At 37.9% G+C, this 115,343-nt stretch carries 98 protein-coding genes, 2 tRNA genes, 1 pseudogene and 1 riboswitch (2 of these 102 cut by a window edge); of the genes and pseudogenes, 51 read left to right on the top strand and 50 right to left on the bottom strand.

Features of this window, described 5'->3' with window-relative positions:
- The 9 genes from accC to ACP6L2_RS09635 form a co-directional block, all read left to right on the top strand.
- Positions 1-682, top strand: partial view of an acetyl-CoA carboxylase biotin carboxylase subunit gene (accC, locus tag ACP6L2_RS09675; RefSeq protein ID WP_440509010.1) — the 3' portion only. 680 nt of this gene lie to the left of the window's left edge; the window shows 682 of its 1,362 coding nt (coding positions 681-1,362); its start codon lies off the left edge, out of view; the stop codon is at positions 680-682.
- 91 nt (positions 683-773) lie between these two features.
- Positions 774-1,646: a twin-arginine translocase subunit TatC gene (gene tatC, locus ACP6L2_RS09670; RefSeq protein ID WP_440509009.1), complete on the top strand. Its 873-nt coding sequence runs from the start codon at positions 774-776 to the stop codon at positions 1,644-1,646.
- A 6-nt stretch (positions 1,647-1,652) separates the two neighbouring features.
- Positions 1,653-2,090: a ribose 5-phosphate isomerase B gene (gene rpiB, locus ACP6L2_RS09665; RefSeq protein WP_440509008.1), complete on the top strand. Its 438-nt coding sequence runs from the start codon at positions 1,653-1,655 to the stop codon at positions 2,088-2,090.
- Positions 2,091-2,108: 18 nt separating this feature from the next.
- Entirely contained in the window at positions 2,109-3,698 is a 1,590-nt protein-coding gene (locus tag ACP6L2_RS09660; RefSeq protein WP_440509007.1) for a M28 family peptidase, read from the top strand.
- 253 nt (positions 3,699-3,951) lie between these two features.
- Positions 3,952-4,770, top strand: coding sequence for an ATP-binding cassette domain-containing protein (locus ACP6L2_RS09655; protein WP_440509006.1), 819 nt, complete (start codon positions 3,952-3,954; stop codon positions 4,768-4,770).
- Positions 4,767-5,555: a hypothetical protein gene (locus ACP6L2_RS09650; RefSeq protein ID WP_440509005.1), complete on the top strand. Its 789-nt coding sequence runs from the start codon at positions 4,767-4,769 to the stop codon at positions 5,553-5,555. The genes ACP6L2_RS09655 and ACP6L2_RS09650 overlap by 4 nt, the downstream gene beginning before the upstream one ends.
- Positions 5,556-5,909, top strand: coding sequence for a GntR family transcriptional regulator (locus ACP6L2_RS09645; RefSeq protein ID WP_440509004.1), 354 nt, complete (start codon positions 5,556-5,558; stop codon positions 5,907-5,909).
- Between the two features lie 4 nt (positions 5,910-5,913).
- Complete coding sequence (locus tag ACP6L2_RS09640; RefSeq protein WP_440509003.1) at positions 5,914-6,741, top strand: hypothetical protein; 828 nt, start codon at positions 5,914-5,916, stop codon at positions 6,739-6,741.
- An 11-nt stretch (positions 6,742-6,752) separates the two neighbouring features.
- The gene (locus ACP6L2_RS09635; protein ID WP_440509002.1) at positions 6,753-8,204 is read left to right on the top strand and encodes a S41 family peptidase; all 1,452 of its coding nucleotides are present in this window, start codon (positions 6,753-6,755) and stop codon (positions 8,202-8,204) included.
- A 99-nt stretch (positions 8,205-8,303) separates the two neighbouring features.
- Here ACP6L2_RS09635 and ACP6L2_RS09630 read toward each other — a convergent pair whose 3' ends face one another.
- Positions 8,304-8,858 (bottom strand): ferritin, encoded by a 555-nt coding sequence (locus ACP6L2_RS09630; protein ID WP_440509001.1) that lies wholly within the window; start codon positions 8,856-8,858, stop codon positions 8,304-8,306.
- 149 nt (positions 8,859-9,007) lie between these two features.
- On the opposite strand from ACP6L2_RS09630, the gene ACP6L2_RS09625 reads away from it, so the two are divergent.
- The 3 genes from ACP6L2_RS09625 to ACP6L2_RS09615 all read left to right on the top strand — a co-directional run bounded on the left by ACP6L2_RS09625 (position 9,008) and on the right by ACP6L2_RS09615 (position 10,992).
- Positions 9,008-9,934, top strand: coding sequence for a DnaJ C-terminal domain-containing protein (locus ACP6L2_RS09625; RefSeq protein WP_440509000.1), 927 nt, complete (start codon positions 9,008-9,010; stop codon positions 9,932-9,934).
- A 3-nt stretch (positions 9,935-9,937) separates the two neighbouring features.
- Positions 9,938-10,213 (top strand): chaperone modulator CbpM, encoded by a 276-nt coding sequence (locus ACP6L2_RS09620; RefSeq protein WP_344673055.1) that lies wholly within the window; start codon positions 9,938-9,940, stop codon positions 10,211-10,213.
- A gap of 95 nt (positions 10,214-10,308) precedes the next feature.
- Positions 10,309-10,992 (top strand): phosphoribosylaminoimidazolesuccinocarboxamide synthase, encoded by a 684-nt coding sequence (locus ACP6L2_RS09615; RefSeq protein WP_440508999.1) that lies wholly within the window; start codon positions 10,309-10,311, stop codon positions 10,990-10,992.
- A 69-nt stretch (positions 10,993-11,061) separates the two neighbouring features.
- Here ACP6L2_RS09615 and ACP6L2_RS09610 read toward each other — a convergent pair whose 3' ends face one another.
- The 5 genes and pseudogenes from ACP6L2_RS09610 to ACP6L2_RS09590 form a co-directional block, all read right to left on the bottom strand.
- Complete coding sequence (locus ACP6L2_RS09610; RefSeq protein ID WP_440508998.1) at positions 11,062-11,493, bottom strand: energy transducer TonB; 432 nt, start codon at positions 11,491-11,493, stop codon at positions 11,062-11,064.
- 50 nt (positions 11,494-11,543) lie between these two features.
- Complete coding sequence (locus ACP6L2_RS09605; protein WP_440508997.1) at positions 11,544-12,404, bottom strand: hypothetical protein; 861 nt, start codon at positions 12,402-12,404, stop codon at positions 11,544-11,546.
- Positions 12,404-13,651 carry an energy transducer TonB gene (locus ACP6L2_RS09600; RefSeq protein ID WP_440508996.1) on the bottom strand — a complete coding sequence of 416 codons (1,248 nt, stop codon included), beginning with the start codon at positions 13,649-13,651 and terminating at the stop codon, positions 12,404-12,406. Before ACP6L2_RS09600 ends, ACP6L2_RS09605 begins: the two co-directional genes overlap by 1 nt.
- Positions 13,652-13,810: 159 nt before the next feature.
- Complete coding sequence (locus ACP6L2_RS09595; RefSeq protein ID WP_440508995.1) at positions 13,811-14,182, bottom strand: BlaI/MecI/CopY family transcriptional regulator; 372 nt, start codon at positions 14,180-14,182, stop codon at positions 13,811-13,813.
- Positions 14,183-14,374: 192 nt separating this feature from the next.
- Positions 14,375-14,755, bottom strand: a pseudogene (locus ACP6L2_RS09590) (aminoacyl-tRNA hydrolase); the annotation flags it as partial.
- Between the two features lie 123 nt (positions 14,756-14,878).
- Here ACP6L2_RS09590 and bshA point away from each other — a divergent pair.
- The 4 genes from bshA to ACP6L2_RS09570 all read left to right on the top strand — a co-directional run bounded on the left by bshA (position 14,879) and on the right by ACP6L2_RS09570 (position 18,618).
- Positions 14,879-16,027 carry an N-acetyl-alpha-D-glucosaminyl L-malate synthase BshA gene (bshA, locus tag ACP6L2_RS09585; protein ID WP_344673062.1) on the top strand — a complete coding sequence of 383 codons (1,149 nt, stop codon included), beginning with the start codon at positions 14,879-14,881 and terminating at the stop codon, positions 16,025-16,027.
- A gap of 53 nt (positions 16,028-16,080) precedes the next feature.
- On the top strand, positions 16,081-16,785 hold the full coding sequence (gene pyrH / locus ACP6L2_RS09580) for a UMP kinase (protein WP_344673063.1): 705 nt from the start codon (positions 16,081-16,083) through the stop codon (positions 16,783-16,785).
- A gap of 30 nt (positions 16,786-16,815) precedes the next feature.
- The gene (frr, locus tag ACP6L2_RS09575; RefSeq protein ID WP_440508994.1) at positions 16,816-17,379 is read left to right on the top strand and encodes a ribosome recycling factor; all 564 of its coding nucleotides are present in this window, start codon (positions 16,816-16,818) and stop codon (positions 17,377-17,379) included.
- A 243-nt stretch (positions 17,380-17,622) separates the two neighbouring features.
- Complete coding sequence (locus tag ACP6L2_RS09570) at positions 17,623-18,618, top strand: sugar phosphate isomerase/epimerase family protein (protein ID WP_440508993.1); 996 nt, start codon at positions 17,623-17,625, stop codon at positions 18,616-18,618.
- Between the two features lie 69 nt (positions 18,619-18,687).
- On the opposite strand, the gene purE is transcribed toward ACP6L2_RS09570, so the two are convergent.
- The 14 genes from purE to glyA all read right to left on the bottom strand — a co-directional run bounded on the left by purE (position 18,688) and on the right by glyA (position 33,690).
- On the bottom strand, positions 18,688-19,188 hold the full coding sequence (gene purE / locus ACP6L2_RS09565) for a 5-(carboxyamino)imidazole ribonucleotide mutase (RefSeq protein WP_440508992.1): 501 nt from the start codon (positions 19,186-19,188) through the stop codon (positions 18,688-18,690).
- Positions 19,189-19,210: 22 nt separating this feature from the next.
- Positions 19,211-20,353, bottom strand: coding sequence for a 5-(carboxyamino)imidazole ribonucleotide synthase (locus ACP6L2_RS09560; RefSeq protein ID WP_440508991.1), 1,143 nt, complete (start codon positions 20,351-20,353; stop codon positions 19,211-19,213).
- Between the two features lie 8 nt (positions 20,354-20,361).
- On the bottom strand, positions 20,362-20,874 hold the full coding sequence (locus tag ACP6L2_RS09555; protein ID WP_344673068.1) for an NADH-quinone oxidoreductase subunit B: 513 nt from the start codon (positions 20,872-20,874) through the stop codon (positions 20,362-20,364).
- Positions 20,871-21,458 (bottom strand): NADH-quinone oxidoreductase subunit A, encoded by a 588-nt coding sequence (locus ACP6L2_RS09550; protein ID WP_440508990.1) that lies wholly within the window; start codon positions 21,456-21,458, stop codon positions 20,871-20,873. The genes ACP6L2_RS09555 and ACP6L2_RS09550 overlap by 4 nt, the downstream gene beginning before the upstream one ends.
- A gap of 200 nt (positions 21,459-21,658) precedes the next feature.
- Positions 21,659-23,002 carry a signal recognition particle protein gene (gene ffh, locus ACP6L2_RS09545; protein ID WP_344673070.1) on the bottom strand — a complete coding sequence of 448 codons (1,344 nt, stop codon included), beginning with the start codon at positions 23,000-23,002 and terminating at the stop codon, positions 21,659-21,661.
- Between the two features lie 118 nt (positions 23,003-23,120).
- Positions 23,121-25,865: a hypothetical protein gene (locus tag ACP6L2_RS09540; protein WP_440508989.1), complete on the bottom strand. Its 2,745-nt coding sequence runs from the start codon at positions 25,863-25,865 to the stop codon at positions 23,121-23,123.
- 80 nt (positions 25,866-25,945) lie between these two features.
- Positions 25,946-27,067 (bottom strand): hypothetical protein, encoded by a 1,122-nt coding sequence (locus ACP6L2_RS09535; protein ID WP_440508988.1) that lies wholly within the window; start codon positions 27,065-27,067, stop codon positions 25,946-25,948.
- Entirely contained in the window at positions 27,009-27,827 is an 819-nt protein-coding gene (locus ACP6L2_RS09530) for a hypothetical protein (protein ID WP_440508987.1), read from the bottom strand. The genes ACP6L2_RS09535 and ACP6L2_RS09530 overlap by 59 nt, the downstream gene beginning before the upstream one ends.
- A gap of 88 nt (positions 27,828-27,915) precedes the next feature.
- Complete coding sequence (locus tag ACP6L2_RS09525; RefSeq protein ID WP_440508986.1) at positions 27,916-28,506, bottom strand: hypothetical protein; 591 nt, start codon at positions 28,504-28,506, stop codon at positions 27,916-27,918.
- Positions 28,507-28,852: 346 nt separating this feature from the next.
- Positions 28,853-29,392, bottom strand: coding sequence for a hypothetical protein (locus tag ACP6L2_RS09520; RefSeq protein WP_440508985.1), 540 nt, complete (start codon positions 29,390-29,392; stop codon positions 28,853-28,855).
- A 77-nt stretch (positions 29,393-29,469) separates the two neighbouring features.
- Positions 29,470-30,312, bottom strand: a complete 843-nt coding sequence (locus ACP6L2_RS09515) for a helix-turn-helix transcriptional regulator (RefSeq protein ID WP_440508984.1) — start codon at positions 30,310-30,312, stop codon at positions 29,470-29,472.
- Between the two features lie 360 nt (positions 30,313-30,672).
- The gene (locus tag ACP6L2_RS09510) at positions 30,673-31,356 is read right to left on the bottom strand and encodes a zinc metallopeptidase (RefSeq protein WP_440508983.1); all 684 of its coding nucleotides are present in this window, start codon (positions 31,354-31,356) and stop codon (positions 30,673-30,675) included.
- A gap of 233 nt (positions 31,357-31,589) precedes the next feature.
- The gene (locus tag ACP6L2_RS09505) at positions 31,590-32,180 is read right to left on the bottom strand and encodes an RNA polymerase sigma factor (protein WP_344673078.1); all 591 of its coding nucleotides are present in this window, start codon (positions 32,178-32,180) and stop codon (positions 31,590-31,592) included.
- Between the two features lie 238 nt (positions 32,181-32,418).
- Complete coding sequence (glyA, locus tag ACP6L2_RS09500; RefSeq protein WP_344673079.1) at positions 32,419-33,690, bottom strand: serine hydroxymethyltransferase; 1,272 nt, start codon at positions 33,688-33,690, stop codon at positions 32,419-32,421.
- A 308-nt stretch (positions 33,691-33,998) separates the two neighbouring features.
- Here glyA and ACP6L2_RS09495 point away from each other — a divergent pair, with 308 nt between their 5' ends.
- The 7 genes from ACP6L2_RS09495 (at position 33,999) to ACP6L2_RS09465 (ending at position 42,206) form a co-directional block, all read left to right on the top strand.
- Positions 33,999-34,352, top strand: a complete 354-nt coding sequence (locus ACP6L2_RS09495) for a HesB/IscA family protein (protein ID WP_344673080.1) — start codon at positions 33,999-34,001, stop codon at positions 34,350-34,352.
- An 872-nt stretch (positions 34,353-35,224) separates the two neighbouring features.
- On the top strand, positions 35,225-38,638 hold the full coding sequence (gene ileS / locus ACP6L2_RS09490) for an isoleucine--tRNA ligase (protein ID WP_440509587.1): 3,414 nt from the start codon (positions 35,225-35,227) through the stop codon (positions 38,636-38,638).
- 3 nt (positions 38,639-38,641) lie between these two features.
- Positions 38,642-39,025 (top strand): TraR/DksA family transcriptional regulator, encoded by a 384-nt coding sequence (locus ACP6L2_RS09485; protein ID WP_440508982.1) that lies wholly within the window; start codon positions 38,642-38,644, stop codon positions 39,023-39,025.
- A gap of 56 nt (positions 39,026-39,081) precedes the next feature.
- Complete coding sequence (locus ACP6L2_RS09480) at positions 39,082-39,732, top strand: lipoprotein signal peptidase (protein ID WP_344673082.1); 651 nt, start codon at positions 39,082-39,084, stop codon at positions 39,730-39,732.
- A 67-nt stretch (positions 39,733-39,799) separates the two neighbouring features.
- Positions 39,800-40,750, top strand: coding sequence for a M20/M25/M40 family metallo-hydrolase (locus ACP6L2_RS09475; protein ID WP_440508981.1), 951 nt, complete (start codon positions 39,800-39,802; stop codon positions 40,748-40,750).
- Positions 40,738-41,670, top strand: coding sequence for an SDR family oxidoreductase (locus tag ACP6L2_RS09470; protein ID WP_440508980.1), 933 nt, complete (start codon positions 40,738-40,740; stop codon positions 41,668-41,670). The genes ACP6L2_RS09475 and ACP6L2_RS09470 overlap by 13 nt, the downstream gene beginning before the upstream one ends.
- A 2-nt stretch (positions 41,671-41,672) precedes the next feature.
- Positions 41,673-42,206: an acyl-CoA thioesterase gene (locus tag ACP6L2_RS09465; protein ID WP_440508979.1), complete on the top strand. Its 534-nt coding sequence runs from the start codon at positions 41,673-41,675 to the stop codon at positions 42,204-42,206.
- 710 nt (positions 42,207-42,916) lie between these two features.
- Here ACP6L2_RS09465 and ACP6L2_RS09460 read toward each other — a convergent pair.
- The 4 genes from ACP6L2_RS09460 to ACP6L2_RS09445 are packed head-to-tail and all read right to left on the bottom strand — an operon-like array spanning position 42,917 to position 45,327.
- Positions 42,917-43,333 (bottom strand): EVE domain-containing protein, encoded by a 417-nt coding sequence (locus tag ACP6L2_RS09460; RefSeq protein WP_440508978.1) that lies wholly within the window; start codon positions 43,331-43,333, stop codon positions 42,917-42,919.
- Positions 43,334-43,374: 41 nt separating this feature from the next.
- Positions 43,375-43,725, bottom strand: coding sequence for a gliding motility protein GldC (gldC, locus tag ACP6L2_RS09455; protein WP_344673087.1), 351 nt, complete (start codon positions 43,723-43,725; stop codon positions 43,375-43,377).
- A 10-nt stretch (positions 43,726-43,735) separates the two neighbouring features.
- Positions 43,736-43,978 (bottom strand): hypothetical protein, encoded by a 243-nt coding sequence (locus ACP6L2_RS09450; RefSeq protein ID WP_440508977.1) that lies wholly within the window; start codon positions 43,976-43,978, stop codon positions 43,736-43,738.
- On the bottom strand, positions 43,975-45,327 hold the full coding sequence (locus ACP6L2_RS09445) for a DEAD/DEAH box helicase (RefSeq protein WP_440508976.1): 1,353 nt from the start codon (positions 45,325-45,327) through the stop codon (positions 43,975-43,977). Before ACP6L2_RS09445 ends, ACP6L2_RS09450 begins: the two co-directional genes overlap by 4 nt.
- Positions 45,328-45,438: 111 nt before the next feature.
- On the opposite strand from ACP6L2_RS09445, the gene ACP6L2_RS09440 reads away from it, so the two are divergent.
- Both ACP6L2_RS09440 and ACP6L2_RS09435 read left to right on the top strand, forming a co-directional pair.
- Entirely contained in the window at positions 45,439-47,577 is a 2,139-nt protein-coding gene (locus ACP6L2_RS09440) for a S46 family peptidase (RefSeq protein WP_440508975.1), read from the top strand.
- A 127-nt stretch (positions 47,578-47,704) separates the two neighbouring features.
- Entirely contained in the window at positions 47,705-47,887 is a 183-nt protein-coding gene (locus ACP6L2_RS09435; protein ID WP_344673091.1) for a histone H1, read from the top strand.
- Between the two features lie 230 nt (positions 47,888-48,117).
- Here ACP6L2_RS09435 and ACP6L2_RS09430 read toward each other — a convergent pair whose 3' ends face one another.
- Positions 48,118-48,903, bottom strand: a complete 786-nt coding sequence (locus ACP6L2_RS09430; protein WP_440508974.1) for a GLPGLI family protein — start codon at positions 48,901-48,903, stop codon at positions 48,118-48,120.
- 2 nt (positions 48,904-48,905) lie between these two features.
- Positions 48,906-51,692 carry an outer membrane beta-barrel protein gene (locus ACP6L2_RS09425; protein WP_440508973.1) on the bottom strand — a complete coding sequence of 929 codons (2,787 nt, stop codon included), beginning with the start codon at positions 51,690-51,692 and terminating at the stop codon, positions 48,906-48,908.
- Between the two features lie 213 nt (positions 51,693-51,905).
- On the opposite strand from ACP6L2_RS09425, the gene ACP6L2_RS09420 reads away from it, so the two are divergent.
- From ACP6L2_RS09420 to metE, 11 genes are all read left to right on the top strand, one after another.
- Positions 51,906-53,276: a dipeptidase gene (locus ACP6L2_RS09420; RefSeq protein ID WP_440508972.1), complete on the top strand. Its 1,371-nt coding sequence runs from the start codon at positions 51,906-51,908 to the stop codon at positions 53,274-53,276.
- A 141-nt stretch (positions 53,277-53,417) separates the two neighbouring features.
- Positions 53,418-54,161: a lysophospholipid acyltransferase family protein gene (locus ACP6L2_RS09415; protein WP_440508971.1), complete on the top strand. Its 744-nt coding sequence runs from the start codon at positions 53,418-53,420 to the stop codon at positions 54,159-54,161.
- Between the two features lie 130 nt (positions 54,162-54,291).
- Positions 54,292-54,513: a DUF2795 domain-containing protein gene (locus ACP6L2_RS09410; protein ID WP_002996718.1), complete on the top strand. Its 222-nt coding sequence runs from the start codon at positions 54,292-54,294 to the stop codon at positions 54,511-54,513.
- A 91-nt stretch (positions 54,514-54,604) separates the two neighbouring features.
- Positions 54,605-55,069, top strand: coding sequence for a hypothetical protein (locus tag ACP6L2_RS09405; protein WP_440508970.1), 465 nt, complete (start codon positions 54,605-54,607; stop codon positions 55,067-55,069).
- A gap of 209 nt (positions 55,070-55,278) precedes the next feature.
- Positions 55,279-56,268 (top strand): anthranilate phosphoribosyltransferase, encoded by a 990-nt coding sequence (gene trpD, locus ACP6L2_RS09400; RefSeq protein ID WP_440508969.1) that lies wholly within the window; start codon positions 55,279-55,281, stop codon positions 56,266-56,268.
- Entirely contained in the window at positions 56,261-56,887 is a 627-nt protein-coding gene (locus tag ACP6L2_RS09395; protein ID WP_440508968.1) for a phosphoribosylanthranilate isomerase, read from the top strand. Before trpD ends, ACP6L2_RS09395 begins: the two co-directional genes overlap by 8 nt.
- Positions 56,880-58,064, top strand: a complete 1,185-nt coding sequence (gene trpB, locus ACP6L2_RS09390; RefSeq protein ID WP_440508967.1) for a tryptophan synthase subunit beta — start codon at positions 56,880-56,882, stop codon at positions 58,062-58,064. The genes ACP6L2_RS09395 and trpB overlap by 8 nt, the downstream gene beginning before the upstream one ends.
- Before the next feature lie 2 nt (positions 58,065-58,066).
- On the top strand, positions 58,067-58,828 hold the full coding sequence (trpA, locus tag ACP6L2_RS09385) for a tryptophan synthase subunit alpha (RefSeq protein ID WP_440508966.1): 762 nt from the start codon (positions 58,067-58,069) through the stop codon (positions 58,826-58,828).
- 341 nt (positions 58,829-59,169) lie between these two features.
- Entirely contained in the window at positions 59,170-59,574 is a 405-nt protein-coding gene (locus ACP6L2_RS09380) for a hypothetical protein (protein WP_440508965.1), read from the top strand.
- Between the two features lie 59 nt (positions 59,575-59,633).
- Positions 59,634-62,339 (top strand): TonB-dependent receptor domain-containing protein, encoded by a 2,706-nt coding sequence (locus ACP6L2_RS09375; protein ID WP_440508964.1) that lies wholly within the window; start codon positions 59,634-59,636, stop codon positions 62,337-62,339.
- A gap of 172 nt (positions 62,340-62,511) precedes the next feature.
- Positions 62,512-62,611: riboswitch (SAM riboswitch) on the top strand.
- Between the two features lie 72 nt (positions 62,612-62,683).
- Positions 62,684-64,993 (top strand): 5-methyltetrahydropteroyltriglutamate--homocysteine S-methyltransferase, encoded by a 2,310-nt coding sequence (gene metE / locus ACP6L2_RS09370; RefSeq protein ID WP_440508963.1) that lies wholly within the window; start codon positions 62,684-62,686, stop codon positions 64,991-64,993.
- Positions 64,994-65,041: 48 nt separating this feature from the next.
- On the opposite strand, the gene ACP6L2_RS09365 is transcribed toward metE, so the two are convergent.
- Both ACP6L2_RS09365 and ACP6L2_RS09360 read right to left on the bottom strand, forming a co-directional pair.
- Positions 65,042-66,430 carry an APC family permease gene (locus tag ACP6L2_RS09365; RefSeq protein ID WP_440508962.1) on the bottom strand — a complete coding sequence of 463 codons (1,389 nt, stop codon included), beginning with the start codon at positions 66,428-66,430 and terminating at the stop codon, positions 65,042-65,044.
- Positions 66,431-66,723: 293 nt separating this feature from the next.
- Positions 66,724-67,155, bottom strand: coding sequence for a hypothetical protein (locus ACP6L2_RS09360; RefSeq protein ID WP_440508961.1), 432 nt, complete (start codon positions 67,153-67,155; stop codon positions 66,724-66,726).
- 179 nt (positions 67,156-67,334) lie between these two features.
- On the opposite strand from ACP6L2_RS09360, the gene ACP6L2_RS09355 reads away from it, so the two are divergent.
- The 3 genes from ACP6L2_RS09355 (at position 67,335) to ACP6L2_RS09345 (ending at position 68,951) form a co-directional block, all read left to right on the top strand.
- Entirely contained in the window at positions 67,335-67,511 is a 177-nt protein-coding gene (locus tag ACP6L2_RS09355) for a hypothetical protein (RefSeq protein WP_440508960.1), read from the top strand.
- Between the two features lie 66 nt (positions 67,512-67,577).
- Entirely contained in the window at positions 67,578-68,102 is a 525-nt protein-coding gene (locus ACP6L2_RS09350) for a DUF4833 domain-containing protein (protein ID WP_440508959.1), read from the top strand.
- A gap of 363 nt (positions 68,103-68,465) precedes the next feature.
- Positions 68,466-68,951 carry a DUF4488 domain-containing protein gene (locus ACP6L2_RS09345; protein ID WP_440508958.1) on the top strand — a complete coding sequence of 162 codons (486 nt, stop codon included), beginning with the start codon at positions 68,466-68,468 and terminating at the stop codon, positions 68,949-68,951.
- A gap of 92 nt (positions 68,952-69,043) precedes the next feature.
- Here ACP6L2_RS09345 and ACP6L2_RS09340 read toward each other — a convergent pair whose 3' ends face one another.
- The gene (locus tag ACP6L2_RS09340) at positions 69,044-70,879 is read right to left on the bottom strand and encodes a M60 family metallopeptidase (protein WP_440508957.1); all 1,836 of its coding nucleotides are present in this window, start codon (positions 70,877-70,879) and stop codon (positions 69,044-69,046) included.
- A gap of 367 nt (positions 70,880-71,246) precedes the next feature.
- On the bottom strand, positions 71,247-73,283 hold the full coding sequence (uvrB, locus tag ACP6L2_RS09335; RefSeq protein WP_440508956.1) for an excinuclease ABC subunit UvrB: 2,037 nt from the start codon (positions 73,281-73,283) through the stop codon (positions 71,247-71,249).
- A 118-nt stretch (positions 73,284-73,401) separates the two neighbouring features.
- Between uvrB and upp the strand changes: the two genes are divergently transcribed.
- On the top strand, positions 73,402-74,046 hold the full coding sequence (gene upp, locus ACP6L2_RS09330; protein ID WP_344673109.1) for a uracil phosphoribosyltransferase: 645 nt from the start codon (positions 73,402-73,404) through the stop codon (positions 74,044-74,046).
- Positions 74,047-74,158: 112 nt separating this feature from the next.
- Positions 74,159-74,632: a ribonuclease H-like YkuK family protein gene (locus ACP6L2_RS09325; RefSeq protein WP_440508955.1), complete on the top strand. Its 474-nt coding sequence runs from the start codon at positions 74,159-74,161 to the stop codon at positions 74,630-74,632.
- A 176-nt stretch (positions 74,633-74,808) separates the two neighbouring features.
- Here ACP6L2_RS09325 and ACP6L2_RS09320 read toward each other — a convergent pair whose 3' ends face one another.
- Entirely contained in the window at positions 74,809-75,234 is a 426-nt protein-coding gene (locus tag ACP6L2_RS09320) for a hypothetical protein (protein WP_440508954.1), read from the bottom strand.
- Positions 75,235-76,037: 803 nt separating this feature from the next.
- On the opposite strand from ACP6L2_RS09320, the gene ACP6L2_RS09315 reads away from it, so the two are divergent.
- Positions 76,038-76,571: an AAA family ATPase gene (locus ACP6L2_RS09315; RefSeq protein ID WP_440508953.1), complete on the top strand. Its 534-nt coding sequence runs from the start codon at positions 76,038-76,040 to the stop codon at positions 76,569-76,571.
- Here the strand turns inward: ACP6L2_RS09315 and ACP6L2_RS09310 are convergent.
- Both ACP6L2_RS09310 and ahcY read right to left on the bottom strand, forming a co-directional pair.
- Positions 76,563-76,946 carry a hypothetical protein gene (locus tag ACP6L2_RS09310; RefSeq protein WP_440508952.1) on the bottom strand — a complete coding sequence of 128 codons (384 nt, stop codon included), beginning with the start codon at positions 76,944-76,946 and terminating at the stop codon, positions 76,563-76,565. The genes ACP6L2_RS09315 and ACP6L2_RS09310 overlap by 9 nt on opposite strands.
- 141 nt (positions 76,947-77,087) lie before the next feature.
- A complete protein-coding gene (gene ahcY / locus ACP6L2_RS09305) occupies positions 77,088-78,404 on the bottom strand; it encodes an adenosylhomocysteinase (RefSeq protein ID WP_440508951.1) in 1,317 nt (438 codons plus the stop codon).
- Between the two features lie 165 nt (positions 78,405-78,569).
- Here ahcY and ACP6L2_RS09300 point away from each other — a divergent pair, with 165 nt between their 5' ends.
- Positions 78,570-78,980, top strand: a complete 411-nt coding sequence (locus ACP6L2_RS09300; RefSeq protein ID WP_440508950.1) for a BrxA/BrxB family bacilliredoxin — start codon at positions 78,570-78,572, stop codon at positions 78,978-78,980.
- Positions 78,981-79,104: 124 nt separating this feature from the next.
- Complete coding sequence (locus tag ACP6L2_RS09295) at positions 79,105-80,754, top strand: amidohydrolase (protein ID WP_440508949.1); 1,650 nt, start codon at positions 79,105-79,107, stop codon at positions 80,752-80,754.
- 16 nt (positions 80,755-80,770) lie between these two features.
- Here the strand turns inward: ACP6L2_RS09295 and ACP6L2_RS09290 are convergent, their stop codons facing one another.
- Together ACP6L2_RS09290 and lipA are read right to left on the bottom strand one after the other, a co-directional pair.
- Positions 80,771-81,685, bottom strand: a complete 915-nt coding sequence (locus tag ACP6L2_RS09290; protein ID WP_440508948.1) for a hypothetical protein — start codon at positions 81,683-81,685, stop codon at positions 80,771-80,773.
- A gap of 65 nt (positions 81,686-81,750) precedes the next feature.
- A complete protein-coding gene (gene lipA, locus ACP6L2_RS09285; RefSeq protein ID WP_440508947.1) occupies positions 81,751-82,632 on the bottom strand; it encodes a lipoyl synthase in 882 nt (293 codons plus the stop codon).
- A 140-nt stretch (positions 82,633-82,772) separates the two neighbouring features.
- Here lipA and ACP6L2_RS09280 point away from each other — a divergent pair, with 140 nt between their 5' ends.
- Together ACP6L2_RS09280 and carB are read left to right on the top strand one after the other, a co-directional pair.
- Complete coding sequence (locus ACP6L2_RS09280; protein ID WP_440508946.1) at positions 82,773-85,025, top strand: glycoside hydrolase family 20 protein; 2,253 nt, start codon at positions 82,773-82,775, stop codon at positions 85,023-85,025.
- Between the two features lie 415 nt (positions 85,026-85,440).
- The gene (carB, locus tag ACP6L2_RS09275) at positions 85,441-88,260 is read left to right on the top strand and encodes a carbamoyl-phosphate synthase large subunit (RefSeq protein WP_440508945.1); all 2,820 of its coding nucleotides are present in this window, start codon (positions 85,441-85,443) and stop codon (positions 88,258-88,260) included.
- Positions 88,261-88,343: 83 nt separating this feature from the next.
- Here carB and ACP6L2_RS09270 read toward each other — a convergent pair whose 3' ends face one another.
- From ACP6L2_RS09270 to ACP6L2_RS09230, 9 genes are all read right to left on the bottom strand, one after another.
- Complete coding sequence (locus tag ACP6L2_RS09270) at positions 88,344-89,795, bottom strand: RagB/SusD family nutrient uptake outer membrane protein (RefSeq protein ID WP_440508944.1); 1,452 nt, start codon at positions 89,793-89,795, stop codon at positions 88,344-88,346.
- 13 nt (positions 89,796-89,808) lie between these two features.
- Positions 89,809-92,928 carry a SusC/RagA family TonB-linked outer membrane protein gene (locus tag ACP6L2_RS09265; protein WP_440508943.1) on the bottom strand — a complete coding sequence of 1,040 codons (3,120 nt, stop codon included), beginning with the start codon at positions 92,926-92,928 and terminating at the stop codon, positions 89,809-89,811.
- Between the two features lie 470 nt (positions 92,929-93,398).
- Positions 93,399-94,487, bottom strand: coding sequence for a formylglycine-generating enzyme family protein (locus ACP6L2_RS09260; RefSeq protein WP_440508942.1), 1,089 nt, complete (start codon positions 94,485-94,487; stop codon positions 93,399-93,401).
- 114 nt (positions 94,488-94,601) lie between these two features.
- Positions 94,602-96,008, bottom strand: a complete 1,407-nt coding sequence (locus ACP6L2_RS09255; protein WP_440508941.1) for a Gfo/Idh/MocA family protein — start codon at positions 96,006-96,008, stop codon at positions 94,602-94,604.
- Positions 96,009-96,277: 269 nt separating this feature from the next.
- Complete coding sequence (locus tag ACP6L2_RS09250; RefSeq protein ID WP_440508940.1) at positions 96,278-97,579, bottom strand: TolC family protein; 1,302 nt, start codon at positions 97,577-97,579, stop codon at positions 96,278-96,280.
- A gap of 1 nt (position 97,580) precedes the next feature.
- The gene (locus tag ACP6L2_RS09245; protein WP_440508939.1) at positions 97,581-100,658 is read right to left on the bottom strand and encodes an efflux RND transporter permease subunit; all 3,078 of its coding nucleotides are present in this window, start codon (positions 100,656-100,658) and stop codon (positions 97,581-97,583) included.
- A gap of 13 nt (positions 100,659-100,671) precedes the next feature.
- Complete coding sequence (locus tag ACP6L2_RS09240; protein ID WP_440508938.1) at positions 100,672-101,733, bottom strand: efflux RND transporter periplasmic adaptor subunit; 1,062 nt, start codon at positions 101,731-101,733, stop codon at positions 100,672-100,674.
- Positions 101,734-102,055: 322 nt separating this feature from the next.
- Positions 102,056-102,128 (bottom strand) — tRNA-Met (locus tag ACP6L2_RS09235).
- 53 nt (positions 102,129-102,181) lie between these two features.
- Positions 102,182-102,254: transfer RNA gene (locus ACP6L2_RS09230), tRNA-Met, on the bottom strand.
- 112 nt (positions 102,255-102,366) lie between these two features.
- On the opposite strand from ACP6L2_RS09230, the gene era reads away from it, so the two are divergent.
- Positions 102,367-103,245 (top strand): GTPase Era, encoded by an 879-nt coding sequence (era, locus tag ACP6L2_RS09225; RefSeq protein ID WP_344673126.1) that lies wholly within the window; start codon positions 102,367-102,369, stop codon positions 103,243-103,245.
- 82 nt (positions 103,246-103,327) lie between these two features.
- Here the strand turns inward: era and ACP6L2_RS09220 are convergent, their stop codons facing one another.
- The 6 genes from ACP6L2_RS09220 to ACP6L2_RS09195 form a co-directional block, all read right to left on the bottom strand.
- Positions 103,328-103,723, bottom strand: coding sequence for a hypothetical protein (locus ACP6L2_RS09220; RefSeq protein WP_440508937.1), 396 nt, complete (start codon positions 103,721-103,723; stop codon positions 103,328-103,330).
- A 13-nt stretch (positions 103,724-103,736) separates the two neighbouring features.
- On the bottom strand, positions 103,737-105,905 hold the full coding sequence (locus ACP6L2_RS09215; protein WP_440508936.1) for a COG3014 family protein: 2,169 nt from the start codon (positions 105,903-105,905) through the stop codon (positions 103,737-103,739).
- 78 nt (positions 105,906-105,983) lie between these two features.
- Positions 105,984-106,601 (bottom strand): penicillin-binding protein activator LpoB, encoded by a 618-nt coding sequence (locus ACP6L2_RS09210; protein ID WP_440508935.1) that lies wholly within the window; start codon positions 106,599-106,601, stop codon positions 105,984-105,986.
- Positions 106,602-107,358: 757 nt separating this feature from the next.
- Positions 107,359-108,669, bottom strand: coding sequence for a cation:proton antiporter (locus ACP6L2_RS09205; protein ID WP_440508934.1), 1,311 nt, complete (start codon positions 108,667-108,669; stop codon positions 107,359-107,361).
- 9 nt (positions 108,670-108,678) lie between these two features.
- Positions 108,679-109,158, bottom strand: coding sequence for a cation:proton antiporter regulatory subunit (locus tag ACP6L2_RS09200; RefSeq protein ID WP_440508933.1), 480 nt, complete (start codon positions 109,156-109,158; stop codon positions 108,679-108,681).
- Between the two features lie 73 nt (positions 109,159-109,231).
- Complete coding sequence (locus ACP6L2_RS09195) at positions 109,232-110,011, bottom strand: MBL fold metallo-hydrolase (RefSeq protein WP_440508932.1); 780 nt, start codon at positions 110,009-110,011, stop codon at positions 109,232-109,234.
- Between the two features lie 114 nt (positions 110,012-110,125).
- Between ACP6L2_RS09195 and recJ the strand changes: the two genes are divergently transcribed.
- The 4 genes from recJ to ACP6L2_RS09175 form a co-directional block, all read left to right on the top strand.
- Positions 110,126-111,826: a single-stranded-DNA-specific exonuclease RecJ gene (gene recJ / locus ACP6L2_RS09190; RefSeq protein ID WP_440508931.1), complete on the top strand. Its 1,701-nt coding sequence runs from the start codon at positions 110,126-110,128 to the stop codon at positions 111,824-111,826.
- A gap of 29 nt (positions 111,827-111,855) precedes the next feature.
- On the top strand, positions 111,856-112,590 hold the full coding sequence (gene lptB, locus ACP6L2_RS09185) for an LPS export ABC transporter ATP-binding protein (RefSeq protein WP_440508930.1): 735 nt from the start codon (positions 111,856-111,858) through the stop codon (positions 112,588-112,590).
- A gap of 27 nt (positions 112,591-112,617) precedes the next feature.
- The gene (locus ACP6L2_RS09180) at positions 112,618-114,135 is read left to right on the top strand and encodes a GH3 auxin-responsive promoter family protein (protein ID WP_440508929.1); all 1,518 of its coding nucleotides are present in this window, start codon (positions 112,618-112,620) and stop codon (positions 114,133-114,135) included.
- A gap of 570 nt (positions 114,136-114,705) precedes the next feature.
- Positions 114,706-115,343, top strand: the 5' portion of a protein-coding gene (locus tag ACP6L2_RS09175; protein ID WP_440508928.1) for a branched-chain amino acid aminotransferase. 436 nt of this gene lie beyond the right edge of the window; 638 of the gene's 1,074 nt are visible here — the first part of the coding sequence; its start codon is at positions 114,706-114,708; its stop codon lies off the right edge, out of view.

Raw genomic sequence — 115,343 nt, 5'->3', positions numbered from 1 at the left:
TGACTGTTCTATCCAACGTCGTCACCAGAAATTGGTGGAAGAAGCTCCATCTCCATTTATCACACCAGAATTGCGTGCTGAAATGGGTGATGCTGCTATCCGTGGTGCGCAAGCCGTAAAATATGAAGGTGCTGGAACCATTGAGTTCTTAGTGGATAAACACCGCAACTTCTATTTCATGGAAATGAATACACGTATTCAGGTAGAACACCCGGTAACGGAAGAGGTCATTAACTTCGACTTGATCAAAGAACAGATTAAAGTAGCTGCTGGAATTCCTATCTCCGGTAAGAGTTATGAACCGACCATGCATGCTATCGAATGTCGTATCAATGCGGAGGATCCGTTTAACAACTTCCGTCCATCTCCAGGAAAGATTACGAACTTCCATTCACCGGGAGGTCATGGCGTTCGTGTAGATACGCATGTGTATTCTGGATATACGATTCCACCGAATTACGATTCGATGATTGCTAAATTGATCTGTGTGGCACAAACACGTGAGGAGGCAATCAATACCATGGAGCGTGCATTAAGTGAGTTTGTCATTGAGGGTGTGAAAACAACCATCCCATTGCACTTACGTTTAATGCGTGATCCAAACTTCAGAGCAGGTAATTTTACCACCAAATTCATGGAAACTTTCGACCTTACGGAGTATCCTGATGAGGAAACTGTATAAAATTTACTTTACATAAGCAAAACATGCCATTCTTCTGCCGAAGAATGGTATTTTTGTTTTCTAACGATTCAACATACCCTTAGAAAATTACATGTCTAGGAACATTAAACTTATTCAAGCCATAAAGGATAAAGGAAAAAACATCGAGGCAGAAATGTCTTTCTTCGATCACCTAGAAGTCCTTCGTTGGCATATCATCCGTTCTGTCATCGCAATCATCGTATTTGCCATCATAGCATTCACCTTTTATGACTTCGTCTTTGAAGAGGTCATTATGGGTCCTAAGAATTTAGATTTCTGGACTTACCGCATGATGTGTAAGGTTGGACATGCCTTTAACCTGGAAGGGTTCTGTGTGGAGAAGATTCCATTTAACTTGATTAATACCGATCTAGGTGGTCAGTTTATGTTGCAGATAAATTCTTCCCTATTGATGGCTATCGCCATGGGCTTCCCCTACCTTCTATTTGAGGTATGGTTGTTCATAAAACCGGCATTGACAGATGTTGAACGAAAATCAGCACAGGGATTCGTATTATATGCCACCCTCTTATTTTTAGTTGGGGCATTATTTGGATACTATATTGTGGTTCCTTTATCGGTCAACTTCTTGGCCAATGTATCCTTAAGTGATGAAATTGTCAATCAAATCACGATTGACAACTATTTATCGACCATTGCAACCCTAACCTTGGGTTGTGGAATCATCTTTTTATTACCTATCTTAATCTTCATTTTATCGAAGTTGGGCATTATGACACCGCAGTTCATGCGTGCAAGCCGTCGTTATGCTATCGTGATTATCTTGACGATTGCCGCGATCATTACACCAACTGCAGATATCATAACCTTATTGACGGTAAGTGCGCCAATGTTCCTGTTATACGAATTGAGTATCATGGTATCGGCGAACGTGAAGAAAAAGAAAGATATAGCAGAACAAGAGTTTTACAATACAAAATAACACATCATGTCTAAAAGAATAGCAATTGGCAGTGATCATGCCGGAGTAGAATACAAAGCAGCGTTAATTCCTTTCTTGGAAGAACTTGGCTATACGGTTCAAGATTTCGGACCAAGAACAACTGATTCGGTAGATTACCCTGACTTTGCGCATCCAGTTGCAAGTAGTGTAGAGAGCCAAGAGAATGACTTAGGCATTTTGATCTGTGGTAGTGCAAATGGTGTAGCCATCACGGCGAATAAACACCAAGGCATTCGTGCAGCGATCTGCTGGTTGGAAGAAATTTCGGCGTTAGCGCGTCAGCATAACAATGCTAATATTGTATGTATTCCTGCTCGTTTCATCGACTTGGAACTTAGCAAACGTATAGTTCGCACATTCTTGACAACGGATTTTGAAGGTGGCCGTCATGCCAATCGTGTGAACAAGATTTCCTGCGGATAACCAATTTTAAATCACCATATGAAAAAGTATCTTTTAGTATCCTTGTTGATACCGACCTTATTCAGCTGTTCGGTAAATCAACAAACCCTTCAGAAAAAGTATGCAGACCTATTAACGGAAGAATCTGCAAGAGCGCATCTGACAACCTTAGCCTCTAAGGAATTTGCTGGTCGTGGAACTGGACAGGAAGGTGGAAAGAAAACCGTAGAGTACATTGCCAAAGTCTTTAAGGACCTTGGATTAAAACCCGGCTTTAATGGTTCCTATTTCCAACCGGTATCACTTGTAAGGACTTCCTATGTGGTTGATAACTTCAGTATCAACAATAAACCATTGGTAAATGGTACAGACTTCTTTGTTCAAGGAAGTAATACTACGAAGACTTTTCAGGCGAGCGATATTGTCTTTGTAGGCTATGGTATTCAAACCGACAAATACAATGATCTAGCAGGCTTAAATCTAGCTGGAAAGGTTGTATTAGTGCTGAATGAAGGCGAGCCAATGGACAAAAATGGCAACTCCCTGATCACAGGTAACAGTAAGCTTTCTGATTGGTCGACCTCACGTTCTAAACGTCTTCAGGAGATCATGAAGCAACAGCCTGCATTAATTCTTGCTACTAGCTCTCAAGCAGCTGATATCATCAAGCGCTTCGGCTCTCGTATGTCAGGAGGAAGTTTTCGATTGAAATCATCGGATACAGGCAACAATAATAATAGCACCGCAGCACCAGTGGTTAATATTCCAGAGGCTACAGCAAATGAGATCTTGGCTGCTAAAGGAAGCAGTTTAGCCAATTATAAGGCGGCTGTTACTAGCACGTTAAAACCTAATTCTTTCGTTATAAATTCCACTGTCAATGGAACGATGGGTGTTAAGAAAGAAGATTTCTTTGACCCTAACGTATTAGGCGTAATTGAAGGAACGGACTTGAAAAACGAAGTATTGGTCATCACAGGTCACTATGACCATGATGGTGTGCTACCTGATGGAACATTCTTCCCAGGTGCAGATGACAATGGTTCTGGAACTGTTGGTGTAATGGAAGTGGCTAAAGCTTTTGCAGCAGCTAAAAAAGCAGGTAAAGGTCCTCGTAGAACTATCCTATTCATGGCTTATGCAGCAGAAGAAAAAGGACTATTAGGCTCGGCATTCTATGCTGCAAATCCTGTTTATCCGTTGGCTAATACCGTAGCCAGTTTAAATATGGATATGATCGGTCGTATCGATGATAAACATTTAAACGGCAACCATAATTATATCCATGCAATTGGTTCTGATATGTTAAGCTCTGAGCTTAAGGTAATCAATGAAAAAGCCAATCAGCAATTCACGCAAATGGAATTGGATTACATGTATGATGATCCTAAAGATCCAATGCGTATTTATTACCGCTCTGATCAATACAATTTAGCGAAGCATAATATTCCGGTTATTTTCTATTTCTCTGGATTACACCCAGACTACCATACCCCTAACGATACGGTAGATAAAATTGATTTTGGAATGATGACCAAGAGAGAGAAATTGGTTTTCCATACAGCTTGGGAAATCGCAAATCGCGACAAAAAATTAGTCGTAGATAAGACACCTGCACCAGCTAATTAATACACATTAAGACTTGCTAGTACAGTTAGAATCTTAAAAATAAACATAGAAAAAGCCTTAGATTGTTCGATAATCTAAGGCTTTTTTTATTTTTATTTACACCTAAAAACAGGGTTTAAAGAAGCATAAAGGCTATATTTTTAATTTTATCAACTTTCATAGTAAAAATATTTTACTTTTTTTCTTGGAGGTATTAAAACAGTACCTATATTTGTAGTGTACTAATATACTAATACACTTAAATTATTAGCCTATGCTCAAATTACATACTGTATCCTATGGGTATACAAAGAAAAGGCAGATTCTGAGAGATATAACATTAGACTTGCATCCTGGAAAGATCTTTGGATTATTGGGATTAAATGGAGAAGGGAAAACTACCTTGATAAAATTGATGGAGGGAATGTTGCTTCCTCAGTCTGGAACCATTGAATATGCTGGAATTCCTAGTAAGGAACGTGCAGCAGCCTACCACGATCAAGTATTTTTCCTTCCTGATGAAACGAAATTGCCAGCAATGGATTTATTGGATTTTGGAAAAACTTATGGTTCTTTCTATTCCAAGTTTAATTTCGAGGAATACCAGGAGTATTTGGAGGCATTCAATATTCCACAACCCAATAAATTGGATTCACTCTCCCTAGGTCAACGAAGAAAGGTACACATTAGTTTTGCCCTGGCATGCAACACTGCCGTATTGTTAATGGATGAGCCAAGTAATGGATTGGATATCCCATCTAAAAGTATCTTCCGTAAATTGATTGCTAAGGCTATGAATGATGATAAATCCTTTGTGATCTCAAGTCATCAAATTCGGGATATTGATTTGCTTTTAGAACACTTGTTGATTCTTAAAGATGGCCACTTGCTCATCGATGATAGCATTGAAAATCTATCTAAGAATTATCAAATCACAAGCAGTATTCAGGAAAATGATGAGGTAATTTATCAAATGGACGAACTCAATGGTTCCACCTACTTGATCAAGAATAAAAATATGGAGGAAAATCGATTTGATATTGAATTTTTCTTCACGGCTATTAACCAATCCAAACAACATATTAAATCATGAATATAGCGATCAGATATACCCAGACCATCTTGAAAGGGAATAAGTATCTCTTGCTGAGTGTTCCCATCGTAGCCTTAATCGGTTTTTTTGTAGTGTTTCTTTTAAGCAATCAATCAACAATTGAAAATATCCAAGCCTTAAGCACAGAAACTGTGCATAAGAATTATCCTCTTTTATTTACTTTTTCAGAAAAAGGAGCATTTGTTCAATCTGTTGCTTTAGTCATATTACTTCCTTTTTTACATTTAGCTTTTCTACAGGATTTATATCCTAGACCCTTAGATTTTAACTTACCTATAGGCCCTAAAAACCGTTTTATAAGTTATATCCTATTATCAATTGTTGTATATGTTTATAATCTTCTCATCATTTGTCTTTTCAATTACTTATTGCAGTTTTACTTGCAAATAAGGTTCATGGATGATATAAAAGAAGCGTATGATGTATTAGGATATTTATATACAGATATCCCAGAGAACACCTTACTATTCAATGGGCAAATAAATTCTTTGGTGTTTATGGTTGGATTAACTTTTTTCGCATTGTTATCTGTCTTTTTAGTTGGGATTCTTTACTTTCAGAAATATAGTCGGGTAAAATCCATCATATTCATCATCGTATTTATGACTCTTTCAAGCTATATAGGCAACTGGCTATGGCCAGAACCCCATGTATATATTAATCAGGAATTTTATATTCAGAACTATCCGATATTTATATGGTGCTTAGTTTCCCTATTGCTATATTTTGCCTTATATCATATCATCAAAAATAAGGAGGTCTAAATGCAATTCACAAATGAAAAGCCAATCTATCAACAAATCATCGACTTGGTGATGGAAAAGATCTTGAAGAAGGAATGGAAAAATGATGAAAAGATACTTTCTGTTCGTGATATGGGTGCTAGCATCGAAGTTAATCCCAATACCGTCATGCGCTCTTATGATAAACTGCAACAGGATGGTATTATAACCAATAAAAGAGGAGTAGGATTCTTTGTTGCTCATGATGCTATTGATAAAATTCTTCAAAGTAAAAGACAACATTTCTTAGAGAATGAAGCACCCCTATTTTTTCAAACTGCTAAGCTTCTTCAAATAAGCAAAGAAGAACTTATGGAATTATACCTAAAATATTAAGAACATGAAAAAAGCGAATATCTTTATATTAACTGCCTTATTTATTTTCCTTCTAGGTTCTCAAGTATTAAAACCTCTAAGTGGGAAAATTTATGCTAAACAAACTTTAGATCCTATTACAGGAGAATTAAAAGTACAAACTCATGATCCCCTATCTAAATTCATGTGGAATTTTAGTAAGGAGATTACGGCAAAACCTATCTCATTGGAACAGATCGACCACATAGTTATTGATGGACCTAAAAAAAACACAAGATTTCTACAAGGATCATTCTCTAGTCAACTAAATATCCAAAATACTGGTGGAAACAACTTCTACTGTAGAAAAAATAATTTTTTAGTTGATATAGATCACGAGATCAAGGATAGAACTTTATTTATACATGCGGACAACTCCAATATGTTTGGTATGAATGTTAATTTAGAAAACAAGACCTTAAAATCAATCAGCATAAATGGAATGGCTATGCGGCTTTTTTATGAAGAGGCAGATTCTAGTCAACGTGCTTTTGAAACCTTATATGCCAATAAAAAATCCCAACTGACATTAGAACCAATTTATTACCGTGAGGAGACCCAAACAATTAAGAACATGAATTTGAGTCTTTCTGAAGAATCGACATTTAAATTTAACAATGTTATTGTAAAAAAAATTGAGGCCAAATTAGATAATAGTATGATGGATATTAGTGAAGTAGAAAGAATAGATAGTCTCCAAGCTGATTTAAAAGGACTAAGCCACATCCGTGGAACGAAAAAAGCGAAAAGCAATAAGGCATTTGTTCAAATGTCTGGCAACTTGGATTATTTCAATAAACATTCGGAAATATAAACCCTTGACCTATGATCTTTAAAATGCTTTTCCGATTTATCATGCTCACTTTATTATCCCTATTGGGATTAAAAGCATCCTTAGCCCAAGTTACTAATGGGGATTTTGAGCAAGTCAATGAAAACAACAAAGCTATTGGTTGGAATTTCAGCAATTCAGACAGTGCCAATAATTTCTTGGCAATTAGCAAAGAATCACCCTATGCTGGCAATTACAGCTTGAAGATGGTTAAAAAGCAAGAAAGAGCCATGTTGATCGCCAATACAGTCGTCCATATAGAAACGGATAAAACAGCAAAGCTTAGGGTAAAAGCCATGGTAAAGAGCTCTGCAGAAAAGATTATTTCTAATTTCTACATGCAATTATTTGATGGACAAAAGAAAAGGATCGGTGGTGAAGATGGAGTTATTGATTTAGATCCAGCAAAAAAAGGTCAATGGCAAGAGGTCGATTTCTCTTTGATGATTTCGCCAGAAGTTAAAAGAGGCGTTCTGTTTATTACGCTTGGAAACCATGATCTAGAGATAGATAATATAAAATCAGAATGGGTCACAGGCCCTGCTGATAAACAGATTACTGCTTTTGCAGAGGAGGTAATCAAATTATTGAAAACCAATAGCATGGTTAGTGATAGTGTAAACTGGGAAGAAGTTAACAAGAATCTACCTGCTGCATTAGTTGGTACTCAATATGGCAAAGATGATGCATTTACGGTAAAACATTTACTTTCTTATTTAAGAAAAGAAAAGGATTTTCATACTTTTTATTACAGTCCTTCTGATTATAAAAATTTGAAAGCATATGCTGGTAAGCAAGGACAGGGTCCTATTAAAACAGTCTATCCAACAGGTAAGTTATTAGAAGATAATGTCGCCTATGTAGTTGTTCCAGCATTTTCTTCCTACAATCCTGAAGGGATTCAGGATTATGCAGATAGCTTAAACGCTATCATCATGAATCTACAATCAAAGAATCCCAAGGGTTGGATTGTAGATTTGAGCATGAATCATGGTGGTAATATGTATCCTATGATTGCAGGATTAAATGCATTAATCCCTGAAGGAAAGGTAATGAGCTTTGTTCGAAAAGATGGAGAAAGCAGTGTGTATTTAAAGGGAGGAACATTTGGGAATGTGAAGCTAACGAAAGTTCCTAAGAAAGAGAAGGACAAAAAAATAGCCGTTTTTACAAGTACAAGGACAGCTAGCAGTGGCGAGATGACCAGTATTGCACTATTGAATAATCCGCTGGCAAAAAGCTTTGGAATACAAACAGCAGGATTTAATTCTGCTAACGCAACTTTTCCATTATCCAATGGAGGGGCAATTGCTTTAGCGTCTGCCTTAGTTAAAGATCCTAAAAACAGGGTCTACATAGGTCCTATTGAACCAACAGAAAAAGCTCATGCAAAGAGTTTTGATGATCTCATACGAGATGCTAAGGCATGGATATTGGAAAAATAACTAGATTTACCTAGAATAATACATCAGGTTTTTAAAATAAAAAAAGCAGCTTGACACGATGATCAAGCTGCTTTTATATTGAAAAAATAGTATATGGGCTTATTCGGGATTATCCGCTGTAGACTCACGTGCTAAAGTTACTTCGTCAGGAGCATCACCTAAGAATTTATCCAAGGCAAATAAGGACTCATCCGTAGCACGATCACCACCGGCAATCTTTAACTTATCAATCAACTCTAATGCTAATTTCTCTTCTTCAATTTGTTCTTTCACGAACCATTGCGCAAAATTCCAAGTAGCCCAATCCTTTTCATCCATGGATTGATTTACCAAGCTATAAATGGCGTTCGTATTGTCTATTTCATGTTGCAGAACCATATTGAAACATTCCGTCATGGATTTAGGTAATTTAGAGGGAGCTTCAACAGCCTCTACTTTAGGTGTTCCACCTCGTTCCAGAATATACATCATGATCTTTATCATGTGGTTTCTTTCCTCTTGAGCATGGCGAAATAAAAAATTGGATACTCCACCGTAACCTTGTGTATCTGCCCAAATTCCTAATGCAAGATAAATCTGTGAGGCTTGATTTTCTTTAGTCATCTGCTTAATTAGCGAAGCCTCCATCGCTTTCGAAAGTCTATTGGTATTCATAGTTATCCTTTTTCCTTTAAACACTTCAGCTGCCGCATTGTTTCCACAAATTCGACTTTACATTTTAGGCATTTGATTGTACATTTGGTAATAGGGAGCTATAAACAAATCCCATTCACACTTGTTCTTATTTTAAATCAATAGATAACATGGCATTTTTAGACTATTACAAAGTTCTAGGATTAGATAAATCAGCCAGTCAGGATGATATTAAGAAGGCTTATCGAAAGTTAGCTCGGAAGTACCACCCCGACTTAAATCCAAATGATGAGGATGCAAAGAAAAAGTTTCAAGAGATCAACGAGGCCAATGAGGTGCTAACTGATCCGGAGAAGCGTAAGAAATATGATCAGTATGGCGAGAATTGGAAGCATGGGGAGGAATATGAGAAAGCCCAGCAACAATACCGTCAATCTCAAGGAGCAGGTGCTGGACGTAATCCGTTTGAAGGTTATGACTTCAATTATTCCGGTAATTACGATACTGGAGAATATTCGGATTTCTTTGAGGAATTATTTGGTTCCCGTTTTGGTGGAGGACGAAGTTCTGGACGTCGAGGTTCTTACCGTGGGCAAGACTTTGAAACTAGTCTTGAATTAACCCTTCATCAAGCTTCCGAAACCCACAAGCAGACTTTCAACGTCAATGGTAAGAATATTCGTATCACTATTCCTGCAGGTGTGGAGGATGGACAAAAAATCCGTCTTAAAGGTCAAGGTGCCGATGGTGTAAATGGTGGTCCTAAAGGAGATTTGTATATCACCTTTAGCATTAAACCTGACCATCGATTCAACAGAAAAGGAAATGACTTATATACCAAAATGGATATAGATCTTCCAACTGCATTATTAGGTGGCGACAGTATTGTCGAGACGTTGACCGGAAAGATTAATGTGAAAATCAAAGAAGGGACACAAAGTGGCAGTAAGGTGAGATTAAAAGGAAAAGGCTTCCCTATCTATAAAAAAGAAGGGGAATTTGGTGATCTATATGTAGAAATCCATGTAAAGATTCCAACTCATCTGAACGAAGAACAGAAGAAATTGGTTCAACAATTAGCAGATTCAATGAAATAGACTATGGAAAAGACATTATTTAGAGTGATCGATATCTGCCGATCTAACAATATCGAGCAAACATTCATTCAAGAATTGCATAGTAATGGATTGATAGAAATCATCTACCAGGAGGAACAGGCTTTTATCGAGGAAGATCAAGTATTGATCGTTGAGCGCTTTTCTACTTGGCATTATGAATTGGAGATTAATGTTCAAGGGATTGAGGTGGTGCAGCAGCTATTGGAACGAATTGAGGCCTTACAATCGGAGATTAAAGCATTAAAAATAGGGCAATAAATCTATTATGGTTTTCTTATTAGGGAAATGAAATACTTATAATTAGGCACAAAGCTTATTTTTTAATAATTTCGTCCCAATTAACTACAACCAGCATGGAAAAAATCTATCAAGGAAAAACAAAAGATGTCTATAGCTTAGGCAATAACGAAATTTTATTACAATTTAAAGATGATGTTACTGGAGAAAACGGTGTGTTTGATCCAGGAGCTAATACTGTAGGCTTAAGCATTGAGGGTGCGGGTCGCTCAGGATTGAAAATGACTACCTTCTTTTTCAATAAATTGAATAGTTTAAATATTCCTACTCACTTTATTGCTTCCAACCTAGACAAGGTTACTATGACCGTGAAAGAAGCGGAAGTATTGGGCAAGGGATTAGAGGTAATATGTAGATATCGTGCTGTAGGAAGCTTTTTAAGACGCTATGCGGCTTATTGTGAGGAAGGACAAGCACTCGATAGTTTTGTGGAAGTAACGATCAAGGACGATGAGCGTGGAGACCCTGTTATTTCAGACGACGCTTTGGCTATGCTTGGCGTTTTGAATAAGGAGCAATATACCGAGCTTAAGGAATTGACAAAAATGATCTGTGGTATTGTAAAAGAAGAATTAGCGAAGAAAGATTTGGAGCTTTACGATATCAAATTAGAGTTTGGACATGATAAAGCTACTGGCGAGTTGATTTTGATTGATGAAATCTCCGGTGGAAACATGCGCGTTTATAAGGATGGTAAATATGTAGCTCCTTTAGAATTAGAGAAACTATTTCTTTCTTAAGACATATTTATAGGAAATACATAGAGCGGTGTTTTGTTAAAGCACCGCTCTATGTATTTTATATTTCCATTAATACCTAATACTTAGTGGAATTCCATATCGTACAACGACAGGTTCTCCATTTTTTGTTGCTGGTTTCCATTTGCGTTTTTTAGCCAACTGTGTTAATACACGCACTAATTCATCTCCTGTCCCATAACCTAAATCTTTCACAATCTCGATATCAATCATCTTACCTTCTTTGTCTATTACAAAAGTCGCCTGAAGCAAACCTTGAACTTGGGCTTCTTGAGCTTTTTTAGGTAGCATATATAAGGTTGCCACTTCTTTTCTAAAATCACTCATACCTCCTACTATATTTGAATGTTCAAAACCATCCCTATGAATCAAGTTATCCTTCTTTTTAAGGGTATCAACTTTTTCCTGAGCAGACACTGTTTGGGAAGCTCCTAGTATAAGACAGAATAAAAGGAACGAAATAAGGTAATTGATGTTTTTCATTAATAAAGCATTAGCGTGAGTTAAAATTCTTAGCAAGTATAATAAAATTTCTAATTGATTGGTATAATAGACTGCTGATTTGTAGGTTCCATAATCTCCTCTTTCAATATTTGTTCTTTTTCATTTAAAAACTGAACCAGAAATTTTCCGGGAGGAAGATCAATCTGCAAGGGATTGGCATCCTTATTTGTCACTAGTTGAAAGTAAGATAATATCCATTCCTTGTTTATCTCCTCAGAAACCATAAGTAACAGTTTTTTCTCCTTTTTAAATAATTCTTGAGGGACAGATATCCTAGCTTTGCTATTGGGTGATCCATCCATTCCACTGATTCTCCAGGACATCCGATAGTTCTTTTCCAATTGCAAAGCTGCAGCATTAATCTTTGCCAAGTAGTCAAATTGATTAAATGGTTTAAACCTGTTCTCCTTCTTGGAAATGTAAGACAGCATACTGATGGATTTCTTATTAGCAACCGGAATGTAATAGTGTCTCAATAAGAACTTATCAATTTCTAGGTCCTTTTGATAGTACTTACTTTCACCGTTCTTAAGCATTTGATATCCTTCCAAATCTTTTATTGGATTATTGTGCTGTAGCACCAACATATTGTAATAAGGCGGATTATCAGGAACAACGGAAAACATGACTTTATTTCCATTTTTTAAGAGTCCAGCGTTTTTGAGCATCTCTTTATCTTGAAGATAAAGGCTTTGAATTTTCAGTCCCATCTGCCCTGTCTCTCTTGGTCTAAAGTTGTAATAAACCCAGATATTGGTCTCTTCTTTGGGATTAAAATAACGGTCTATCCCATTTAGAAAATAACCTCCTTTTACAAACTTAGGGCTCGAACAGGATGTTACAAGTCCGAGCCCTAAGATGATACCAAGTTTTAAGATAGATTTAAACATTACTTTGCGTGTAAATCAACTCGAATTGGTAAAGAAAATTTAACTGAAACGGGCTTACCATTTACTGTGGCAGGAATCCATCGCTCCGAATTATCTAAAACTTTTATAAAAGCGTCTCCTACACCATAGCCTAAATCTTTATCTACTTTAGTATCGACAACCTTTCCTGTCGGATCAATAACAAAAGAAAGCTGTATAACTCCTTCAACTCCAACTTCGATAGCTTCCTTGGGATATTCCACTTTGCTTACAATCTGCTCACGAAACGCTTTAATACCTCCAGGATATTGAGCTGGAGTATCTGTATCATTGTAATTAACGATTTCGGAAGATGATTTCCCCTTAAGAACAATCCTAGCTTGATTCCCTCCAGTAGCTGATTCTTCCTTATCGGAACTTTGAGCGACATCTAACTTATTGGCTTTTCCCTTTAATTTAATGTTAATTGGAGCTGTAGACTCCTTCTTATTTTCTTTGGGCTTTATTGTATCCGTTGCAGCAATACCTTCTGCCGCTGATATTCCTGGAAGCTTAGCTAAAGCAGTTGCCAAGACATTGCTATCTGATGCTATACTTTGCTCCACATTCTCTTTGCAATTAACAGAAATAGTCATGAGCAAAAGCACAATTGGAAGCACCGATAAATAGATAAATAATGTATTTGATTTTGAATTTTCTTTAAATAACATGTTAATCCTCTCTTTTAAAAATGATTGATTTGAAAACTCATAACTCAAGGATGAGGTATCTGTCCGCATGGCATAAGCCAATAACAACTCAGCATACTGTACTCTATCCTTTTTAAAATTTTGATCGACCAGACACTCATGCAATAGCTTTAAATCCTTTCGCAATAGATAACATACTGGATTAAACCAATTGAACAATGAGACAATATCCAATAATAGTAAGTCGTATGCATGCCCTTCTCGAACATGAATCGATTCATGCTGTTCCATGACATCGTTGCCTTTGACCTTCTCGCCCATTACGATCTTTCCAAAGAAAGAAAAGCTATCGTTTTTATCGGGTTGATCTATACGTCTTTTTATCTTCCATAAGCTATGCCCTAGCTTTATTAATCCTAGGCAGACCCCTACCCAATAAATGATGGTCAAATATTCTGTTATAGTCCATGCTGATGTAGACTCCTGCATTACCGTGCTTGTCTTTTCAGGATTGAGCTGATAAACAATTTCTGGTAATTGGACGATCATTGCATCAGGCACTTCATATTGCAAATACATGCCTATCGGGAGTACCAAGGAAAACAAGAGGATACAATTCAAATAGATCCGATTTAATCGGAAAAAGGTCAGTCTCTTTAACCCAAAGCGATAAAGCAGGTAAAACAGAACTAATGCGACGTTGACTAATAGGATATAAATCATAACGATTCGATTTTATCAAGATTTATGTTTCTGGATCATCTTCATAATCTCATCAAGCTCTTTAACATCTAACTTCTTATCTTCTAAAAAGTAAGAAAGCATGCTGCTCGCTGAGTTCTCAAAATAACCTTGTAAGAGTTTTCCTGTAATTAGTTTCTTATATTCTTCTTTTTGAATCTTTGGGAAATAGCGGTGGCTTTTTCCAAAAGACTCATGATCCACAAAACCCTTGGTTTCGAGAATCCTAACAATTGTAGATACTGTATTATATGCTGGCTTAGGTTCAGGAATCTGATCAATAATTTCCTTTACAAAACCAACTTTCATATCCCATAAGATATGCATGATCTGCTCCTCTGCCTTGGTGAGTTCTTTTAATTCGTTCATACTGGTATTAATTATAAAAAAGACAATATTGCCTATAATCGATTATAGAACGAATATATAACTAAAGTATTAGTTTTCAAACTAAATACTTAGTTTACAGGACAACAAAACACATAACAACCTGATTTACAGTTGTATTATTTTATATTATATTAAAAATAAAAGCTTGAATTGTAATGAATTCAGGAAATGTTAGGGTTTATACTTCCATTGCCTATCGGATTTCTTACTGGCTAGTTTTTTCTTTCTATCCAGTCTTTCTAATACGATTCGCTTTGGTATTTTAGTGGGAATTCTTGGTTTATCGGGAATTAACGATTCATTGATGAGGTTCAAGAATCGTTCTATTACAATTTCCTTATTACGCAATTGACTACGGTCTTCTGAAGATTCCAATTGCAACATATCGTATTTTGTCAAGCGATTAAACAGCCGATCCTTCAATAAAGCTTTTTCTTCTTCATCGAATACATTGGAATTCTGCAAGTCCCAAATAAGTAATACTTTGGAGGAAACTTTATTGACGTGTTGCCCACCTTTGCCTCCCGAACGAGCTGTTTTAAAAGACAACTCCGTCATTAAATCTTCAGAATTATAGTTCATTTGTAATAAAATTAGCATAAAAACTAAACGAACAAAAATTTTATAAAACTATTCTAAAAGCATCCTTATCTTTAAACCAACAAAAAACAGCTTATGAAAATAGGAATCGTATGTTATCCTACCTTTGGTGGAAGTGGTGTTGTGGCAACAGAATTAGGTAAAGCCTTAGCCAATAATGGTCATCAAGTACATTTCATCACGTATAGCCAACCTGCACGCTTAGACTTTTTCTCTGAAAATCTATTTTACCATGAGGTAGCGATTAATCAATATCCTTTATTTGACTTTCCTCCTTATGAAACTGCCCTTGCTAGTAAGCTTGTTGATGTAGTGCGTTTTGAAGGTTTAGATTTATTACATGTGCATTATGCTATTCCGCATGCTTCGGTAGCATTCTTAGCAAAACAGATCTTATCGACCTATGGAATTGATATCCCGGTAGTAACTACACTCCATGGAACAGATATTACTCTCGTAGGAAAAGACAAGAGCTTTAGCCCTGTTGTTACATTCTCTATCAATCAATCTGATGGTGTGACGACAGTATCAGAGAACCTGAAAGAGCAAACCTTAAGTTATTTCCAGATTACCAATTCCATTGAAGTTATTCCAAACTTTATTGATCTTCATCGTTTCCACAATAAGAATCACGAGCATTTCAAGAAAGCTATAGCTCCGAATCAAGAGCGTATCATTGTTCACACTTCCAACTTTAGAAAAGTTAAGCGTGTAGACGATGTAGTCAGAATCTTTGACAAGATTATCAAGGAAGTTCCTGCTAAGTTATTAATGGTTGGTGATGGTCCTGAAAGACGTAGAGCTGAAGAGTTGGCGAGAGAGTTAGGTATTACAGATTGTATTCGATTCTTAGGGAAACAAGATGCTATTGAGGAAATCTTATCCATTGCAGATCTTTTCTTGATGCCATCGGGCTCAGAAAGCTTCGGATTAGCAGCCTTAGAAGCTATGGCTTGTAAAGTACCGGTAATTTCTTCTAATACGGGTGGACTTCCGGAGCTTAATGTTCAAGGATTTAGCGGTTATTTGAGTGATGTAGGTGATATTGATGATATGGCGACCAATTCAATTAATATCTTGAAGGATTGCGATGTTTTAAAGCAGTTTAAAGAGAATGCATTGCTTCGTGCGAAGGATTTTGAACTGAGTAAAATAGTCCCTCGATACGAGGAATTTTACGCACAAGTAATTGAAAAGGTAAAAAAAGGTAATAAATCTCACTAAACGCAAGCAAAAAGTCATATCTTTGGCTTTTGGAAATATTCCAAAAATCAAATATGAAATACAAACGTATCCTCCTTAAACTCAGTGGCGAAGCTTTGATGGGTGAGCAAAGCTACGGTATTGACATTAACCGTGTTCAACAATACGCAAAAGACATTCAAGAACTTCATAGCTTAGGTATGGAAATCGCCATTGTTATTGGTGGTGGAAATATCTATCGTGGTCTAAGTGCTGAAAAAGCTGGTATGGACCGTGTACAAGCAGATTACATGGGAATGTTAGCTACCGTAATTAACTCCATGGCTTTACAAGATGCATTGGAAAAAGTGGGCATTAAAACCCGTCTTTTGACTGCGATTAAAATGGAACAGATCTGTGAACCTTTCATCCGCAGACGTGCAGTACGTCACTTAGAAAAAGGACGTATCGTGATCTTTGGTGCTGGTACTGGTAACCCATACTTCACTACAGATACAGCTGCTTCATTGCGTGCAATTGAAATCAATGCTGATGCAGTTCTTAAAGGAACACGTGTAGATGGTATCTATACTGCTGACCCTGAAAAGAATCCGGATGCGAAGAAATTTGATCACATATCCTTCACCGAAGTATATGAAAAAGGCTTGAACGTTATGGACATGACAGCTTTCACGCTATGTCAAGAGAATAACCTTCCAATTATTGTATTCGACATGAACAAACCGGGCAATTTATTGAAATTAGCCAATGGTGAACATGTTGGAACTGTAGTTAGTTAATAAACATTCACGAATATATATAATCAAGATATGAACGAATTTATATCCCTTCAACTGGATGAGTGCAAAGAAAGCATGATTAAGGCTGTTGCACATACGGAATCGGAATTAACGAAAATCCGTGCAGGTAAAGCTACCCCAGGAATGCTTGATGGAATCTATGTAGATTATTATGGTAATTCCACTCCATTAGCTCAAGTGAGCAATATCAATACTCCAGATGCGCGTACCATCGTTATTCAACCTTGGGAAAAACCAATGCTAACGGTTATTGAGAAAGCGATCATGGACTCCAATATTGGTTTAAACCCTCAGAATGACGGTTCTATTATCCGTCTTGCTGTACCTCCTTTGACTGAAGAACGTCGTCGTGACTTAGTGAAAAAAGCTAAAGAAGAAACAGAAAAAGGACGTGTAGCAGTTCGTAACATCCGTAAAGATGCTAACGAATCCATCAAGAAACTTAAAAATGATGGTGTTTCAGAAGATGAAATCAAAACTGGTGAAGCTGAAGTTCAAAAATTAACTGATGCTTATATCGCTAAGGTTGATCTATTGGCTGAATTGAAAGAAAAAGATATCATGACTGTATAAGTTAGTTATCCAATTCTTAAGAAATATCAAAAAGGATTCTCTAACAAAGAATCCTTTTTTTATTCATGGATGAAACACATACTATACTTGCGAAAATTTATATTCGTTACTTAAGCATAAAGCATAAATTAATTTTCATCTCCTTAAAGAAGTATGAGAGCAATTCTCCTTTGAGGAGATGAAAAATTAAGGCTTATTTTTTAAATAATTTGTCTATATTCAATAAAGATAAGAACGTATTCTATGATGCAATCAAGAAGAAATTTCATAAAGCTTGCAGGACTAAGTATTGCCGGCGGAATAATAGCCCCACAGTTCCTAGCATGCGATAATAAACCAACCGACCTTGGCTCCCCTTTAAAAAATATCGGATTACAACTCTTTACCCTTCGTGACCTTCTAGCTCAAAATCCAGAGGAAGTACTGAAACAGGTTTCCAATATTGGGTACAAGCATGTAGAAACCTATGGTGCTGACCCAAGTACTGGAAATCACTGGGGAATTACAACTGATGCCTTAAAGAAAATCCTGAACGATAATAACCTGAAAACACATAGTGGTCATTATGATATGCAGAAGTACCTTGACAAAGACGCTTCTGACAAGGAAAATATTGAGAAATATATTGAAGTTGCACATAACTTGGGACAAGAGTTTATCATTGCCCCTATCCCACCGCTAAACAAACTTAATAAGCTTGGCATACCAGAATACCAATACATGGCAGAACAGCTTAACAAAGCCGGGGAAATGTCTAAAAAAGCAGGTATAAAAGTAGGATACCACAATCACTATTGGGAATTTAAAGAGTTTGGAAATGGCACCAAGGGATTGGATATTCTTTTAGCCTTTACAGAACCCGATTTAGTAACCTTTGAACTGGATCTATTCTGGATCACCAAGGCAGGTGAAAGCCCGCAATCTTATTTTGATAAATATCCTGGTCGTTTCTCCCAATGGCATATTAAAGATATGGATCGTGCGAACTCCGTACCATTGGATTTAAATAAATTTGATGAAAGAACCGGCAAACGTGATAGTATTAATTTAGATGAAGTCACTAAAACAACCAAGTATACAGAAGTAGGTTCAGGAAGCATTGACTACAAAAACATGGTAACTTTTGCCAATGAAAGCGGATTAAAATACGCCTATGTAGAACAGGATGATATCTATATGCCGGATAAATATGCCAGCATTAAAAAGTCCTACGACTATATGCAGAAGAATTTCAAATAAAACATAAAGACATAAAAAAAAGCTCGGAATGTGTTATTCATATCCCGAGCTTTTTTTATGTGGTATTTCTTAGAACCTTAAGCGTTCTACCTCTTCAGCAGTTTCTTCTACTTTTTCACGAAGTTCGTCTTTGAATGCCTGAACCGCAGCCACCAATTTCTCATCCGAAGTAGCAAGAATTTGAGCAGCTAAAATACCTGCATTCTTTGCAGCATTCAAAGCCACTGTAGCCACTGGAATACCATTAGGCATCTGTAGAATGGACAGAACCGAATCCCAACCATCAATGGAGTTTGATGATTTCACAGGCACACCAATTACCGGCAAGGTCGTAATCGAAGCTACCATTCCAGGTAAGTGTGCTGCCCCACCTGCACCGGCAATAATTACTTTGATACCGCGTCCTGCAGCTTGTTCTGCAAAATCAAACATACGTTTTGGCGTACGGTGTGCCGAAACAATCGTCACTTCCGACTCTACACCTAAATATTTCAAAACTTCAATAGCATCTTGCATCACCGGCAAATCTGATTTGCTTCCCATGATGATACTTACTTTTGGGTTTTCCATCTTATATTCTTAATTATCCTAATTATGCAATTACTTTGATTAACTGTTGTATTTTACGGGCATTCTCAATCGCCAATGAACGATCAGGATTCACAATACATACATGCCCCATCTTACGGAATGGCTTGGTATATTTCTTTCCATATAAATGGATATATACTCCATCCATCGCTAAAGCTTCCTGAATACCTTCGTATTTAGCTAAACCTTCATAACCCTCTTCCCCCAACAAATTCACCATAATCGCATTTGAACGTGATTCCGTATTTCCCAAAGGTAAATTAAAGATTGCACGTAAATGCTGAGCAAATTGGGAGGTATAATTCCCTTCAATGGTTTGGTGACCGCTGTTGTGCGGTCTTGGAGCCAACTCATTCACTAAAATATCACCATCTGCTGTCAAGAACATCTCCACAGCTAGTAAACCGACAATCTGTAAGTCATTCGCAATTTTCTTAGCAATGCTCTCCGCTTTAGCTTGAATATCGAAGGAATAAGTCGAAGGTGAAATTAAGAACTCCACCAGATTAGCTTGAGGATTGAATTCCATTTCCACCATTGGGAATGTAGCCATATCGCCTTTATCGTTACGAGCTACAATAACAGCAATTTCCTTTTCAAATGGCACTAACTCTTCAACAATGCTAGGTTCATCAAAAGCTGATGCGAAATCTGCTTGAGAATTGATCTTTTTAACGCCCTTACCATCATAACCATCTTTACGCAATTTCTGAATATATGGCAATGAAATCTGACAATTCATTAGCCCTTCTCTATTCGACACAAATTGAAATGCCGAAGTAGGAATATCATTTTGTTTGAAGAATTGCTTTTGAAGACCTTTATCTTGAATCAAACGAATCACTCTTGATTGTGGGTAAACCAAGACACCTTCATCTTCTAAGGCTTCTAAAGCATCCACATTTACCTTTTCAATCTCGATGGTGATCATGTCCAAATCTTTACCAAAATTATAGACAGTCTCAAAATCAGATAAAGACCCTACCTCAAATTGGTTACACAATTTCTTACATGGTGCATTGGGGTCTGGATCCAGTACGTGGATATTTACATTAAAATTGATAGCTTCCTGGATCAACATACGACCCAATTGACCGCCACCTAGGATCCCTAAACGCAGGTCACCATAAAAATCTTTTGCCATATTGTATTCTATTGCTCTACTGCGACAGGAAAGATATCCCCCTGCAATAAAGACTGTTGTTCTATTTTTTTCTGTAATTCTAAAAACGCCCCTATTAAGGCTTCCGGTCTTGGAGGGCATCCTTGAACATATACGTCTACCGGAATAATCTTGTCCACTCCTTTTACCACATGATATCCATGTTGCCAATATGGTCCCCCACAATTGGAGCAAGAGCCCATGGAGATCACATATTTTGGATCAGGCATTTGTTCATAGAGCTTCTTGATCCGATCAGCCATTTTAAAAGTAACTGTCCCAGCAATGATCATCACGTCGGATTGCCTAGGCGAGGGACGAGGAAATACACCCAATCGATCTAAATCATACGTTGCAGCCATAGCACCCATCATTTCGATTGCACAACAGGCAATACCAAAACTGATTGGCCACATCGAAGATAATCTTGCCCAATTAAGCAAATCATCCATCTTGGCAATGATAACACCATTGTTTTGCTGTAATCGTTGATCTAAACTCATGCTTCTGTATTAGGCTTTTTAAATCTTGGTTTAAATCCAACCTTTACCGGTTCAGCAGCTTTAGTAGCTAATTCTGCTTCTATACTTTGCTCCTGAAAATCCCGAAGGATATAGGTCTTGTTGTTTATCGCTTCATAGGCTGAGGCTGGAATATTTACCGACACCTGCGGTGTTTTATGTTGCGGTTTTATCCAACTGATATCCCCACTTTTCCAAACATAAATCAATCCTACTATTAGTATAGCTAGGAATACCCCCATCTCAATCAGGGAAAACCATCCCCAACGTGAATCTGCGGCTATGAATTCTGCTTGACCGAAGACAGTTGCCCAAGGAAAGATAAAGAGCAATTCCACGTCAAAGAGTAAAAATACCAAGGCAATCACATAAAACCTAGGATTGAATTGTACCCAAGATGTTCCTCTTGACTCTTCTCCACACTCGTAAGTGCTTAATTTAATAGGATTGGGATTCTTTGGAGCTAGAATTCGCGCCAATAACATGGTACCACTGACCAATAAGATACCAATGATAGCCATTAAGAGTATCTTACCATATTCCGATATCTGCCCGGGGTCGTCCATATTACAAAATTAACAATAAATTTAATTCATTAGAATAGCTTTTTAGAATATCTATGCTATTCCATCCTATTCCAGCCTCCCTTAATAGACAAAAACTTAGCTATTTAAGTTTTCTATATATGAAAAAGAGTTGACCAGTATGCGGTCAACTCTTTTTTATTTTTATCATCTCGATGGATAAATATCTTATCCTTCAAGCTTTAGAAAGGTTTTCCTGGCATTTTTGGCATATTGCGCATCATCTTTGCTGCCATTCCTGGATTGGACATTTGCTTCATTACTTTACGCATATCCGAAAACTGTTTCATCAATTTATTTACTTCATTGACATCAGTACCAGAGCCTTTGGCGATACGCATTCTACGGCGTTGATCAATAGCATCTGGATTCTCACGCTCAAATGGTGTCATCGAATCAATAATTGCTTCGATAGGTTTGAACGCATTGTCATCAATTTCCACATCTTTAATTGCTTTTCCTACTCCAGGAATCATACCCATCAAATCTTTCATGTTACCCATTTTCTTGATTTGTTGGATTTGCGATTTAAAGTCGTTGAAATCAAATTTATTTTTACGGATTTTCTTTTGTAATTCCGCAGCTTGTTTCTCGTCAAATTGTTGTTGAGCACGCTCTACCAAGGATACAACGTCACCCATACCCAAGATACGGGACGCCATACGATCTGGGTGGAACACATCCAAGGCCTCCATTTTCTCACCCGTACCGATAAATTTAATCGGTTTGTTAACTACGGATTTAATGGAAAGAGCAGCACCACCACGGGTATCGCCATCTAACTTCGTTAATACAACCCCTGTAAAGTCAAGGCGATCATTAAATGTTTTCGCAGTATTCACCGCATCCTGACCCGTCATGGAGTCAACTACAAATAAGATCTCTTGCGGATTAGTCGCTTCCTTAACCGCAGTGATTTCTTGCATTAATGGCTCATCAATTGCAAGGCGACCTGCTGTATCGATGATGACTACATTATGTCCATTACGTTTTGCTTCTTCTACACCGGCAACAGCAATAGCGATTGGATCTGTAGACTCACGGTCTACATATACCGGCACACCAACTTGCTGACCTAAAACTTCCAATTGGTCTATAGCCGCAGGACGGTAAACGTCTCCAGCTACCAATAAAGGTTTTTTACCTTTAGAAGCTTTCAAGAAATTAGCTAATTTACCAGAGAAGGTCGTTTTACCCGCACCGTTCAAACCAGCAATTAAAATAACCGTAGGATTCTTAGTAAGCTCTAACTCTGTCACTGTACCGCCCATTAACTCGGTCAGTTCATCGTTCATGATCTTGGTCAATAACTGACCAGGAGAAATACTAGTCAATACATTTTGACCTAGTGCTTTTTGCTTAACATCATCGGTAAACGTCTTTGCGGTCTTATAGTTCACATCGGCATCCAATAAGGCCTTGCGAATCTCTTTCATGGTCTCCGCAACGTTGATCTCCGTAATATTCCCCTGTCCCTTTAAAACCTTAAAGGCTCTATCTAATTTATCCTGAAGATTTGAAAACATATATTAATCTCTTGAAAATTCTTGCTAAACCACAAAGTTAATAAATCCAATCGAAAGGAAATCCTTTTCCGATGCAAAAGGCGTAAAAATGAGGAAGAAAAAGCTTTTATTTTCAAGTTTATTGACCAAATCGTTTCACTTCTACTCGCTTGGATTTCACTTTAACCACAAAGGCTGGAATATTTTTCGTTTCACCAGGCAGAATGCTCACTCTAGTGGCTTGACCAATCCAACTTTCATTGGTTCCCAAATTGACATCATCTAACTTAAGTTCATATTCGCCTTCGGGTAGATTTCGCTCAAATTTTCCGTATTGATCACTTGATATCCTATAAGTTTTATCAGACGCTATAGCCAGTAGGGTAAAACGGTCCAAATTTAAATCTGCATCCATACTGATTCCTGAAAAATATTCAAGTCGAACCTGCGATTTCAATGTCCCCCCTCTTTTAAGTGGTACTTCCACCATAAGACTTTTTTTATTAAGGACTGTTGTTAAATGACAGGGCATAAAACTACCTTTTTGAGCAAAGAATAGTGCATACTCGCCATAAGGAAGGTTCTTAAACTTAGCTCGACCATCTTTTCCCGTAAAAAGCATCAAATCATTAATAGTAAAGTGATATCCTACCGCTGGAACATCTCCCGCATCAAATACATCATTTTGATTATGATCATAAAAGCAGAAAACTCTTAACTCTCCAGTTTGCTGTCTCTGCTTAGGGTCCTTTTGGTAATTTAATAATTGACGAATTCCAAATCGGCTATTTTCTTGAAGATAAGTCTGATTATTGGCTATTTGAAATCGACTCAATTGAACCATCCCGGTAATTTCTGTCATCGGACGAATCCTATAACGCATTTGCATCGAACTTACCATACTAGTGGAAAAACCTACCTGTTGATTGGTTGTAAGCGCGCAGGACCATAACAGCCTATCTTCAAACAGACGACCATCATAACGCATTCCTATTGAAAATTGATCTCCTGCATTAGATAAAAAAAATGAAGCACGCATTAAATCATTAGCCTGTAACTCTCCTTTTTGGTAATTAGCGTTTAAACCAAAATTTTGAAAATTATAATTTAAATCTGCTCGATAGGCCAGTTGAGATTGCTTGTTTTTCAAATTTGTCAAATAGGCCCCTTCAATTATTAAATTGATATGGTGCTTCAAATTAGCGGTTCTTTTATTCCAAATGGATTGTAACCGCCATGATTGAGATCTAAAATCCTGTTCGCCAGATTTAGTCGTTATTATAGAACGATCCTGATTATAACTTGGTGTAATTCCTATTGAACTAAAATTAGTCATAGGCAAAAATATCGTCCCCTCCAATCTCGAAATTTCATTACTGAAATTGATATACTGTACGCCAAAAAATGCAGGCGTATAGTTCATATAAGTATATCGAACATGGGCCATTTTCCTTCCCCAATTTTTCCCAATTCGCTGAGTAATATGTGTTGAGCCTCTCTTATTTCCCGGGTAATAGGAAGAACTATAAAAGTTCTCACTTTGAATTAGGAATTTCTTCCACTTACTATCCATTTTTACCCCTAATGCTACACTGGGTTTCACCTGTTCGTAGTTGGCATTATTTCCAAAATACTGTTGAACTCCAGAAGCTAAAAATCCATTTATTCTCAAAACAGATTCATACTTTTTTGGAACAATTTCAAAGTTATTACTCCAAAGCAAACTGGAACTACTATCCAGTACATTGCGATCAAAAATTACTTGACCTTCATAATACTTCCGATTAGGATGAAATTGTCCAAGTTGCATTTTCCCGAAGACAGAAAATCCAGCATATTGTTGTTCATAAGCTGCAATCAAATCTGATTTACGTTCCATTAATCCAACAACAAACCCAATATCCTTCAAAGTATCTATCTGTTGAAAACGAATCCCTCGACCAAATAGCGACTGTTCTAAATCCTCTTGAAAGTTTCCTAAAGTGATTTTAAACTTTCGCTGTTCATAATCTATAAAAGTATTATTTAACAACGGATAGGTTAATCCATCTAATTTCGTCAACACAGCAGCATAACTTATCCTCCCTTCCCCTACTGTATACTTTCCTTCCGAACGCAAAAAATGTGTTTTCCTCTTTGATAGCATATGATTGCCCTGCCATTCTAAGTAATTTGGCGAATAAATCAAATTTCGGTCTAAGGTGGAAAATAGGCTTCTATAATCACGTTCACTCACCAAACTTGAAAAATTCAAAGTTACTTGATCCAAAACATCGTTCTCCTCGGACAAACCACTTACGGTGATCGTATAGTGGGCTCGAGCCAGCATAAACTTCTCTTGAAGTATAGACAAGAAAATCACTGTATCTCGACTACTTTTCAGAAAAAAACTTTTCTCCATAAAATCCGAGCGTCCTACTCGATTTGGTGAAGAAAACAATAATTTAATCTGTTCATTCGTGCTCCCTGAATTACTAACGCGTATTTTTAAATAAAGGGAATCTCCAACATTTTTTAGGACCTGAAATACCGATTCATTATGGAGTTTTATTGATTGAAAAACCGGAACAATCAATTGTACACGAGAAGTATTCAAAAGCTTACCTTGCTTATCTCTAAGATGGAAAACCATCTCTTTAGCGTTTAACACATGCAATTTCGTAGCTCTTACTTTTATTGATGTATACCAACTTTTACCCTTTGCTAAGCTAATCGCTCTTTCTGGTTTACCCAACAGTTCTAATCCTGGAGGTAGGACCAAACTAATTTGCCCCAAAAACGACGAATCTGAATCATTATGTATGGAAATTACCATAGAACCTAACTCAGCATTTAACACAAAGCTTGAATCAACCTTTAAAACAATTGTTGATTTAATTTGCAATTCTTGAGCGTTTGTCTTCCTACAAAAAATCCATATTACAAGAAAAAAAGCTAATAAAGGATATTTGATTGTGGAATACATTATTTGGGCATCAAAAGATATAAAATGGATACGTCATAACTTCCCTTCTTAATTTGCATGAGTTGCTCAGGTTTCAGTTTAGCCTCATACTCTAAATGGTAATAACGGGCAACATCTTTATCAGCTGATTGCCCATAGCCCAAAGTTTGTTCATTTGCGGATAAGGAGACTTTTGGAGAAACACCTGAATGAACAGCATCTTGGCCCGGCATTAATTTTAAAGTCAATATATTAAGTGGTAAAGTTGTCCCTTTTTCACTTACGAAATGAGAGTCTATTGACTTTACTTTAACTTCATAATCGGTGTTTGAAGTTATCCTTAAGGCATTTGATGCCTGAAAACCAACTCCTTCTTTATAATCCTCGCTTGTAGAAAAGCGCAAATTCACTCTACTTGCTTCAGGAATAAATCGAATACTAAAATCTGGCTCTATGTCAATCAAATGACCATCAGTTAATCGTGGACTAATTTGAAGAACATACTCTAAGGGAGCAGTCCCTAAAGAGACACCATCCTCATTATATAAGGTAAATAATAAAGCTATCTTATACCGCAAATGATGATATGGATTGGCACTAACCATCTTATCCAAATATTTCCCAGGTTCAATCTTTAGAGCGTTATATAATTGAAAATTACGGTGATATTCTCCATGCGAACTTAAGGCTTGATTTGCATGGTCTATCAATTTGACCTCACCATGAGATTGAAGATGAATTGGATTTCTATTTGCTCCGATGCCTTGTAAATAAAAATCTGGATCATTGTTATCTTCTGTCCAATACAAACTGATTTTTTCTGCTGGAAATTCCTTTCCTCCCCTATTACTTTCCCCTGAAATAATCCGTATTGGCTCCATCAACCGAACTGTTAAAGTCCATTGGGGAATGATTGTGTGTTGACCTGAAACTTGAAATTGAAAAGTATTAAACCGATTTAAGGTTTGCATTCCCAAATATGATCGTAATTCAATGTAATTATTGGACCAAGCTGAAAAACGAACCTGTGCTAATAAGGAATAGTTGCTAATCATCAAAAAAATGGCAATTAACAAATAGGCTTTATTTTTCTGCAACATAATCAAATTCCAGTTCGCCCATTTTAATAGATTCTTGATCATTATAAAGGAAAATAACTGAAGCCATGTATTTTCCCGTAGATAAATTAGGAGGCAACGGTATATACTGTCTTCGAATATCATTTGGCAAGGCATAGAATAAAATATCACTTAAGTTTATTTTCTTACCATTATCTTGATTTAACAACTCAGAACGCACCTTTCCTTCTAACCAAGTATTTGCCATAACTTTATAATCTACTACTAGAAATCCTCCTATACTATCCGTCATTAAATAGGAAATATTTGTTATTTCTACATCTTGTTGTGGTCGAGAATTTAAACGATGATAAATCTTTATTCCTGAACGAACTGCAAGGCGTATAGTAGCCCCAGCCTTATCAGCACTTGCCTTAGGATTCAATTGTGTAATAAACAACATGCTGGTATGAACGGAATTATCCGATTCTAAATTCAAATCCTTAGGTACATTCATAATCACTTGAAGCCGTTTAGACTCCCCGGGCGCCAAAGAAAAATAGGGTTCTGACACACTAAGCCAATTTGCACACGAATTAGCCAAACTTCCCTTAGGGCTCAAAACATTATCACCCGTTTCGGAATATGACCAATCCTCAAAAGACACACCTAACTCTAAGGCATAATCTGTACTCGGATTGCTGATATCTATAAATTTGATTTGTTGCTGTCCAGGATCAGAGATAAAATAAACCCTTGGTGGCCCAGCTGTTAAGCCCGTCTGAGCTTGTATTGGTAAAACAGAAATAATGGAAAAGAAAACAAAGAAAAAGACATTTTTCATTGAAATAGCAATTAGGAATTAGAAAAAACATAAAAAAGCAAGTATTAGTAGGAAACTAACACTTGCTTTTAAAGGACATGAAATTACGTTAGTTTGCTGCAATGGTGTAGATTACATCAATCGTATATTTTGCCTTCGTTTTATCATTTAGAACTTTTTTCAATAAAGCAGGATCAGTTATTGGCTTACCTGAATACTTAACATCCAATTCTTGATCAAATACCGAAGATTCTGCTCCAGAGGTAGCACCAAAGGAACCTAACTCCATATGTGTCTCTGCATCTAAACTTGATTTGTTCCCTACAGAGATTTTCAATAATTGATTGGCATTAACCTTGGCATCACCAGATCCATATTCTTGATAAAACTGTGCATCATCTGAAAGTGTTGCAAGAATCTTGTAGCCCGAACCTACCGAGGTAACCTTTAATTGCTTCAAAACATTCTTTTCAACACCGTTTTTATAATCCTCTACACTTTTATACTCCAAAGTTAATTCATCTCCATAACCAGATGTCACAGCTCCATTGGATCCAGCACCAGAACCTATCTGAATGGTTTGGAATGGTGCCAATTCAATATTTACTTTGACGACTGCCGCATTATCGGAAGTGGATTGAGCCCGGACAGTACTCACAACTAATAAAAGTGGGGTAATAGCAAAAAATAAATTTTTCATCTTGTTTGTTTGTTAATTAATTTTAGCTTAATTTAGAATATATACTATTATGATTATTTTGTGACGCAAAGGTAAATAAATTTCTAAATCGAAACCTATAAAATTAAACTCACGAAATATGATTTTAAGACAAAGGCTTTATTTTCAACCCAAAACATGTACCCATTAAACATTTATTTTATTATCATATTATTAGATTATGATTGGGAGAAATACAACTAACCTTTACCTATAGAAAAAAAATAATGGAAATTTCTTATTCAGTCCCTTGCAAGGGCCAAAGAATATAAATCGAATAGTTTCAAAAATTATTAGGTATTATCCACCGAAATTATTTAGGATAAAATTATTTAGCTTCAATACTATAAAGCACATCATTACTAAAACTAGTAGTTCCTTTAATTTCTAAATAACGTGCCATACTGTTGTCCCCTGGCCCATAATAAGTCACATCATAATCAGTATCTATTATTGCAGTAGTAGCATTGATTAAAGTCCTACCTAATGTAGATAAATTAACAATTGGAAAGGTCACTGAAGGGTTCGATAGGTTTGAGCTTGCTTTTAATCTTACTTGAGGAAACTCCTTACTTTCTTTTCCTAAAGGTAAATTTCCGGTCAATTCACTATTCATAAAGAGGACCTTGACTTCAAAAGGCTCTGTACTGAAAACAGAAATATGCGATTCATGAGTCAATTCTACACCTTGTTGATAATCATTTAGGTTAGAATAAATCAAATTTAATGAAGTTTGATTGGGGTTAATTTCTAATTTTTGAACTTGATACAAAACTATATTTAAACGAACATTTGCCTGTCCAAAAGCCCTATAAGCATTTAAACTAAATAACAGAATTAGCAAAAATAATCTCGTTAAAAATTTCATATTTTTTGTCCAAAGAGATTACTCTAAGCTAACGAAAAATTCAATATAAATCACAACAAATAAGAATATTTATTAACTCAAACAACATCTCGTTTCATTAAAGATTTTCTAAATTCTCGTGGACTTTCTCCATATAATCTTGTAAATGTAGCGCTGAAGTTATTCTCGTCTGCGTATTGTAGCTCCCAAGCAATTTGCTTGATACTTTTCTTGGTATTTGATAACATTCGTTTACTAAGATGTAAAACACCATCATTTATTATTTCTTTCGGAGTCTTCCCAAGCACTTTTTTCGAAATCAATGTTAATTTCTTAGGACTGACGCCTAACTTATCGGCATAAAATGTTACCTTTTTCTGAGAAATCACATACTCATCCACCAATTGCCGAAACTTAAAGGCATACTGTATTTCTCCCTGATCCACAAACCGTTCCTTGATAGGAAATAAATTCAAATAAACAGATCCTAATAAAACAACCTGCTTAATTAAAGTGAATGCCAGTTCTCTGAAAACTAATTGGTCATAGTTATTCTTCGATAAGGCTAAATGTTCCTCCACAAAACTATAAATGGAATTGGGAGAGTTTGGAATTTGAATCGACCGGTACAATAATTCATCGTCTGAAAACAATCCGCAGCCTTTTAAAAAATTCAGCTCTTGGCTAGAACGATTAAAAAATTCCTCAGAAAAATAGATTAAAGTAAAGGTTCGACTATCATATTTGGAGGGGTTCAAATAAATTGATTTCGGTATAAACAGCAAATTATACGGTTCAAATTCGAATTCCTGACCTAAGAGCATCAACTTACATCCTTCTTTGGGAATAAAAACAATTTTATAAACCGTACCTGTCCAAATTTTATCAGAAACAGAAAAATCAGGAGAAGCTCCTAGGATTTTTTTTATCCCAAATTCCATGCTAAAATAATCCTTATTGGTTATTATACTGTTTTTACCCTTAATGTATTAACAGCAATGAATGTAACTGCTATTTAGTGCTTTAATCACACAAAAGCGTTCTTAGTCTTAAGACCAACAAAATATATAATTTTTCCTCAAATTAAAAGTTTTAAATTATATATTACAATTTCATAACATCTAGGGGTGTTATATGTAAAAAACAACATCCATTTTAACAGCATACATGGTAAAGCATTTTTAAATAATAATTCTTTAACTAAAAAAATGTAGTTCTAAAAGTGTGATTCAAAAAAAAAGCGCCCCTAAAAGGAGCGCTCGAATAAATCTTTCTTATATCGCTATAAGTATACTTCCGTATTAATCTCTACGACCACCAAAAAGTATCGAAGCATAATAAAGTAAGGAAACCAAAGCAGCTAACGCAGCAACCACATAGGTCATGGCAGCCCATTTTAAGGCATCTTTAGCACCATCATGCTCTTCTTGACTATGCGTAATATTTGCGGTATCTAACCAAGCCAATGCACGATTAGAAGCGTCAAATTCAACAGGTAAGGTAATGAATGCAAACAAGGTGGTCAAGAACAATGCTCCAACACCAACAGCCAACACAATAAAATTACCTGAAGCAGCCATAATCACCCCGATCAACAATACCCAAGTCACCAACTTGGAGGCAATCGAAGTAATCGGCACCATAGCCGAACGGAATTGCAACCAAGAGTAGGCGGTAGCATGCTGTACCGCGTGACCACATTCGTGAGCAGCAACAGCAGCCGCAGCAACACTACGCCCAGCATAAACATCCGGACTTAAATTTACCGTTTTGTTAGCAGGGTTATAGTGATCCGTTAGTTGCCCTTCTACCGAAATAACCTGCACATCCGTAATACCATTATCGTTCAACATCTTTTGTGCAATCTCCGCACCTGACATACCTGAACTTAAAGGCATCTCCGAGTATTTCTTAAACTTGTTCTTAAAGCGAATCTGGACTATCCAGCTCACCAACATAATTCCAATAAATATTATCCAATACATATCTTTAATATCTTTTAATTTCTAATTTCTATAATATCATCAAATCTAATTCCAAACAGCACCTATTACAAAGAAATAAAAAAAATGCACATAAAAAAGGAAATAACGCCATTTTTAGGACAAATTGACAGTTAAACTACCAAACTCAAAACCCCAATATAATTTTATAAAAGAAAGGTCGACCAAAAAATATTGATCGACCTTTCATTATGCCCAATATTATTTAGGGTTTGTTAACCCAATTGAAATACCATATTATTCTCTTCAATCATTTTACGCAAATTGGTCAAAGCATAACGCATACGACCTAATGCGGTATTAATACTAACCTCAGTGATATCTGCGATATCTTTAAAACTCATCTCACAGAATAGACGCATGATCAAGACCTCTTTCTGATCATCTGGCAGTAATTGAATGATTTTTTTCAAATCTACATCACGCTGATCTTTGACCATTTTTGTTTCTACCGAATCATCGGAGAACTGCAGTACTTCGAAAATATCGAACCCATCGTTATTCAAAATGTTCGGTGTTCTTTTTTCACGACGGAAGTGGTCAATCACCATGTTATGCGCAATACGCATTACCCATGGTAAAAACTTACCTTCATCATTGTAGCGTCCTGCTTTAAGAGTATTAATAACTTTAATGAATGTCTCTTGGAAGATATCCTCAGCTAAATACTGATCTTTCACCTGGTGATAGATGGAGCTGTAGATTTTCGTTTTATAGCGCTCCAGTAGTACCTGAAGTGCCTTCTCTTCGCCCTTTACATACGCTTGTACCAATTGCTGGTCACTCTTTTTATTCAATAGTTTCATAATTATACCTCCACAAATCTTGCTAGAGTTTTGCTATGTCTTTGTATATTTTTACAGTTAAGCGTAGTCGTGTTTCTATAGGCGTTTAATTAATGTTTAAGATTCAAAGAGAGTTAAAAATTCCGATGTATCAAAAATTGGTTCCGATTTTTAACATTTCTTCACACAAAAATAGGTATACAAAAATAGCTCCAAAGTTACCCTTGGAGCTATTAATATTTTAAATTTTACTTATAATCTACTTATATAATGGAAATTGAGCCATCATCTCTCTTACTTTTCCATGAATTGCATCCAAAGCAGCCTCATCAGCACGTTTTGTAATAGCCTCATCGATCAATTCACCGATCTGAACAATTTCATTTTCTTTGATGCCGCGAGTTGTAATTGCCGCTGTACCAAAACGAACACCAGATGTAACAAATGGAGAACGTGTATCAAACGGAACCATGTTCTTGTTCGTCGTAATTCCTGCTAATCCTAATACTGCCTCAGCTTCTTTACCAGAGATATCTTTGTTTCTCAAGTCAACCAACATTAAGTGGTTATCCGTACCACCAGAGATAATGTTATAATCTTTCTCTACAAAGAACTGTGCTAAAGCTTGCGCATTTTTCTGTACTTGTTTGATATAAGTCAAATACTCATCAGAAAGGGCCTCGCCGTAAGCAATTGCTTTCGCTGCGATTGTATGTTCTAAAGGACCACCTTGTGTACCAGGGAAGACCGCTAGATCCAACAATTGGGTAATCGTACGAGTCTCACCTTTTGGAGTCTTAATTCCCCAAGGGTTTTCAAAATCCTTACCTACCATGATCATACCACCACGAGGACCACGAAGTGTTTTGTGGGTAGTAGTCGTTACGATATGACAGTGAGGAATTGGATCGTTTAATAAACCACGAGCAATTAAACCAGCTGGGTGCGAAATATCCGCAACAACTAATGCACCGATTTGATCTGCTACCTTACGGATGCGTGCATAATCCCAATCACGAGAATAAGCCGATGCTCCAACGATGATAACCTTTGGTTTTTCACGTAAAGCAGTTTCTTCCAATTGTTCGTAATCAATTAATCCAGTGTCTTGTTTTACACCGTAGAACAAGGGCTGGTATAACTTTCCAGAGAAGTTCGCTGGCGAGCCATGCGTCAAGTGACCACCATGAGAAAGGTCAAATCCTAAAATCTTATCTCCAGGTTTTAAAATCGCTAGGAATACAGCAGCATTCGCTTGTGCACCTGAGTGTGGTTGAACGTTTACCCACTCCGCACCAAACAATTCTTTAGCACGATCGATAGCAATAGTTTCGATTTTATCGACAACCTCGCAACCACCGTAATAACGTTTTCCTGGCAAGCCTTCTGCATACTTATTCGTAAGTACAGAACCTGCAGCTTCCATTACTTGCTTGCTCACGAAGTTCTCCGAAGCAATTAGCTCGATACCCTCTTCCTGGCGCTTAAGCTCCTCGGCAATTAGATTGAAAATGGATTGATCTCTTTCCATGTTGAAACTTTTTTATTGGGAAAATTTAATTATTCGATTTAAGCTGCAAATATAGATAATTACAAAGTATTGCCTTAACAAATAACCAACTTTTATCAAATGTTTTTTATCTTTTGCCATTCTGTTAAGCAATACCGCTCTTTTTAGCCAAATCCTCAGATTGAAAATCGATTACATTTTCGTTATAGGCAATTCAACAGGCCCAATTCCTTTCCCCTATTTCGTTGTCGGATTGTCATAATAAGTCCAATAATCGGAACTGCTCAAGAAATTATGTAATTTTGCAGGAAGAATAACAGAGGAAAAGCATGGCTACAGAAAATATCACAGCAGTTGCTCCGGTAACATTGACTGAGGGCGCATTAAAAGAGCTTAAGAAATTAATCGACCAACAGGAGATCGGAGAAGACTTCGGTCTACGTGTAGGTGTAGAAGGTGGAGGTTGCTCCGGCATGAGCTATGTCTTAGGTTTTGATCAAAAGAAAGAAGGTGATTCGGAATATTCTATTGAAGGCATCCGCGTATTCATGAATAAAGCCCATGGATTATACCTTGCAGGCATGGAAATCGACTTCAAATCGGGATTAGATGCTCGAGGATTTGTATTTAACAATCCTAACGCAAACAGCACTTGCGGCTGCGGAAGCAGTTTCTCCGCATAAGGAAATTAACGATATAGTTTAAAACAGCAGTCTTTGAATGTAAGGCTGCTGTTTTTTATATCCTCATTTTGTATTCTTAAAAACCTATCCCCTCTTTATCCTTGAAGTTTAGTTCCTATTAAGCGCCATATTCCCTTGAGTTCGGTTCAATACGCTTAGGGAATTTCTAAGGATTTAATAGGGATCTCCTTCAGATCTCGTTCGGTCGGAACCGAACGAGATCCGAAGGAGATCCGAACAAGTTCCGAAGGAGATGCGAAGAAGTATCGAAGGAAACCTCTGAGAGAGACAGTTAGACAACAGACGAAAGACAACAGATTTTAAGCCTTTTGGCAGGGAAGAGAAATTGCATTTACAACTCAGAGCGAAGCGAAGAGTCTGAGCCCTGTGTAGGTCGGTATCAGAGCACTAGCGACAAGCTATCTAGGTAGCACGCCAGGTAGGGGCGGTACTGAGAGAGCTTGAAGAAAAGGGATTTATCCTGTTCGAAAGCGAACGGAATGTCCGCCCGTTTATTTTTTGAGACACCAGATAATAGACAACAGATAACAGATTGGAGAATTTATTTGATGGCGGGCGATGCATGCATCGACCGATAATACGTCCGAAAAAACCTAGTCCGCCAATAGGTCTAACTACTCTGTACTAATAACTATAAACTGCTCGCAGGACCAAAGTCTGTTATCTGATGTCTAATTTCTAACAGCGAAGCGATTTCATATCCCATATCTAACAGCGCAGCGGTCTCACATCTCACATCTCATATCTAACAGCGAAGCGGTCTATCAACTATTAAAATACGCTTAGGCTTATCATATTATGGTATTAATTCACTAAATTAGCGACCTTAAAAATTAGTATACGAATTAGTGATGTACAAGGAATATAAGCAGTTAAATCTACCGGAGATCGGCCAAGAAGTATTAAAACGTTGGGAATCGGCGAATATTTTCGAAAAGAGTATTTCCAATCGTCCAGCGAGTAAACCCTATACGTTCTACGAGGGACCCCCATCTGCGAACGGTATGCCGGGAATTCACCACGTAATGGCTCGTACGATCAAGGATATTTTCTGTCGTTATAAGACCCTAAAAGGCTTTCAGGTAAAACGTAAAGGTGGTTGGGATACACACGGTCTTCCAATCGAATTGGCGGTGGAAAAGACTTTAGGCATCACCAAAGAGGATATTGGAAAGAAGATTTCTGTAGAGGAATACAATGAAGCATGCCGTAAAGAGGTAATGAAATACACCGACGTATGGAATGACCTGACCATGAAAATGGGCTACTGGGTAGACTTGGAAAATCCATATATCACCTATCAAAATGTATACATTGAAACCTTATGGTTCTTGTTGAAGGATCTATACAAAAAAGGTTTACTATACAAAGGCTATACGATCCAACCTTACTCTCCAGCTGCTGGAACAGGATTAAGTTCGCATGAATTAAATCAGCCAGGCACCTATAAAGATGTGAAGGATACAACGATCGTTGCAGAGTTCCGTTTGGATAAGCAACAGATCCATCCGATGATTGACAGTTTAGTCGAATCAGAAGATGAAGATGTAGCTTTCATCGCTTGGACAACTACTCCATGGACGCTTCCGAGTAATACAGCTTTGGTGGTAGGAAAGAATATTGATTATGTGAAAATCCGCACGTTTAACCAGTATACTGGAGCACCAGTATCGGTTATTTTAGCGAAAAACCTAATCAACAAGCATTTTAAGGCAGAAGGTCAGCAGGTTTCATTCCAAGATTACAGCTTTGGAGACAAAGTTATCCCATGGGAGATCGCTTCTGAGTTTAAGGGTGAGGAATTAGCCGGCTTACGTTATCATCAATTGATGCCATATATCACTTCAGAGGAATTACGTGAAAATGCTTTCCGCGTAATCATTGGCGACTTTGTGACCACAGAAGATGGTACAGGTATCGTGCATGCTGCACCAACTTATGGTGCGGATGACTTTCGTGTCGCGCGCGAGAATGGTGTTCCAGCGATTTTGGTGAAAGATGAAAATGGTAAAGATGTACCTACGGTAGATCGCACAGGCCGTTTTGTAAAGGAAATTACTGATTTTGCGGGACGATTTGTTAAAGAAGAATATTATTCCGCAGAAGAACGCGAAGCTAAGGACTTCCGTCCTACTGACGTTCTGATCGCTATTAAATTAAAAGAAGACAACAAGGCATTTGATGTCAAGAAATACGAGCACACCTACCCACACTGTTGGCGTACGGATAAACCAGTATTATACTATCCATTGGATAGCTGGTTTATCAAAACGACAGCGAAGAAAGAGGAATTGGTTGCTTTAAATAAAACCATTAACTGGAAACCAGAAGCTACAGGATCAGGACGTTTTGGAAACTGGTTAGAGAATTTGGTGGACTGGAACCTTTCGCGTTCGCGTTATTGGGGAACTCCGCTACCGATTTGGCGCAGTGAAGATGAAAATGAGGAAATCTGTATTGGCTCTATGCCAGAGTTGAAATCCTTATTGGAAGCTTCTTTGGAATCAGCTGTTTTAACCGAAGAAGAAAGAGCTGTCAACAAGGCCTATTTGGATAAATTTGGTACAGAGGCATTAGACCTTCACCGTCCTTATGTAGATGATATTATCTTGGTTTCAGAAGGTGGTCAGAAACTATACCGTGAGCCAGATCTAATTGATGTTTGGTTTGACTCTGGCGCTATGCCTTATGCACAGTGGGGGTTAGACTACGATAAATTGGCTAAAGGGGATGCACTTCCGTTCAAGGATGAATATTTCTCGGCATTCCCAGCAGATTTCATTGCTGAGGGTGTTGACCAAACACGTGGATGGTTCTTTACTTTGCATGCCATCTCCACCATGGTCAGAAACTCCATCGCATTCAAAAATGTGGTTTCTAATGGATTGGTATTGGACAAGAATGGTAATAAAATGTCTAAACGTCTAGGAAATGGAGTTGATCCATTTGCTACGATTGAGAAATATTCTGCTGATGCTACTCGCTGGTATATGATCAGCAATGCCTCTCCATGGGATAACTTGAAATTTAACGAAGAAGGCTTGGATGAAGTTCGCCGTAAATTCTTTGGTACTTTATACAATACCTATGCATTCTTTGCGCTTTACGCAAATATCGATAAGTTCTCTTATGCAGAACCGGATATTGCTATTGAAAAACGCCCAGAGATTGACCGTTGGATTATTTCCCTATTAAATAGCTTAAGCAAGGAAGTAGACGAGTTTTATGCAGATTATGAGCCTACTAAGGCTGCTCGTGCAATACAGAACTTTGTAGATGAGCACTTGAGTAACTGGTATGTTCGTTTGTGTCGTCGTCGTTTCTGGAAAGGCGAATACTCGGAAGATAAAATCTCCGCATACCAAACGCTTTATACCTGTTTGGATACGATCGCTAAGCTAATGGCCCCTATCTCGCCGTTCTTTGCTGATCAATTGTATTTGGATTTAAACGCTGTGACCAATAAGGAATCGTACGAATCGGTTCACTTAGCAGATTACCCGGTTTACCACACCGAATTAGTGGATAAGGACCTAGAAGAGCGCATGGCATTGGCACAGGATATTTCATCCCTAACCTTATCCCTACGCAAGAAAACAGGTATCAATGTTCGTCAGCCATTGAGTAAAATCATGGTTCCGGTATTGGACAGTTCTTTCCAAACGAAGGTAGAAAAGGTGAAGGACTTGATTTTATCGGAGACCAACATCAAGAATTTGGAATTTATCACAGATACTACAGGTATCATCAAGAAAAAGGTAAAACCAAACTTCAAAGCTCTAGGTGCGAAAGTAGGAAAAGACATGAAATTGGTAAGCGCTGCTATCCAGGCATTGGATGCTGCACAAATCAATGAGTTGGAAAGTAATGGCAGCATTGCGCTAGCAAACACGCCATATACGATCAGTACTGAGGATGTAGAAATCATTGCAGAGGATGTTGAAGGATGGCAAGTAGCTAACTTAGGACGCTTGACTGTGGCCTTAGATATTCATATCGACCAAGAATTAAAAGAGGAAGGACTTGCACGTGAGTTGATTAATAGGATTCAAAACCTGCGTAAGGACAAAGGATTTGAGGTTACTGACCGTATAAAAGTAACTATTAGTCAAAATACTGAAATTCAACAAGCTGTACAAAATAATTTCTCGTATATTTGTACCGAAATTTTAGCCAACAGTCTAGAATTCGATAGTGTACTGGCAAATGGAGATACTATCGAGATTGACGGAGAGAATTTATTGCTACTAATAGAAAAAATTTAAAGTATGGGAAACACAGAGAAAACAAGGTACAGTGATGCCGAATTGCAGGAGTTTAAAGCAATAATTCTTGAGAAGTTACGTATTGCTCGCGAAGAATTGACCTCACTTACCAAATCATTGAGTAACAGCAATGCCAATGGGACTGATGATACGGCAGGAACCTACAAGACCCTAGAAGATGGGTCAGCAACTTTGGAGAAAGAGCAAACCAATCAATTGGCCGCTCGTCAGAAGAAGTTTATTGACAATCTTGAAGCAGCACTTGTGCGCATTGAAAACAAAACTTACGGTATCTGCAGAGAAACCGGAAAGCTTATTCAAAAAGAAAGATTGAAAGCAGTACCTCATACAACATTAAGTATTGAGGCAAAAAACAAACAATACTAAACGAAAGATTAAGTTAAATGGTCTTTGTGTTCTTGCAAAGACCATTTTTATGTATTATGAAAGGATATACTAAGCCCGTACTACTCATTACCATCATTTTATTGATAGACCAGATTTCAAAATTCTGGGTAAAATTAAACATGGTCATTAATCAACAATTCAATGTGATTAGTGATAAGGTATTGATCCATTTTATTGAAAACCCAGGCATGGCCTATGGGATGGAATTTGGTGGTGAATACGGTAAATTATTCTTAAGTGTATTCCGCATTATTGCAGTGATAGGCATAGGTTATGGTCTTCACTACATGGTCAAGAACAAGTATAACCGTGGGTTCATTATGAATGTGGCCCTTATTTTCGCCGGAGCAATGGGTAACATCATTGACTCGGCATTCTATGGAATGATCTTTAGTGAGAGTACACCTTTCCAAAAAGCCGTACTTTTCCCTGAAGGAGGTGGCTACTCCAGCTTCTTACATGGATACGTGGTCGATATGTTGCATTTCCCATTAATCAATGGAACATTCCCGACTTGGTTTCCATTCTGGGGAGGCGAGCGATTCCAATTCTTCAGCCCTATCTTTAATGTCGCTGACTCGGCTATTACGGTTGGTGTAATCTTAATCTTGTTATTTCAGAAGCGTTACTTCAAAGAAGAACACGTCGAGAAATCACATGTGAACAGCGAGATTATTGAAGATTAATTCTTGAGGTAACCTATTCTTAACAGGTTACTATGTACATTATTTTGTTGAATCCGTATATTTGGTTATGAAAAATATCCGAACTGTACATCTTGTACTATGTATTCTCCTTCTTGCAGGAACTTTTCAAGTCACACAAGCTCAGATCAAGGTTAAAAACCTACAGAAGCACATCAACTACTTATCATCCGATAAGATGAAAGGTCGTGAGACTGGAAAAGAAGGATCACATAAAGCTGCTAATTACATTGAAAAGCATTTTAAAAAATATGGTCTTCAAGCCAAAGGAGAACAAGGGTATCGACAACCTTTCATGGCTAAAGTCACGCGAACTAAAGTGGCTGACCCTGAACGTCCATCGGATAATATCATTGGATTTTTAGATAATGGTGCAAAATATACCATCGTCATTGGAGCACATTATGATCACCTGGGATTAGGCAATATTGGTGGAACAAGGGATTCTTTGGGTGTAGGCAAGATCCATAATGGTGCAGATGATAATGCATCCGGTGTAGCTGGATTGTTGGAATTAGCCCGTCATTATGCAACCAATAAAGAAAAAGAAGCCTTCAATATGTTGTTCATTGGCTTCGGTGCCGAAGAACTGGGACTATTGGGCTCTAAATACTTCACAGAAAACCCTACCCTTCCATTGACAGATGTTCACTGGATGTTGAATATGGATATGATAGGACGATACCAAGAGGCCAATGGTTTGGCGGTTATCGGTTATGGTACCAGCAGCGCTTTCCCAAAAATATTTGACGGCCTAAGCAGCAGCATTAAATTCAACAAAAGCAAGGATGGAAATGGCGGATCGGATCAAACTTCTTTCTATAAAAAGAATATCCCTGTCTTATTCTTCCATACTGGTGGTCATGACGATTACCATAAACCAAGCGATGATGCTCCATTAATTGATTACAAAGCAATGGAAGCTATACTCAAATTGGAAATCGATGTGCTTAATAACTCGATGAAGCAACCTAAAATGGATTTTATATGGACAAATTAGGAAGTTCAAATACGCGGGTACTGTTAACCGGTTCCAATGGTTTGTTGGGTCAGAAGCTAACTGATTTTATTATTCAGAAAACAAACTATTTACTTTGTTGTACTTCTCAAGGAGTAAATCGCAATCCGAATACTTTAGGATATGATTTTGTACAATTGGATCTTTTGGATAAGGATGGCTTGAAATCTTTAATTCAAGAGTTTCAGCCTAGCCATATTATTCATTGTGCGGCGATGACCAGTGTAGAGGCTTGTGAACAAGAAGCTGATAAATGTCAGCAATTGAATGTAGATCTGGTTGGCAATTTAGCGGACTGGGCAAAGGAATTCGATTATCACTTAACCTTCTTATCTACAGACTTTGTATTTGACGGCAAAAACGGGCCCTATAATGAAGGCGATCCGGTGAAGGCTTGCAATGCCTATGGGCAAAGTAAAATTGAAGCAGAGGCGCTTATTTTAGGCTCAGGGTGTCGAGCTGCTATACTTCGTACTATTTTAGTCTATGGTGTAATTGCAGACAAGAATCGGTCAAACTTAGTACTTTGGGCAAAACAGAAACTAGAAAAGGGCGAAAAGATAAACGTAGTGGATGATCAGTGGCGCATGCCCACCTGGGTAGATGATTTGGCGATGGCCTGCATCCTTTCCGTGGAAAAGAACGCAGAAGGTATATTCCACATTTCCAGTGAACAGCAATACAGCATTATTGAGGCTGTTTATGAAGTTGCTGATTTTTGGGGATTGGATAAATCCTTGATCTCCCCAGTACATGCTGCAGATATCGGACAAGCAGAAAATAGACCGCAGCGTACAGGCTTTTATCTTGATAAGGCTAAAACCGAATTAGGCTATGTCCCTACCTCATTTAAAGAGTCATTAAATTACATTGATCAACAGATCAAATACTATAATTCATAATCATGCAAGAAAAATTCGCGAAAGAATCCTATACCGAAATGAACGAACTGGTTCTTCCCAATGACACCAATACCTTTGGGAATTTAATGGGGGGCCGTCTACTTTATTGGATGGACATCTGTTCCGCTATGGCAGCACAAAAACACTGCAACAACCAGGTAGTTACCGTATCGGTAGATAATGTTTCTTTCCGCAGATCCATAAAATTAGGTGAAGTCGTGACGATTGAAGCACAAGTTACTCGTGCATTTAATACTTCTGTAGAAGTACGCATGGAAATCTTTGCGCAAAACCTTCCACTTGGCACCAAAGTTAAATCCAATGAAGCGTATTACACTTTCGTTTCCATTGATGAAAACAATAACCCCAAAGCTATTCCTACCTTAATTCCAGAAACAGAGAATGAAATCAAGCTTTATGAAGCAGCATTACAACGTCGCGAATTGAGGTTGTTGCTGGCTGGCAAATTAAAGCCTGAGAATGCTAAAGAAATCGGAAACCTGGTGGCATTGTTTACTCCGAAGGAAGCTGAGTAGAACCCGAAGGGAGTATTAAGTATTTAGTATAGAGTAGTTAGACCTATTGGCGAGGAAATAATCTTGCTACTTACAACTCAGAACGAAGTGAAGTGTCTAGGCCCTACGGGCAGTAATTAGTCGTTAGTAGTTAGATCTATGGCGGAGACTATTATAACAGAATATTTAGTGAAAATTGTTAAAAGCGGTCGATAAATTGACCGCTTTTTTATTAGAGGTATTTAGGTAAGTATGCATTATTTAAATCGGGCAGACATTCCGCTACGCTAAGTACTGCCCCTACGCTGGGCGGCTACTTGGCGGTTAGGAAACTATCTAGATAGCACGTTAGGTAGGGGCGGTACTGAGTGAGTTTGAGGAAGAGGGATTTATCCCTGACGAGAACGAACGGAATGTCCGCCCGATTATTAACTATTAGCTATAATGTATTTTTATTTTTGATTTAAAAGCGGTCGAAGCATGCTTCGACCCTACTGTTAGGGATATAAACAGCAATATTTTCACGATTGTTTGTAGGGTCGATGCAAGCATCGACCGCATCACATACACAACTCATCTATAACACATTATCCCTCATAAAAAAGGCAACATAATTTGAAATTATGTTGCCTTTTTTTATTGTTTAAAGTTCAGGGGAAGACTTTGTTTATCAATTACACACCAATCTCACTCGCCAATAGGTCTTTATACTAACTACTCAATACTAAATACTACTTCGTTCCTTCCGTTCCCAAAGCAACGAGTCTATCGAACTCTTCTGCCTTAAGCGGCATAACGGATAATCGACCTTGTCTAACCAAGGCAATATCTTGCAGTTGAGGGTCAGCTTTAATGGTCTCTAGGGTTACCGGATGTTTTAGTGTCTCCACTGGAGCTAAATCTACCACCACCCATTTCTCATCCTCTGTGGTCGGGTCTTGGTAATATTCTTTCACTACCTTGGCAATACCAACAATTTCCTTACCCTCGTTACTATGGTAAAAAAGCACTAAATCGCCTTTCTTCATAGCTTTTAAGTTGTTTCTCGCTTGGTAATTGCGAACACCGTCCCAAAAAGTCTCGCCATCTTTATTAAACTGTTCCCAGCTGTATTTAAAGGGTTCTGATTTTACTAAGAAATAATTCATTAATGCTTTCTTTTAATTTTGATCAATTGAAAAGGAAGGCGTTAGTTTTGACCTTCTAAGATTTCCATTTTATCGGCATAGTGTGCACAATAATCGCGTAAATCACCGATTACACTTTCCGCCATTGGATCACCACCTGAAGCTCTTAAGAAAGAATCACCTAAGGTTTGAAGGGTTTCATAAAAGAAGCGCTTCATTTCATCGTAAGGCATATCTTTAGTCCATAAGTCAATGCGCATAGAGTTTTTGTATTGGCTATCCCATAGGGCTAAGAACATCGCCTTCGCTGGTAGCTCATCACTGTTCTCCCCATCTGAGGAACTCCATTGGATCATCTCTGGAACATTATTATCGTCCAATTCTACTTGGAGCTTTATTTCTGCTTTCTTCATATCTATTATTCTAAAATATTGATTTAATTACTATACTGATTATACCAACGACCAGGATAAATCCTAATTGCATAATCCAAAGTCGTTTGACATCCTTGGTCCATAATCGGAACAGGATATCCATGGCAATTAAGAATACGACTAATATGGCCAACCATCCCCAAGAGATAAAGGTCTGTCCCTCCTCTCCCATTTCAGTAATTGCCCAAACTAATATACAGGCTAAGCTTATGTTTAGCGGTGTTAATTTCATCGTTTCTTACCCGGTCTACCGGTATTGCCCGATCTAGAAGATCCTTTTCTTGCAGGTTTTGACTTTCCCTTAGCAGAAGATTTTCTGCTACTGTTCATTTTCTGTGCGTACTTTTTCTCATGGAATGCTCCTTTAAAATCAGGATCATCCTTTTTCTTTTGATTATCAATTTCCCTTGCGATGGCTTGTCGCTCATCAAAAGGTGTTTTCTCAATAATCAATCCTTCTGGTAAGTCGATAACCGGAATACTCTGTTTTATCAGCTTTTCAATTTTCTGTACATTATACTCTTCAGCCGGATTACAGAATGTAATTGCCGTTCCGGAGTTAAATGCACGTCCTGTACGACCAATGCGATGCACATAATCCTCAATGACAATAGGAACATCAAAATTGATTACATGACTGACTTGTGAGACATCCAATCCGCGAGCAGCAACATCCGTGGCCACTAGAATACGAACGGAACCCTCCTTGAATGCATTAATGGAATTAATACGTGTATTTTGTCCCTTATTAGCGTGAATGACACGAACATCTTCAGAACCATATTTACGTTCCAAGAAACCGAAAATATTATCTGCAACAGCCTTAGTTTTACAAAAGACTATAATCCTAGAGAAGGCTTCATCGTCTTTAAAGAAATGCTGCAGAAGATTTAGTTTTGTTTTTAGGTTAGGGACATGATACAGACTTTGTTCTACCGTTTTTGCTGGAGTAGCTTGTTCAGTCACTTCAATAACGGTTGGAAACTCCAAAAAGTCACCTGCAATCTTGCGAACCAATTCACTCATGGTTGCTGAGAACAGTAGATTCTGACGCTTGCGAGGCACAATCTCCAGGATACGATGGATTTTAGAGATAAATCCCATATCCATCATCTTATCTGCTTCATCCAATACTAGGAACTTCAGTCCTTTGACATGGATTTCCCCTTCTAAATAAAGTTCTAGAAACCTTCCAGGTGTTGCAACGATAATATCACAGCCTTTGGCTAATTGTTCTTTTTGAGTTTTAGGACCTAAACCACCATACAGCAATACGGTTCTCAAATCTAGGTAAGTGGAGAACATGCGGATATGCTCTTCAATTTGCATGGCTAATTCCCTGGTTGGACTTAAAATTAAAGCACGAGGATCATTTCCTTGCGCATATTTTAAGGTCATCAACATGGGAAGCACGTAAGCAGCTGTTTTACCAGTACCTGTTTGTGCTATTCCCATCACATCTTGCCCTGCAAGAATGGGTGTAATTGCCTTTTCTTGTATTTCTGTAGGTTGGGAATAACCAGCCTCAGCTACGGCATTGAGCAGCTGTTTATTGAGTTTAAAGTCTTCGAATGATGCCATCTGGGCAAAGATAACGAAAAGCAATCAATCCCTCGAACGCTGTTTTCGAAGCAAACATTTTGATTTGCGCATAAATTCATTGAAATTTGTGAGTAGACAAAAAAGGTTGTTATGAAAAAAATTGTATTATTATGTGCGCTGACATTGATTAGCGCGTTCTCGTTTGCCGACGAGGGCATGTGGTTTCTAATGTATCTGAAGAAGATGAATGAAGCCGACATGCAGAAAAAAGGCTTGAAACTATCTGCTGAAGAAATCTATAGCATAAACAACTCCAGTTTAAAAGACGCCATCGTTCAATTCAACGGCGGCTGTACGGCGGAGATTGTTTCTGGAAGTGGTTTAGTATTTACGAATCACCACTGTGGTTATGGAGCAATCGCTGAGCTTTCAACGCCTCAACACGATTACCTAACGAATGGCTTCTGGGCAAAAAATCATGCCGAAGAACTTAAACCTAAATCTTTATACGTTCGTTTCTTTGTGCGTATGGACGATGTTTCCAAACGCATCTTAGGTTTAGTAAACGACAAGATGTCGGAAAAAGAAAGAGAGAAAATCATTAACCAAGAGATCGCTAAGATTCAAGCTGAAAATAGCGAAGGTGGTAAATACGTAGTTTCTGTTCGTTCTTTCTTCAACGGAAATGAATATTACTATTTCGTTTACCAAGACTATACTGACGTTCGCTTAGTAGGTACTCCTCCGAGTAGCATTGGTAAATTTGGTGGTGACACCGACAACTGGGAATGGCCACGCCATACTGGTGACTTCTCTATCTTCCGTGTATACGCGGATAAGAATGGTAACCCAGCTGAGTATTCCAAAGAAAATGTGCCTTTGAAACCTAAATACTTCTTGCCAGTAAGCATTAAAGGAATTAAAGAAGGTGATTTCTCGATGATCTTAGGTTATCCAGGTCGTACAAACCGTTGGATGAATGCTGCAGGTATTGATCAAAACGTAAAATACGCTTATCCTGCATGGGTTGAAGCTTCCAAAGTTGGTATGGATGCCATGAAAAAACACATGGATAAAGACCAAGCAGTGAAGTTAAACTATGCTTCAAAATACTCTGGAGTAGCTAACTACTGGAAAAACAGACAGGGTATGATTGATGCTTTAACCAAGCATAAAACTGCTGCAACCAAAGCTAAACAAGAGAAGAAATTCAACAAATGGGCTAATAAGCCAGCTAATAAAGAGAAATATGGTGATGTAATCAGTGTAATCAATGATTACTATGCAAAAACTAATGAGAAAGCAAGACACGACAATTACTTGACTGGTCTATTGCGTTCTTCTACTTTTGCGGCACTTCCTTACTCTTTAGGACAGGCATTGGTACAATACGCACAAGCAAATGAAGCTAAACGTTCGGAAATTCTTCCTCGCTTAAACGCTTTCCTTGCTGATAACTACGATAAGGCTTATATGCCTTTAGAGGTTGATGTATTAGCAGATGAGTTAAACTTATATGCTGCAAAAGGTGGTAATATAGCGCCTTACATTCGTGAGATGGCGACCAAGAACAATGGTAATTTCCAAGCCGATGTACAAAAAGCATTCGACAACAGTATCTTCGGTTCTAAAGCTAAAATGGAAGCTTACTTAAAAGCTCCAGATGCCGCAAAGGTTCAAAACGATCCATTGTTGAAAATCTCCACAGCATTAATGGATAAATACCGTGAGAGCAATCCAGAATTAGAAACATTGACCGATAAATTCCAAGCTGCTACCCGTAAATACATTGCAGGTGTATTGGAAATGGATCCAAATGGTAAACATTATCCAGATGCAAACTCTACTTTGCGTTTAACATATGGAACAATCCGTGCATTACCTAAGGATTCACGTAACGATGCGAAAATAAATAATTACACGACTCTTCAAGGTACTATCGCGAAGTATAAAGCAGGTGATGAGGAGTTCGACCTTCCTAAACGTTTAATGGAACTATATGAAAATAAGGACTATGGACGTTATGCTGATAAAGCAGGTTATATGCCAGTTAACTTCTTGAGTGATCAGGATATCACTGGAGGTAACTCAGGTTCACCAGTATTGAATGGAAATGGCGAATTAATTGGCTTGGCTTTTGATGGAAACATTGAAGCAATGGCAGGAGATGTAATTTTCGATCCTAAATTGCAACGTACAATTTCGGTAGATATCCGTTATGTATTGTTCATCATCGATAAGTTTGCAGGAGCAACAAATATCATTGACGAATTGAAAATTGTGGAGTAAGAGCCTCAATAGGGCGATTTGAAACATAAAAAAACATTACAAAATTCGCTTTGTTTGTATTCCTTTTGTATATTTATGATATATTAGAGAATTAATTAAGAAAAACTAAAATTATATTAATTAAAAAATGGAAAACTACACTAAATTAAAAGAGCTAGTAGCTTCAATCGAAGCTGATGCGGAAAAATTCTTCAACAACGGTAACTCTGCTGCTGGAACACGCGTACGTAAAGGTTTACAAGATATCAAAACCTTATCGCAAGAAATCCGTAACGAGATTACAGCTAAGAAAAACGACGGTAAGAAATAAGCTATCAGCGTTTTAAATAAAAAAGCCCGACTTTTCCAAGTCGGGCTTTTTTTATCTTTTATGAAACTGGAGGCTTAAAAAATAAAGAACATGTATAGATATATTCTTCCTCATGATAGCAATTAGAATCAGACTGAATATCTCTTTGTATGGAAACAAAAAATCGGAGCTACCTAAGGCAGCCCCGATCTTACTAAACAACAAACAAAATGTTTTATTTACAAGCTATGTTACAAAAACATAGCGGCTAACATCAGATTTAACTGCTGTTCGGTCATCCATTGACCCATAATCTCTTTCATTCTAGCCTTTGTTTTTTCACGTGACATTGGCTCCTCCTTTTTCTTAAAGATATCCGATTTAATTGTCGGAGCTGTCAGTTCCACTTTCTTAGCATAGATATTCATGTGTTGCTCAGGTACAACATAGCCTAAGATCATTCCAGGTAGTCCATGAATAGTTCCCGGACCAGCAGAAGTAGGGATTTGATCGGTGTAAAAAGCAACGACATAAACGGAATCTAACGTAATTCCATTGGCACGACGACAGTCATATCCAGCAATATTGCGGTATTCATTGGTAATCTTCCATTTTACATCCGTCAGGCTATCTTTTATAGCAACACCTGATCCGCCCATTTCTAAAGCGATCATAGACTCATTTTTCTTTAGGTTCTGATAGACTTTATTGTTGTTATCTAACATCGATAACATCTGGGCAACCAAAGGTGGCTGTTGCTTTTCTACAGGCTCAAAATAAACCTCATCTCCACGGAATGAAAGCTTCTTCTCCAGAACAGCTGTTTCAGGCGACTTGGTGATCATTTGTTCGATATAGGTCCTGGACATATCCCCAGGCTTCAAACTATTCATATAACGCTTCATAAGGTTCTTCACGTGAATAGTTTTCTCGAATGTAATACTTCCTTCTGTTGGAAAGTAGGCATATTGTGCTTGTGCCGATTGGATGCTTAATCCAAGGATAAATAAAACGGCAATATATAGTGTCTTCTTCATGATTATTTCGCTGCGTTCATTTTGGTGAATTCCCAAGTTAATTTCAACATGTAATATCTAGAAATGGTGTTATACGTATTCTGCATAATCGCTCCGTTGCTTTGGTATCTGCGGAAGCCTTTATTTTGGTTAAACACATCATTCACATAGAAATCTACGATAAGGTTCTCCCCTTTCAAGAATTTCTTGGAAACACCTGGTTTAAACAATACCTGTTGGAATTTATCCGGTAGGGCTTTTGTTGGAGCTTCATAAGTATAGGTCCCTTCACCATACAAGGTAATCTTAGCAGGCAGATATGCTTTGAAGTTCAAGTCACTGTTCAAGGTAAAACCACTACTGTTACGTTCTGGGTTTAAGGTAGTTTCCATAAATCTAAATCCAGGAGACACATTCCAACTAAAATCAATTACTTTAGTGGTTTGTCTTTCTAGTCCTAAGCCAATGGAGTAGTTATAGTTTTGACTTTTATTTTCTAAGAAATCATTTGTAGGATTAGCAACAGTTCTGTCATTGATGTAATTATATCCTGAGAAATAACTTCCATTCACTCGTACATTACCTTTAATCTGGTGTTTCCGGATTAAGTCAAAACCACCACCGAACCATAAATTGGCAGAGTTTGATGGTTTATCCATATTCTCATAATACAACTTACGATAACCTCCATTTTCGATAACCACATTCTGTTGGATCGCATCATAGGTCTGGCTGAAGGATAAGTTACCGTAGGTATATTTACCTTTCATCATGTCCCAAGATTGATAGCCCAAATTCACATTGCTGTTTTTTGAAGGTTTCAGATTTTCATTACCGATGATCTCAACCATTTGGTTTTCATTCTGACGAAGCGGTTGTATTTGGAACAATGAAGGTAAGGAATTATTGAAATTATAACTCAATCTTAAGGATTTGGTCTTCGATAAGTTATAACGGAAATGAGCATTAGGATTATAGGTCAAATAATCACGGCTCAATGAGGTATTCTCATAGTTATTAAACTGTTGTCTATCATCATAGCGGATATTATTATTCAAATTAATATCAACTTTCTCTGTCTTGTAACCAAAGGAAATATTTGCTGAATTTCTGAAATTATTGAAATTAAAATCGTTACTGAAATCCTGGTCTAACACGGTATAATCGCCTACATTATCTTTATTGAAAGCACGGTTAATGGAGTGTGTTTTAGCCATCGCGTACTCATAGCCAATGGAGGTTCTAAAACGTTTACCCAATGGTTCTGTATAAGTAACAGATGTTCTTAAGTTATTGGAGTTAGACTCCTTATCTTTAAATTGATCTATTGGCGAAGAAGTGCCATCAATTAAATTATTTGTATTTGACTGCAATAAAAGCGTCCCTTCATCGTCGGAGTTATTACCAGCGAAACGCAATGATATGGATCTTCCTTCTTTCTTAAACTTACGTGTAAGGAATGCTTCATAGGAGATATTTTGGTTGGTTGTTTCACCAGTTTGGTTGGAGAAGTTATCCGAAACTTTGGCGTCATTCTGATAGGTTTCACCATCTTGACGATTAAAGTTATCTGAATTCACTTTAGAACCCGACAATTTTGCTGTAAAGCTCGTCAAGGAGTCAATTTTCAGATCATATTTCGTATAAAAGCGATGTCTATTTGCATCCGATTTGGATCGATTCGAATTGCTGTTTTTCAAAAAGCCACTTGCTGTAGGCGATTCTGAAATGGAATTATCCGTAAAATCATTTTCAATTTGACCATATTTATAACTTAGGTTGATTTTATTTTTCTTCTCATTCCAAGCATCCATGAAGGAAATACCACCTGTTAATGCCCTTGGTTGACCTTTGCCATTCCAATAACTAAATGGATCACCTCCAAAAGAAAAACTCATCCCCCCTTCGTCATCGATGGAAATAGACTCTCCCATGCCATATTTTTCTTCATCTTCCCATCCTAGACCAACTTGTCCGTCATTGGAACCAATACCATATGCTGATATCTTACGAGAACCTTTAAACCTATTGATAGCTACTTTGCCCAAATAGAATCCATTATCCCCATCGGTACCACCAGCTGCTTCTGCTTTACCAAACATACCGTTCTTAGCGTCCTCTTTCAGCTGTACATTAATGGTCTGAACGCGTGTTCCATCATCCACACCAGTACGTTCTGCTTCTTCAGATTTTTTCTCATATACCTGAACCTTATCCACCATATCCGAACGAATATTACGGGTTACCAAGGTAGGATCATCTCCAAAGAATTCTTCACCATCTACCAATACCTTTTCCACGGTCTTCCCTTGAGCAGTAATCTTTCCTGTTGCATCTACAGAAATACCTGGCAATACTTTCAATAGGTCCTCTACTTTAGCATTTTTCTCTGTTACAAAGCTTGAAGCATCGTACTCTACCGTATCCCCTTTTATGACAACTGGGATCTTTCCAGTCACTAAAATCTCTTCAATTAAGGCAGCAGAGGATTGCATGGTAACTTGACCAAGCTGAACATCTCCAGTACCCTTTTTAATATTCCGATAGTAATCACCAAACTTAGGATAACTGACTATTAATAATAGATCAGAAGTGTCTGGGTTGACCATACTAAACTTACCATTCTGATCCACACGAGCAAAGTCCACTAAAATGGAATCTTTCGCTTGGAGGAGCATAACGCTGGCATTGGCCAATTTTGTTTTGTCAGTTTCAGATACGATTTCCCCCGTAATCTTCTTTTGGGCATGTGCTTGCATGGTCAGCACACCGAAAAAAAGGGAGAGCAATAGGCTAGTAAAAAATTTCATAATGTATTAATGTGAATTTAAGATAAATGGTGTTGCGAAATTATCACAATTGTGTGAACATTAGAAAAAGCCGGAATACTTTAACAAAAAATTAACAGCGATTGTAAAAAAACCTTAATTACCATTCATTATACACATTTGTCGCTGAAAGGGAGAAAATGTTACAGCCTGTGTAATATTTATTTTCACTACATTTGCAAAAACCCTTTTGAAATGCAAAAAATCAAAGACTATGTAGAAGCAAACAAAGACCGCTTCTTAGAAGAATTATTTGAATTATTGCGCTTTCCATCAGTTAGTGCTGATCCTCAATTTAAAGAAGGCGTATTAAATACGGCAGAATTTGTTGCCCAGAAACTTAAAGATGCTGGTGCTGATAATGTTGAAATCTGCCCTACTGCAGGATATCCAATCGTATATGGCGAGAAGATTTTCGACCCATCATTACCAACAGTATTAGTTTATGGCCACTACGATGTACAACCTGCTGATCCTATTGAACTTTGGGAAACTCCTCCATTTGAACCAACTGTACGTGATGGTAAAATCTATGCCCGTGGATCTGCTGACGACAAAGGTCAGTTCTATATGCACGTAAAGGCATTTGAGTATATGGTTAAAAACAACGAATTAGCTTGTAATATCAAATTCATGATCGAAGGTGAAGAAGAAGTTGGCTCTGCTAACTTAGGAATCTTCGTTGCAGCGAATAAAGAACGTTTAAAAGCTGATGTCATTGTTATTTCTGATACATCCATGATTAGTTTAGAAAACCCTTCTTTAGAAACTGGTCTTCGTGGATTATCTTATGTTGAAGTAGAGGTTACAGGTCCTAATCGTGATTTACACTCTGGTGTTTATGGTGGTGCTGTGGCTAACCCTGCAACAATTCTTGCTAAAATGATCGCTTCATTACACGATGAAAACAATCATATTACAATCCCTGGTTTCTATGACGATGTTATTGAATTAACAGAAGCAGAAAGAAAAGCTTTAAATGAAGCTCCTTTCGACATCGAGACTTATGAAGAAGATTTAGGTGTTAAAGAACTTTGGGGAGAAAAAGGATTCTCAACAATCGAGCGTACAGGAATTCGTCCTACTTTAGAGGTAAACGGTATCTGGGGAGGTTATATTGGCGAAGGTGCTAAGACGGTCCTTCCTTCTAAAGCATTTGCTAAAATCTCTATGCGTCTTGTTCCTAATCAGAACTCTGACCGTATTACCAAATTGTTTAAAGATCACTTCGAAGGAATTGCTCCTAAGTCGGTAAAAGTAGAGGTTAAACCGCATCATGGTGGTGAACCTGTAGTTACTCCTACGGATAGCATCGCTTACAAGGCTGCTGAGAAAGCTTTAGAAGAAACTTTCAACAAAAAACCTATCCCAACTCGTGGTGGTGGTTCTATTCCTATTGTAGCTTTATTCGAGAAAGAATTAGGTATTAAGACTGTTCTATTAGGCTTTGGTCTTGATAGCGACAACTTACACTCACCCAATGAGAAATATGGTATTGAAAACTACCTAAAAGGTATTGAAACAATTCCATTGTTCCATAAATATTACGCTGAGTTAAGCAAATAATAGACATTAAGCTCCCTGAAATTAGGGAGCTTTTTTATTTCCATTCTCTTTCTATTGACTGGTCAAGCTCAATTAGTTCTATTTGATTTTTGGAGGGCGTATGATTTTTTTCTACCTTCGGTGGAGATGTTACAATAGACCATGCTGCTAATCTTAAAGAAAATCCATAGACTGCTTTACTTTCTTTCCATTCTCTTTTTCTTTGTCATTAGCTTTCCTATTTTATATTTCTTAGCTAAGAATCCCGAAAAACATTATAAAAGCATCGTTTGGTTCCGCAAATGGATATCTCTTCTTGGAAGTTACTTCGTAGGCATTCGATATAAAGTGACCTATGAAGAGCCCATAGATTGGTCAAAAAATTACATTATCTGCCCAAACCATACTTCTATATTGGATATTACAGCATTAACCTACTTATGTCCAAGACCATTTTCTTTTATTGGTAAAGTGGAGTTATTAAAAAATCCTGTAACGCGTATATTTTTTAAAACGATTGATATCCCCGTGAAGCGTGAAAGTAAAATTTCGTCCTTTAAGGCATTTAAAAGGGCTACTGAGCTTCTAAAAGAAGGTAAGTCGTTAGTTATCTTTCCAGAAGGGAAGATAGATGACCATTACCCACCGACCTTACACAAGTTTAAACCTGGTGCTTTCCGTATGGCTATGGATAACAATACCCCAATCCTACCGGTGGTTATTCACAATGCCTCAGCCATATTATGGGATGATGGTGGACAGTTTGGATCTAGGCCTGGCTGTATCAAAATCACGGTACTTAAGCCAATTGAAACAGACCCCAATGTTTCAACTGCATACTCCTCCATCGAACAAGAAGTCTATGAAAAGATGAATAAAGTATGGCAAGAGGGTTCTATGTTATAAACAATTATTTATTTTATAGAACTGACAATCTGTTAGATACATCTGTTAACAAAGATTTAAAACCAAATAACTTGCATTAGTTAAATTAAATATTATTTTTGCGAAAAATGTATAACTTAATTAAAGAGATATGTATTGGACACTTGAATTAGCTTCGCATTTAGAAGACGCTCCTTGGCCAGCTACCAAAGATGAATTGATTGACTACGCTATCCGTTCTGGGGCACCTGTTGAAGTTATTGAAAATCTTCAGGCGTTGGAAGACGACGGTGAACCTTACGAAAACATCGAGGAGATCTGGCCGGATTATCCAACTAAGGATGATTTCTTTTTCAACGAAGACGAATATTAAATTCAATATAAGAGGCGCCTTTGAGTAAAAGGCGCTTTTTATTTAATCCTTTTCCTATTTTGCAGGTCTAACCAAGCATAATATGAGAAACATGAAAAAACCACTACTTTATATTTTCTTCCTTATTTGCCCCATCTTAAGCTTTGCTCAAGCAAAACCAATGGTGCAGAAAAGCCATGGTAATGGTTTAAACCTGGTTAAAAACTTCATTAAAGATCTCGCGAATGAAGATATCGCATTGGATGTAATCCTCAGCCAATATGTGCGTGTTACTGAGCCTTCGGATGAGCTATATGATTATTTAGAAGTAAGTCTAGAGGAAATTCGCATCAACCTAATGATGAAGAAGCTGGACCTCATACAATATAAATCCTATAAAGAGTTACCTCGAAAAGAAGTGAGGGACATTGATGTAGAAGATCTAAATACAGAAAACATGTATTTTCTTTACCATAAGGATCGTCTTTTGACCAGTATTTATACCGAAGAGGGCAAAATTGCTTCCTTTACCTTGGTATCCAAAGGAAATGAAATGGCGCATTTTGTGTGTTATTAATTAACAAAAAATCATTTTTTCAATAGATTTCTTGCAAATATCAAAACAATCGTAGATATTTGTTTCACTTACAATGAAAGCACAACAGTTCAATAACTTATTTTGGTGGCACAACAGCTAATGTTGTGGCAATCACCTATTGAATGAATTATTTGAACTCAAAAAATAGCGGGCTTGCCTTTTAGGCAAGCCTTTTTTTATGGAATTATATGAAAGAAATATTAGCACATTTATTTGAATACAAGTCTTTTAGCAGAAAAGAAGCTTACGATATCCTGACCAATATCGCTACAGGAAAATACGACACCCATCAGATAGCGGCCTTTATGACAATCTATGGAATGCGTAGCATCCGTGTAGAGGAATTAGGTGGATTTCGCGATGCCATGTATGATCTATGCCATAAATTAGACTTCAATGGTTATGATTTGATTGACATGTGTGGTACAGGTGGAGATGGCAAGAACACCTTCAATATTTCTACTCTTGCATCCTTTGTAGTGGCTGGTGCAGGCTATAAAGTTGCCAAACATGGTAATGTGGGTGTATCTTCAGGATGTGGATCGTCCAATGTTATGGAGTCCCTTGGCTATACCTTTAGTGCGGATAAGGATGTCCTGCAAAAACAGTTGGAAGAAGCAAATATCTGTTTTCTACACGCGCCTTTATTTCACCCTGCAATGAAAACAGTAGCCCCAATCCGTAGAGCCTTGGGTGTTAAGACATTTTTCAATATGTTAGGCCCATTAACCAATCCTGCAAATCCTAAATTCCAATCTGTGGGGGTATTCAGTTTAGAGCTTGCACGACTATACGCTTATCTCTACCAACAAACAGAAAAACAATACAGCATTATACATTCCTTAGATGGTTATGATGAAATTTCATTAACAGGGGATTTCAAAATCATCAACAATGCAGGAGAAAACTATTACACAGTAGAAGAGATTGGATTTAGTCCGGTAGCTGCAAAAGATCTTGCTGGAGGTGAACAAGTGGATGAATCAGCCAAAACCTTCAGAACTATTATCCAAGGTGAAGGAACCGATGTTCAAAACAATGTGGTATTGACCAATGCAGCTTTTGCCATCAAGACCTTCCATCCTGAAAAAAGCTTTGGTGATTGTTATTATGAAGCAGAAGAATCACTATTAAGTTTAAAGGCTGCTTCGAGCTTAAATAAATTGGTAAATGGCTAAGAAACTACTGGTAAAGGTTTGTGGCATGCGGGAGGATGAGAACATTCATCAACTCGCTCAATTAGCAATTGATTACATTGGACACATATTCTATCCAAAGTCTGCCCGATATATTGCTGAGGCCAAATTATTGAACAGCAATCCTTCTATCAAAAAGACTGGTGTATTTGTTAATGCATCCTTGGAGGAAATCAACCAAGCCATCGAATCTTATCAACTTCAAAGCATACAATTGCATGGTGATGAATCCGTGGATTTAATCCAACAGCTTAACCTACTCGATGTAGAAATTATCAAAGCCTTCGGGGTGAACAATGAATTTGAATGGAATACCGTAGCACCCTATTTAGATCACATCGATTACCTACTCTTCGACAGCAAAAGCTCGCAATATGGCGGTACTGGAGAACGATTTAACTGGGATAAATTAAAAGAATACCCTTATGATAAACCCTATTTCTTAAGTGGGGGCTTATCCTTAGAAAATATACAAGAAGCTGTAGAATTTGAAGACAGCCGATTAATTGGTTTGGACTTAAACTCTCGATTTGAGATCAGTCCAGGATTAAAAGACATAGAAAAAATAAAAACGGCATTGAAAATAATAAACCATGAGTAAATATCAAGTAAATAGCAAAGGATATTATGGTCCATTTGGGGGAGCTTATATTCCCGAAATGTTGTATCCGAATGTGGAAGAGCTACAAGAACAATACCTTAAAATCATGGAGGACCCATCCTTCAAAAAAGAATTTGAAGAATTACTGAGAGACTATGTTGGTCGTCCATCTCCATTATATCCTGCAAAACGATTGTCTGAACGCTATAAAACAAACATTTTCCTGAAACGTGAGGACCTAAACCATACCGGAGCACATAAGATTAACAATACCATTGGTCAGATCTTATTAGCTGAACGATTAGGGAAGAAGCGTATTATAGCGGAGACCGGAGCAGGACAGCATGGTGTTGCTACAGCTACTGTATGTGCGCTGAAGGGGCTAGAATGCGTGGTTTATATGGGCGAAATTGATATTCAAAGACAGGCGCCCAATGTGGCTCGTATGAAAATGATGGGTGCTACTGTTGTAGCTGCCAAATCAGGAAGTAAGACCTTAAAAGATGCTACCAATGAAGCTTTACGCGATTGGATTAACAATCCTGTGGATACACATTATATCATTGGTTCGGTGGTTGGACCACATCCGTATCCCGATATGGTAGCTCGTTTTCAATCCATTATTTCTGAAGAAACGAAGAAACAACTCTTGGAAAAAACAGGAAAAGAAAATCCAGATATCGTTATGGCATGTGTAGGTGGAGGATCCAATGCTGCAGGTATGTTTTATCATTTCTTGGATGAAGAAGATGTTCAGATCATTGCTGTGGAAGCAGCAGGACATGGTGTAGACAGTGGAGAATCAGCAGCTACGACTGTATTAGGACATGAAGGAGTGCTGCATGGTAGTCGTTCCATCCTCATGCAGACATCTGACGGACAGGTTATCGAGCCATATTCCATTTCTGCTGGACTGGATTATCCGGGTATTGGACCACAACATGCTTGGTTATTTAAATCAGGTCGTGGACAATATGTTTCCGCAACGGATGAAGAGGCAATGAATGCAGGTTTACTTCTCACCAAACTGGAAGGAATCATCCCTGCCATTGAGAGTTCACATGCATTAGCACATCTGGAAAAAATGACCTTCAAAGGTGATGAAACAGTGGTCATCTGTCTTTCAGGGCGTGGAGATAAGGATTTAGATAATTACATGAAATACTTTGGTTTTTAATCATGAAGCAGATAAATAAACAAGCAAACGGATTGCTATCGATATATTTTACAGCTGGATATCCCAGTTTAGAAAGCACAGTAGACATTGCTGAAGCATTGGAAAAGGCGGGGGCAGACTTCTTAGAAATAGGATTCCCATACTCTGATCCAGTAGCAGACGGACCTACTATTCAATTCAGTTCTGAAGGAGCTCTAAAGAACGGAATGACCTTACAAGTTCTTTTCGAACAGTTACAGGAACTACGCAAGCGAGTGAACATTCCGGTTTACCTAATGGGGTATTTTAACCCAGTACTACAATATGGTGTAGAAAACTTCTGCAAGAAATGTAAAGAGGTGGGCGTCAATGGAACTATTATTCCTGACCTTCCCATGTATGAGTATGAGGAATTGTATAAAAACATCTTCCAAGAAAATGGAATAAGCAATATCTTCTTGGTAACTCCTCAGACATCTGAAGAGAGGATACGCAAAATTGATAAGCTGTCTTCAAGTTTCATTTACTTATTATCATCCAATGCTACGACTGGTACCCAATTAAATATTCAAGATCAATCAGAACGTTATTTCCAACGCATTAAGGATATGGATTTAAACAACCCAGTCGTTATTGGCTTTGGAATTCATAATAAAGACACTTTTCAAAAAGCTACTACTTACGCACAAGGAGCAATTGTGGGAACAGCTTTTGTGAAATTATTAGCAGAAGAAAACTATTTAGACAAAATCCCAAGTTTTATCAAAGCTTTAAAAGGAGATTAAGAGGATCAACATAGGAGGCGTTTAAATGCGCAATAAAAAAATAAAGGGGGAAAAATTAATTTCCCCCTTTATTTTTAGTTTACTTTTCTTAAGATTTTGTTTGATAAGAATAGTACCAAGCCTGCTGCGCATGTTAAACCGACTAGGCCTGCATACAACAAGTTTGGATGTGCAGCTAAAGTTTCCATAAATTGTTAGGTTTATTACATTAAGTTATTCCGAATATAAATACAGAAGCCTTTAGAAACAAGAAAAATTAAAATTATTTTATCCACACTATTGCGAACTACAATTCTTATATTTGGAATTCTATGCGTAAAATAGTTGCCATAATACTTTTAATGATTTATTCTGTATGCAGTACAGGAGCAACTATTTATTTACACCATTGTGGAAAACACACTTCTTATTCCATCGATCAATATTCTAAAGTATCACATGACAACTGTCCAAATTGCTTAAAAGAACATGATAATAAGGAACATACAGAAGATAACTCTTGTTGTAAGGATGACCAATGTAAAGATCGACAAATCGACCTTAAATCGGATACCGAACAACTTCAAACAAAAACATCCTTACAGAATTTAATAAGCTTCTCCCCTGCTATAGTCCTTATCCCGTGGATTATGGAACAGTGGAAAGAAGCAATAGACGACAATAATCAATCTAATTTTCAACTTGCATCTATTCCGATACAAGATTTAGAACCCGTATACCTTCTGCATTGCAACCTAAGAATTTGATAAATAGTCCAACTCCATTGAATTAATTTATTTGGAAAAACTATTTATAAAATTTTTATATGAACACGATTAAAAGTATCATCATTGGTACCTTAGTATTATTGAGCAATTTTACATTCGCTCAATCCACGACAATAAAAGAAGAATTTGAAGTTGCAGGAAACTGCGGAATGTGTAAAAAACGCATTGAAAAAGCCGGTAAAGATGCTGGCGCAAGTAGTATTAATTGGGATGCAACAACCCATATTGTTAAAGTTACTTTCGACAGCAAGAAGACATCCCTAGAGAAAATCAAGAAATCCATGGCTGATGCGGGTCATGATACCAGGGAATTTCGTGCAACACAAGAAGCCTACGATAAGCTTCATGAATGCTGTTTATACCCACGTTGGGATGATAAAGGCAATGGAACTCATGCTAAAGAAGAGCATGACCATGATCACGACCACGATCACGACCATGAAGGTGAGGCACATGATCACGATGAACACGAAGGACACGATCATGGTGAAGCCAAAGCAGATGATAAAGGTGGACATGACCACGATCATGACCACGAAGTAACCGGAGTTGTTGTTAATGAAAATGAAAAAGGTGATTTAACCCCGATCACTGATGTGACCGTTTATTGGGCTGATGCACCAAATAAAAAAGTAAAAAGTAATGAAAACGGCGTGTTTAAAATTATGCACGTTAAGCCGTACCGATATTTAGTGGTTGCCCATGCGAGTATGACATCTGACACAGTGGAAGTGAAGAATCTTCACGACATTGTGGTTATCCAAGCAAAAAATAATGTATTACAAGAGGTTGTTATTTCCAGAAGACAAAAGACCAATTACATCAATAAACTAAGCCCTGTACGCGTAGAAACCATCACAGCCAAAGAGTTGTTCAAAGCAGCTTGTTGTGATCTGAGTGAGAGTTTCAGTACCAATGCTTCTGTGGATGTAGTAAGCTCGGATGCTGTTACAGGAGCTAAACAAATCCAAATGTTAGGGCTTAGTGGTATCTACACCCAATTAACCGTAGAGAATCTACCTGGTCCTCGTGGCTTTGCTTCTCCCCTAGGATTAAACAGCATTGCCGGAACATGGATTGAATCGATTAATATCAGTAAGGGCATTGGTTCTGTAGCCAATGGATTTGAAAACATGGCAGGACAAATCAACGTAGAGCTGAAAAAACCGCATAATACCGATAAGCTTTATTTTAATGCTTATGCCAATAACATGGGACGTACAGATGTCAATTTAAACTTGGCTACTCATATCAATGAAAAATGGTCTGTTGGTTTATTACTGCATGATAACTTCATGTATAATAAGAAAATGAACTTTAGTGACAATGGATTCAGGGATATGCCTGTCGGCAACTTGTTCTCCGGAGTAAATAGATGGCATTATGAAAATGGAAAAGGCATTATAGCACAATTCGGTGTAAAATACTTAAATGATGATCGCGTGGGTGGACAGATTGATTTCAATGAGAAAACCGATAAATTCACAACAAATCATTACGGTCTAGGATTCAAAAATGAACGCATTGAAGGATTTGGTAAATTAGGCTATGTATTCCCAACCAATAAACACCGTAGTATTGGTTTACAATTATCTGCTAGTCGATATAAACAAGACAGTTATTTTGGATTAACAGGCTATGACAATGAGCAACAGTCCATGTATGCCAACCTTCTTTTCCAAGACATTTTATCCAGTGTAGCCCATAAGTACAAAGTTGGAGCATCGATTCAATACGACAAATTCGATGAAGACTTAAGCCGTGTTAACAGTAGCAACAATTTTGCTTATCAATTTGGACGTAAGGAGTCTGTAGCTGGTGCATTCTTAGAATATACCTACAGCCCATCTGAAAAGTTTGATGCTGTTTTAGGTATCCGCCAAGACTATAATAACTTGTATGGATGGTTCACAACACCACGTGCGGTATTACGATACGAACCTATCTTAGGTACAACTTTCCGTATCAGTTCAGGACGTGGACAACGTACAGCAAATATCTTTGCTGAGAACCTAGGTATTTTTGCTTCAAGCCGCGAAATACGCAACTTAGATCAATTAGCTAATGGATCCAATGCTTATGGCTTAAAACCAGAAGTTTCTTGGAATACTGGATTAATGTTCGATCAGAGCTTCCAATTGTTTGGTCGTGAATCAGGTATTGCCATTGAATTATTCCACAACACCTTCCAAAATCAGGTAGTAGTGGATTTTGAAAACCCTGATCAAGTGGCATTCTATAACTTGGATGGAAAATCTTATTCCAACAGTTTACAAGCTGATTTTCGTTTTATGCCTGCTAACCACTTTGAGGTTCGCATGGCTTACCGCATGTTGGATGTGCAGACTGACTATGAATCTGGCAAATTACAAAAACCACTTACAGCAAAACACCGTGGATTCTTAAACTTGGCCTATAACCTTCATTCCGGATGGAGTTTTGACTATACGCTAAACATGGTTGGCAAGAAACGACTGCCAAATACCAGTACGAATCCAGCTCCTTACCAATTGGCAAATCAATCCGATGCCTATGTGACTATGAATGCACAGGTTAGTCGTACATTCGGAAAGAACAAAAACTTTGACATCTATATCGGAGGAGAAAACTTAACTAATTTTTACCAGAAGGATCCAATCTTAGCTTATGATGATCCATTTGGTTCTAACTTCGATACCAATATGCTTTGGGGTCCTATCGCAGGACGTATGTTTTATACCGGTATCCGTTACCATATAAAATAATTCCTAGCTAATCAGAAACCATTACCCTCAGCTTATTTATATGAGCTGAGGGTAATTTTTTTGAGGATGAGGGTATACATTTCGCTTAAAAGCTCCTTGAATAAGAATGTGTAGCAACCCAATAAAAAAATATTTTCTTGCTATTATAAAATCTAATACATAACTTAGCCACCGCTTATAGAGAAAGGCAGAGGGACTAGACCCAATGAAGCCTTAGCAACCTGTCACTGGACAAGGTGCTACATTCTACCCCCGAAAGGGAAAGATAAGCTGGCCATACTAGCCCTTAGTAGCCTTCTCTTAGCAAACAACTTTAGTGAAAAATTAATTAAGTAGAATACTTTATGTTATTAACGAACAATTTAGGTTACCCACGTGTGGGCGCATTCCGCGAATTGAAGAAAGCTAACGAAGCTTACTGGGCAAAAAAGATCAGCGCGGAAGAATTATTGCAAGCAGGACTGAAAATCCGTGAAGGCAACTGGAAGACTCAAAAGGACGCAGGTATTGACCTGATCCCTTCTAATGACTTCTCTTTTTATGATCAAGTCTTAGACCTTTCTCTTACTGTAGGTGCTATCCCAGCACGTTACAACTCTTTGTTAAACAAAATCGACCGTCAGTATAACTTAGATTTATACTTTGCTATGGCGCGTGGTTTCCAAGAAGGAGGAGTAGATGTAACGGCGATGGAGATGACCAAATGGTTCGACACCAACTACCACTATATCGTTCCTGAATTCGTGAAAGATCAAGCTTTCAAATTGACTTCAGAGAAATTCCTTAGCGAATACAATGAAGCTAAACAACAAGGAATTGAAACAAAACCGGTAATCTTAGGTCCTATTTCTTACTTATTATTAGGTAAAGAAAAAGAATCTGGCTTTAACCGTATCGACTTAATCGATAAATTACTTCCGGTTTACGAAGAAATCTTAGCAAAATTGGCTGATGCTGGCGCGCAATACGTTCAGATCGATGAGCCTTTCTTAGCTTTAGATATCGATGATGCAACCCGTGAGCTATACGGTAAAGTTTTTGAAAAACTTGCTGCAGCTGCTAAAGGCATCAAATTAATCGTTGCTACTTACTTCGAGGCATTACGCGATAACGAGGATACTGCATTAGCACTTCCTGTACATGCGCTTCACCTAGACTTAGTTCGTGGTGAAAACCAACTCGACTCTATATTAGCTAAAGTTCCTGCAAACCTAACCCTTTCTTTAGGTGTGGTTGAAGGCCGTAACATTTGGAAAAATGACTACGAGAAATCTTTAGGAAAAATCAAACAAGCTGTAGATAAATTAGGAAAAGACCGCGTATGGGTTGCTCCTTCTTCTTCTTTGCTTCACGTTCCTTTTGATTTAGACAATGAGCAAAACGAAGAGTCTCTTCCTGCGGAAGTGAAAAACTGGTTAGCATTTGCTAAACAAAAATTAGCTGAAGTAAAAGACTTAGCAGTATTAGCTGAAGGTGATATAGATGCAGAAACGCAAAAACGTTTTGAAGCAAACAAAGCTGCAAACGAAAGCCGTCGTACTTCTCCATTAATCCACAGACCAGAAGTTAAAACTCGTGTTAGCAATATCACTGATGATGATGCTACTCGTACTTCTAAATTCAATGACCGTAAAGCTGCGCAACAAGCGAAGTTCAACCTTCCTGCATTCGCAACAACTACTATCGGTTCATTCCCACAAACAAAAGACGTTCGTAAATGGAGAGCAGACTTGAAAAAAGGTTCTATCTCTCAAGAGCAATACGATAAAGAAATCGCTGAAGAAACAGAAAGAACTATCCGTCTACAAGAGCAATTGGATATCGATGTATTAGTACATGGTGAATTCGAGCGTAATGACATGGTGGAGTATTTCGGTGAGCAATTAGCGGGATATGCATTCACTCAAAACGGATGGGTACAATCGTACGGTTCTCGTTGTGTTAAACCTCCAATTATTTATGGTGATGTATTCCGTCCGGAAGACATGACTGTACGTTGGTCTGCTTATGCACAATCATTAACTAACCGCCCTGTAAAAGGTATGTTAACTGGTCCAGTAACGATCTTACAATGGTCTTTCGTACGTAACGACCAACCTCGTTCTACCACGACTTACCAAATCGCATTGGCTATCTTAGACGAAGTTCAAGCTTTAGAAAAAGCTGGTATCAAAATCATCCAGATTGATGAGCCTGCTATCCGTGAAGGTCTTCCTCTACGTAAAGCTGATCAACAAGATTACTTGGATTGGGCAGTACGTGCTTTCCGTGTTTCTTCTTCGAATGTTGATGATGATACGCAGATCCACACACACATGTGTTACTCAGAGTTCAACGATATCATTGAAGACATCGCAGCAATGGATGCAGACGTAATCACTATTGAGACTTCACGTTCTCAAATGGAATTATTAGACGCTTTCGCAGACTTTAAATATCCTAATGATATTGGTCCTGGTGTTTATGATATCCACTCACCACGTGTACCTAGTACTGATGAAATGGTGAACTTATTGCGTAAAGCTAAAGCAGTAGTTCCTTCCGAGCAACTATGGGTTAACCCTGACTGTGGTTTGAAAACTCGTGCTTGGCCTGAAACTAAAGCAGCCTTAGAATCAATGGTAGAAGCTGCCAAAATTCTAAGAGCAGAGTAATCGCAAAAGAAATAGTGATATAAAATATAATTTGTTGCCAGGCCGGACTTATGTTCGGCCTGACTTTTTTAATACGAGATAATAAATCGGCAAACCCAATAAAATCAAGATAAAGCCTGGCCATGTATATTGTGGCTTGAAAACAATCAATAAACCGCAGAATACAGCACCGATTACTAAGTATATGATCGCTGGTAATGGATATAAGAAAGTTTTATAGGGACGCTCCAATTCTGGATGCTTAAAACGCTGGTAAATCACCCCAACCACGGTAACCATATAAAATATGACGATGACAAAAGACACCATATCCAATAGGTTTCCATATTGACCACTCAAACATAATATAGATGCCCAGATCCCTTGAAACCATAATGAGCGACCCGGAACATCATGTTTGTTATTCGGAATGGCTTGCTTCAAGAATAACCCATCCTTCGCCATAGACTGAAACACCCTAGCGCCAGATAGCACAATACCATTCACACAGCCAAATGTGGACAACATCACCAATACTGCCATGATAATAGTACCAGTATGTCCCAACAACTTCTCAGCTGCAGCAATAGCAACGCGGTCATTGCTAGCAAAGGCTATTTCTTCCCTACTGAGTGCAGACAGGTAAACATAATTGCACAATAAATACAGAAGCATCACTAGACTCGTTCCTACCACCATGGAAACCACTACATTTCGCTTCGGATTCTCAATTTCTCCTGCTACGAATGTTACGTTCTCCCAAGCCACACTGGAAAAGATAGAGCCTACCATCGCAGCGGCTACACCACCCATCAAAACTCCCCCTGATATGCCCTTCCAACCAGAGCCATCTAAATTCTGGAAAGAATCCCATCCGTAACTAAGGTTCTCTAAAAAGAAATTGTTTTTGATTAACAGCAGTCCCCCTACAATCAGCAACACTAGTGCAATAATCTTAGAAGAGGTGAAGACCAGTTGCACCAATTTGCCACTTTGAACTCCTCGTGTATTGATGTAGGTCAGCAAAATAATTACCGCTATAGCAATTATCTGCATCCAGGTAATCATGAAAGTACCATTTTGATAGAGAGGAGGAGCATCACTTAAGCCGGGGATAACATAGGCGGCAAACTTACCAAAAGCTACCGCAACAGCAGCAATTGTTCCGGTTTGAATAACTGCAAAGAGGCTCCAACCATAGAGAAAACCCGTTAACTTTCCAAAGATTTCAGTGAGGTAGGTATATTGTCCTCCTGCTTTAGGGTACATAGAGGATAGTTCACCATAGCAGATTGCAGCAGCAATCGTAGCTATGGTCGTGATGAGCCACACGGCAATGAGCCAATAACCAGAGCCTAATTGTCGCATCATATCCGACGAAACAATAAATATCCCGCTCCCAATCATTGACCCCATCACAATCATGATGGCATCACGAAGGTTCAATTGTTTTTTCATACTTTAGGTTTTGCGGATATAAACGTACAAATAATCAGGCATCTAGAGAATAGTACAATAAAAATTTTTAACTATTTCTCCTTTACATTGTATTAAAACAAAAAATGCTCAACTAAGAAAAGTAAAAACGGATTAATATTCTCATTCATATCCGTCAAAAGGATAGTATAGCAACGTTAGGAACCTAAAAGAAATTAAATCCTTTTATATGCCACCAGAGACAACAAACCAAATAGGCAAAAATAACTTCTTCAATTAATATAATAAGGTTAAAGTGGCTAATACAGCCTCTATTAACTAAAAACCTTAACAGTATAACTAATCGCTTTAAGTATCGAAAGAATATAAACCGACAATACTAGAGCCAAATTATCTAGTTTCGTCGTCTTGAATTTTCGCTCAGTCTTTATTTGATCTACCTCATTTAGATACCAATTATAAAGTCGATTTTGTAATTTAAAAAGGAAAAAGGAAACCATAAAAAAGACTGCAAAAACAAATAGATAAGAAAGCAAATAGTTAATGATTAGAGATATAGTATGTGGCAGACCCAAATTTTCAAATTCAGGAACATATATCCTGTTATAGCCAATTACATTTGGATCGGATTCTCCCCAAAAACCAAATAAGACTAAACTTTTAATTGGTAATAAATACCCAAAAAAACCAATAAGATGAATAATAGAAAGAAGCATTCCTACTTTAATTAAAATTTGCTTTATCATATTTAACCTATTAGCATTCGAAAATTAAAACTGTGATAGATTTTTCACCCTCTAATCTCTTATCTATTCATTAGTTTTTTCGAATATAAACCTACAATTAATCAGGCATATAAAGAATAGTGGAATTAAAATTGTAAACTATTTCTATTATCTATTGTTTTAAAATAAAAAGCACAACTATGAAACGTATAAACGGATTTTTAATCGCATTTTTATTCACTTCCTTATTGAGCAGTTGTTCAGTAATTGAAGGTATCTTTAAAGCCGGAGTTTGGTCTGGTATTATTGTAGTCGTATTGGTCGTTGCCTTATTGGTCTGGATCATCACACGTTTTATGGGTGGCGGTCAGAAATAAATTTAACTAAATATAACGTATTCTTAACTTGATTACTTGTAAATTCATGGCAATTTAAGTTAGCACATGAAAGAATTCAGCTTCATCATTCTTATTGCCTTTAATTTGCTGTTTGTTCAAGCACAAGAGAACTATCCGTCACCAAGCAATAAAACGGATGTCTTATTTTATATTCAACATAATCAAGGAAAGAATACTTTCATATACGCCTTGAATAAAAATAATAAAGGAGAAATTGACTATAATAATCCAATTCAGGTCTATCGGCAATTATTTGACAAGAACGGTGAAGTCCGACCGTTAACAGGAATACAGAAGACTTTTGCCTATGGTATAAATGTTAAGAAACTATCCGGGGATAAATATGAGGCAAATATAGTTTCTATACCCGACCAAAAGCTTTACTTGCACTTACCAAAATCAGGTACACCCTTTGTTATTACAAAAGTAAATGGCCAATACATTCGTCTTGATCGAATTTTTATTAAAATAAAAGATGGTACTTCTGGTTTAAGCACAAAACTCGATTATATCCTCTATTACGGTCAAAGTAATGGCAAGAATCAAACTTTAAAACAAGAAATGCCTTAAAAATAGCCATTCAAATTACTTAACATTAATTTTCAAAGCCAGCGTTATTTTATTATATTGAGGTAAATCACTATCAACGCCTATGTACCTCGTCTTTGCCTTATGTTTTTTAACAATTGGAATTGTTTCCATCAGAAAAGAAAACAAAACCACCAAAACTATTGGTTATATTCTCTTTGTTGCTGCCATCCTAAATCTGATATTGCATTTTACAAAACAATAAGTTGAGAACTCCCCTTTTCTAATTTCCTATCAGTAATTAAAACGCTTGTTTAATAATTTTAACTTTCAGTAATATTCTGCAGAAAAAATTTGATATCTTCATGAAATATTATGAACGCACATTATTAAACTATTAATTTCATGAAATTAAGATCAATCCTATTGTTACTGACCTTATCAATCGGCGTAACGCAATTTTCTTATGCACAAAAAAAGACGCAACCTGTAATAATTCAGGCTTCTATCGACAACCCTGATTTAATTGGAAGTTGGCAATATAAAACATTTATAACGCAAGCAGGTGAATCCGTTCCATTTAATGGATATACCCTAAAAGTCTATGGCAAGGACCGCAGCTTTCAAACAATAACGCTTACAGAGAAAGGCTTTATTATGACGCATTCGGGAACATTTAAATCCATTTCAAAAGATAGATATAAGGAAATAATTGGCGATGGCAACGATGTCTTAAATGCGCATTTAGTTGACCAAAATGCAGGAATCCAATATCAGCTTTCCGAAGATAAAAATACGCTAACCATAAGATTCAATGTAAAAGAAAATCAACCTCCAGGAACATTTGAATTCACAGAGGTATGGACTAGAATTTTGCCGTTAAATAAGTAATTCGCTAAGTTCAGTTTAATTTTCGAATAGCATAAAAAAATACAAGGGGCTGTATCAAAAACACAGCCCCTTTTCTTATTAAAACCTTAAACTTAATTCAGTTTCTCAAACTTAAATTTCTGGTTATTATTTCCTGTTGCAGTCCAGGTTAATAAAGTAGTGCCATTGCTGGTCGCACTGTTAGCCACATCGAGACGAAGTCCAGGAGCATGTACTGGTGCCAAGGTGAATAAGCCTCCTCCTTGCGATTCAATTTCCCATTTCTGTGCATTGGTATTATTATAGACATACATCTTAACAGCAGTACCTGCAGTCGTCGAGGCATTTGGAACATCTAATACCTTAGTCGTATCTGCCATACTTTTTAAGCTGAATGAACCATCAGCACTTCTACGTGCTAACCATTTCTGATTATTACCATTATTGGAAGACCATAATGTTACAGCAGTACCATTGACCGGTGTAGAGCTATTACAATCCATCGTACTAGAACCATTTAATGCTGTTGTAATCTTATAGATTCCACCATTGACGATGGTACCTACTACATTGTCCTCGGTTAGTGTACTTGGCTCTATTGTAGGATTTGGGTAGCCAAATCCAGCGATTGTGGTATAAACTGACTCATTCACTTTGAATCCCCATTTACGGAAAAATGTTGTTAAGTTTCTACCTGTAATTTGACAAGCCGTCTTCATAAACCAAGTCATTTTCGCCTCATCAGTCATTGAAGTATTACGAGGTTCAAGACGGGCGCGTTTGTTTAACTGAATAAAAAATTGATCTCCAAAAGCTAAATACAATTGCTGGAACAAGACCAATCTGGTAAAATGGTCGTTATAAGTTCCGGTCATGGTATTAAAGTTCTTATTTGGGTCCGTATTATTGATAAAGTTGAAGGCGGGGGTGTATCTATTCTCCAATTTTAATCGAGAATTAGGGTAGCCCATTTTGCGTTCCACATATAAAGCAAAAATGTTATTAGTAACCTCACCTAAGGTACTCCAAGTCCAAATATTTTGTTGATGTAAGTGCCCCATTTCATGCCAGGTTCCCCAACCATTAACAAAAATAGAAGGTGTAAATGCACCAGGTTTAGCCGAAGAAGCATAAGCAGTACCATAGTAATATGCATAGGCTCCAAAAGACTCATCACTTGTTGTCACCATTAACACTTTATTATAAACCGGTAGCTGATTGGCTGCTGACGAGCCATCATAACCTGCTAATTCATTTTCCCAATCCCATCCCTTATCTGCTGCTTCTAAAATTTGTGAGTTATCCTGAGGTTGTAAACTTTGTGCATAGGTACGGCTATACGCCTGCATTACTCGGTCACCCAACAAGAGCACATGTGGAGTCGTGTAAGTTGTCAATTGGCTATTCCAATTTGCCTGTGAGGTTACATTCTTAATAAAAATTGGAGCACGTTGATGACCACTATTAAAAGTAATTTTCACTTTAGAACCTGGCGTTCCAGTAGTTGCGTACCTAACCCACACCAATCCACCTCGATCCCCAACAGTAATACTATTTGCTCCAGCTTGCAATTGTACAGTTTGGGGTGTATAACTCCAAGCATTATCATCCAAATAATAAGTTCCAAGGATCAGTTTTGGTAAAGAATTCCCTTGTAACTGTGTAACCGTAACATTCAAGGTAGAGTTCGGTGCCACGTAAAACCCAGTAGGTTCAAAATCAGTCCATAACCAACTATTAAAACCTAATCGATCCCGTTCCTTCGATGCATCGATCTGCTCCGAAAATTCTTGAACATTCGTCCCAACTGTAGTCTTCAAGTTAGGGTTTAGATCAGCTTTTTGCTCCAGTTGATCTTGATTTGGATTGGTATTTAACACTTCCTTTTGACAAGAAGCCATACCAATACCAGCTGCTAAGGCTAGCAGTGCCAGTTTTGTGTTTCTCATTGTGAATTTAGATTTATATAGTTAACTAAATCTAATACATAGAAAGAAATCCATCAAGCCTCTTTTTTACCGATTATCAATAATGCGTGTTGAAACTCATTTAAATCGATTGCGTAATTTTTTAAAGGAACCCTTACAATAACATACTTGTTACAATTAACCAAAACATTAATTTCCTCACGTTAAAGAATGAAATTACAGAAATTCAACAAACCATCATCAACAGCACTAAAGCTTGAGTTAAAAACCACATAAACCCTTAAGGAACACAAAAGGGGAAGTATCTTTAAATACTTCCCCTTTTTCATTAAATTCTTTTATAAAATTTACTGCATCAATATCAGCCTATAACCATAGGCAAACCTATTTATGGTTTCTTCGAAAACTTCTCCTCAAATGCTTTTTCCAAGGCAAACATTTCATCACGTAATTTAGCTGCTTCCAGGAACTCCATTTCCTTGGCTGCTTTTTCCATACGCTTCCTAACCGTATCGATAGCCTTTTTCATTTCCTTCTCACTCATATACTCGATCAATGGATCAGCTGCTACGGAAGAACTTGCATCCGGTTCCACATATGCTTTTGGTTCACCCTTAAAGTCTGCAACAGAAGTCTGCTCTAAGATTTCCTCACGCGTTTTACCAACTGTCCTTGGTGTAATGCCATGCTCCGTATTGTAGTTCATTTGTTTCTCACGACGTCTATTGGTCTCGTCGATTGTCACCTGCATACTGTCTGTCATTTTATCAGCATACATGATTACCCGCCCTTTATCGTTACGTGCAGCTCGACCAATGGTCTGTATTAAGGATCTTTCCGAACGTAAGAATCCTTCCTTATCCGCATCCAAAATAGCAACCAAGGTTACTTCCGGTAAATCCAAACCCTCACGTAATAAGTTCACACCTACCAAAACATCAAATTCCCCTAGTCGTAAACCTCTCAATATCTCCACACGTTCCAGCGTTTTAACCTCCGAGTGTATATAGCGTACTTTGATATTCAATCGGGACATATACTTGGTCAACTCCTCTGCCATTCGTTTGGTCAAGGTAGTAGCCAATACACGTCCGCCTTCTTTAATGGTCTTATCTACTTCTTCTAAGAAATCATCTACTTGATTAATCGCTGGTCTTACTTCCACCACCGGATCTAATAATCCTGTAGGACGAATCACCTGCTCCACGACCACCCCTTCTGTTTGTTGCAATTCATAATCACCCGGTGTCGCCGAAACATACAATGTCTGATTCGTCAAGGACTCAAACTCCGGAAAGTTTAAAGGTCTATTGTCCAGTGCTGCAGGAAGTCGGAAACCGTGTTCTACTAAAGAAATCTTTCTGGACCTATCCCCACCATACATCGCTCTTAACTGCGGAATAGTTACATGGCTCTCATCAATGACCAATAAATAATCTTCTGGAAAATAATCCAGCAAGCAGAATGGTCGCATACCCGGTTCTCTACCATCAAAGAATCTGGAATAGTTCTCAATCCCCGAACAGTAGCCCAGCTCCCGCATCATCTCCAAATCGTAGTTTACACGTTCTTCCAGTCGCTTCGCTTCCAACATTTTCCCCTCCTCTTCCAACTGGGTCTTACGAGCCATCAGCTCCTCCTGAATGGAAAAGATAGATTGAGTAAATTTCTCCTTAGGTGTCACGAAAAGGTTTGCCGGAAATAAAGCTAAGCTCTCATGCTTTTCCAATGTCCTCCCCGATACCGGATCGATCTCACTAAGTTCATCTATTTCATCACCAAAAAAAGAAATACGGTATGCCGAATCCTGATAGGCTGGATACACATCAATGGTATCTCCTTTTACACGGAACGTACCACGCTTAAATTCAGCGGTAGTCCTAGCGTAAAGTATTTCCACTAATTTATACAGAAATGCATTTCTACTGATTGTAGTCCCGACGGCAAAACGGAAAATGGACCTAGAAAAATCCTCTGGATTACCCATACCGTAAATACAGGAAACGGAGGAAACGACAATGACATCCCTTCTTCCCGACATTAAAGCCGAAGTCGTTGCCAAACGCAATTTCTCAATCTCCTCATTGATCGCCAAATCCTTCTCGATGTAGGTATTGGAAGAAGCGATAAATGCCTCTGGCTGATAATAATCGTAATAAGACACAAAATAATTGACCGCATTCTCCGGGAAGAACTGTTTAAATTCTCCGTAAAGCTGCGCCGCCAAAGTCTTATTATGACTGAGGATGAGTGTTGGTTTCTGTGTTTCTTGAATAACATTCGCTACTGTAAAGGTTTTACCCGATCCAGTAACCCCTAAAAGAGTCTGGTAGGTTTCTCCATCATTTACGCCCTGAACAAGTTCTTTGATAGCCTGTGGCTGATCTCCAGTAGGTTTATATTCGGATGTTAATTTAAATTTCATAGAATGCCTTTCCTGACACTAAACTATCAAATATTATTCCCGAATAAAACTATATGTGTTTCCAGCGGTTAAATACAAAAATTAATTAGTAATTTGCTGTATAAGGAGACTTTTTGTCATGGTAACTATCTTAACAAAACAGAATACGATTGCCAATCACTTTTTGGCAGAACTACGTGATGTTCGAATCCAACGCGATCGCATGCGCTTTCGTAGAAATCTAGAACGCATTGGTGAAATCATGGCTTATGAAATTTCCAAAACCTTTGAGTATAAAGCTACCGAAGTAGAAACTCCATTGGGCATGGCTAATACACACCTGTTGAGCGAACAACCGGTCATTGCGACCATTATCCGTGCAGGCCTACCCTTTCACCAAGGTTTTCTAAACTATTTTGACCGTTCCGACAGTGCTTTTATTGCAGCTTTCCGACATACCAAAAAAAGTGGTGAATTTGAGATTCACAAGAAATACCAAAACACACCTAATCTGGATGATAAGATTGTCATCGTTGCTGATCCCATGTTAGCCACTGGTCGAAGTTTGGTACTTTGTTGTAAGGATTTACTCAGCGAATACAATATCCGTGAGCTGCATATTGCTACCGTTATTGCTTCAGAAGAAGGGTTACAACATGTGCAGGCCTTTCTCCCTGAGGTTCAAATTTGGGTTGGTGAAGTCGACAAGGAAATGACAAGCAAGTCTTATATAGTCCCTGGATTGGGCGATGCGGGTGATCTGGCTTATGGAAACAAGGAATAAGGAGTGAATAAGCTTTGAAAAATCAGTAAACAAATATTTAGCAATAACTTAACATACAATACCAAGATAATGAACAACATATCAGTAAATTTAGTAAACAAATTTTCACAATATGGAATGGCAAAAATACAATGGAGAGACCCTGAAATTACCCATATGGTCTGCAGTTGAGGAAACCATCCTCCGGGAGAATGAAAATGGCAATAAACTGAAGGTATACATCGGTACAGATTCCCAGGTAAAACGAGGAACTGTTGAATTTGCCACCGTCATCGTCTTCCTCCGCGAACACCGAGGTGGTTTTATGTTTATCCGTAAGGACCGTAAAAACCACAACATGACCATCAAAGAAAGAATGCTTTTAGAAGTTCAGCATTCCATCGAAACAGCCTACGAACTTTGCCCCCTCTTAGAACAGTATCAAATCGATCTAGAAGTACACGCCGACATCAATACCAATCCGAATTTCCAATCCAACACTGCCCTTAAGGAAGCAATGGGTTATATTTTAGGAATGGGATTTATCTTTAAGGCAAAACCCGAGTCTTTTGCAAGCACAAACTGTGCAAACAAGCTTGTCCAATAAGCTACAAAAGACCTTTTTTAGTAGTAATAGTCTTCTTTAATTACCCCAAATAATTAAAGAGTGAAGAATTTACTCCTCTAAATTTTCAGCAATTTCTTTCCACTAAATTGCTGAAAGGGACAGCTACCCTCCTTAATTTCTGGTTTTCTTCAGATACACATGTATCCTCATTTGTATTATTTAGCTAATTCGTATAGTTTTTTATCGATTGTATAAGTGTAGAACTGAGTAGTAAGATTGCCTTCTATTTTATCCGTTTTTTTGTAAATGCTTCTATTTATTGCATTTACGTTCCAATCGGATGAATTGGAATTACCTTTAAAAACAATTTTTTTTCCATCATAAAACTTGATAATTATAGAATCATTAAATGATGGTAAAAAAGTATAATCAAACTGGTTATGATATCTACTAATACTGATACTGTCAGTTATATCCACAGATACTTTTTCAGCATTCAGTCTATAAAAATCAATCGAAACCTTATTTGGGAGTGTATTTTTATACACATAAATATCTTCAAAAAATGGCTCATTAGTATCAGTACATGACATAAATGACATTATCAATGCTATTAACGATGTTTTAAACAATTTGTTCATAGAGTAAATATAACGTGCTGTTTTGTAAAAATGTAACACTCGATGAAATATTTTTTAACTACCTGAGCTATTAATCATGATGATTCTTTTACTTTTATTTAATATGTATTCAATTTTAAAGCATGCGGGCGATGCATGCATCGCCCCTAAAAACAATCGAGAAAATATTAACGTTAATAACCATAACTGTAGGCTCGAAGCATGCTTCGACCGATTATTAACCAATTATTATCCTTCAATTTATCTACTATTTCTGATTTGCATAGCTTGAAGTTCCTAAATCTTCGATTTAGGATGACGTGGTCTTGAGGGGTGAGAAGTGAGACTCTTCGCTTTGCTCTGAGTTGTAAGTCTTATTACGCCAATAGGTCTAACTACTCCGTACTATATACTAACTACTGCCCGCAGGGCTCAGACCCTTCGCTTCGCTCTGAGTTGTAAGTAGCAAAACCGTTATTTCATTTCTAATTTTCCTTTCCACTTTCTCTTTTTCCTTTCTACTTTCTGGTGTCTTTTGTCTGTAGTCTCAACGTCTCTCCCAAGGGTTTTATTCGACACTTCTTCGGATCTCCTTCGGAACTTGTTCGGAACTCCTTCGGATCTCGTTCGGTTAGAAGCGAACGAGATCCGAACAAGGTCCCTATCAGATCCAAGGAAATTCCTTAGGGTTCTCAAAGCAAATTGGCGCCAAAACAGAAGGAAACATGAAGCGATCCCAAGGTAAAACCATAAAGTTTTCTTTTTGAATGCATATGGACAGTAGGGATGAAAAGCATTGGAATTTTCAGTAATATTGCTTTTCTATGCAGGCAACATCCAAAACCCCCATTAAAATAGCTGTAGTAGGTCCAGAATCTACAGGAAAATCCAGTATGGCAAAGTATTTAGCTCAAACTTTTAATGGATTGATGGTCCCGGAATATTCTCGTTATTACTGTGCTAATCTGAACAGGGAATACAGCATGCAAGATGAGCTGAATATGTTTTATGGACAAGTTGCTTTAGAGGAAGCGATGTTAGCTACGGAACCAGCGCTATTGGTTTGTGATACGACCATTTTAACTGTAAAAATTTGGTGTGATCATCTATTCGGGGAAACGCCGGAAGAGGTGAAAAATGAAATCCGGAATAGAGCTTATGATTTTTATTTATTGATGGATATTGATTTACCTTGGGAAGATGACCCTCTACGGGACTTTCCAGAACAAAGGGAACACTTCTTATCCGTTTGGATACAGGAACTGAAAGCACTAGACGCCCGCTATGAGCTCATTTCAGGCCTAGGAACCCAACGATACCTTCAGGCAAAAGAAGTCGTTCAGAAGCTCTTAAAATAAGCCCTTGAGATAAAGAAGTTTTTTAGGCGCTAAAAGATTATAGAAATGTTCTTTTTTCAACTTTGCCTGGAGTTCGTCCCTATTTAGTCTTACCTTTTTTCCATTGTATTCAAATTCCACCCATTCAAATACATCAGGAAAACTACTTTCCCCGGTTGCAAGTCGTGTTGTGCTTAATGCAGGAAGTTCAACCTGTATCAGCCTATTACCTTCTTCTTTGATCGCCAATTTCGACGCTGTTCTTTTGTAAAAATCTTCAAATTCGATTCCTGGGACGAAATCTAGGTCCAATTTGGAATTATTTTGTGTTTCTACGGTTTGAATATATAGAGTAACTGGAGCATCCAAATTGTTAATTAGGATTACTGGCCACATAAATGAACAGGAGCTCAAAAAGAAGCAAGTTATTGCTAAAACGAAGAGTGTGATTTTCGATTTCATCTATTTAGATTATTTTCGAATGTACAAAAAAAGAGTCTCAAAATTCATGAGACTCCTTTTTTTGTATAATAGCTATTAATATCTATAAGCTTCTGGTTTATAAGGTCCTTCCACCGTTACACCGATGTATTCAGCTTGTTCTGGAGTTAACTCATCCAACTCGACACCAATATGTGCTAAGTGAAGACGTGCAACTTTCTCATCCAAGTGTTTTGGTAAAGTATAAACTTCTTTTTTGTATTGATCGGTATTTGTCCAAAGTTCCAATTGTGCCAAGGTTTGGTTTGTGAATGAGTTTGACATTACGAATGATGGGTGCCCAGTTGCACAACCTAAGTTTACCAAACGACCTTCAGCCAATAGGATGATGTCCTTACCATCAATAGTATATTTATCAACCTGAGGTTTGATCTCTACTTTGCTATCACCATGGTTATTGTTTAACCAAGCAACATCGATTTCGTTATCGAAGTGTCCGATATTACAAACAACCGTTTTATCTTTCATAGCTTTGAAGTGTTCTGGACGAATGATATCCTTGTTACCTGTTGTAGTCACTACGATATTTGCTTCTTTAATTGCTTCATTCATCTTTTTCACTTCATAACCTTCCATTGCAGCTTGTAAAGCACAGATCGGATCGATTTCCGTAACGATTACTCGTACACCAGCAGAACGCAAAGACTCCGCAGAACCTTTACCTACATCACCATATCCAGCCACTACAGCTACTTTACCTGCTAACATTAAATCGGTAGCACGGCGGATAGCATCAACCAAAGACTCACGACAACCGTATTTGTTATCAAATTTTGATTTTGTAACAGAGTCATTCACATTAATTGCCGGTAAATGAAGCGTACCGTTCTTCATGCGCTCATATAAGCGGTGAACACCTGTTGTAGTTTCTTCTGATAAACCTTTGATGCCATCGATTAATTCAGGGAATTGATCGAAAACCATGTTCGTTAAGTCACCACCATCATCTAAGATCATGTTTAACGCTTGACGATCTTCGCCAAAGAACAAGGTTTGCTCAATACACCAGTTGAATTCCTCTTCGTTCATACCTTTCCAAGCATATACAGGGATACCAGCGGCAGCAATAGCAGCAGCGGCATGATCCTGTGTGGAGAAGATATTACATGAAGACCAAGAAACATCAGCACCAAGTTCAACCAAGGTTTCGATTAATACAGCAGTTTGAATAGTCATGTGCAAACATCCTGCAATACGAGCGCCTTTTAAGGGTTTAGAAGCCCCAAATTCCTTACGAAGGGACATTAGTCCAGGCATTTCAGCTTCGGCCAATTCTATTTCTTTTCGTCCCCACTCTGCTAAAGAGATGTCTTTTACTTTGTATGGAACATAGGTAGTTTCTAATGATGACATATGTTTTTGTTTTTAATTTGAACGCCACAAAATTACTTGATAACCAAATCAATTCAAAGTATTAACGAATTATTAAGTTTAAAATTGACATTATCTTGAGGATATAAATTTGATTTAGGTAGGTTTTCAAGTTATATTTGTAGAAAACTAGTAAAGGAGAGAGATATGTACCCAGAATATTTAGTGGCGCCGATGCGTCAAGAGTTAGTTGATGCTGGCTTTCAAGAATTAAAAACTTCGGAAGAAGTAGAGGCTGCTATTCCAACAGAAGGAACAGTATTCGTTGTTGTTAACTCGGTATGCGGATGCGCTGCAGCAAATGCTCGTCCAGCAGCGAAAGCAGCAGTAAAAAATGAGAAACACCCTGACAAATTAGTTACTGTATTTGCAGGTATGGAAAAAGACGCTGTTGATAGAGCACGTCAATACATGTTGCCTTACCCACCATCTTCACCAGCAATGGCTTTATTCAAAGATGGTCAATTGGTACACATGATAGAAAGACATATGATTGAAGGGCGCCCTGCTCAAATGATTGCAGACAACTTAGTTGCTGCTTTCGATGAGTATTGCTAAGCAATCATTGTATTTTGATTTTTGAATATCGAAAAAGCTTCTTTTAACCTTAAAAGAAGCTTTTTCTGCTTATTATAGTTTTACAACCTTTTCTTATTACATTTGTTAACTGGCTTCATTAATTATGAATAAGTTAACAACCAACATCCTTATCCTATTCTTTTTCTTTTGTTTAGTGGGCTGTACCACCAATAAACAAATAGACCTGATTGTCTACAATGCCAAGATCTATACGGTAGATTCTGCATTTAGCAATATTGAGGCATTTGCAGTAAATAACGGAGTATTCATTGAAATGGGGAGCTCCCAAGAATTGTTGAATAAGTATCAAGCAAAAGAAAAGCTGGATGCTCAAGGCAAATTCATCTATCCTGGTTTTTATGATGCACATGGCCACTTTTTCATGTTGGCTGAAGCGATGGACGAAGTAAGTCTTTTAGGTGCTAAATCTTATGATGAAGTAATTCTTCGTTTAAAAGATTATGTGGCTGCACATCCGGAAAAGAAATGGATTATCGGGAATGGATGGGATCAGAACCTATGGCCTGATAAAAATTTCCCTGTTCGAGATTCTCTTGATAAATACTTCCCTGATTTACCTATTTTCTTAAGCCGTGTAGATTATCATGCTGCCCTAGCTAGTGGGAAAGCATTGGAGATTGCTAGCCTAGATTCCGCTTATTTTGTGGATGGCGGATTGATATCAGTGAATAAAGAAGGATTGCCCGATGGAATTCTGATTGATAATGCCATGCAATTGGTGAGTAAGCACATTCCAAAGAATCAAAACAGTGCCCTCCTAAAAATGCTTCGCCGTGCGCAGGACTCTCTCCTATCGGTGGGTTTGACGAGTATTGTGGATGCCGGCTTAACAGAAGACCAGATCGATGCCTTAAAGGTGTTTTATAATGAGGACTCTTTACAGATTCGGGATTATGCCATGGTGATGGCTACCCCAAGCAGTGTCAAACAATACCTCAGATCAGGCACGTTTGAATCTGATCGTCTAACTGTACGTTCTTTCAAGTTGATGGCAGATGGGGCTTTAGGATCTCGTGGAGCCTGCTTATTGCATGCATATCATGATGCGCCAACACATGGATTCTTACTTCAAAGTCCAAAGGAATTTGATCAACTAATTCAAAGACTTGCTAACAGTAATTTCCAAGTAAATACACATGCTATTGGCGATTCGGCTAACCGCATCATCTTGGATACTTATGGTAAATATATCAAGAATGGTCAAGACCGCCGCTGGCGCATTGAACATGCACAAATTGTTGATCCTGCAGATTTCTCGAAGTTTAAAACCTTTCAGATCATCCCTTCGGTACAACCAACGCATGCAACATCCGATATGTATTGGGCTGGTGACCGTCTTGGACCTGATCGTTTAAAAACTGCCTATGCTTACAAAGAGCTTCTTAACCAATATGGTATGCTTGCGCTAGGAAGTGATTTCCCCGTGGAACATTTTAATCCTTTATATGGGTTCCATGCTGCTGTAGCACGTGTAGATAAAAATGGTTTTCCCAATGGAGGCTTCCAAATGGAAAATGCCATTACGCGAGAACAAGCGCTTCGAGGCATGACTATATGGGCAGCCTATTCATGCTTTCAAGAAAAGAAAAGAGGAAGTATTGAAAAAGGTAAAGATGCCGATTTTGTGATTTTAGAGGAAGATATCATGACCGCCGATGCGAGCAAACTTCGAGATATAAAGACTTTAAGGACCGTAATTGCTGGTGAAACTGTCTACCAAAGAAGTAAATAGGTTTTCATTAACTTATTTAACCTTCAACTTCATATGCAGCTTCTTGCCTATTCCAATACTTTTTAGTCAAGTAGAGGGCAAGACTTAAGAGCAAGAGCCCTGGAATTCCAACAATAGCAAACAGGAAGAGTGCATACTTGGCATAATAAGCTGATAACTCATCGCGATCAATATCTTGACCCAAATAAATATTGCCGTATCCAGATTTATAGAAATCATGCAATTGCTGCAAATCGGTAAATACCTTGTATTTATCATCCCTAGGAAAAGACTCAAAATATTGAAATTGTCTTAAGTCCATTCTTTTGAAATGGATCATGGAACTCTTGACGAAGTCTTGTCCATAATTCTCATTGAACTCCTCTTTGTCTATTACTTTCGTATAATCAAATGCTAACCAGGCACGAGCAAAAGACCGATAAGCTTCTTCATACTGGAAAATCGGAGCCAAAAAAAGGACATTCAACCGCACTTTCCCCGGTGGGACATTCAGACCATCTTCCATGTAATTATAAGGAATTACGCGCATACGATCTACATACCAATTATCAACCTCTAAAAAGCTGGGATTTACATTTTCTTTGAGGTCTTTCATATTGCTTAGCTGCAGGACAGTACCAAAGTTATAGCGTAAGCTTTTCCAAATCGGTTGAAATAAAATAGCCGTTAATAGGGGTAATAATAAAAATAAGATGAATTTCTTTTTAGGGATTTGTCCCCAAAGATCTTTTCCGAAATCAATTCCTTGGCCAACCCATTTATTAATTAAAGCAACCAAAATGAAGCTTATTAAAAAGGGCATAAATACTCGAGCCCATAATGGCCAATTGACATCGGAATTGAAAAATAGAGCAATCAACAATACACTGCTTATAAATAAGCTGAGTAAAAGAAGTGCAAGGCTTGGAAGAAAAAACTTCTTTAACAGCATAGACCATCGTGTTGATATACACTATAAACATAAAAAAATCCTTAGAAGTTCTAAGGATTTTTATTTTATTGCATATCGAATAAATGTTTTTCTGCGTGGTAAGAAGACCTTACGAGTGGGCCTGATTCCACATATTTGAAGCCCATTTTAAGGCCTATTTCTTTATATTTCTCAAATTGTTGTGGTGTTACCCATTCTACTACTGGGTGATGTGCCTTCGTTGGTTGTAGGTACTGACCAATTGTTAGGATATCAACCCCAACATCGTACAAGTCCTGCATCGTTTCAATCACATCTTCTTCTGTTTCTCCGAATCCTAACATGATACCCGATTTAGTTCTCAATCCGGCATCAGAAATACGCTTTAAACATTCTAATGAACGATCATATTTTGCTTGGATACGAACTTCACGAGTAAGACGACGTACAGTTTCAATGTTATGAGATACCACTTCAGGGCGCACAGCCAAAAGACGGTCTAGGTTATCCCATTGACCTTTAAAGTCAGGGATTAATGTTTCAAGCGTTGTTTCAGGACTTTCACGACGAATTGCCAAGATGGTTTCAGCCCAGATAGTTGAGCCACCATCTTTTAGATCATCACGGTCAACGGAGGTAATGACACAATGCTTTACCTGCATTAATTTCACCGAATTGGCAACACGATTTGGTTCATCCAAATCTACAGCTAGAGGTCTTCCGGTAGCAACAGCACAGAAAGAACAAGAGCGTGTACAAATGTTCCCAAGGATCATAAAGGTTGCTGTACCAGCACCCCAACATTCACCCATATTCGGACAATTACCACTTTCACAAATGGTATGTAATTTATGTTCGTCAACCAGACCACGTACATGTCTGTACTCTTTACCAACTGGTAATTTTACTCTTAACCAATCTGGTTTACGCTGTGTCTGATTAGCAGGAATGACAGGTAATTGAATCATGCAACAAAGTTAAGCATATTTAACCTATTAATATAAGGTTAATGTTAGCTAAATATCATAAATCATCTTGAGAAACAATAATTAATTTCAAGTGTTAATTTTTTAGGATATTTGTATAATTCAAACCCAATATTAATAATATGATGCTCCAAATGCGCTATCTTTTGGTACTGTTATTAATTTCCCCATTGTCCTCTTTTGCTCAAGACAAGGAAATTGCCCTTATTCCTCAACCCTATAAAACGACTGTTTTAGAAGGTGAGCTGCTATTGAATTCCAATCAGCCATTGTATTATGCAGAGGATTTTTCTACGCTAAGTGCTTTGCTTTATCATATTCCAGGCCTACAAATTGGCAATTCAGAATTAGTGAAGAAGGTTAAAAAGCAGCATCATCAAGGGATTCGTTTGTTTAAAGCAGAACAACGCGACCAAGTGGATCCGCAAGGCTATTTACTGGAAATTGATCAATCAGGTATTAGTCTGAAAGCCCATGACCGAGAAGGCATGATATCTGGAATTTATAGCTTAATGCAATTGAGCTACCTCAATAATCAAGAAAAACTGCCTTATATCCAAATTCTCGATAAGCCGAGATTTGGTTATAGGGGTTTGCATTTGGATGTATCTCGCCATTATATGCCCATGACTTTTTTAAAGAAGTATATTGATTTGATGGCGCTTTATAAGCTTAATCAATTTCACTGGCACATAACAGACGGTGCTGGCTGGCGATTAGAAATCAAACAATATCCGGAATTATCAAATAAGGCTGCATGGCGTTCGCATACCTTATGGAAAGATTGGTGGAACAATGGACGGCAATATGTGGAACAGGGTACAGCCAATGCATCTGGCGGGTATTACACCCAAAATCAAGCAAAAGAATTAATTGACTATGCTGCACTTAGAGGGATAAATATCATCCCAGAGATTGAATTTCCAGGGCATTCCGAGGAAGTGTTGGCGGTTTATCCAGAGCTTTCATGCACAGGTAAACCTTATACGCAGGGCGAGTTTTGTTTAGGAAATGAAGGAAGCTATCAATTCATGAAAAATGTATTGGATGAGGTGATTACCTTATTCCCATCGAAATACATCCATATTGGCGGAGATGAAGCCGACCATAAGCATTGGAAGAATTGCCCGAAGTGTCAGGCCTTAATGAAAAAAGAAGGTTTAAAATCTGAGTCTGAGCTTCAGAGTTATGCGATTAAACAAATTGATCAATATTTGAAAAGTAAGGGTCGCAAGTTGATAGGTTGGGATGAAATCATTGATGGTGGTTTACCTGAAGGCGCGACCATAATGAGTTGGCGTGGAGAAGAGCCTGCTGCAAAAGCTGCGAAGGCAGGATTTGATGCTATTATGACTCCTGGGGCCTATATGTATTTTGACGGCTATCAAACAGACCCTCGGACACAACCAGAGGCTACTGGTGCTTATCTGCCTTTAGAAAAAGTTTATAGCTACAACCCCATCCCTAAAGGCCTGGCAAAGGACAAAGAAAAACACATTATTGGGGTTCAGGCTAACCTATGGACAGAACATATGCCTACCTATCAGCATGTGGAATATATGGCATTCCCACGCGTATTAGCCTTATCCGAAATTGCATGGACCACGCAAGATTATAGAAATTGGAAAGACTTTAATAAACGCCTACAACAGCATTATCAAGTATTGCAAAAACTGGATGTGAATTATTATCGACCATCCTATAATGTAAGTTCCATCGTTAGTTTTGACTCCTTAGAAAAGAAAAACACAGTTATCCTTCAATCAGAGCAATTTAATCCGAACATTCGTTATACAGTTGATGGAAAAGCACCGGATGCGAAATCTACTCGTTATAACCTGCCTATTGAACTTTCGAAAACAGCACAGATAAACGCAGCTTCTTTTATTGATTCAACACGTGTAAGCCCAGTTGAAACAATAGATTTGGATGTGCATAAGGCCATTGGTAAGGATGTGATCTATAAAATAAAATGGGAAGGATATCCAGCCAAAGGAGATAAGACTTTGACTAATGGAATGAAAGGTGGATTAAGTTATGCTGATGGACAATGGCAAGGTTTTACAAAAGGATTTGATGCTGTAGTGGATTTTGAGCGAAGGGAAGAAATCAAAAGTGTGGCGGTGAATTTCATGCAGATTCCAGGTCCTGGTGTATATTTCCCTGGAGAGTTTACCGTTTTGGTTTCTGATAATGGTAAAAATTATCGTGAAATTGGCAGCATTAAGAATCAAGAAGGGACAAAAGATCCTAGTTTGAAATTCCAAAAGTTTGAAATCAAACTTCCGAAAGCAGTTATGGCAAGATATGTACAGGTAAAAGCTACTAACCCAATGAAAGGATATCTTTTCGCGGATGAGATTGTAATTTATTAAAATACACCATGAATAGGAGGTTAAATCACCCCTCCTACTCATCATCAATTAGGTATTTTAATTCGAAATTGTTTTTGATAAAAGCATGCCAATGGAGTCTTGTTAAGAATGAGCTTACATGCTAAAAATTGACAGGGTATTAATCTTCAAATTAGGAGAAAGAAATGCGTTGTAATGGAAGTCATTTTCAATGTTTTAATGCTATGAAATGATTGTTCCTTTAGGGGTATTCCAGCTGTGTAAAAAATTACGCAATCGGTATCTGAATTTTTATCAACAATAATCGTAGAGAATTAAAAATATTATAGTAACTTTGCACTCCGACAAAGCAGTCGGAATTCCCTCTAACAACAAGGCAAAATCTGCCTGCCACGTCCACAGAATTATTTGTATTTAACTATTGAAATAAAAAATAATGCCTAGAAACACCTCCATCAATTCGGTATTAATCATTGGATCGGGACCTATCGTTATTGGTCAAGCCTGTGAATTTGACTATTCAGGATCACAAGCAGCTTTATCATTAAAAGAAGAAGGAATTTCGGTTTCCATCATTAATTCGAACCCTGCTACGATTATGACCGACAGTGTCGTAGCTGATCACGTTTATTTACTTCCATTAACCTGTGAGAGTATTGAGCAGATTCTTCAAGAGCGTCAGATTGATGCAGTATTACCGACAATGGGCGGTCAGACGGCATTAAACTTATGTATTGAGGCTTCCAATCGCGGTATTTGGGAAAAATATGATGTAAAAGTTATCGGTGTTGATGTTGCAGCTATTGAGAAGACGGAGAATCGTGAGGAATTCCGTCAGTTAATGGTTGATATCGGCGTAGGAGTAGCAAAATCAAAAATCGCGAACTCCTTTTTAGAAGGAAAAGAAGCAGCTCAGATTATTGGTTATCCATTGGTAATCCGTCCTTCTTATACCTTAGCTGGAACCGGAGGTGGTTTTGTGCATAAAAAAGAGGACTTTGATGCGGCATTAAACCGTGGATTACACGCTTCTCCAACACATGAGGTATTAGTAGAACAAGCGGTATTAGGTTGGAAAGAGTTTGAGTTGGAATTACTTCGTGACACGAATGATAATGTCATCATTATCTGTACCATTGAAAACTTCGACCCTATGGGTATTCACACTGGAGACTCCATCACAGTTGCTCCGGGTATGACCTTATCGGACAAGTGTTACCAAGATATGCGTAATCAAGCGATCAAGATGATGCGCTCTATCGGCAACTTCGCAGGTGGTTGTAATGTTCAATTCTCTGTAAACCCAGAAAATGAAGAAATCATTGCGATTGAAATTAACCCACGTGTATCGCGTTCATCCGCATTAGCATCTAAAGCAACTGGATATCCAATTGCAAAAATCGCTGCTAAATTAGCTATCGGTTACAACTTGGATGAGCTTCAAAACCAAATTACCAAAACAACTTCTGCATATTTTGAACCAACACTTGACTATGTAATTGTAAAAGTTCCTCGTTTCAACTTTGATAAATTCAAAGGGGCGAACAAAGAATTAGGATTACAGATGAAAGCGGTTGGCGAGGTGATGTCGATCGGTCGCACATTCATCGAGGCATTACAAAAAGCAGCTCAATCATTAGAGACAGGCCGTGCAGGATTAGGTGCAGACGGACGTCAATCAAGAAATTTAGAGGAGATCATGTATAGCTTGGAGCACCCAAGTGCTGATCGTCTTTTCCATATCAAAGATGCTTTCGAATTAGGTGTTCCATTGGAATCTATCCGTAAAGCAACTCTAATTGACAAGTGGTTCTTAGTACAAATCCAAGAACTGGTACAATTAGAAGGCGAATTACGTCGCTATCAATTAAGCAATATCCCACGTGATTTCTTCATGACCTTGAAACAAAAAGGTTATTCTGATTACCAAATTGCTTGGTTATTAGGAAACACAGATGAGGATGCTGTTTATGCTCGTCGTAAAGAGCTTGGTATTAACCGCGTCTACAAAATGGTAGATACATGTGCGGCGGAGTTCCCAGCACATACCCCATACTACTACTCAACCTTCGAGGATGAAAACGAATCAGTAGTTTCTGATCGTAAGAAAATCATCGTATTGGGTTCAGGGCCAAACCGTATCGGTCAAGGTATTGAATTCGACTACTCTTGTGTTCACGGTTTATTAGCAGCAAAAGAATGTGGATACGAAGCAATCATGGTTAACTGTAACCCTGAGACGGTATCTACCGACTTTAATATGGCTGACAAATTATATTTCGAGCCTGTATTCTGGGAGCATGTTCGTGAGATCATCGAATTGGAAAAACCAGAGGGTGTTATTGTTCAGTTAGGTGGTCAAACAGCTTTGAAAATGGCAGAGCGCTTAGAGGCATTAGGTGTTAAAATCATCGGTACTTCTTTCTCTAACATGGACTTAGCAGAAGATCGCGGAAGCTTCTCTGACTTATTAAAAGAATTAGATATCCCTTATCCGAAATATGGTGTTGCTACTTCTGCAGAAGAAGCTATCAAAGTTGCAAACGAAGTAGGATATCCGGTATTGGTTCGTCCATCTTATGTATTAGGCGGACAAGGCATGAGCATAGTGATTAACGATGAGGACTTGGAAAAAGCAGTAGTTAATCTATTGAAAAACCTTCCAGGAAACCATATCTTAATTGACCACTTCTTGGATCGTGCAGAAGAGGCGGAGTCAGATTCAATCTGTGATGGTGAAGATGTACATATCATCGGTATGATGGAGCACATTGAGCCAGCAGGTATTCACTCTGGAGACTCATCGGCAGTATTACCTCCATTCTCTTTATCGGAAAATGTTCAGAAAAAGATGGAAGAGTATTCCATTAAATTAGCGAAAGCATTGAATGTAATTGGTTTGTTAAACATTCAATTTGCGATCAAGGATGAGAACGTATATGTCATCGAGGCAAACCCACGTGCATCACGTACTGTGCCTTTCATTGCAAAAGCTTATGATGTACCTTACATCAATATCGCAACAAAAGTGATGTTGGGTGAGAACAAATTATCGGACTTTACTATTGAACGTAAGTTAGAAGGATACGCGATTAAAGAGCCTGTGTTCTCTTTCTCGAAGTTCCCTGAAGTAGACAAACAATTAGGTCCAGAGATGAAATCTACCGGTGAGGCGATTCGTTTCATCAAAGATTTAGAAGACCCTCACTTCAGAGAGTTGTACTCTAAAAAATCCATGTTCTTAAATGCGCAATAAGCAGATTAGAACATTGAAAAAATAAAGAATAATACAAAGGGGGCGTTAGCCCCCTTTGTTGTTACTAAAAAATTATCACGTTATTATTTATTGATATCGACATTATCAATTACCTCACGTAAAGGCACAGGAAAAACATATTGTTCATCAGATGGATCGATTACACCAGCAGCCCCTACAGAAGTGATGGGACTATTGCGACGTTGTAAATCCGGAATACGGAAACCCTCTCCTAGTAATTCAATTCTACGTTCTAACAAAATGGCATCTACCAAGCTCTGCTTATTCGCAAATGCAGGGAATTGATAGTTTGGGTCAGAGCGATGACGAATAGCCTTTAATAAGCTTAATGCTCTTGCTTGTGAACCTGCTTCAGCTTCTGCCTCTGCAAGATTTAAAAGAACTTCAGCATAACGAATAATCGGAGCCCAATCCAAGTAAGTATCTACATCTGTATATTTGGTGATAATTAAAAAACCAAACACATCAGGATCCGTTAAACTAATCTTTCTGGCATCGGTATTTGGCCAGTTAGGATTTGCATAAATGCCACCTGCAGCTTTATTTAAATAATACTCGACATTTCCAGCATTGTAATAATAAGCCAACTGATTTTGAGTTCCCGGAATATTGGTTAGCTCGAAAGGAAAGCTTAATATTCGTTCAGCATTCATTTTATCCCTAAATACAGATTCAGGTCTTGCTAACAAGGCATGGTAAACCCCAGTTTTGGTTTCATAAGGCGGGTTATCCTTCACCATTTTATTAGCTTCCTCGATTACTTTTGGATAATTCTTCATGGCCAAATAGATTCTTGTTTTAAAGGCAATAACCGTATTGGTATGTGCTCGAGTAGAGGCTAAATATTGACTATTAAAACTTTTGGGTACCCCCGCTTCAGCATCCGTTAAATCCTTTAAGATTTGATCATAGATTTCTTTAACGGTTGCTTTAGCTATGGTATTGTTTGCAATAGTTTTTTCAGGAAGTAAACGTAGGGGCACTCCTTTAGACGCACCATTATCTGCGGCATAAGGTTTTGCAAATAGCTGTACCAAGGCATAGTATGCCATGGCACGAACAAACTTTACCTCTGCAATAAATTGTGTTTTTTGGGCAGGTGTAAGAACTCCCTCTTTCACTTTCTCAATATTTTCCAGAAAAATATTTACCCTATTGATGGTCAAGTATCCAGAAATCCAAAAATTGGCAACGTAAGAATCGGAAGGATCATTAATAAACTGGTAAACAGAATATCCAGTAACACCATTCCGCCCACGATTTAAAAACTCTTCGCCTCGGATATCATTGTAAATCAACATTCTCCCTCCATAAAGGGTACCGCTTTTAACGGTAGCATATATCCCATTAACTTGACCTTCAATACGCTGTGCAGTTTCCCCAATATTTTCTTCGGGAATTTCTAGCACTGACTCTCGATTCAAAAAATCCTTTTTACAGGAACTCAACCCTATTGTAGCAATAAAAAGTAAGGTTAAGTATTTCATTATTTTATAATTGTTATTAGTTTTCATGATGATTTAGCTTTTATAGTCCAACATTGATTCCGAAGGTGAATGTTCTTGCGTTAGGCATGGAATTACGCTCAATACCTGAGCTTAAATTCGAATTACCATTAGAAGAAATCTCCGGATCTACCCCCGTGTATTTCGTTAGTAAAAAGGCATTATTTACAGACATATAAAATCTAACCGAAGAGAATTTAGCTCTCTCAATCAAGTTTAATGGCAATTTATAGCCCAATGTTAAAGTCTGTAACCTAAGAAAATCTCCTTTTTCCACATTTGACTCCAAGGCATAAGCTGAACCATTTGAGATATTATCGCCATAGATTGATCTCGGAATCTTACCGCCTTTATTCTCCGGAGTCCAAGCGTCCAATACATCTACTGAGTTATTCCAAATCCGTTGATCCAATAAACCAGCTCGTGTACCATTGTAGATATAATTTCCTCCAGAATATGTGAAGTTCATGATGAGGTCAAAGTCCTTAAACTGGAAGCTATTATTAAAACCACCGTACCAAGTAGGAAGAGTATTTCCAACTGCCACTGCTTGGTCAGCTGCTGAAGGTGCTCTTGTGCCATCCATATAAGAATAGGAGAACATTCCAGGCCCTGGTAAATGTTGATACTGTATTCTTTCTCCGTTTTTATTAATCATGATTCGACGTCCGTTTTCCGGATTCACACCATCTGTTCTAACCGCATAAATTTGAGCGGCAGACTTGCCCTCTTCTGTTATACTGGTAGTCTCAAGTCCACCAGTTGAAGCAATAATTGGTCGCTTATCATAAAGGGTAACCACTTTGTTTTTATTGGTCGAATAATTAATATTGGTATGCCAGTTAAAGTCATCCCTTTTAACAACATGAAAATTAACACCTAGCTCAATACCTCGGTTATACATTTGACCAACATTTAGTAAGATAGCATTCCCGGGTATACCCTTTGAAAGTGTTTGGGAAACAGCAAGAATCATGTTATCGATATTTTTATTATACCAATTGAATTCTGCAGTTAGTCGATTATTAAAAAGTCCTAAATCCAATCCGACGTTTGTCTGACTACTCGATTCCCATTTTAGATCTCGATTACCAGCTTGGCCAAAAGCAACATAACCAGACTGACCATAAACACCTGAGCCATAAAGATTGGTAGTTCCATACACATTGCCTAGATTTCCATTTCCAACTCGACCCCAACTTGCCTTGAAACGTAAATTGCTAATCCAATCTTGGGAATTCATCTGTTTAAAAAACTCCTCATTGCTAAGCGTCCAACCAATAGAAGCACCGCCAAAATCTCCCCAACGATTACCTGCTGCCAAGGCTGAATTACCATCTCTTCTATAATTTGCAGAGATAAAATATTTACCAGCATAATCGTAGTTTATGGAGCTTAAATAAGACTCAAAAGCTTGTTCAACAATTCCATTTGCTCCTTCTTGGTTATTTTTATACGAACCTTGAAATTGATCAAAGAACCAATCTGTCAGATTTGTTCGTGTCGCTCCCCAAGTTTCAAATCTGTTGAGTTGAGCCTCATGACCAACAAGCAAAACCAAATTATGGTCATTAAAGGATTTCGTATAGACTAGGTTATTCATCAAAATCCAATTGTTTGCCTTCATGTTGCTATTAGTTGCATATCCTCCATAATTAAACCCATCTCCGTTTATTGGGTTCCAGAAAGTTTTGTTCTCCACATTTCTTAAATCTAAGGTATAAGTAGAGTTCAATTTCAGGCCATCGATGATATTAACCCCAAGTGTTCCATTTAGGAACATACGGTTGGTTTCTGATGACCCCTTATCCTTTTCAATGATAGGCATAGGATTTGGATAGTTTGGCAAAAGCACATTCTTACCCGGTCCTATAGACGATCCAACAACGTTATAGGAACCATCTTTTAGAAAGGGGGCAACATTTGGTGCTTGCACCATAGCGATACGACCTAAACCAGAAGTATTGAATGCTGCATCAGGGATAGAGCCACTATTGGGAGAAAAGTTTTCACTATTGGTATAGGTGAATGATCCAGCAAAATTTACACGATCGGAAATTTTATGATCAATATTTGATCTTATGGCTTTTCTTTTAAAGTCATTATTCACAAGGATACCTTCTTGATCTGAAAGGTTGGCAGAGAAGAAATACTTCGTATTCTCCGTTCCACCAGATACATTTAAGTTATGATTTTGTGATACAGCCGAACGATAAATATAATCATACCATCGGGTGTCAATTTTATTTCCGTTTTCATCGGTATCTTCAAAAAAACCTCCTGTGCTTGGATAAGAAGCTTGGGGTAGATTCGGGTTAATTAACCGAGCATTGGCAATTGCTTGATTTTTGAATTTCACATACTGTTCAGCATTCAATAGCTCAGGCAACCTTAATGGTGAGGAAGTTCCCACCCAGCCGTCATAGCTAAATTTGGCTGCACCCGATTTACCTCTTTTGGTTGTAATTACAAGTACACCTGCTCCTGCCCGGGAACCATAAATTGCAGTAGAGGCAGCATCCTTCAAAATATCTATAGATTCAATATCAGAAGGGTTAATATCACCTAGTGGGTTATTTGCCGAAGATGTATTTGAAACATCATCTGTTGAAATTGGAATACCATCTACGACTACCAAAGGAAATGAATTTAAGGATAAGGAACTTAACCCTCTTACACGTACAACAGGTGGGTTATTTAAAACTCCAGAAGGTTGAACAATATTTACACCGGAGGCTTGCCCTGTTAAACCTTGTGTAAAACTTTGAAGAGGCCTATCTGCTACCTTCTCCCCAGAAACGTTTGCAGAGGCCCCTGTAAAAGACTTCTTCCTTTGAACAAGATAACCAGTTACCACCACTTCATCCAAGGCTTCTCCTTGTGATAGAAGCTGTACATTGATGGCACTCCTATTCCCTACAAGAACATTTTGTGACTCAAAACCTACGTAGGAAAAACTCAACCTTGCTTGATTATTAGGGACATCTATTGTATAACGCCCATCCTGGTCAGTCTGTGTTCCTATACTTGTTCCTTGAACAATGACAGAAACACCCGCCAAGGGTTTGGAGTCAATAGAGGAGGTTACTATCCCTGAAACCGGCCTACTCTGACCATAAACTTGTCCTATGAAAAATATCATAGCAATACAGTAAAAAATAAATCTTTGCATCATAGTTTTGTTTAGTTAAAATATAAATGGTTGCCATAAAATGATAATACGGAGAGATTTATCGAATTATGATTATTTACAGGTTAAATATTATAATTATTAACGACAAAAAGAAATATTTTTAAAATAATACAATAGAATATTAAACTTTAACCTCTAAACATTGATTTATATTGTCAAAAACCAACATAATTAGTATTTATTTAGAAATTTAATAAACCAAAAATCTATTTTAAAGATTTTCAACAAACAGGACTTGTTGTCAAATCAAATTCTGGTTAAAAAAATTAAAAACAAAGAATAATGAACCTACAGCCCAGAAAAACCAAGAAAAGTTATTCTTTAGAAAAAAGGAGAATAAATAGGGCGATAAAAAATAAAAAAGGTAAACAAAAAAGCTTTGTTTACCTCCTATATAAAATTCAATTAAGATCGTAATATTATTTCACGTCCTTTACACAACGGAAGCCTACATTATTTGTCGGTGAATTGATTTCACCTTTACCCCGACTTCCGGCTTTATAACGCTCGCAATATTGATCATTGCACAAGAAAGAGCCTCCGCGTTGTACACGTTTTACTGTTCCTGGCTCTTGAGGATCATAAGAATCGTTGGGGCCTTTAGGATTATCTTTAGGGCTATGCTGATAATAATCTGGGCGATAATAATCAGAACACCATTCCCACACATTACCTTCCATATCGTATAAGCCATAGGCATTTGCTGGAAAGGACTTTACAGGAGCAGTTGTTTCAAAACCATCCTCTTTGCTGTTCTTAGTTGGAAATTGACCCTGATAAATATTTGCAAGCCATTTTCCATCTTCTAGTTTCTCTGAACCCCAATAATAGGTTTCTGATTGATGCTTACCAGCTTTTGCTGCAAACTCCCATTCAGCTTCTGTTGGCAGACGCTTTCCTGCCCACTTCGCATAAGCTTCTGCGTCTTGATAAGCCACTTGAGTCACAGGATGATTTTCTTTTCCTTTTATTTGGCTATTAGGACCTTCAGGATGGCGCCAATTTGCACCGGGGATATATTCCCACCATTGTAAATGGTTCTGAAGATTCTGAACGTTCTTAGGAGCGGAGAACACTGCTGATCCTGGCACCAATAAAGCTGGGTCTGCACCTGGGAAATCCTTTGGATCTAGTTCTCTTTCTGCCACTGTCTTATAGCCTGTCGCTTTAACAAACTCAGCAAACTGTGCATTTGTCACTTCATGAGCATCCATATAGAATGTATTCACTTTCACTTGATGAAGAGGTTGGGCGTCCTCAAAATTTGTAGATCCCATTTGAAATGACCCTGCAGGTATTAATACCATTTCTGCTTGATCTTGTCCTTTAATGTACTGAATAGAATCATTTGATTTCTCAAGGGCAGCAAATCTGGAAGGAATAGCCGAATTATGACACATGGCACCCGAGTCCATGGACAATATATTTTCTTGCTGCTGCTTTTGTGCGGTAGATTGACATGCTTGAAGGGATAAAGCAAGAATAATAAGGAGGTTTAGATTTTTCATTTCATAACGATATTAGGAAAAAAATATCAAGAAATAAAAAAACGGATGTAACAATCATAATAAAGGGCTGTCCCTTTGGAGGACAGCCCTAATAAAATTATAATGTATTCTAAATTATACGTCTAATTGTAAATTTTTAGAACCTACTTTAGCACGGATTTTAGTATTTCCACCGCCATTCAGTCCCATTTCGTGTGGTTTATTGGTTTTCCAAGCACCTTTTGTAAAGTCAGGGAAATCAATAGTTCTGGAGTTTTTAGCAACTGACTGTACGCTCAATGGCACTACAGCACTCCAAGAAGCACCATCGTATACCGATTGATCCAATGGAAGACCGTTACGTAGACAGTCGATTAATCTCCAGTCCATCATAAAGTCCATACCACCGTGACCACCAACTTGCTTAGCTTGCTCCCCAATGAATTGTACTAATTCAGGAGTATATTTTGCGTATAAAGCTTTCAATTCTTCTGGTTTCACGTAGCTGTGACCAAAAGCAATGCCTTCTTGCGGGTACTTCTGAGCAAATCCTTTAGTACCACTTAATAAGTGAATACGAGAATAAGGTCTAGGAGAAGTAACATCATGTTGGATCATCATTGTCTTTCCTTTTTCAGTTCTGATCAAAGTTGTATCCATGTTACCTCTGTATCTTTTTCCAACAAACTCTTGGAAGAAAGAATCCTTAGCAGCTAATTCTACTGCTTTATCACCCATCATGAAGTCATTGGATTGCATAGCTACTAAATGCGTCATGCGGTCACCATAGTTGATGTTCAAACATTGAGCGATTGGGCCAATACCATGTGTTGGGTAAAGGTTTCCGTTCATTTTAATGTTTTCACGAAGTCTCCACATGTTATCATATCCATTTTTATTGAAGTTTAAGCTCAATAGATCGTGGATATAAGCACCTTCTGCATGCACTAATTCACCAAACATACCTTGACGAGCCATGTTCAGAGTTAACATTTCGAAGAAATCATAACAACAGTTCTCCAACATCATACAATGTTTTTTTGTTGCTTCAGAAGTTTTTACTACTTCCCAGATTTCTTTAACAGTTAACCCAATAGGCACCTCAGTAGCCGCGTGAGCACCAGACTTCATGGCTTCAATAGCCATTGGCGCATGGTATTCCCAAGGTGTACAGATATATACTAAATCAAGTTCTTCGTTTTTAAGCATGGTTCTCCAACCATCTTCACCCGAGTAAGCTTTAGCTTCTTTAAGGCCTTTTTTAGTTAAAATACCTTGAGCTTTAGTTACACGGTCAGCGTGTTTATCACAAAGAGCTACAATTTCAGCACCTTCAATGTAAGAAATACGGTCAACAGCACCTGGACCACGCATTCCTAAACCGATAATCGCTACTTTAACTTTGTCAATCTTTGGGGCTGCAAAACCAGACATATTAAAACCTGGAGCTGCAAGAACCTCATTTTGTAAAGACGGTAATGTTATCGCAACACTGGATAGCACACCAGCCTTTTTCAAAAAATCTCTTCGGGAGTTATTCATAGTGTATATAATAATAAAGAAACTAAGTTACAAAATTAAGGGGGACAAATAGTCCCCCAATAAATCACCTATTTTAAAACAAACTAAACAGTCGAATTTTGAAAACTATCAAATTATAGAAATCATAATTTGGTCGAGGAGCTTGATTATCAATCCCCTAATACAAGTATAAAACGAATTTTAGTAATTCAAAAATGATTTAGAAATGCAAACGTTTGTTCAATTTACACAACCGATTGTTTTTCTGTCATTTTCTTGAGACAAATTACTTAAAGGTCTATATTTCCGATAATTTCCTTCAATTGTAACTCTGAAAGCTTAGCTTGCAAACGGGCAGAATTGAATCTAGATACCGCATTGATGAAGTTTTCCTGTGCATCACGAAACTCCACAGCACTAATAGATCCTATCTTATATTTTGCTAGGGTAATATTTAAATTCTGTCTGGCGATATCCGCATTGTTTTCCTCCAACCTAGCCAAAGATAGATTCGTTTGGTAAGTCTGGAAAGCTGTTGAAATAGCGGTACGCACATTTAATTGTTGTTGTTGAATTAACAGGTCTGCACTTTCAATTTGCGTTTTGGCATTCCTTTCATTCCTTCGCTGATTAAAACCATCAAATAGATTCATGGATGCTGTAATTCCATAGTTTAAACCTCGAGCATTGGAACTGGACACGAAACCTAAGCTAGACTCCGATTGCGACACATTATAACCTGTTGTCAAGCGCACAACCGGATATCGACCAGCTTTAATGCGTTTAAGCTCCAATTCGGCAAGTCGCTTATTGATGGCAATCATTTGCAGATCCGGATTATAATGCTGCGCCTTTTCCATCAAATCATCAATCAAAAGGGTATCATCATATTCCACTTCCGGCTCAACTTCAAATTCAATGTCAAGCTCTCGAGCCATTAAACTGTTTAAGGTTATTTTAAGATTCTTGACCACATTAGCCTGTCTCAAGCGGCTTGATTCATCTTCATTCAAATTGACTTGCACATTCAACACCTCCAATCGCGAAGCTTTACCTATGGAAAATCTATTCTCTGCAGTCTTCAACCTTTCCTTTGAAATGTTGATACTGGAATCGATAGCTAACAAAAGATTTTGTTGTTCTACAATGGTAAAATAAGTCGATATAACTTCAGAAACCCGATTTAAAACAGTCTTTTTCAATTCAAATTCACCTTGCTTTTGCAATTCTTTCAATTGATCATAGCGTGCAAACATGCCTAGTCCATCAAAAATGGTCCAGCCTAAACTCACACCTACCGAAAGATTATTGTTCTTGGCATTACGCAAAGAGCGTTCCTCTCCTGTCGTTTGAGTCTGCTTGGAGTTTTGTACACTGTTGCTCTGAGAAAAGTTGGCTGTAGCAGTAGGTAGCATACCTGCATTTCCATAGCTTACATTCTCAGTAGCAATTTTAAGGTCATTCTGCGAAAGCTTAATTTCAAAATTGTTTTCTAAAGCAATCTCTACTGCCTGTTTAGCGGTTAAAAGGCCCTGTGCTTTGGATACTGTCCAGAGCCCAATAAGTAAGAAAAATAGTATAGCTTTTTTCATATTATTCTTCAATATTCTCCAACTCTGGATTTTTATTCTTTTTACGCGACATCATTAAATAGAATGCGGGAATAACAAATAAGGTTAATATCAATGCGAACAAGGTTCCTCCTACAATCACAACACCCATACCTACTCTACTGGTTGATGCGGCTCCTAAGGACATCGCAATAGGCAAAGCACCAAATCCAATGGCCAATGAAGTCATTAAGATCGGTCTTAAACGCGCTTCAGATGCATGTACCACAGCATCGTATTTCGACATTCCTTGTTCCCGCAATTGATTCGCAAATTCTACAATTAAAATACCATTCTTCGTTACCAATCCAATCAGCATGATGGTACCAATCTGACTAAAGATATTCCAAGACTGTCCAAATAACCACAAGGAGAACAATGCTCCTGCCACAGCCATCGGAACAGTAATAATGATGATGATTGGATCTATAAAACTTTCAAATTGAGCTGCTAGAATCAAGAAGATCAATAGAACAGCTAAACCAAATGCAAACATGGTATTGGATCCACTCTCCACGAAATCTCGAGATTCACCACCTAGGTCTGTAGTAAAGGTATCATCAAGCACCTTTTCTTTGATAGCTTCCATGGCAGCAATTCCATCACCCATACTCTTACCCGGAGCTAACCCTGCAGAAACTGTTGCGGACATGTATCGATTGTTATGGTACAACTGCGGAGGGCTACTACGTTCTTCCAACGTAACGATATTATCCAATTGAATTAATTCACCACGGCTATTCTTTGCATAAATGGAAGCTAGATCCATTGGCGTCGCACGGTCCTTACGGTCAAATTGGCCCATAATCTGATACTGCTTTCCATTCATCATAAAATAACCAAAACGCTGACCCGACAAAGACATTTGCAAAGTTTGTGCTACATCTAAGACAGATACACCCAATGATTCGGCCTTTTCACGGTCAATAGTCACATAGACCTCTGGCTTATTAAACTTCAAATTCACATCAGAAATAGAGAATGTAGGGTTTTTAGAAAGCTCATCCATAAACTCCGGAATCTTCTCCTCTAGCTTCTGAAAATTTGGTGCCTGAATAATATACTGAATAGGCATCCCCCCTCTTCTATTTACTGAGATAGTAGGCTGTTGAGATACAGCTACGCGAGCTTCAGAAAACTGTCTGGTTAATTTAGAAAGATGATCTGCAATCTCTGCCTGAGAACGCTCGCGTTCATTTGGCTGAACAAGTCCTAAACGCACAAAACCACTATTCGAAGATGCTGATCCAAATCCAGGAGAGGTAATCACCAAGGATACTTTCTTCTCAGGAACAGAGTCATTGATGAGCATGGTTAGTTCATTCATAAACCTGTCCATATAATCGTAGGAAACCCCTTCTGGGGCAGTCGCACGGAGACTGATGTAACTCCTGTCATCGTAAGGTGCTGTTTCTTTAGGTAGTACCTGATAGAAAAAGAAGATCAATCCGAAACAGCCAATAATGGTTGCAAAGCTATACCATTTATGTTTTAAAAATCCTTTGAGTGCTGATGCATAATCTTTATTCATCATTTCAAAGTATTTCTCCGTACGCACATAGAACTTCGAATGCTTTTGCTCCCCACCTTTCATCAAATAGGCATTCAACATAGGCGTCAAAGTCAGCGAGACAAAGGCCGATATCAATACCGCAGCCCCTATGACGACACCAAACTCTCGGAATAGTCGACCAACAAAGCCTTCTAAGAAGATAACAGGTAAAAATACAGCCGCCAAGGTTACAGAAATGGAGATAACAGCAAAGAATATCTCATTAGACCCTTTGATTGCAGCTTGTATGGGTGACATCCCCTCTTCTACCTTTTTAAAGATATTCTCGGTTACTACAATACCATCATCTACCACCAAACCAGTTGCCAGTACAATGGCCAGCAAGGTCAATACGTTGATGGAGAAGCCACATAGATACATGATAAAGAATGTGGCAATTAAGGAAACAGGAATATCGATTAAAGGTCGGAATGCAATGGACCAATTTCTGAAAAACAAATAGATGATCAATACCACCAAGACGATGGCAATCAACAAAGTCTCGACAACTTCTAATACGGCTTTTTTTACGAATTGCGTATTATCAATAGCGATATTGATATCAAAACCTTCCGGAAGCTCATTAGAGAGCTTTTCATATTCCGTATAAAACTTATCGGCAATATCCAGATAGTTTGTTCCAGGCTGTGGAATAATGGCCAAACTGACCATAGGGAAGCCTGAATCCGACATCTTGGTCTCAAAGTTTTCGGCTTCTAAAGCTGCTTTCCCAACATCGGAGAAGCGAATCGTACGATTATTATCCGAACGTATAATGATTTGACTAAACTGTTCCTCTGTTGCAAGATTACCAATGGTTTTAATAGCCAACTCTGTATTGGCACCCGTCAGTTTACCTGAAGGCAATTCTACGTTCTGTGTATTTAATGCGGCTCGGACATCCATCACCGTTAAACCGTAGGATGCCAATTTCACAGGATCTATCCACAGGCGCATGGCATATTTCTTCTGCCCCCATATCTGAACCGAACTTACCCCAGGAATGGTTTGCAAGCGTTGTGCAATAACGTTTTCTGCATAATCAGATAGTTCCAAGACATTTTTAGTGGAACTTTGCAAGGTCATGGTAATAATGGGCTCCGAATCAGCATCCGCTTTGGACACAACTGGTGGAGCATCAATATCTTGAGGAAGGCTTCGTTGTGCTTGCGATACTTTATCACGAACATCGTTCGCCGCCTCTTCCAGGTTCTTACCTAAATTAAATTCGATGTTGATGTTACTGGAACCCTGATTGCTGGAAGACGAAATATTACGAATACCATCAATAGAGTTGATGGCCTTCTCTAAAGGTTCTGTAATCTGCGATTCAATAATATCGGCATTTGCGCCTGCATAATTTGTTCTAACGGAAATCTGTGCCGGGTCAATTGAAGGAAATTCACGAATACCCAAAAAGGTATAACCGATGATACCAAATAGTATCAGCATCAGGTTCATGACAATTGTTAGAACCGGTCGTTTTATACTGAGGGTCGATAAACTCATTATTATTCTTTAATTAACGTAAGGTAACTTGAACTGGCGAACCATCACGCAATGACATTACGCCTGAGGTCAGCACCGTATCTCCTGCGATGAGCCCAGAAGTAATCAATACGGCTGAATCTGTTCTAGCTCCTGTTTCCACTAAAACTTCTTTTGTTTTTTTGTTTCTCATGACAAAAACCTTCTTACCATTCTGAATGGGAATCAGTGCTTCTGCTGGAACCAGCAAACCATTTTCTAGTGTTTCCAATGGAAAGATAATGTTGGCAAAAGTTCCTGGAATAAGCTTCGCATTTGGATTTGGCGTTATTGCTTTCACCAAAAGCGTTCTCGTATTCATTTCTACAGATGGCTCTGTGGCATAAATCTTAGCCGTAAATTCTCCCTCAACACCTTGAACGTTAAATTTGATTTGATTATTTACACTTACTTTATTGGCATATTTTTCAGGAATGGAAAAGGAAACTTTCAATCTATTGGTGTTGACCAACTGCGCAATAATGGTAGCCGGCGTAACATAACTTCCTTTTGAAATGTTTCTTAAACCAATAGTCCCTGAAAATGGAGCACGAATAACCGTTTTACTTAATTGTGCGCGGATTAATTGTATTTGGGACTGTGCAGTACGAAAATCCGCACTTGCTATATCGTATTCTTCTTGACTAATGGCTTCTTTTTCTAACAAGAGCTTTGCTCTACGCTCGTTTTCGGCTGCTAAATTATTACGCGTCATAGCCTGTGAAAGCTGCGCTTGTAATTCAGCATCGTTAATGCGAATTAGCATTTGCCCTTGACCAACTCTGGAACCTTCGGAAAAATTAATCGACTCTACAATTCCCGAAATCTCCGAATGTAATTCAATCTGTTCATCGGCCTCAATGGAACCCGATAGCGATAAAAAATCAGAAAATGGCTGACCTTGGATGACCATACCATACACTTTAGCTGCTGAACGAGCACCCGATGGTCCTTTCTGCTTGGCTTCTTTCTTCTGATTCGTAAAGATTCGATACCCGATCAAACCGATGACAATAGCTAGTGCAATGACTAATAAGATAACTGATCTTCTTTTCATGTATTTTGAGCACTTACGTGCAAGTAAATTTATGGCGTCTTAGATAATGAATTGAAATTTAGAAAAAAAAGAGACATCATTCTGTAATAATGTTATTATACATAGGCTAACCAACACATTAAAACATTGAAAACCAGTAGATAATAACACAATATAAGCAAAAGGAAAACTCGACCAATTCAATGGATTATTTGATTCTTGAGCAAGAATAAGCTTAAATGATTTTAAAATGCGAAAACTAAAGGAAGTTTAGGGGTAGTTATAAATTGTAGGTGGTATAAAAAAAGAAAAGGTCTCCATGTTGCCATAGAAACCTTTGTAGTAGCGGGGACCAGACTCGAACTGATGACCTTCGGGTTATGAGCCCGACGAGCTACCAACTGCTCCACCCCGCAATGTATTTTCAAATGTCTTTTGGGTTAAACATCGCGTTTAACCCGGTTTTTAGTAGCGGGGACCAGACTCGAACTGATGACCTTCGGGTTATGAGCCCGACGAGCTACCAACTGCTCCACCCCGCAATATATTTTCAAAATCGTCGCTCTAACACATTCTAGAGCAGATTATATTATCTCCGAATTGGAGTACAAAGATATTATTTGTTTCTTTGTATTCCAAATAAAATATAAAATAATGTCACATAAAGCAGGATTCGTAAGTATCATTGGAAAACCAAACGCTGGTAAGTCCACGCTAATGAACGCTTTAGTGGGTGAAAAGATGTCTATCATCACCCCTAAGGCACAAACGACCAGACACCGGATTATCGGTATTGTCAATGAAGATGACCTTCAAATCGTTTTCTCAGACACCCCTGGAGTTATAAAACCCAACTATTCCTTGCAAGAATCGATGATGAATTTTGTACTTGGCTCCATTATCGATGCCGACATTCTTTTATTTGTTACAGATATTAATGAAAAATACGATGAAAATGATGTTATTGAAAAATTGAGAACCACGCAATCTCCAGTAGCAGTCATTATTAATAAAGTAGATAAATCTTCTGAAGAAGAAGTAAAAGCAAAAATTGAGTTCTGGAAGGAAAAGATAAATCCTGATATTATCTTCCCAATATCGGCATTATTAGGATATAATGTGGAGTCGATCATGAATTACATCAAGGATAAACTTCCTGTTCATCCACCTTATTATGAAAAGGATGAATTAACGGACAAGAACATGCGTTTCTTTGTTTCGGAGATTATCCGTGAAAAGGTCTTTAAGCTTTATGAAAAAGAGATTCCTTACAGTACAGAGGTCATTATCACAGCATTCAAAGAAGAAGGAAATTTGACACGTATTTCTGCTGAAATCATTGTAGAGAGGGATTCACAAAAGAACATTATCATTGGTAAGGCAGGTGCAATGATTAAAAAAGTCGGCACCTATGCACGTCAGGATATAGAGGAATTTATAGGTGGTAAAGTGTTTTTAGAACTTTTTGTCAAGGTTATTCCAGACTGGAGAACGAAGAAAAATTACCTAAAAAGGTTCGGGTATGATGATTAACATCCTTGTTAGGAAAAAATCAGCACACCCGAAAACCTTACAACAACCTAATTAAAAAAAGAACAAATCATGCGCTCCAGAGTTAATCCTTGGAGCGTTTATTTTGATCGCAAGGCTCATAGTCCGTCACTCCTTGTCGGAAGGACAAATTGGACACTTGGATTTCAAATCTTTCTGAATTGGTGAAGAACTCCATTTCATCACTATTCCGGTTTGGAGTTATACTTTTCCTCCTCGCCAGGTACAATTGCTCCTCTTCTTGCTCTCCCGCTAAGGAATAATTAAAATATACCGACTTATTATAGTTATTCTTAAACTGTAGCAACCATACATGTCGATCACCTTGTTGTTTAACATATTTATATCGGTATTCAATTTTAAGATAACATGGAGATTGTTTCCAAACGGTCCAAGATCCAACTTGTGCATTTGCGAATTGAAATCCGAAAATCAATAATATCCAAAGAATCTTTTTCATTACTATATTCTAATTAATTACCAAACTCATAGGTTAATCTAGTTCCCATAAATGCAGACTTAATTGGCATATCTTCTTTAAACTCGCTCATATTACGATTTAAAAAACCTATCCCAAACATAACAACAATACCTATCCTGTCTTTTTTGGCATTTCCTACAGCAAAATCATATCCTAAACCTGTCTTCAGACTGACATCAAAGCTGTTTTTTAATTTTAAAAATTCATACGTAGCACTTGACTCATCCACTTCCAAGAAGTTGATACCTATAGTAGGGATAGCCGTAAGGTAAAAACCTGATAAACGATCTTGTTTAGAACTGAAATATTTTCTTATTCCATATCCAACAGTAAAATCCAATACAGCAAAGCTATCCTCAAATAGATCATCCGAACTATAATAGTAATCTAGGCTAATACTTGGACCATGAGCAAACTTACCGTTTAAATGATTTTTTAAACCAGTGTAATCCAATTGGAAAGTGGGCATACCATAATCGCCAACAGAGCCAATTCCATCCTCTTCTAATACCCCCAAACCAAATGCCAAGCCAATCCCTCCTGTCCCATAAGTTGTTGAAGGAGCTTCTTGTTTAGCAATTTGAGAGTTATCTCCTGACAATTGGGCTAATAAACTTCCTTTTCCGGCATTAGAAGGCAGTGGTTGTTTCGCTTTTAGGCCAGCTGCAATTAATGCTACTGTATTGTCGCCTGCTGTAATCGTATTCCCACTAACCGTAGTCGTACCTGCAACAGCATTCCCTTGAACAATATTCGAACCACCCATCGCTGAATTGTTAATATCAAACAACGAGACAATTTGCATTCTATCGGATGCCTTCAGGATAATCGTATCGACAACGGTCTGACTTCCATATTTGGTCATCGGGATTTTCTTTTCTCCTTTTTCAGGAAGAGCTACTCTAGTATAAGAGATTGTTGCTGGAAGGCTCTGCCAGTTCCTAGTATCTGCTTTTTCGGTTGCCGCACCTAGAGCATCAGTACCTAAACCCACTAAATCTTCCGCTAAGCCACCACCCAAATGTCCTGCTAGTTTTTTAAAACCAAAGGATACTGCTTTTTTAGAGGCAAAACGTGCTGCAGTCTTTAAAGCCTCCCGAAAGGCACGGTCTTTCAAACACTGCTTAGCAATAGCCGTTAAATCTTGGGAAACTTCAAAGTATTGCTCCCTTCCGTCAATTTGTAAGCTTGCTTTTTGAAAAGCAGGCGTACCTTTTATATATTCCGGAAATGCTACAACATTGATTCCGATGTTTAATCCAGCCGGAATTGGTAAGATAATCTGTGTGTCATCGTCACTATATGTACCAACAAAGGTCCCTAAGACACCATTTGCCGACAATTTCATTTGGCTTTTCTTCGGCCCTAAGCCATTCTCCCAGAATACGATTGCTGAATTTTTAATGGTTTCTACTGGAGTATTCGGATATTTTTTCAAATAATCCTTATGCTCTTGTGTAAAACCTAAAACCTTCGAAGTCCGCAATAAATCCTTCTTCAGTTGCAATGGCGTTGCTACCCCCATGTAAATCCCTCCGTTATCATCGTAGATTTTCTCGGCATTCCGATAAGCTATAAAAGCATCATTCGTCTGACTCAAAGACTCATAGATTATACCTTGAAGAATTTGAGCAAAGGCATCGTACTGATACTTGTTTTTATTATCAGGATACTTATCATTCAATTCATTGAGCTTAATATTGATTCGTTTAGCTTCAATTAGTGCCGTATCTGCTTTTCCTAATTGATAAAAATTCAAAGCTTTATAGTAATGGATCAATACTTTTTCAAAGTCCTCCCCTTTGTATTTCTCCATCATCGGATTAGTTAGATTCGATACAATAGATGTCCCTACGGAGTTCTTTATTCCATCATCGAGTAGAATGTATGCTTGCTCAAAGAAGGAATTACTTCGAGCAAAATTACCAAGCATATGTTCCAATTTCCCCTTTTCCATAAAGTACAGCAGTTTATTTCTGTCTTTTTGGAAGAAGCTCATGGCATCCAGACTTAAGGATGCTGCTTGGAAATTAGAAAATTCCATTTGCGCAAAAACCTCTTGGTTTTTGTCTTGATATCTTCCCGCAGTGGCACATGACCCTAAATATAGGACGAGTATGCCGGCAACGAAAAGAAAAGTCATGTTCTTTATCGTTTTCATTTCAATAATATTAGGTTAATATGAGCCCTTACGCCTTAATTCTAAGGCGTTACAAGGGCATGATTGGTTTGGACTAGTTTATTTTAGACGCTTGTTTCCAAGGTATTTCTTGATCTTCTTATCCCCGATCCATACCTTGTCATTGCTTTGCAAATGCGTAAGCTCTAAATTGATTTGATAATAAATGGTTTTTTCTTTTCCATATTGATCAACAATGGAATTGATGGTCCCCTGCAGCATAAAATCTGCACCACGCTCTAAACCGAAAGCCTTCATCGTACCGACAGAAGCATTGTTTTGTTGATCGGCACGCTCAGCACGCAATTCCTCACGTTTAGAACCACCTTGAACAACAGACATGCGTCCGGAGTTGATCATACTCTTCTCAATGTCTAAAGAGAAAGTCTCCGTTGGAATATGCTCATGCGATTTATTTGTTACCATGCCAACAATAATTACTGGCTTTTTCCCATTATTCTGTGAGGCAAAAGTATTGTACCATGGATGAGCTGCCAACTCATTGGAAATCTCTTCAGCAGTAACACGAGAATCTGTTTCATTCCAACGTCCACTTAAATCCGTTACGGAATCCTCAGCCATGCGTTGAACATGCGGAGTTTTACAAGAAACTGAAAATAAAATTAACAGTAATGCTAATGAGGTATAGGTCACACCTCTCATGATGTATTCTTTCATTTTTTTAATAATTGATTTGTTAGTCAAAACTAAATCAATGTTGGTCAGAAAAAAATACCGCATTTAGGGTATTTTTTACCGAATTAATGGTTGAAAAATTATCTAAACGCCTTTTAATGGAAATTAAGGCTTACTTAAGGAATGTGTTTTTAGCGATAATTATGTCCTATTAGACCGATGCGCTATTAGATATGAGATGTGAGATAGAGCCCTAGGGGCAGTATATAGTAATTAGTATTTAGTATATAGACCTATTGGCGGGATGGTATTTCGCTATTTACAACTCAGAGCGAAGTGAAGAGTCGGAGCCCTACGGGCGGTATTTAGTATCAAGTAGTTAGTATATAGACCTATTGGCGGGATAGTAATTTTGCTATTTACAAATCAGAATTCTTTAATTTATTGGATGATGAACTTTTGATAACGGTCGAAGCATGCTTCGACCCTACAGTTAGGGTATTTTAAGCCCTATTTTCCGCGTTTTCCGTAGGGTCGATGCATGCATCGACCGCATAACACTATTCATTTCCAACTTTATGGGCTCTACTTTCTGGTGTCTTTTGTCTGTATTCTCATCGTCTCTCACAGGGGTTGGATAGGGGTTGGATTCGAGACTCTAACGGATCTCCTTCGGAACTTGTTCGGATCTCCTTCGGATCCCTAGCGATTCCTTAGGGTTCTCGAAGCAAACCCAAGGGAAACCCAAGGTTAATAGGTCCTCAAGTAGAAGAAATACCAAATAAAAATTACGCTACGATTAATTCGGGTTAGCTTCAGTTAGTGGGGCTTCTAGGTCACTTAACTTTTTCCTAGGCTTTTTAGGCGTTTGTGGTTGTCCGGCAAGCTTATTCCAGATATTACGTGATTCCTTCGTTAATAAAGGTGACACGATGGATAGGATCAATACATAGACCACTACGAAGGATTGAATGACTGGCAATAGCTTTCCTGCCTTGCCAATATTGGCCATGATAATGGAAAATTCCCCACGAGCAGAGAGTGTAAAGCCTATATCAACGGAATTTTTGGCTTTTAAGTTGGAGAATCGACTTGCAAAATAACCGGAGGCCACATTACAAATAATTGTAATTCCCGCAGCAAAACTTGCCCAACCGACTGCTCCGCCTAAGGAGTACATATCAATGGATAAGCCAAAGCTAAAAAAGAACATGGCTCCAAAGAAATCCTTAAATGGGAGTACCATACCTTCAATCTTCTTAATGTATTTGGAGTCGGCAAAGACTAAGCCCGCCATAAGTGCACCGATCGCCTCGGCAACATGGATTGTTTCAGAGAATCCAGCGATACAGAACAGCAAGCTAAATATGACAAGGATGAAAAGCTCGGAGGATTTCTCTTGTAGGAGTTTATCGATCCAAGGCACTAACTTTCTCCCTAACACTAAAAAAGAGAGAATAAAGCCTAATGCCAACAAGGAAGTGCCTGCAACTGCTAAAAAGGAGCTACTACCGGTTAAAATTAAACCCGATAGAAAGGAAATATGCATGGCGATAAAAAGATCATCAAACATAATCATACCCATGATAACCTCCGTTTCGGGGTTAGCAGTCCGTTTTAAATCCGTTAATACCTTAGCAACAATGGCTGTGGAAGAACTGGTCATAATACCACATAGCACCATCATTTCTTTGAAAGGAAGGTGCATCATGTAGCCAACCAATAACCCGGAGAAGAAATTTAATAATACATAAATTGTTCCTCCAGCCACTATAGATTTACCCGATTTGATTAATCGGCCAACAGAAAATTCCAATCCTAAATAAAACAAGAGGAATAATACACCTAGACGGCCCATAAAATCAATAAAGGGCTTACTCTCTTTGAAAGTAAAGAATTTCCAAGCTGAATTTACAGTATCTGTGAGACCGGGATTATTGATCTTTACTAAAAGATCATCTAAAAAGGCAGGGTGAGATTCATTGCCTAAGACCATACCAATCACGATAAAAAAAGGAATGACTGAGAATTTTAGGCGGTTAGCCAAAAGACCAACCAAAGCGACTAATAAAACAGCGATTCCAATTTCAATAATGAGGGTATTAGGCATAAAATTTAATTACAGTAAGATCTCCTTTAAAAGTTTGATGTTTTTTAGTTTTCCCGCAATAACGAGTGTTGTACCTGGGGTAATCACATAGTCAGGACCGGGATTGATGATGGTTTCATCTTCACGAATGGCCGCAATGATCGAGGCGCCAGTACGCTGTCTTACCTCCAATTGGCCAATACTCTTGTTAACCCCATCATTGGAAGGCTCTACCTTGTACCATTCAATACGAAGATCATCCAATGCTACTTCGATCGTTTCCAAAGCCTTTGGCTTATAAGAAAGACCACCTAAAATACCGGCGACTTGACGAGACTCTTCGTCAGACAATGTCATCACACAATGCGTCTCATTATCGTCGTCTTCATGACGATATAACTCCCTACGGCCATCATCATGGATGACAACGACCATATTGTCTCCAGCCTCAGTCTCAATTTGGTATTTTTTACCAATCCCAATAAGATCACTTTCTCTAACTATCGACATGATTTAAATTTATTTAAGTATGAATTAACAATTTCTTTACAACCTATCTATCAAATATAGCAAAAATAAGGCATTATTCGGCATTAACGATCTTGTAGCTACCATCTTCACGTTGCTCAGGTTTTCCTACAGCGATATTTTTCGAGTGATAAAACAGGTATATCCAGCCTTCAGGGGCACCTTCAGCCCAATACTGCGCACGTAGATCTCTTGCTCGGCGACCATCATAATCGTATTTCGCAATGAAGCTGCGGAAGATTTCCTCAGGCTCAGGTAATTCATCTCCACCAAAGAAATAATTTTTGCCCTCCATCTTCACATGAAACACTTGATGATATTGACTGTGACCACCTGATAACTCGTAACTGATCTCCGGGGTTAAATCACCAGAACCATTCACAAAGAGGATATTTCCACTACGCTGCAATACATCAAACACATCTGTGCGGTAAGAAGCCGATTCTGTGCTATAGGCATATTCCCATTCCTGCTCTTGTATCACATACTCCGCATTTGGAAAAGCCAGACGTTTCACGCCATCCTTTACATCAACCATACCACCCGCATGATCTTTGTGTAAATGGGACATCAATACATACTTGACATCATCAATGGAGAAGCCTAATTTTTTGATGTTAGCATGAATCACCAGCTCATCGTCCTCATTGCGTAAGCCTAGACCTGTATCCAAAACGATAAGTCCATCTTTCGTTTCAATAAGGAAAGGGTGGACATGAATAAATAAGGATCCTGGACGATCCTTAGGATCATCCTTTTTCGGGTCAAAAGGAACAAATTTTTTGCTGGAATCGACAGAATAAGAACCTTCAAATAATGAATATGCTTTCGCCATTTATATATGTTTGTATTCTTGATAGTTAAGCGTGTGTCTCTTTATACGTCGGCCACCTCATTAGGTAAGTAGCCATAGATAATGTATATTTACACGTTAATAGTAGGCAAAGATATGCAAAAAAGGTGGGTCCTGAAACCGAAAAATAATCTCCAAAAGACAAACAAGCTCCAAGAAGAACTTGGCGTAAGCCCCATCATTACAGAACTATTAATCAATCGAGGTGTAGAAACCTTCGACCAAGCTAAAGAATTTTTCCGCCCATCACTTGATTACCTATTGGATCCTTTTCTGATGAAAGACATGGATCGTGCGATAAATCGTATCGAACAAGCCATAGGAAACAAAGAGAAAATCCTAATCTATGGTGACTATGATGTAGATGGTACAACTGCGGTTTCCGTAGTTTACAGCTTCTTTAGAAATTTTCACTCCGGCCTTGAATATTATATCCCCGATCGTTATAGCGAGGGGTATGGTATCTCAACACAAGGGATTGATTATGCTGCTGAAAATGGATTCACGCTTATCATTGCACTAGATTGTGGAATCAAAGCAAACGATAAAATTGCATATGCCAATAGTAAAAACATCGACTTTATTATTGGAGACCACCACCTTCCAGGCAGTGAATTACCAGACGCATATGCTGTATTAGACCCTAAAAGATCGGATTGTCCTTATCCCTATAAGGAGCTATCGGGTTGTGGAATAGGATTTAAAATTGTCCAAGCCTTTATCCTCCAAAACAAAATGGATATGGAAATGGCTTATCAATATTTGGATCTTGTTGCTGTCAGTATAGCCTCTGACATTGTTCCAATTACAGGTGAGAATAGAATTCTTACCCATTTTGGATTAAAAAAACTAAATAGCAATCCTTCATTTGGTCTAAAAGCATTGATTGACCTGTCCAGCAATAAGACGGGAACTTTCAGTGTAAACGACGTTGTCTTTCAAATAGGCCCGAGAATAAATGCAGCAGGAAGAATTGACCATGCTAAGGATGCCGTGCAGCTCTTGGTTTCGAAGTCACTTCCAGAGGCAAAGGAATTCTCCATCAATATTGACGATCAGAACAACACCCGCAAGGAATTTGATTTAAATATCACTGGTGAGGCCTTAAAATTGATTGAAGATAACGTTATCTTACAAAGTCGAAAAACAACCGTACTATATAAGGAAGATTGGCACAAAGGGGTAATTGGGATTGTCGCTTCTCGATTAACCGAGAAATATTACCGCCCAACGATTATCTTGACACGCACAAATGGCCATATTGCAGGATCTGCGAGATCAGTAATAGGCTTTGATCTTTATGAAGCATTAAGTGAATGTGCGGATCTATTGGATCAATTTGGAGGACATAAATACGCTGCAGGATTAACCATGCCTACCGAAAATGTATCTTTATTTCAAGATCGTTTCGAGGAGGTAGTTGCCCGAACGATCAAACCTGAGATGCTTCAACAAGAAGTCTTGATTGAAAAAGAGATCAGTTTGGCAGCTATTGATTTAAAGTTCTATAAACTATTGCGTCAATTTGAACCCTTTGGTCCTCAAAATGAAGCACCTATATTTCTATCAAAAAAAGTAACTTTTGCTTACCCTGCCAATATTGTAGGGTCAGTACATTTAAAATTCACGGTAAAACAGGCTGATTCTGCCGTATTTGAATGTATTGGCTTTGGTTTAGGGGAATATATACATGAAATTAATGCTGGAAAACCATTTGATATCTGTTATACTATTGAAGAAAATAACTGGCGAGGCAAAAAGAATTTGCAATTAAATGTAAAAGCAATTAAATTTTAAAAATATCTTTGCAATTAAAGGAAATACGCATGATTCTTAGAGCAGAACATCTGATAAAAAAATACAAGCAACGTACCGTAGTAAACGATGTTTCTTTTCATGTAGAACAGGGAGAAATTGTTGGATTACTAGGTCCAAATGGAGCTGGTAAAACGACCTCATTCTATATGATTGTTGGACTAATCAAGCCTAACGATGGTCATGTTTATTTGGATGATTTGGAGATCACACAGGATCCCATGTATAAAAGAGCACAACGTGGTATCGGTTATTTGGCTCAGGAAGCATCTGTTTTCAGAAAGCTTTCCGTGGAGAATAACATCCTTTCTGTTTTAGAGATTCATTATCCTAATAAAGCAGAGCGCAAAGAAAAGCTCGAAGAATTATTGACAGAATTTAGTTTACACCGCGTTCGTAAAAACCGTGGCGACCTTCTTTCTGGTGGTGAGCGTAGGCGTACGGAGATTGCGCGTGCCTTAGCTGCCAATCCGAACTTCATCTTATTGGATGAGCCATTTGCAGGGGTTGACCCAATTGCGGTGGAGGAAATCCAAACCATTGTCGCTAAACTGAAAACACGTAATATTGGTATCTTAATCACGGATCACAACGTACAAGAAACTTTATCCATTACCGATAGAGCCTACTTACTGACTGAAGGAAAGATCATGCTTACTGGTACTCCTGAGGAGATTGCAAACAATGAGTTAGCAAGAAAATTCTACCTAGGAAGGCATTTTGAATTAAGGCGTAAAAAATTCTAAATTTAGCAAAACAATTATCCTGAACCCATGGCTTTATTAAACTCTCTTTTCACATGGATCATGAAGAAGCGAATTCATCAAATTGAGCTTTTCATGAAATATCCCCATGATGTACAAGAAGAGTGGTTTCAAAGCCTAATCTCAGCTGCCGAAGCAACAGAGTGGGGCAAGAAATACGGGTATAATAGCATATTTACACCAGAAGAATATAAAAGTCGTGTCCCTATCCAGGATTACGACGATATAAAAGGCTATGTTGATCGAATGATCAAAGGTGAGCAAAATATCCTTTGGCCATCGGATATCAAGTGGTTTGCCAAGAGTTCTGGAACAACTTCCGACAGAAGCAAGTTTATTCCTGTTAGTATTGAAGCATTAGAGGAATGTCATTACCAAGGTGGGAAAGACATGTTATCCATCTTTTGCCACAACAAACCAGAAAACAAAATGTTTACCGGAAAATCAGTTGTTATTGGTGGATCTTCTCAGATCAACAACTTTAGCCCTGATTCTTATTATGGAGATTTATCCTCCATACTAATCCGAAATCTACCTTTCTGGGCAGAGTTTAAAAGAACCCCTACACTCGAAGTAACTCTTAACCCGAACTTTGAAGAAAAAATTGAGCAAATAGCTCAAATAACCATCAAAGAAAATGTGACTTCGTTGGCAGGTGTCCCTACCTGGAACATCGTCATGGCAAAACGCATTTTAGAAATTACCGGAAAGTCCAATTTATTGGAAGTATGGCCAAATCTAGAATTCTATGGGCATGGTGGGGTGAGCTTCAAACCTTATCGGGACCAATTCAAAAAATTAATCCCTTCTTCAGAAATGTATTATATCGAAAATTATAATGCATCTGAAGGCTATTTCGGCATTCAAGATCAGTCTGACTCCGACGATCTTCTATTAATGCTGGATTATGGAATTTATTATGAATTTCTTCCCATGGAAAATATTCATGAGGAGCATCCAAAAACCTTGGGTCTACATGAAGTGGAATTAGGAAAAAATTATGCATTAATCATATCAACCAATGCTGGATTATGGCGATATAAAATTGGGGACACGATTAAATTCACCTCTTTAACTCCTTATCGCTTTCAGATTTCCGGACGTACGAAACAATACATTAACACCTTTGGTGAGGAGGTAATAGTGGACAATGCGGAGCTGGCCTTAGAAGCGGCCTGTAAAGCTACACAAGCAAATATAAAGGATTATACCGCCGGACCTGTTTACTTCAAGGAGAATGCCTCTGGAGCACATGAATGGGTCATTGAATTTGAACAAGATCCTACGGACTTCCAGAAGTTCTGTGAGGTACTTGATAGCACCTTACGAGAAATAAATTCCGATTATGATGCTAAGCGTTATAAAAATATGGCATTAGGATTTCCAATTGTGCACCACGCAGCAAAAGGATCTTTCTATGAATGGATGAAAAGTAGGGGAAAATTGGGTGGACAGAATAAAGTCCCAAGATTGGCTAATAGCAGAGAATACTTAGATCCACTTTTAACCATGCTACAAAATCGATAGCAATTGCCCGTGGCAAAATTTACCTAGATTGTTTTTATTATTTTATAAGAAGTTCAATACAAGAAATATAGAATTTGACGTTTTTCTATTAAGGGCGGATGGCCGTTTTATAGAGAAACACAAAAAAACCAATGATAAATTTCCATCCACCTACTTGTTTACCCTCTGTACCATTGTAGTTTGTAGTAAGTTTGTTTTCCATAACTCAATTGTTAGTTCGTTCTGTTTAGTTTCATTTTTCAAAATTCACTTCAATAAAAGAAAAACAGCATTTGCTATTGATAAACAATAAATTACATCTTTATTAATAGTTCTTTTATCGTAAGTGCAGATAAAGCTTAACATTAGCTTCATCAAGAAAGCATGACGATAAACCAAATACTATACCGAACTGCTCGATGTGGTAATTTTTAGTGTAAAGCAATAGTACCTGTATAGCAAAGTATATACTCGATGCATAGGAAAACATACAATTTCATTTTACGAATATTTTCCTCGTTTGAATTTAGTGGCTAAAACCCCTGCCTTTTAATAATTTTCCCTAACTTGCATCCGTAAACAATAATAAATATGAGCGCGACAGAACAAATTTCAATTCGCGTAGAGCCAACACAACAATCAAGACTCTCGCAAGTAGATTTTAACCACTTAAAATTCGGACAGTCCATGTCAGACCACATGCTGGTTGCAGAATATGCAGATGGCAAATGGCAAGATGTGAGCATTGTGCCTTATGGTAATATTTCCATTAGCCCATCTATGTCTGCGCTGCATTATGGCCAAGCAATCTTCGAAGGTATTAAAGCCTATAAATTTGCAGATGGAACAGTAAGTATTTTCCGTCCAGACAAAAACTGGGAGCGATTCAATAAATCGGCTGCTCGTCTACAGATGCCAGAGGTACCTAAAGAAATCTTCTTGGATGGACTAAAGCAGTTATTAACGGTAGATCAAGACTGGGTTCCTTCAGTTGAAGGCACATCCCTTTATATTCGTCCTTTTATGTTTGCTACTGAAGCGGCATTAGGAGTGCATCCATCAGTAAGCTATAAATTTTTGATCATCACTTGCCCGGTTGGAGCATATTACAGCAAACCAATCAGTTTGAAAGTAGAAACACATTATACACGTGCTGCTGAAGGTGGTGTTGGTTTCTCCAAAAATGCTGGTAATTATGCCCTTTCCCTTTATCCTACGCAATTATCAAA

The organism is Sphingobacterium lactis (genome assembly GCF_051951495.1).
In the GTDB taxonomy this organism is placed as follows: domain Bacteria; phylum Bacteroidota; class Bacteroidia; order Sphingobacteriales; family Sphingobacteriaceae; genus Sphingobacterium; species Sphingobacterium lactis_A.
This window is presented reverse-complemented; position numbering and strand designations above follow the sequence as displayed.

Coding starts and splice junctions, on each gene's coding strand:
- tatC (WP_440509009.1), top strand. CDS start 774: ATGTCTAGGAACATTAAACTTATTCAAGCCATAAAGGATAAAGGAAAA.
- rpiB (WP_440509008.1), top strand. CDS start 1,653: ATGTCTAAAAGAATAGCAATTGGCAGTGATCATGCCGGAGTAGAATAC.
- ACP6L2_RS09660 (WP_440509007.1), top strand. CDS start 2,109: ATGAAAAAGTATCTTTTAGTATCCTTGTTGATACCGACCTTATTCAGC.
- ACP6L2_RS09655 (WP_440509006.1), top strand. CDS start 3,952: ATGCTCAAATTACATACTGTATCCTATGGGTATACAAAGAAAAGGCAG.
- ACP6L2_RS09650 (WP_440509005.1), top strand. CDS start 4,767: ATGAATATAGCGATCAGATATACCCAGACCATCTTGAAAGGGAATAAG.
- ACP6L2_RS09645 (WP_440509004.1), top strand. CDS start 5,556: ATGCAATTCACAAATGAAAAGCCAATCTATCAACAAATCATCGACTTG.
- ACP6L2_RS09640 (WP_440509003.1), top strand. CDS start 5,914: ATGAAAAAAGCGAATATCTTTATATTAACTGCCTTATTTATTTTCCTT.
- ACP6L2_RS09635 (WP_440509002.1), top strand. CDS start 6,753: ATGATCTTTAAAATGCTTTTCCGATTTATCATGCTCACTTTATTATCC.
- ACP6L2_RS09630 (WP_440509001.1), bottom strand. CDS start 8,858: ATGAATACCAATAGACTTTCGAAAGCGATGGAGGCTTCGCTAATTAAG.
- ACP6L2_RS09625 (WP_440509000.1), top strand. CDS start 9,008: ATGGCATTTTTAGACTATTACAAAGTTCTAGGATTAGATAAATCAGCC.
- ACP6L2_RS09620 (WP_344673055.1), top strand. CDS start 9,938: ATGGAAAAGACATTATTTAGAGTGATCGATATCTGCCGATCTAACAAT.
- ACP6L2_RS09615 (WP_440508999.1), top strand. CDS start 10,309: ATGGAAAAAATCTATCAAGGAAAAACAAAAGATGTCTATAGCTTAGGC.
- ACP6L2_RS09610 (WP_440508998.1), bottom strand. CDS start 11,493: ATGAAAAACATCAATTACCTTATTTCGTTCCTTTTATTCTGTCTTATA.
- ACP6L2_RS09605 (WP_440508997.1), bottom strand. CDS start 12,404: ATGTTTAAATCTATCTTAAAACTTGGTATCATCTTAGGGCTCGGACTT.
- ACP6L2_RS09600 (WP_440508996.1), bottom strand. CDS start 13,651: ATGTATTTGCAATATGAAGTGCCTGATGCAATGATCGTCCAATTACCA.
- ACP6L2_RS09595 (WP_440508995.1), bottom strand. CDS start 14,182: ATGAACGAATTAAAAGAACTCACCAAGGCAGAGGAGCAGATCATGCAT.
- bshA (WP_344673062.1), top strand. CDS start 14,879: ATGAAAATAGGAATCGTATGTTATCCTACCTTTGGTGGAAGTGGTGTT.
- pyrH (WP_344673063.1), top strand. CDS start 16,081: ATGAAATACAAACGTATCCTCCTTAAACTCAGTGGCGAAGCTTTGATG.
- frr (WP_440508994.1), top strand. CDS start 16,816: ATGAACGAATTTATATCCCTTCAACTGGATGAGTGCAAAGAAAGCATG.
- ACP6L2_RS09570 (WP_440508993.1), top strand. CDS start 17,623: ATGATGCAATCAAGAAGAAATTTCATAAAGCTTGCAGGACTAAGTATT.
- purE (WP_440508992.1), bottom strand. CDS start 19,188: ATGGAAAACCCAAAAGTAAGTATCATCATGGGAAGCAAATCAGATTTG.
- ACP6L2_RS09560 (WP_440508991.1), bottom strand. CDS start 20,353: ATGGCAAAAGATTTTTATGGTGACCTGCGTTTAGGGATCCTAGGTGGC.
- ACP6L2_RS09555 (WP_344673068.1), bottom strand. CDS start 20,874: ATGAGTTTAGATCAACGATTACAGCAAAACAATGGTGTTATCATTGCC.
- ACP6L2_RS09550 (WP_440508990.1), bottom strand. CDS start 21,458: ATGGACGACCCCGGGCAGATATCGGAATATGGTAAGATACTCTTAATG.
- ffh (WP_344673070.1), bottom strand. CDS start 23,002: ATGTTTTCAAATCTTCAGGATAAATTAGATAGAGCCTTTAAGGTTTTA.
- ACP6L2_RS09535 (WP_440508988.1), bottom strand. CDS start 27,067: ATGATCAAGAATCTATTAAAATGGGCGAACTGGAATTTGATTATGTTG.
- ACP6L2_RS09530 (WP_440508987.1), bottom strand. CDS start 27,827: ATGAAAAATGTCTTTTTCTTTGTTTTCTTTTCCATTATTTCTGTTTTA.
- ACP6L2_RS09525 (WP_440508986.1), bottom strand. CDS start 28,506: ATGAAAAATTTATTTTTTGCTATTACCCCACTTTTATTAGTTGTGAGT.
- ACP6L2_RS09520 (WP_440508985.1), bottom strand. CDS start 29,392: ATGAAATTTTTAACGAGATTATTTTTGCTAATTCTGTTATTTAGTTTA.
- ACP6L2_RS09515 (WP_440508984.1), bottom strand. CDS start 30,312: ATGGAATTTGGGATAAAAAAAATCCTAGGAGCTTCTCCTGATTTTTCT.
- ACP6L2_RS09510 (WP_440508983.1), bottom strand. CDS start 31,356: ATGTATTGGATAATATTTATTGGAATTATGTTGGTGAGCTGGATAGTC.
- ACP6L2_RS09505 (WP_344673078.1), bottom strand. CDS start 32,180: ATGAAACTATTGAATAAAAAGAGTGACCAGCAATTGGTACAAGCGTAT.
- glyA (WP_344673079.1), bottom strand. CDS start 33,690: ATGGAAAGAGATCAATCCATTTTCAATCTAATTGCCGAGGAGCTTAAG.
- ACP6L2_RS09495 (WP_344673080.1), top strand. CDS start 33,999: ATGGCTACAGAAAATATCACAGCAGTTGCTCCGGTAACATTGACTGAG.
- ileS (WP_440509587.1), top strand. CDS start 35,225: ATGTACAAGGAATATAAGCAGTTAAATCTACCGGAGATCGGCCAAGAA.
- ACP6L2_RS09485 (WP_440508982.1), top strand. CDS start 38,642: ATGGGAAACACAGAGAAAACAAGGTACAGTGATGCCGAATTGCAGGAG.
- ACP6L2_RS09480 (WP_344673082.1), top strand. CDS start 39,082: ATGAAAGGATATACTAAGCCCGTACTACTCATTACCATCATTTTATTG.
- ACP6L2_RS09475 (WP_440508981.1), top strand. CDS start 39,800: ATGAAAAATATCCGAACTGTACATCTTGTACTATGTATTCTCCTTCTT.
- ACP6L2_RS09470 (WP_440508980.1), top strand. CDS start 40,738: ATGGACAAATTAGGAAGTTCAAATACGCGGGTACTGTTAACCGGTTCC.
- ACP6L2_RS09465 (WP_440508979.1), top strand. CDS start 41,673: ATGCAAGAAAAATTCGCGAAAGAATCCTATACCGAAATGAACGAACTG.
- ACP6L2_RS09460 (WP_440508978.1), bottom strand. CDS start 43,333: ATGAATTATTTCTTAGTAAAATCAGAACCCTTTAAATACAGCTGGGAA.
- gldC (WP_344673087.1), bottom strand. CDS start 43,725: ATGAAGAAAGCAGAAATAAAGCTCCAAGTAGAATTGGACGATAATAAT.
- ACP6L2_RS09450 (WP_440508977.1), bottom strand. CDS start 43,978: ATGAAATTAACACCGCTAAACATAAGCTTAGCCTGTATATTAGTTTGG.
- ACP6L2_RS09445 (WP_440508976.1), bottom strand. CDS start 45,327: ATGGCATCATTCGAAGACTTTAAACTCAATAAACAGCTGCTCAATGCC.
- ACP6L2_RS09440 (WP_440508975.1), top strand. CDS start 45,439: ATGAAAAAAATTGTATTATTATGTGCGCTGACATTGATTAGCGCGTTC.
- ACP6L2_RS09435 (WP_344673091.1), top strand. CDS start 47,705: ATGGAAAACTACACTAAATTAAAAGAGCTAGTAGCTTCAATCGAAGCT.
- ACP6L2_RS09430 (WP_440508974.1), bottom strand. CDS start 48,903: ATGAAGAAGACACTATATATTGCCGTTTTATTTATCCTTGGATTAAGC.
- ACP6L2_RS09425 (WP_440508973.1), bottom strand. CDS start 51,692: ATGAAATTTTTTACTAGCCTATTGCTCTCCCTTTTTTTCGGTGTGCTG.
- ACP6L2_RS09420 (WP_440508972.1), top strand. CDS start 51,906: ATGCAAAAAATCAAAGACTATGTAGAAGCAAACAAAGACCGCTTCTTA.
- ACP6L2_RS09415 (WP_440508971.1), top strand. CDS start 53,418: ATGCTGCTAATCTTAAAGAAAATCCATAGACTGCTTTACTTTCTTTCC.
- ACP6L2_RS09410 (WP_002996718.1), top strand. CDS start 54,292: ATGTATTGGACACTTGAATTAGCTTCGCATTTAGAAGACGCTCCTTGG.
- ACP6L2_RS09405 (WP_440508970.1), top strand. CDS start 54,605: ATGAAAAAACCACTACTTTATATTTTCTTCCTTATTTGCCCCATCTTA.
- trpD (WP_440508969.1), top strand. CDS start 55,279: ATGAAAGAAATATTAGCACATTTATTTGAATACAAGTCTTTTAGCAGA.
- ACP6L2_RS09395 (WP_440508968.1), top strand. CDS start 56,261: ATGGCTAAGAAACTACTGGTAAAGGTTTGTGGCATGCGGGAGGATGAG.
- trpB (WP_440508967.1), top strand. CDS start 56,880: ATGAGTAAATATCAAGTAAATAGCAAAGGATATTATGGTCCATTTGGG.
- trpA (WP_440508966.1), top strand. CDS start 58,067: ATGAAGCAGATAAATAAACAAGCAAACGGATTGCTATCGATATATTTT.
- ACP6L2_RS09380 (WP_440508965.1), top strand. CDS start 59,170: ATGATTTATTCTGTATGCAGTACAGGAGCAACTATTTATTTACACCAT.
- ACP6L2_RS09375 (WP_440508964.1), top strand. CDS start 59,634: ATGAACACGATTAAAAGTATCATCATTGGTACCTTAGTATTATTGAGC.
- metE (WP_440508963.1), top strand. CDS start 62,684: ATGTTATTAACGAACAATTTAGGTTACCCACGTGTGGGCGCATTCCGC.
- ACP6L2_RS09365 (WP_440508962.1), bottom strand. CDS start 66,430: ATGAAAAAACAATTGAACCTTCGTGATGCCATCATGATTGTGATGGGG.
- ACP6L2_RS09360 (WP_440508961.1), bottom strand. CDS start 67,155: ATGATAAAGCAAATTTTAATTAAAGTAGGAATGCTTCTTTCTATTATT.
- ACP6L2_RS09355 (WP_440508960.1), top strand. CDS start 67,335: ATGAAACGTATAAACGGATTTTTAATCGCATTTTTATTCACTTCCTTA.
- ACP6L2_RS09350 (WP_440508959.1), top strand. CDS start 67,578: ATGAAAGAATTCAGCTTCATCATTCTTATTGCCTTTAATTTGCTGTTT.
- ACP6L2_RS09345 (WP_440508958.1), top strand. CDS start 68,466: ATGAAATTAAGATCAATCCTATTGTTACTGACCTTATCAATCGGCGTA.
- ACP6L2_RS09340 (WP_440508957.1), bottom strand. CDS start 70,879: ATGAGAAACACAAAACTGGCACTGCTAGCCTTAGCAGCTGGTATTGGT.
- uvrB (WP_440508956.1), bottom strand. CDS start 73,283: ATGAAATTTAAATTAACATCCGAATATAAACCTACTGGAGATCAGCCA.
- upp (WP_344673109.1), top strand. CDS start 73,402: ATGGTAACTATCTTAACAAAACAGAATACGATTGCCAATCACTTTTTG.
- ACP6L2_RS09325 (WP_440508955.1), top strand. CDS start 74,159: ATGGAATGGCAAAAATACAATGGAGAGACCCTGAAATTACCCATATGG.
- ACP6L2_RS09320 (WP_440508954.1), bottom strand. CDS start 75,234: ATGAACAAATTGTTTAAAACATCGTTAATAGCATTGATAATGTCATTT.
- ACP6L2_RS09315 (WP_440508953.1), top strand. CDS start 76,038: ATGCAGGCAACATCCAAAACCCCCATTAAAATAGCTGTAGTAGGTCCA.
- ACP6L2_RS09310 (WP_440508952.1), bottom strand. CDS start 76,946: ATGTGGCCAGTAATCCTAATTAACAATTTGGATGCTCCAGTTACTCTA.
- ahcY (WP_440508951.1), bottom strand. CDS start 78,404: ATGTCATCATTAGAAACTACCTATGTTCCATACAAAGTAAAAGACATC.
- ACP6L2_RS09300 (WP_440508950.1), top strand. CDS start 78,570: ATGTACCCAGAATATTTAGTGGCGCCGATGCGTCAAGAGTTAGTTGAT.
- ACP6L2_RS09295 (WP_440508949.1), top strand. CDS start 79,105: ATGAATAAGTTAACAACCAACATCCTTATCCTATTCTTTTTCTTTTGT.
- ACP6L2_RS09290 (WP_440508948.1), bottom strand. CDS start 81,685: ATGCTGTTAAAGAAGTTTTTTCTTCCAAGCCTTGCACTTCTTTTACTC.
- lipA (WP_440508947.1), bottom strand. CDS start 82,632: ATGATTCAATTACCTGTCATTCCTGCTAATCAGACACAGCGTAAACCA.
- ACP6L2_RS09280 (WP_440508946.1), top strand. CDS start 82,773: ATGATGCTCCAAATGCGCTATCTTTTGGTACTGTTATTAATTTCCCCA.
- carB (WP_440508945.1), top strand. CDS start 85,441: ATGCCTAGAAACACCTCCATCAATTCGGTATTAATCATTGGATCGGGA.
- ACP6L2_RS09270 (WP_440508944.1), bottom strand. CDS start 89,795: ATGAAAACTAATAACAATTATAAAATAATGAAATACTTAACCTTACTT.
- ACP6L2_RS09265 (WP_440508943.1), bottom strand. CDS start 92,928: ATGATATTTTTCATAGGACAAGTTTATGGTCAGAGTAGGCCGGTTTCA.
- ACP6L2_RS09260 (WP_440508942.1), bottom strand. CDS start 94,487: ATGAAAAATCTAAACCTCCTTATTATTCTTGCTTTATCCCTTCAAGCA.
- ACP6L2_RS09255 (WP_440508941.1), bottom strand. CDS start 96,008: ATGAATAACTCCCGAAGAGATTTTTTGAAAAAGGCTGGTGTGCTATCC.
- ACP6L2_RS09250 (WP_440508940.1), bottom strand. CDS start 97,579: ATGAAAAAAGCTATACTATTTTTCTTACTTATTGGGCTCTGGACAGTA.
- ACP6L2_RS09245 (WP_440508939.1), bottom strand. CDS start 100,658: ATGAGTTTATCGACCCTCAGTATAAAACGACCGGTTCTAACAATTGTC.
- ACP6L2_RS09240 (WP_440508938.1), bottom strand. CDS start 101,733: ATGAAAAGAAGATCAGTTATCTTATTAGTCATTGCACTAGCTATTGTC.
- era (WP_344673126.1), top strand. CDS start 102,367: ATGTCACATAAAGCAGGATTCGTAAGTATCATTGGAAAACCAAACGCT.
- ACP6L2_RS09220 (WP_440508937.1), bottom strand. CDS start 103,723: ATGAAAAAGATTCTTTGGATATTATTGATTTTCGGATTTCAATTCGCA.
- ACP6L2_RS09215 (WP_440508936.1), bottom strand. CDS start 105,905: ATGAAAACGATAAAGAACATGACTTTTCTTTTCGTTGCCGGCATACTC.
- ACP6L2_RS09210 (WP_440508935.1), bottom strand. CDS start 106,601: ATGAAAGAATACATCATGAGAGGTGTGACCTATACCTCATTAGCATTA.
- ACP6L2_RS09205 (WP_440508934.1), bottom strand. CDS start 108,669: ATGCCTAATACCCTCATTATTGAAATTGGAATCGCTGTTTTATTAGTC.
- ACP6L2_RS09200 (WP_440508933.1), bottom strand. CDS start 109,158: ATGTCGATAGTTAGAGAAAGTGATCTTATTGGGATTGGTAAAAAATAC.
- ACP6L2_RS09195 (WP_440508932.1), bottom strand. CDS start 110,011: ATGGCGAAAGCATATTCATTATTTGAAGGTTCTTATTCTGTCGATTCC.
- recJ (WP_440508931.1), top strand. CDS start 110,126: ATGCAAAAAAGGTGGGTCCTGAAACCGAAAAATAATCTCCAAAAGACA.
- lptB (WP_440508930.1), top strand. CDS start 111,856: ATGATTCTTAGAGCAGAACATCTGATAAAAAAATACAAGCAACGTACC.
- ACP6L2_RS09180 (WP_440508929.1), top strand. CDS start 112,618: ATGGCTTTATTAAACTCTCTTTTCACATGGATCATGAAGAAGCGAATT.